Source organism: Streptomyces antioxidans (genome assembly GCF_000968685.2).
GTDB lineage: Bacteria > Actinomycetota > Actinomycetes > Streptomycetales > Streptomycetaceae > Streptomyces > Streptomyces antioxidans.
This window is the reverse complement of record NZ_LAKD02000001.1, coordinates 172,393-287,735: the sequence shown is the minus strand read 5'-3', so window position 1 is coordinate 287,735 and position 115,343 is coordinate 172,393. Positions and strand designations below refer to the sequence as shown.

General features: G+C 72.8%; 90 protein-coding genes and 1 riboswitch (2 of these 91 only partly in view). Of the genes, 37 read left to right on the top strand and 53 right to left on the bottom strand.

What is annotated here, in order from left to right; genetic code table 11:
- The 4 genes from thpR to VT50_RS01135 all read right to left on the bottom strand — a co-directional run.
- Window positions 1–565, bottom strand: partial view of an RNA 2',3'-cyclic phosphodiesterase gene (gene thpR, locus VT50_RS01150; RefSeq protein ID WP_046090050.1) — the 5' portion only. The gene continues 14 nt to the left of window position 1, outside the view; 565 of the gene's 579 nt are visible here — the first part of the coding sequence; the start codon lies at window positions 563–565; its stop codon lies off the left edge, out of view.
- Between the two features lie 100 nt (window positions 566–665).
- Complete coding sequence (locus VT50_RS01145; RefSeq protein WP_075200538.1) at window positions 666–2,156, bottom strand: MFS transporter; 1,491 nt, start codon at window positions 2,154–2,156, stop codon at window positions 666–668.
- 34 nt (window positions 2,157–2,190) lie between these two features.
- Complete coding sequence (locus tag VT50_RS01140; RefSeq protein WP_046090048.1) at window positions 2,191–2,652, bottom strand: MarR family winged helix-turn-helix transcriptional regulator; 462 nt, start codon at window positions 2,650–2,652, stop codon at window positions 2,191–2,193.
- A gap of 173 nt (window positions 2,653–2,825) precedes the next feature.
- Entirely contained in the window at window positions 2,826–4,292 is a 1,467-nt protein-coding gene (locus VT50_RS01135; protein ID WP_046090047.1) for an NCS2 family permease, read from the bottom strand.
- Window positions 4,293–4,548: 256 nt separating this feature from the next.
- Between VT50_RS01135 and VT50_RS01130 the strand changes: the two genes are divergently transcribed.
- Entirely contained in the window at window positions 4,549–4,815 is a 267-nt protein-coding gene (locus tag VT50_RS01130) for a DUF2530 domain-containing protein (protein ID WP_046090046.1), read from the top strand.
- A 177-nt stretch (window positions 4,816–4,992) separates the two neighbouring features.
- Window positions 4,993–5,811 carry an SAM-dependent methyltransferase gene (locus VT50_RS01125; protein WP_046090045.1) on the top strand — a complete coding sequence of 273 codons (819 nt, stop codon included), beginning with the start codon at window positions 4,993–4,995 and terminating at the stop codon, window positions 5,809–5,811.
- Between the two features lie 98 nt (window positions 5,812–5,909).
- Here VT50_RS01125 and VT50_RS01120 read toward each other — a convergent pair whose 3' ends face one another.
- Together VT50_RS01120 and VT50_RS01115 are read right to left on the bottom strand one after the other, a co-directional pair.
- The gene (locus VT50_RS01120) at window positions 5,910–9,440 is read right to left on the bottom strand and encodes a sacsin N-terminal ATP-binding-like domain-containing protein (protein WP_046090044.1); all 3,531 of its coding nucleotides are present in this window, start codon (window positions 9,438–9,440) and stop codon (window positions 5,910–5,912) included.
- A 598-nt stretch (window positions 9,441–10,038) separates the two neighbouring features.
- Window positions 10,039–10,944, bottom strand: a complete 906-nt coding sequence (locus VT50_RS01115; RefSeq protein ID WP_046090043.1) for a DUF3027 domain-containing protein — start codon at window positions 10,942–10,944, stop codon at window positions 10,039–10,041.
- A gap of 166 nt (window positions 10,945–11,110) precedes the next feature.
- Between VT50_RS01115 and VT50_RS01110 the strand changes: the two genes are divergently transcribed.
- The 4 genes from VT50_RS01110 (at window position 11,111) to VT50_RS01095 (ending at window position 15,310) form a co-directional block, all read left to right on the top strand.
- Window positions 11,111–12,844 carry an MFS transporter gene (locus VT50_RS01110; RefSeq protein WP_240528990.1) on the top strand — a complete coding sequence of 578 codons (1,734 nt, stop codon included), beginning with the start codon at window positions 11,111–11,113 and terminating at the stop codon, window positions 12,842–12,844.
- A gap of 157 nt (window positions 12,845–13,001) precedes the next feature.
- Window positions 13,002–13,508 (top strand): hypothetical protein, encoded by a 507-nt coding sequence (locus VT50_RS01105; RefSeq protein WP_046090042.1) that lies wholly within the window; start codon window positions 13,002–13,004, stop codon window positions 13,506–13,508.
- A gap of 88 nt (window positions 13,509–13,596) precedes the next feature.
- Window positions 13,597–14,415: a futalosine hydrolase gene (locus tag VT50_RS01100; protein ID WP_046090041.1), complete on the top strand. Its 819-nt coding sequence runs from the start codon at window positions 13,597–13,599 to the stop codon at window positions 14,413–14,415.
- Window positions 14,408–15,310 (top strand): 1,4-dihydroxy-6-naphtoate synthase, encoded by a 903-nt coding sequence (locus VT50_RS01095; RefSeq protein ID WP_046090040.1) that lies wholly within the window; start codon window positions 14,408–14,410, stop codon window positions 15,308–15,310. Before VT50_RS01100 ends, VT50_RS01095 begins: the two co-directional genes overlap by 8 nt.
- Before the next feature lie 18 nt (window positions 15,311–15,328).
- On the opposite strand, the gene VT50_RS40895 is transcribed toward VT50_RS01095, so the two are convergent.
- Window positions 15,329–15,712, bottom strand: coding sequence for a cold-shock protein (locus tag VT50_RS40895; RefSeq protein ID WP_046090039.1), 384 nt, complete (start codon window positions 15,710–15,712; stop codon window positions 15,329–15,331).
- Between the two features lie 168 nt (window positions 15,713–15,880).
- Between VT50_RS40895 and VT50_RS01085 the strand changes: the two genes are divergently transcribed.
- Window positions 15,881–16,189: a hypothetical protein gene (locus VT50_RS01085; protein WP_046090038.1), complete on the top strand. Its 309-nt coding sequence runs from the start codon at window positions 15,881–15,883 to the stop codon at window positions 16,187–16,189.
- Window positions 16,190–16,208: 19 nt separating this feature from the next.
- On the opposite strand, the gene VT50_RS01080 is transcribed toward VT50_RS01085, so the two are convergent.
- A complete protein-coding gene (locus VT50_RS01080; protein WP_046090037.1) occupies window positions 16,209–16,850 on the bottom strand; it encodes an HAD family hydrolase in 642 nt (213 codons plus the stop codon).
- 66 nt (window positions 16,851–16,916) lie between these two features.
- On the opposite strand from VT50_RS01080, the gene VT50_RS01075 reads away from it, so the two are divergent.
- The 3 genes from VT50_RS01075 to VT50_RS01065 are packed head-to-tail and all read left to right on the top strand — an operon-like array spanning window position 16,917 to window position 20,094.
- Entirely contained in the window at window positions 16,917–18,023 is a 1,107-nt protein-coding gene (locus VT50_RS01075; protein WP_240528989.1) for a FecCD family ABC transporter permease, read from the top strand.
- Complete coding sequence (locus VT50_RS01070; protein WP_107424691.1) at window positions 18,020–19,189, top strand: FecCD family ABC transporter permease; 1,170 nt, start codon at window positions 18,020–18,022, stop codon at window positions 19,187–19,189. The genes VT50_RS01075 and VT50_RS01070 overlap by 4 nt, the downstream gene beginning before the upstream one ends.
- Complete coding sequence (locus VT50_RS01065) at window positions 19,186–20,094, top strand: ABC transporter ATP-binding protein (protein WP_240528988.1); 909 nt, start codon at window positions 19,186–19,188, stop codon at window positions 20,092–20,094. Before VT50_RS01070 ends, VT50_RS01065 begins: the two co-directional genes overlap by 4 nt.
- A gap of 69 nt (window positions 20,095–20,163) precedes the next feature.
- Here VT50_RS01065 and VT50_RS39225 read toward each other — a convergent pair whose 3' ends face one another.
- Window positions 20,164–21,429, bottom strand: coding sequence for a hypothetical protein (locus VT50_RS39225; RefSeq protein ID WP_046090058.1), 1,266 nt, complete (start codon window positions 21,427–21,429; stop codon window positions 20,164–20,166).
- 321 nt (window positions 21,430–21,750) lie between these two features.
- Here VT50_RS39225 and VT50_RS01055 point away from each other — a divergent pair, with 321 nt between their 5' ends.
- Entirely contained in the window at window positions 21,751–24,504 is a 2,754-nt protein-coding gene (locus VT50_RS01055; protein WP_046090036.1) for a helicase C-terminal domain-containing protein, read from the top strand.
- 27 nt (window positions 24,505–24,531) lie between these two features.
- Here VT50_RS01055 and VT50_RS40115 read toward each other — a convergent pair whose 3' ends face one another.
- Entirely contained in the window at window positions 24,532–25,479 is a 948-nt protein-coding gene (locus tag VT50_RS40115) for a VanZ family protein (RefSeq protein WP_240528987.1), read from the bottom strand.
- Between the two features lie 201 nt (window positions 25,480–25,680).
- On the opposite strand from VT50_RS40115, the gene VT50_RS01045 reads away from it, so the two are divergent.
- From VT50_RS01045 to VT50_RS01035, 3 genes are all read left to right on the top strand, one after another.
- The gene (locus tag VT50_RS01045) at window positions 25,681–27,330 is read left to right on the top strand and encodes a DNA repair helicase XPB (RefSeq protein ID WP_046090035.1); all 1,650 of its coding nucleotides are present in this window, start codon (window positions 25,681–25,683) and stop codon (window positions 27,328–27,330) included.
- A 136-nt stretch (window positions 27,331–27,466) separates the two neighbouring features.
- Entirely contained in the window at window positions 27,467–27,964 is a 498-nt protein-coding gene (locus tag VT50_RS01040; protein ID WP_078840979.1) for a G protein-coupled receptor family protein, read from the top strand.
- 254 nt (window positions 27,965–28,218) lie between these two features.
- Window positions 28,219–30,351, top strand: a complete 2,133-nt coding sequence (locus tag VT50_RS01035; protein ID WP_046090055.1) for a HelD family protein — start codon at window positions 28,219–28,221, stop codon at window positions 30,349–30,351.
- Window positions 30,352–30,483: 132 nt separating this feature from the next.
- Here VT50_RS01035 and VT50_RS01030 read toward each other — a convergent pair whose 3' ends face one another.
- A complete protein-coding gene (locus tag VT50_RS01030) occupies window positions 30,484–31,206 on the bottom strand; it encodes a copper homeostasis protein CutC (protein ID WP_046090034.1) in 723 nt (240 codons plus the stop codon).
- Window positions 31,207–31,262: 56 nt separating this feature from the next.
- On the opposite strand from VT50_RS01030, the gene VT50_RS01025 reads away from it, so the two are divergent.
- Together VT50_RS01025 and VT50_RS01020 are read left to right on the top strand one after the other, a co-directional pair.
- Window positions 31,263–31,934, top strand: coding sequence for an HD domain-containing protein (locus VT50_RS01025; protein ID WP_046090033.1), 672 nt, complete (start codon window positions 31,263–31,265; stop codon window positions 31,932–31,934).
- An 88-nt stretch (window positions 31,935–32,022) separates the two neighbouring features.
- On the top strand, window positions 32,023–33,264 hold the full coding sequence (locus tag VT50_RS01020) for a Cmx/CmrA family chloramphenicol efflux MFS transporter (protein ID WP_046090032.1): 1,242 nt from the start codon (window positions 32,023–32,025) through the stop codon (window positions 33,262–33,264).
- Between the two features lie 56 nt (window positions 33,265–33,320).
- On the opposite strand, the gene VT50_RS01015 is transcribed toward VT50_RS01020, so the two are convergent.
- On the bottom strand, window positions 33,321–34,697 hold the full coding sequence (locus VT50_RS01015; RefSeq protein ID WP_046090031.1) for a cation:proton antiporter: 1,377 nt from the start codon (window positions 34,695–34,697) through the stop codon (window positions 33,321–33,323).
- A gap of 270 nt (window positions 34,698–34,967) precedes the next feature.
- Window positions 34,968–35,303, bottom strand: a complete 336-nt coding sequence (locus VT50_RS01010; RefSeq protein WP_079343742.1) for a DUF3040 domain-containing protein — start codon at window positions 35,301–35,303, stop codon at window positions 34,968–34,970.
- 284 nt (window positions 35,304–35,587) lie between these two features.
- Between VT50_RS01010 and VT50_RS01005 the strand changes: the two genes are divergently transcribed.
- Window positions 35,588–36,535, top strand: a complete 948-nt coding sequence (locus tag VT50_RS01005; protein ID WP_079343741.1) for a HAMP domain-containing sensor histidine kinase — start codon at window positions 35,588–35,590, stop codon at window positions 36,533–36,535.
- Between the two features lie 2 nt (window positions 36,536–36,537).
- Window positions 36,538–37,197, top strand: coding sequence for a response regulator (locus VT50_RS01000; RefSeq protein WP_046088670.1), 660 nt, complete (start codon window positions 36,538–36,540; stop codon window positions 37,195–37,197).
- 24 nt (window positions 37,198–37,221) lie between these two features.
- Here VT50_RS01000 and VT50_RS00995 read toward each other — a convergent pair whose 3' ends face one another.
- The gene (locus VT50_RS00995; RefSeq protein WP_046088671.1) at window positions 37,222–37,509 is read right to left on the bottom strand and encodes a DUF4031 domain-containing protein; all 288 of its coding nucleotides are present in this window, start codon (window positions 37,507–37,509) and stop codon (window positions 37,222–37,224) included.
- Complete coding sequence (locus VT50_RS00990) at window positions 37,509–37,865, bottom strand: hypothetical protein (protein ID WP_020870494.1); 357 nt, start codon at window positions 37,863–37,865, stop codon at window positions 37,509–37,511. The genes VT50_RS00995 and VT50_RS00990 overlap by 1 nt, the downstream gene beginning before the upstream one ends.
- A gap of 120 nt (window positions 37,866–37,985) precedes the next feature.
- Between VT50_RS00990 and VT50_RS00985 the strand changes: the two genes are divergently transcribed.
- Together VT50_RS00985 and murQ are read left to right on the top strand one after the other, a co-directional pair.
- Entirely contained in the window at window positions 37,986–38,900 is a 915-nt protein-coding gene (locus tag VT50_RS00985) for a MurR/RpiR family transcriptional regulator (RefSeq protein ID WP_206269313.1), read from the top strand.
- A 123-nt stretch (window positions 38,901–39,023) separates the two neighbouring features.
- Complete coding sequence (murQ, locus tag VT50_RS00980) at window positions 39,024–39,956, top strand: N-acetylmuramic acid 6-phosphate etherase (protein ID WP_046088674.1); 933 nt, start codon at window positions 39,024–39,026, stop codon at window positions 39,954–39,956.
- A gap of 123 nt (window positions 39,957–40,079) precedes the next feature.
- Here murQ and groL read toward each other — a convergent pair whose 3' ends face one another.
- The 4 genes from groL to thrC form a co-directional block, all read right to left on the bottom strand.
- A complete protein-coding gene (gene groL, locus VT50_RS00975) occupies window positions 40,080–41,705 on the bottom strand; it encodes a chaperonin GroEL (RefSeq protein ID WP_037960437.1) in 1,626 nt (541 codons plus the stop codon).
- Between the two features lie 302 nt (window positions 41,706–42,007).
- Complete coding sequence (locus VT50_RS00970) at window positions 42,008–42,214, bottom strand: cold-shock protein (protein ID WP_009716982.1); 207 nt, start codon at window positions 42,212–42,214, stop codon at window positions 42,008–42,010.
- 418 nt (window positions 42,215–42,632) lie between these two features.
- Window positions 42,633–42,911 (bottom strand): MoaD/ThiS family protein, encoded by a 279-nt coding sequence (locus VT50_RS00965; protein WP_046088675.1) that lies wholly within the window; start codon window positions 42,909–42,911, stop codon window positions 42,633–42,635.
- Window positions 42,908–44,206, bottom strand: coding sequence for a threonine synthase (thrC, locus tag VT50_RS00960; RefSeq protein ID WP_046088676.1), 1,299 nt, complete (start codon window positions 44,204–44,206; stop codon window positions 42,908–42,910). The genes VT50_RS00965 and thrC overlap by 4 nt, the downstream gene beginning before the upstream one ends.
- An 18-nt stretch (window positions 44,207–44,224) precedes the next feature.
- Window positions 44,225–44,366: riboswitch (SAM riboswitch) on the bottom strand.
- A gap of 200 nt (window positions 44,367–44,566) precedes the next feature.
- On the opposite strand from thrC, the gene VT50_RS00955 reads away from it, so the two are divergent.
- Together VT50_RS00955 and VT50_RS00950 are read left to right on the top strand one after the other, a co-directional pair.
- Window positions 44,567–45,514 (top strand): glucosyl-3-phosphoglycerate synthase, encoded by a 948-nt coding sequence (locus VT50_RS00955; RefSeq protein WP_046088677.1) that lies wholly within the window; start codon window positions 44,567–44,569, stop codon window positions 45,512–45,514.
- 129 nt (window positions 45,515–45,643) lie between these two features.
- Window positions 45,644–47,101, top strand: coding sequence for an alpha,alpha-trehalose-phosphate synthase (UDP-forming) (locus tag VT50_RS00950; RefSeq protein WP_046088678.1), 1,458 nt, complete (start codon window positions 45,644–45,646; stop codon window positions 47,099–47,101).
- 350 nt (window positions 47,102–47,451) lie between these two features.
- Here VT50_RS00950 and otsB read toward each other — a convergent pair whose 3' ends face one another.
- The 3 genes from otsB to VT50_RS00935 all read right to left on the bottom strand — a co-directional run bounded on the left by otsB (window position 47,452) and on the right by VT50_RS00935 (window position 50,082).
- Complete coding sequence (otsB, locus tag VT50_RS00945) at window positions 47,452–48,303, bottom strand: trehalose-phosphatase (protein ID WP_107424701.1); 852 nt, start codon at window positions 48,301–48,303, stop codon at window positions 47,452–47,454.
- Between the two features lie 184 nt (window positions 48,304–48,487).
- Window positions 48,488–48,802: a DUF3263 domain-containing protein gene (locus VT50_RS00940; RefSeq protein ID WP_046088680.1), complete on the bottom strand. Its 315-nt coding sequence runs from the start codon at window positions 48,800–48,802 to the stop codon at window positions 48,488–48,490.
- A complete protein-coding gene (locus VT50_RS00935) occupies window positions 48,799–50,082 on the bottom strand; it encodes an extracellular solute-binding protein (protein ID WP_046088681.1) in 1,284 nt (427 codons plus the stop codon). The genes VT50_RS00940 and VT50_RS00935 overlap by 4 nt, the downstream gene beginning before the upstream one ends.
- Window positions 50,083–50,370: 288 nt before the next feature.
- On the opposite strand from VT50_RS00935, the gene VT50_RS00930 reads away from it, so the two are divergent.
- The 3 genes from VT50_RS00930 to VT50_RS00920 all read left to right on the top strand — a co-directional run bounded on the left by VT50_RS00930 (window position 50,371) and on the right by VT50_RS00920 (window position 53,764).
- Complete coding sequence (locus VT50_RS00930; RefSeq protein ID WP_046088682.1) at window positions 50,371–51,303, top strand: ROK family protein; 933 nt, start codon at window positions 50,371–50,373, stop codon at window positions 51,301–51,303.
- The gene (nagA, locus tag VT50_RS00925; RefSeq protein ID WP_046088683.1) at window positions 51,303–52,559 is read left to right on the top strand and encodes an N-acetylglucosamine-6-phosphate deacetylase; all 1,257 of its coding nucleotides are present in this window, start codon (window positions 51,303–51,305) and stop codon (window positions 52,557–52,559) included. Before VT50_RS00930 ends, nagA begins: the two co-directional genes overlap by 1 nt.
- Before the next feature lie 218 nt (window positions 52,560–52,777).
- Window positions 52,778–53,764: a 1-phosphofructokinase family hexose kinase gene (locus VT50_RS00920; protein ID WP_046088684.1), complete on the top strand. Its 987-nt coding sequence runs from the start codon at window positions 52,778–52,780 to the stop codon at window positions 53,762–53,764.
- Window positions 53,765–53,837: 73 nt separating this feature from the next.
- On the opposite strand, the gene VT50_RS00915 is transcribed toward VT50_RS00920, so the two are convergent.
- The 3 genes from VT50_RS00915 to cdgB all read right to left on the bottom strand — a co-directional run bounded on the left by VT50_RS00915 (window position 53,838) and on the right by cdgB (window position 58,860).
- Entirely contained in the window at window positions 53,838–55,799 is a 1,962-nt protein-coding gene (locus VT50_RS00915) for an ABC1 kinase family protein (protein ID WP_240528985.1), read from the bottom strand.
- A 172-nt stretch (window positions 55,800–55,971) separates the two neighbouring features.
- A complete protein-coding gene (locus VT50_RS00910) occupies window positions 55,972–56,964 on the bottom strand; it encodes a carbohydrate-binding protein (RefSeq protein WP_046088686.1) in 993 nt (330 codons plus the stop codon).
- Between the two features lie 207 nt (window positions 56,965–57,171).
- A complete protein-coding gene (gene cdgB / locus VT50_RS00905) occupies window positions 57,172–58,860 on the bottom strand; it encodes a diguanylate cyclase CdgB (RefSeq protein WP_046088687.1) in 1,689 nt (562 codons plus the stop codon).
- 404 nt (window positions 58,861–59,264) lie between these two features.
- Between cdgB and VT50_RS00900 the strand changes: the two genes are divergently transcribed.
- Window positions 59,265–59,765 carry a flavin reductase gene (locus tag VT50_RS00900; RefSeq protein ID WP_046088688.1) on the top strand — a complete coding sequence of 167 codons (501 nt, stop codon included), beginning with the start codon at window positions 59,265–59,267 and terminating at the stop codon, window positions 59,763–59,765.
- A gap of 62 nt (window positions 59,766–59,827) precedes the next feature.
- Here the strand turns inward: VT50_RS00900 and arfB are convergent, their stop codons facing one another.
- Window positions 59,828–60,265: an alternative ribosome rescue aminoacyl-tRNA hydrolase ArfB gene (gene arfB / locus VT50_RS00895; RefSeq protein ID WP_046088689.1), complete on the bottom strand. Its 438-nt coding sequence runs from the start codon at window positions 60,263–60,265 to the stop codon at window positions 59,828–59,830.
- Between the two features lie 174 nt (window positions 60,266–60,439).
- On the opposite strand from arfB, the gene VT50_RS00890 reads away from it, so the two are divergent.
- A complete protein-coding gene (locus tag VT50_RS00890; protein ID WP_046088690.1) occupies window positions 60,440–61,015 on the top strand; it encodes a TerD family protein in 576 nt (191 codons plus the stop codon).
- Window positions 61,016–61,142: 127 nt separating this feature from the next.
- Here the strand turns inward: VT50_RS00890 and VT50_RS00885 are convergent, their stop codons facing one another.
- Window positions 61,143–61,724, bottom strand: coding sequence for a TetR/AcrR family transcriptional regulator (locus VT50_RS00885; RefSeq protein WP_046088691.1), 582 nt, complete (start codon window positions 61,722–61,724; stop codon window positions 61,143–61,145).
- A gap of 104 nt (window positions 61,725–61,828) precedes the next feature.
- Between VT50_RS00885 and VT50_RS00880 the strand changes: the two genes are divergently transcribed.
- The 6 genes from VT50_RS00880 to VT50_RS00855 all read left to right on the top strand — a co-directional run bounded on the left by VT50_RS00880 (window position 61,829) and on the right by VT50_RS00855 (window position 68,026).
- Window positions 61,829–62,839 (top strand): NAD(P)-dependent alcohol dehydrogenase, encoded by a 1,011-nt coding sequence (locus tag VT50_RS00880; protein WP_046088692.1) that lies wholly within the window; start codon window positions 61,829–61,831, stop codon window positions 62,837–62,839.
- Between the two features lie 517 nt (window positions 62,840–63,356).
- Window positions 63,357–64,976, top strand: a complete 1,620-nt coding sequence (locus VT50_RS00875) for a M4 family metallopeptidase (protein WP_046088693.1) — start codon at window positions 63,357–63,359, stop codon at window positions 64,974–64,976.
- A gap of 161 nt (window positions 64,977–65,137) precedes the next feature.
- On the top strand, window positions 65,138–66,223 hold the full coding sequence (locus tag VT50_RS00870) for an S-(hydroxymethyl)mycothiol dehydrogenase (RefSeq protein WP_046088694.1): 1,086 nt from the start codon (window positions 65,138–65,140) through the stop codon (window positions 66,221–66,223).
- Window positions 66,223–66,861: an MBL fold metallo-hydrolase gene (locus tag VT50_RS00865; RefSeq protein ID WP_046088695.1), complete on the top strand. Its 639-nt coding sequence runs from the start codon at window positions 66,223–66,225 to the stop codon at window positions 66,859–66,861. Before VT50_RS00870 ends, VT50_RS00865 begins: the two co-directional genes overlap by 1 nt.
- 61 nt (window positions 66,862–66,922) lie before the next feature.
- Window positions 66,923–67,420, top strand: a complete 498-nt coding sequence (locus VT50_RS00860; protein WP_046088696.1) for a hypothetical protein — start codon at window positions 66,923–66,925, stop codon at window positions 67,418–67,420.
- Between the two features lie 294 nt (window positions 67,421–67,714).
- On the top strand, window positions 67,715–68,026 hold the full coding sequence (locus VT50_RS00855) for a hypothetical protein (protein ID WP_046088697.1): 312 nt from the start codon (window positions 67,715–67,717) through the stop codon (window positions 68,024–68,026).
- A gap of 124 nt (window positions 68,027–68,150) precedes the next feature.
- On the opposite strand, the gene VT50_RS00850 is transcribed toward VT50_RS00855, so the two are convergent.
- The 20 genes from VT50_RS00850 to VT50_RS00750 all read right to left on the bottom strand — a co-directional run bounded on the left by VT50_RS00850 (window position 68,151) and on the right by VT50_RS00750 (window position 88,503).
- Complete coding sequence (locus tag VT50_RS00850) at window positions 68,151–68,885, bottom strand: IclR family transcriptional regulator (protein ID WP_046084520.1); 735 nt, start codon at window positions 68,883–68,885, stop codon at window positions 68,151–68,153.
- A 13-nt stretch (window positions 68,886–68,898) separates the two neighbouring features.
- Entirely contained in the window at window positions 68,899–69,660 is a 762-nt protein-coding gene (locus VT50_RS00845) for a thioesterase II family protein (RefSeq protein WP_046084519.1), read from the bottom strand.
- Between the two features lie 160 nt (window positions 69,661–69,820).
- A complete protein-coding gene (locus VT50_RS00840) occupies window positions 69,821–70,630 on the bottom strand; it encodes a helix-turn-helix domain-containing protein (RefSeq protein WP_046084518.1) in 810 nt (269 codons plus the stop codon).
- Window positions 70,631–70,719: 89 nt separating this feature from the next.
- Complete coding sequence (locus VT50_RS00835) at window positions 70,720–71,496, bottom strand: helix-turn-helix transcriptional regulator (protein WP_046084517.1); 777 nt, start codon at window positions 71,494–71,496, stop codon at window positions 70,720–70,722.
- A 540-nt stretch (window positions 71,497–72,036) separates the two neighbouring features.
- Window positions 72,037–73,665 carry an NAD(P)-dependent oxidoreductase gene (locus tag VT50_RS00830; RefSeq protein WP_206269312.1) on the bottom strand — a complete coding sequence of 543 codons (1,629 nt, stop codon included), beginning with the start codon at window positions 73,663–73,665 and terminating at the stop codon, window positions 72,037–72,039.
- Between the two features lie 8 nt (window positions 73,666–73,673).
- Window positions 73,674–74,681 carry a 2,3-diaminopropionate biosynthesis protein SbnA gene (gene sbnA, locus VT50_RS00825; protein ID WP_046084515.1) on the bottom strand — a complete coding sequence of 336 codons (1,008 nt, stop codon included), beginning with the start codon at window positions 74,679–74,681 and terminating at the stop codon, window positions 73,674–73,676.
- A 41-nt stretch (window positions 74,682–74,722) separates the two neighbouring features.
- Window positions 74,723–75,769: a 2,3-diaminopropionate biosynthesis protein SbnB gene (gene sbnB, locus VT50_RS00820; protein ID WP_046084514.1), complete on the bottom strand. Its 1,047-nt coding sequence runs from the start codon at window positions 75,767–75,769 to the stop codon at window positions 74,723–74,725.
- A gap of 74 nt (window positions 75,770–75,843) precedes the next feature.
- Window positions 75,844–76,848: a TauD/TfdA family dioxygenase gene (locus VT50_RS00815; protein WP_240528984.1), complete on the bottom strand. Its 1,005-nt coding sequence runs from the start codon at window positions 76,846–76,848 to the stop codon at window positions 75,844–75,846.
- A gap of 13 nt (window positions 76,849–76,861) precedes the next feature.
- On the bottom strand, window positions 76,862–79,246 hold the full coding sequence (locus tag VT50_RS00810) for a non-ribosomal peptide synthetase (RefSeq protein ID WP_046084512.1): 2,385 nt from the start codon (window positions 79,244–79,246) through the stop codon (window positions 76,862–76,864).
- Window positions 79,243–79,971 carry a 2-hydroxychromene-2-carboxylate isomerase gene (locus VT50_RS00805; protein ID WP_046084511.1) on the bottom strand — a complete coding sequence of 243 codons (729 nt, stop codon included), beginning with the start codon at window positions 79,969–79,971 and terminating at the stop codon, window positions 79,243–79,245. Before VT50_RS00805 ends, VT50_RS00810 begins: the two co-directional genes overlap by 4 nt.
- The gene (fabG, locus tag VT50_RS00800) at window positions 79,968–80,729 is read right to left on the bottom strand and encodes a 3-oxoacyl-ACP reductase FabG (protein ID WP_046084510.1); all 762 of its coding nucleotides are present in this window, start codon (window positions 80,727–80,729) and stop codon (window positions 79,968–79,970) included. The genes VT50_RS00805 and fabG overlap by 4 nt, the downstream gene beginning before the upstream one ends.
- Complete coding sequence (locus VT50_RS41135; protein WP_338058300.1) at window positions 80,726–81,628, bottom strand: 3-hydroxyacyl-ACP dehydratase FabZ family protein; 903 nt, start codon at window positions 81,626–81,628, stop codon at window positions 80,726–80,728. The genes fabG and VT50_RS41135 overlap by 4 nt, the downstream gene beginning before the upstream one ends.
- Window positions 81,625–82,746, bottom strand: a complete 1,122-nt coding sequence (locus VT50_RS00785; protein ID WP_046084509.1) for a beta-ketoacyl synthase N-terminal-like domain-containing protein — start codon at window positions 82,744–82,746, stop codon at window positions 81,625–81,627. The genes VT50_RS41135 and VT50_RS00785 overlap by 4 nt, the downstream gene beginning before the upstream one ends.
- Window positions 82,743–83,756, bottom strand: a complete 1,014-nt coding sequence (locus tag VT50_RS00780) for a hypothetical protein (protein ID WP_046084508.1) — start codon at window positions 83,754–83,756, stop codon at window positions 82,743–82,745. Before VT50_RS00780 ends, VT50_RS00785 begins: the two co-directional genes overlap by 4 nt.
- Before the next feature lie 40 nt (window positions 83,757–83,796).
- Window positions 83,797–84,549, bottom strand: a complete 753-nt coding sequence (locus tag VT50_RS00775; protein WP_107424699.1) for an alpha/beta fold hydrolase — start codon at window positions 84,547–84,549, stop codon at window positions 83,797–83,799.
- A complete protein-coding gene (locus VT50_RS00770; protein WP_046084507.1) occupies window positions 84,546–85,493 on the bottom strand; it encodes a beta-ketoacyl synthase N-terminal-like domain-containing protein in 948 nt (315 codons plus the stop codon). Before VT50_RS00770 ends, VT50_RS00775 begins: the two co-directional genes overlap by 4 nt.
- Window positions 85,490–86,617 (bottom strand): beta-ketoacyl synthase N-terminal-like domain-containing protein, encoded by a 1,128-nt coding sequence (locus VT50_RS00765; protein ID WP_046084506.1) that lies wholly within the window; start codon window positions 86,615–86,617, stop codon window positions 85,490–85,492. Before VT50_RS00765 ends, VT50_RS00770 begins: the two co-directional genes overlap by 4 nt.
- Window positions 86,614–87,915: a beta-ketoacyl-[acyl-carrier-protein] synthase family protein gene (locus VT50_RS00760; protein WP_046084505.1), complete on the bottom strand. Its 1,302-nt coding sequence runs from the start codon at window positions 87,913–87,915 to the stop codon at window positions 86,614–86,616. Before VT50_RS00760 ends, VT50_RS00765 begins: the two co-directional genes overlap by 4 nt.
- Window positions 87,916–87,951: 36 nt before the next feature.
- On the bottom strand, window positions 87,952–88,203 hold the full coding sequence (locus VT50_RS00755; RefSeq protein WP_046084504.1) for an acyl carrier protein: 252 nt from the start codon (window positions 88,201–88,203) through the stop codon (window positions 87,952–87,954).
- A gap of 81 nt (window positions 88,204–88,284) precedes the next feature.
- Complete coding sequence (locus VT50_RS00750; RefSeq protein WP_046084503.1) at window positions 88,285–88,503, bottom strand: MbtH family protein; 219 nt, start codon at window positions 88,501–88,503, stop codon at window positions 88,285–88,287.
- Between the two features lie 360 nt (window positions 88,504–88,863).
- Between VT50_RS00750 and VT50_RS00745 the strand changes: the two genes are divergently transcribed.
- Window positions 88,864–89,640 carry a thioesterase II family protein gene (locus VT50_RS00745; protein ID WP_046084502.1) on the top strand — a complete coding sequence of 259 codons (777 nt, stop codon included), beginning with the start codon at window positions 88,864–88,866 and terminating at the stop codon, window positions 89,638–89,640.
- A 36-nt stretch (window positions 89,641–89,676) separates the two neighbouring features.
- Here the strand turns inward: VT50_RS00745 and VT50_RS00740 are convergent, their stop codons facing one another.
- On the bottom strand, window positions 89,677–90,216 hold the full coding sequence (locus tag VT50_RS00740) for a hypothetical protein (protein WP_240528983.1): 540 nt from the start codon (window positions 90,214–90,216) through the stop codon (window positions 89,677–89,679).
- Between the two features lie 161 nt (window positions 90,217–90,377).
- On the opposite strand from VT50_RS00740, the gene VT50_RS00735 reads away from it, so the two are divergent.
- Window positions 90,378–91,637 carry a sensor histidine kinase gene (locus VT50_RS00735; protein ID WP_053048433.1) on the top strand — a complete coding sequence of 420 codons (1,260 nt, stop codon included), beginning with the start codon at window positions 90,378–90,380 and terminating at the stop codon, window positions 91,635–91,637.
- On the opposite strand, the gene VT50_RS00730 is transcribed toward VT50_RS00735, so the two are convergent.
- Window positions 91,555–92,169, bottom strand: a complete 615-nt coding sequence (locus VT50_RS00730; RefSeq protein ID WP_107424689.1) for a hypothetical protein — start codon at window positions 92,167–92,169, stop codon at window positions 91,555–91,557. The genes VT50_RS00735 and VT50_RS00730 overlap by 83 nt on opposite strands.
- Window positions 92,170–92,444: 275 nt before the next feature.
- Here VT50_RS00730 and VT50_RS00725 point away from each other — a divergent pair, with 275 nt between their 5' ends.
- Together VT50_RS00725 and VT50_RS00720 are read left to right on the top strand one after the other, a co-directional pair.
- Complete coding sequence (locus VT50_RS00725) at window positions 92,445–93,407, top strand: ATP-binding cassette domain-containing protein (RefSeq protein ID WP_107424688.1); 963 nt, start codon at window positions 92,445–92,447, stop codon at window positions 93,405–93,407.
- Entirely contained in the window at window positions 93,404–94,261 is an 858-nt protein-coding gene (locus VT50_RS00720) for an ABC transporter permease (RefSeq protein ID WP_046084500.1), read from the top strand. Before VT50_RS00725 ends, VT50_RS00720 begins: the two co-directional genes overlap by 4 nt.
- 78 nt (window positions 94,262–94,339) lie before the next feature.
- On the opposite strand, the gene VT50_RS00715 is transcribed toward VT50_RS00720, so the two are convergent.
- The 4 genes from VT50_RS00715 to VT50_RS00700 form a co-directional block, all read right to left on the bottom strand.
- Window positions 94,340–95,428, bottom strand: a complete 1,089-nt coding sequence (locus VT50_RS00715) for a hypothetical protein (RefSeq protein ID WP_078840559.1) — start codon at window positions 95,426–95,428, stop codon at window positions 94,340–94,342.
- Window positions 95,429–95,573: 145 nt separating this feature from the next.
- Window positions 95,574–95,885, bottom strand: coding sequence for a hypothetical protein (locus tag VT50_RS00710; RefSeq protein WP_046084499.1), 312 nt, complete (start codon window positions 95,883–95,885; stop codon window positions 95,574–95,576).
- Window positions 95,886–95,914: 29 nt separating this feature from the next.
- Window positions 95,915–110,875: a non-ribosomal peptide synthetase gene (locus tag VT50_RS00705; protein ID WP_046084498.1), complete on the bottom strand. Its 14,961-nt coding sequence runs from the start codon at window positions 110,873–110,875 to the stop codon at window positions 95,915–95,917.
- Window positions 110,875–115,343 carry the end of a non-ribosomal peptide synthetase gene (locus VT50_RS00700; RefSeq protein ID WP_046084497.1) on the bottom strand. It continues 11,011 nt past the right edge of the window, so 4,469 of the gene's 15,480 nt are visible here — the last part of the coding sequence; its start codon lies off the right edge, out of view — the gene reads right to left on this strand; the stop codon is at window positions 110,875–110,877. Before VT50_RS00700 ends, VT50_RS00705 begins: the two co-directional genes overlap by 1 nt.

Sequence of the window (115,343 nt, the reverse complement as noted above, 5' to 3'; positions counted from 1 at the left end):
GCCAGGCCGCCACCACCTCATAGCGCGGCTGCTGCCCGGGGACGCCCGGGGCCGGTGGATGGCTGCGCACCAGGCTGAGCTCGCCCACGGTCCACTCCCGACCCGCGAAGTCCGTGAGCCCGTCCACGTACGGCGCGAGGCCGGTGGCCGAGCCGTGCCGCGAGGAGCGGGCCCGGGCGATGGTCAGATGCGGGTGGTACGGGCGGTGCCGGTCCATCGGGACCCCGGCCCGCCGGGCCCCCGCCTCGGCGGAGTCGGCCAGCCGCCGCAGTGCCTCGCCGTCGCCGTCCGCGCCCACCCACACCACCCGGTCGTCGAACCGGCCGCCGCCCGCGAGCCGCAGCTCATGGGGGTGGTGCCGATGGGCGGCGCGGGCCAGCCGGGTGTGCAGCTCGGGCAGTACGTCCCCGGCCACCTCGCCGAAGAAGGCGAGCGTGAAGTGCCAGCCCTCCTGCTCGGTCCAGCGCAGCCCGTCCGCCCCCGGCAGCACCCGGAGCGCCTTGACCCGCGCGGCCAGTTCGGCGACGGCCGCCTCCGGCGGCAACACGGCGGCGAAGAGTCTCATCCGCCCAGTCTCCCGCACCGCTCAGCCCCTCCGGGAGCTGGCCCCCGGCGTTTGAGGAGCGGGGTCCGGGGCGGAGGTCCGGCAAGACCAAAGGGGCGGCTCAGGCCGTGGCGGCCAGCGGCTTCTCCTCCGTCTCCGGCGTACGGGGCACGAAGATCACGCGCGGATGGCCACGGCGCAGATCCAGCTTCAGCCGCAGACCACCGGCCCGGACCAGGATCAGCCCCACCGCGGCCGCCGCGGCGGCCGAGACCAAGCCGCCCGCGGCGAAGCCGATGCGCGCGCCGCAGGTGTCGGTCAACCAGCCCACCAGCGGGCCGCCGATCGGCGTACCGCCGACGAAGACCATCATGAACAGGCTCATCACCCGACCCCGCATCGCGGGATCCGTCGCGAGCTGGACGCTGGAGTTCGCGGTCACGTTGAACGTCAGGCTGAAGATGCCGATCGGCACCATGAGCGCCGCGAAGAGCCAGAAGTACGGGGTGGCCGCGGCGACCATCTCCAGCACGCCGAACATCAGCGCCGCCCCGACCAGCAGCCGCCGCCGGGCCACCACCCGCCGGGCGGCGAGCAGCGCGCCCGTCACGGAGCCGATCGCGATCAAGGTGTTGAGCAGGCCGTACGTACCCGGCCCGGCGTGGAAGACATCGTCGGCGAAGGCGCTCAGCCAAATCGGGAAGTTAAAGCCGAAGGTGCCGATGAAGCCGACGAGCACGATCGGCCAGATCAGCTCGGGGTTGCCCGCCACATAGCGCAGCCCCTCCCGCAGCTGCCCCTTGCCGCGCGGCGCCCGCTCGACCTTGTGCAGCTCGCTGGTGCGCATCAGCAGCAGCCCGATGATCGGGGCGCCGAAGGAGAGTCCGTTGATCAGGAAGGCCCAGCCGCTGCCCACGGCGGTGATCAGCACACCGGCGACCGCCGGGCCGATCAGCCGGGCGGACTGGAAGTTCGCGGAGTTGAGGCTGACCGCGTTCCGCAGGTCCTTGGGGCCGACCATCTCGTTGACGAAGACCTGGCGGGTCGGGTTGTCGACGACGGTGACCATGCCGAGCAGGAACGCGATGAGATAGACGTGCCAGACCTGCACATGGCCGCTGAGGGTGAGGGCGGCGAGCGCGAGCCCGCACAGCCCCAGCGCCGTCTGGGTGAAGAGCAGCAACAGCCGCCGGGGACATCGGTCCGCGAGGACCCCGCCGTAGAGGCCGAAGAGCAGCATGGGCAGGAACTGCAGCGCGGTGGTGATGCCGACCGCGGTGGAGGAGCCGGTGAGGCTGAGGACCAGCCAGTCCTGGGCGATCCGCGACATCCAGGTGCCGGTGTTGGAAATCACGGCACCGGTCGCGAACAGGCGGTAGTTGCGGATCCTCAGCGAACGGAAGGTCCCGCCCCGGGTGCGTCCCGCGGCGGAGGCGGAGGCGGGGTCGGGGGCGGGGTCGGACACGGAGATTCCCGGGGATCCGGGAGGTCCGGCGGTTCCGGAGGTTCCGCTGGTGCCGGGGGGTCCGGAGATTCCCGGGGATCCCGGGGTTCCGGGGGTTGCGGGGTTCTTCGGTGCGGGTGCGGAGTCTGCTCCGGGTCCCGTACTCAAGTGCGTTCGCCTCCTGGCTGCCTCGGGGTCGTTCTTACATGTGCGCGAGCTTCTCCAGCACGGGCGCGGCGGCGCGCAGCACGTCCCACTCGTCCTCGGTCAGCTCCCCGACCAGCTCGGCCAGCCAGGCGTTGCGCTTGCGTCGGCTCTCTTCGAGCATGGCTTCCGCCCGCTCGGTCGGCGAGACGACCTTCTGCCGCCGGTCCTCCGGATGCGGCTCGAGCCTGACCAGTCCCTTGGCCTCCAGCAGCGCCACGATGCGGGTCATCGACGGCGGCTGGACATGCTCCTTACGGGCGAGCTCACCCGGGGTGGCGGAGCCGCACTGGGCCAGTGTGCCCAGGACCGCCATCTCGGTCGGGCTGAGCGATTCGTCCACCCGCTGGTGCTTGAGCCGCCGCGACAGACGCATCACTCCGGACCGCAGGGCACTCACGGCGGCCGCGTCATCGGGGGGCGCCTCCGCCTGGTGCTGGAGGCGGGACAGATCCGGCATGGTCTTTAGCATAACTCATTACCTCGTCTAATGAAAACCCTGGTGACATCCTTATTTCTATTTCACCCGGAAGAGTGGGTTGACTCCGGGTAGTGAGGTATGGCGGCACGCATGAGCGCCCAGGACCACGGGGCCCGGGGCGCTCGGTGCGGAACGCTCATGCGCCAGGCGGCTCAGGAGACGCCGAGTGCCTGTTCGATCGGGTCGAGCAGGAAGTACACCAGGAAGCACAGCCCCACCGCGGCCATCAGCCACGGGATCTCGCGGGTGCGCCGGGTGGCGAGGCGCAGCAGCAGGAACGAGAGGACGCCCAGCCCGATCCCGTTGGTGATGCTGTAGGTGAACGGCATCGAGATCATGGTCAGGAAGGCCGGGATCGCGATCGTGACATCGCCCCAGTCGATCTCCTTGACGTTCGCCGCCATGATCAGGAAGCCGACGACCACCAGCGCGGGGGTCGCGGCCTGCGAGGGCACCACCTCGGCCAGCGGGGTGAAGACCAGCGCGAGCAGGAAGAGCCCGCCGGTCACCACGTTCGCGAGGCCGGTGCGGGCCCCTTCCCCGACGCCCGCCGTGGACTCCACGAAGCAGGTGTTGGCCGAGGCCGAGCCGAAGCCGCCGCCCGCCACCGCGACACCGTCCATCATCAGGATCCGGCCCATGCCCGGCAGCTGGCCGCGCTCATCGGTCAGCCCGGCCTCCTCGCCGACGCCGATGATCGTGCCCATCGCGTCGAAGAAGCCGGACAGCAGCACGGTGAAGACGAAGAGACAGTCGGTGAGCAGGCCGACCTCATGGAAGCCGCCGAAGAGGCTGACATCGCCGACGAGGCCGAAGTCCGGGCTGCCGACCACCTTGTCCGGCACCGAGGGGATGGTCAGCCCCCACTGGGCGTCCGGGATCTGGGCCAGGGAGTTGATCACGATCGCGACCACCGTCATGGTCACGATGCCGATCAGGATCGCGCCGCGCGTCTTGCGGACGATCAGGATGAAGGTGAGCGCGAGACCGGCCACGAAGACCAGCACCGGCCAGCCCTGGAGCCGCCCGGCCACACCCAGGCCCAGGGGGACGGTGGTGTGCGCGGCGTCGGGGTTACGGCTGACGAAGCCCGAGTCGACCAGGCCGATCAGGGCGATGAAGAGCCCGATGCCGATCGCGATCGCCCGCCGCAGCCCGGACGGGATCGCGTCCATCACCCGCTGCCGCAGCCCCGAGGCGACGAGGACCATCAGCACCAGGCCCGCGAGCACCACCATGCCCATCGCGTCCGGCCAGCTCATCTTGGGCGCGAGCTGGAGCGAGACCACGGCGTTGATGCCGAGGCCCGCGGCGAGCGCGATGGGGACGTTGCCGATGATCCCCATGAGCAGCGTGGTCAGGCCCGCGATCAGGGCGGTGGCGGTGACCAGCTGGCCGTTGTTGAGCTGATGCCCGAACTTGTCCGTACCGGCCCCGAGGATGATCGGGTTCAGTACGACGATGTAGGCCATCGCAAAGAACGTGGCCAGTCCGCCCCGGATCTCCCGGGAGATCGAGGAACCACGCTCGCTGATCTTGAAGAACGTGTCGATGCCGCTGGCGGGGGGAGTCGGAGCCTGCTCGCTGGCGTCGACCGGCGCGGTGGCCGAGGGGGACATGAAGGACCTCAGTGGTGCGTGAACATCAACAGTGGGGTCCGGGTCCTCTTGGATGATCGAAGTCCTCTTGGACGATCGAACAAGACATTCCACTCAGACCCAGAAGTGTTCAGTATGAAACTATCAACGCCCGATCGCCAAACCGGTCCCGGATCGGGCCCATGACCGGTCCCGGGCCGGGCCCATGAGCGGTCCCGGGCCGGGCCCATGAGCGGTCCCGGGCCGGGCCCATGAGCGGCCCCCTTAAGCTGTGGCCATGACGAAGTGGACCCCCAAGCACGAGGCGCCGGAGCCCCTTGAGGGCAATGTCGTGGCCACGATCACCGGCGGCACCATCGTGTGGTTCGTCCTCTTCCTCGCCCAGCTGCCCTTCTACGGCTGGTTCCACGAGCACGGGCATCTGTGGTGGCTGTGGACCTGCCTGGCCGGTGGCGGCCTCGGGCTGCTCGGCATCTGGTACGTACGGGCCCGGGCGGCGGCGATCCGCCGCGACTCGCGGAACGGCGACGCACGGAACGCCTGACACGGAAGCCCTGACACGCAACACCTGACGCGGAACGCCCGTGCACGCGGGCGGAGCCGGATGAGTCAACTGGGCGATCTTCACGCGTCGTTCACCATGTTGCGGAAACCTCACAACGGGTACTTTGTTCGGGAACTACCATCTTGTGGCCGTCAACTCACCAGTAATGTGAGGGTTATGACCGGTAACCGCTTTCGTGCCGATGAGATCGACACCAGCAAGCCGCACTCGGCCCGCATGTACGACTACTTCCTGGGCGGCAAGACCCACTACGCGGTCGACACCCAGGCCGCCGAACAGGTCGAGGCCGTCTGGCCCGACGTCAAGCCGTGGACCCGCGCCAACCGGTCATTCATGCACCGCGCGACCCGCTGGCTGGCGGGCGAGGCGGGCATACGGCAGTTCCTGGACATCGGCACCGGCATCCCCACCGAGCCCAACCTCCACCAGGTCGCCCAGGAGGCCGCCCCGGACTCCCGGGTCGTCTACGCGGACAACGATCCGATAGTGCTGGCCTACGCACAGGCCCTGTTGCTCTCCACGCCCGAGGGCCGCACCGCCTACATCCACGCGGACGTCAGCGATCCGGAGGGGATCCTGGCCGCCGAGGATCTGAACAACACCCTCGATCTGTCCCAGCCGATCGCCCTGTCACTGAATGCGATCATGCACTTTATCGCGGACGAGCAGAAACCGTATGAAATCGTGCGCCAACTGGTCGAGCCCTTGGCCTCGGGCAGCTATCTGGTGCTCTCGCACGGTGGACTCGACCCCCGCCCCGGGGTCTCGGACGCGGTCACCAACCTCTACCGCAGCAGCGGCATCCATGTGCAGGGACGCACCCAGGAAGAGATCCTTCCGTTCTTCGACGGGCTGGAGCTGGTCGATCCGGGCGTGGTGATGCCGCACCGCTGGAAGCCCGAGAGCGAGCAGGCCAGGGCCGAGGCGGAGGCCAAGGAGCTGTGGATCTTCGCAGGCGTGGGCCGCAAGCCCTGACCGGGGAACCGGTCTTGCCCGGTGACAAGACCCGCGCACACACCCCGTACGAGCGCACCCCGTATGCGCACGCCCTGTACGCGCCCTACGCGCGCCCGTCAGTCGAACCAGCGGGCCCGTGCCAGCTCCTCGGTACGGGTCAGGTCCTCCAGCAGGGCCGCCACCTCGAACCGGCGCGCCCAGTGGCCGGACGCCCAGGACAGACCGGCCGCGACGCCCTCGACCGTGGAGGCGTGCAGCGTGCCGTCCACATACCGCCAGTCCAGCTCGGTCGCGTCGGAGCCCGAGCCCCCGCCCGAGCCCTCGATCAGCAGCTCCTCGTGCTCGATGTACGACAGCGGGGCGCCCGGGAGGAGTTCGCGCACCGCCTCGGGCACCTCGTGCGGATCGCCCTGTGAGGTCACCCGCGCCGGGTACGCCTCGCTCAGCCGCCGCACCTGGAACAGCTCGGCCAGCTCAGCCGCCCGCGCGGGCCGTACGGGCAGCAGCGCCCGGCCGTCCGCCTCGGCCAGCGGCATCAGATCGGGGGCGTCCGCCACCAGCGCCTCGCCCGCCTCGACCACCGTCGGCTCACCGTCCAGGATGGCCCGCAGCTCGTCCGGCAGGGTCACCTGTTCGGGGTCCAGGTCGGCCAACTGCCCGTAGATGGCGTGCAATTGGGCGGAGGTAACCTCGCGGTCCGGGTCGGCGAGGCGGGCCAGCAGCTCGGCGGCGCCGCCCGGCTCGTCCAGCAGCGAGGCGACGGAGGTCCGTACGCCGAGCGCCCGCAACACCTGCTCGTCCTCGAACCCGGCCGCGTCCACCGACTCATACAGCCCGGCCAGCAGCGGATCGCCCCCGGCCGCGCGCAGCCCGGCGGGGCGGCGGCCGTCCAGCACCGGATGGCCGCGCAGCCACCACGCGGTGTACGAGCGCACGATCTCCGTCGTGCCGTCCGGCAGCAGCACCCGCACCGGCGCGGTCAGCGCGTCGCGCAGCGGCGGCCGGGCGAGCATGGCGAGCGCCCGCGGCCAGGCGTCGTCGTCCACCAGGTCCAGGTCCCGTACGGCCACGATCTCGGTGGCCACCGGCGGCACCGGGGTCTCCGGCAGCCGGTCGAGCACGTCCTCGCACCACACGTCGACGGAGTCCAGCACACCGACGTCGTCCGGTTCGGTGAAGTCGCCTTCGCGGGGTTCGAGTTCATCCGGGTCCAGCACCACATCGGTGGCCCTGGCCAGCGTGAAGCCCGCCAGCACACCGACCGCGGCGAGCGGCTGCTCGCCCCAGCGCTCGGCCAGCTCGGCGTCGCACGCGGCCAGTTCGCCCTCCCGCATCACCCGCTCGAAGGCGCTGCCGGGGAGGACCAGCTCACCGGCCGGGGCCAGCTCGCCGTCCTCGTCCGGGAGCGCGAGCGCGGCCAGCCACGGCTCGTCGCCGGGCGCCAGCCGGGCCTGCTGGACCAGGCCGAGGACGGTGTCGGCCAGCGTGTCGGCGTCCAGCGCCGCGCCCAGGCCGCCCTCGGCCTCCGCCGCGAACGGGTCGTACTCGTCCTCCGCCTCAAGCGAATGCGCGACCGCCGTCCGTACCTGCGGGGTCGTCAGCACGGCTCGGGGCGTGGCGGGGGTCGCGCCGAGCTTCTCCAGCAGCGGATGGGCGGCGTCCGGATGTGCGACTTTCAGGCCGAGGCGGGCGAGGGTGCGATGCGTATCGCTGACCGCGGCGCCGCGCTCGGACGTCCGCGCGGGCGCGGTGGACCCGCTGATTCCGGTGGGCTCGACCGGTCCGGTGGGCCCGGTGGTGGCGGGCTCGGCGGTTGCGATGCTGTCCGGGCCGTACCGGCTGGTGTCCCGGCCGTCCGGGCCGTCCGGGCCGTGCAGGTCGCCGTCGGCCTCGCCCGGCAGCGGCAGCAGCACCTGCCGGGGCCCGATCGTCGTCCGGCCGTCCGCCAGCGGCACCGGCAGCCCGCTGAGCCGGTCCGGGTCGATGCCGCCCAGCGAGTCATACAGCCGCCGCCACCAGGCCGGGGCGCGCTCCACGCCCGCGAGCCGGTCGATGAGCTCGCCCAGCGGCACCCGCGCCACGCCCAGCACCCGCAGCTCCGAGCGGCGCTCGAGGCCCGCGGGCAGCAGCGTCGGGAACAGCTCGGCCAGCACCTCCACCGTCTCCGCGCCCGCGCCCTCCACGATCTCGGCGTCCCGGGGCCGCAGCGCGTACCGCTCGCCCTCGGCACCGCCGCGCGCCAGCACATCGTCGTCCCACTCGTCCGGGGCGGGCGCGGGCGGGGCGGCGGCCGGTTCCCCCGCCCCGGGGCCGCCCTGGGCGGCGTCCGGGCCGAGCGCATCCGGCGAGCCGAGCCAGCCCGCCACGGCCTCGGCCACGGCCGCGTCCTCCGTGTCCGGGCCCGCCGCCGGTGCGGCGGCGCCGGGCAGGAACGGCACCCTCGGCAGCCGTTCCAGCACCCGCTGGCGCAGCTCCCCGTCCAACTCGCCCCGGCCCAGCTGGCCCGGGACCAGGTCGATCGAGCCGACCGAGACCGGATGCCAGTCGCGCAGCAGCGTCGCGTACGCCTCGGCGGCGCGGTCCAGCAGGAAGTCCGTGAGCGGCCCGGGGGCGGTGTGGCGGCGGGTGGGCTCCAGCGGGAAGGACGCGATCAGCAGCGCGGGCAGGCCCAGCGGCTCGTCGGTCGGCGTCGGGGCGTGGACCACCGGGGCGGTCCCGGGCCGGGCCGGGGCGCCCTCCGCGTCCACCGGAACCGCCCAGGTCACCGACCACACCGGGCGCAGCCGCTCCTCCACCGGACGGTCGGCGAGCAGTTCGGGCTCCAGCCGCCCGCCGGCGCTCTCGGTGCGCCAGCGCCTCGCACCGCGGGCGCCGGTGTCCTCCACAACGGTGTACGGGCCGTCCTGGCGGCGGCGCAGCGTCCTGGTGGACTCGACGGTCTCCACCACGACCTCGGCCAGGCCGGGGAGGGTCAGCAGCAGCGCGTCATCGATCCCGGCCAGCAGCCGCTCCGCGACGTCGAGCGCGGCGCCGTCGCGCAGGGGCAGCACGATGACGGTGTCGTAGCCCTCCGGGGCGCTTCCCTCGGCGGGCATCGGCAGCCGAAGCAGCGGTACGTGTCCGTCGCGGCGGCGCAGCTCCTCGGCGAGGCCGGGGCCGGTCGAGGCGGCGCGCTGGGTCAGCTCCCGCGCCTCGGCCAGCGACCAGCGCACCCCGCCGGTGCGGCCGACGACCGCGGGCTCGTCGCTCACCGCGAGCACCGCCGCGAAGCCGACGCCGAACCGCCCGACCGCGCTCTCCGGCTCGTCCCGCTTGGCCGAGGCCCGCAGGGTGGACAGCGACTCGACGCCCGCCGCGTCCAGCGGCGCCCCGGTGTTGGCGACGGCCAGCACGGCGGGCTCGCCGTCGGTGGCCGGTCGCAGGGTCAGCCGCAGCCGCCCGGACACTCCGGCGCGGGCGGCGGCGTCCGCCGCGTTCTGGGCCAGCTCGACCACCAGGCGGTCGCGGTGGCCGCCCAGCGCCAGGTCCTCCTCGGCGTTGGCGTCCTCCCGGAACCGGGCGGGTGACGCGGCCCAGGCGTCCAGCACGCCGCGCCGCAGCCGCGCGGTCCCGAACGGGTCCGCGTCCTCGGTCGCGCCTCGCACCATCGCCGTGCTGCTCACGTCTCGCCTCCGGAAGTTCCTGGTCGGGGTCCGTCCTGCGCCGCGGCGCCACACCGCCGAGTCCCCCGCGGTGCGGATCGCCCCACCGCGCTCGCCGTTCCCTCGCGTGACGCCCTTGCTAGCCGCGAACGTACCGCTATCCGCCGCCGGACGGCGCCTCGGGCCCCGCGCAACCGGATTCTGCCCCTCACCTTGGGGCCCTCGGGCCCCGTCTCGCCGGGTCCCCTGCCGCGGGCACGCCGCGGTGGCGTCCGCGGTGGCCGTGGTGACGCCTGCGCGGCGGGCTGTTCCCCGCCCCATCCCCACAGCACCGATAGGCGGCTCCGCCGCCCTGAACGGGGCCCCCGCCCCCCGGTGCCCCGTTCAGGGGCGAGCCCCCTGATGTGCCCCTGCCGCCGCTCGCCAGGGCCGAACCGGAACAGCCACCTTCGCCGTTGCGACCTGACGACAACGCAGCCGCCGTACCGAACCCGCACGGCACCACACCGGACGCGCCGGGGACCCGGCGTGCCGCGGCCTCCGGCCAGTGGGGCGGAACGGGGCCTCTTCCGGACGGGCCGGAGCGGGGTGGCCCGGTGGTGGGTTAGCTGTGGCCCAGGTCTTCTGGAGGGGTGTCCGGTTCTACGGAGCCGCCCGTGTGGTCCGGGTGGAGGGGGAGGGGTTCGACGACGGTTTCGTCGATGACGGGCGGGGCCGGGCGGGGAGGCTTGGGCATGACGGCGGCCTCGGAGTGGGCGCCGCAGCCGTAGGAGAGGGAGACGACACGGCCGTCCGCCGGGCTGAACTCGTTGGCGCAGACCCCGAACGCCTGCCCGAGCGAGCCGCCGAGGGCCACCAGGAAGCCACAGCTGGCGCAGGTGCCGGGGGCCGCCTGGGCCATGGGGGTTTGGGAGCCGTACGCCTCGTCCCAGCGGTCGGCCGCGACGTGGAGGCCGTAGCGGGACAGCACCCGGGCGCGCCGCATGCCCAGCTCCTCGGCGATGGCCGCGATCGAGCCGGTCCTGGGCGTGGGGGTCTGCGCGGCGGGGGCACCGGCCGTCACATCGGCCTCCTCCGCCGCCGCGAGCCGCTGCATCTCCTCCGAGACCGCGGAGTTGGGCGGCGGGGCGTCCTCGCCCGAGTAGCCGGGCTCCAGGCGCAGGTCCTCGGCCTCGGTGGGCAGCAGGTCGCCCGGCCCCATGTCGCCGGGGCGCAGCCGCTCGCTCCAGGGCACCCACTCCGGCGCGAGCAGCGCGTCGGGCCCGGGGAGCAGCACCGTCTCGTCCAGGGTGACGGCCTTCGCACGGGAGGCGCGGGTCACCGTGACCGCCCAGCGCCAGCCGCGATAGCCCGGCTCGGGGCACTCGAAGAGATGCGTGACCACGCGGTCGCCCTCGGCGACAGCGCCCAGATACTCGCCCACCTGCCCCGGACGGGCGGCTTCCACGGCCGCCTCGCGGGCGAGTTCAACCGCCTCGGCGCACAGGCGGTCGGGGGTACGGCTTCGCATCGCACTCACAGGATCGATTCTCTCTTCCACGCCGTCGCAGCCGTCTGACCTGGTGCGCCAGCCGTACGGCCGGTCGCGGGACCGCGGACGGAGCGGACCATGGGGCCGCGTCGACGTCCGCGCCCATCCGGCCTTCGGGCGCACCTCGTACGTCCCATTCTGCGGGATGGCTACTCGGCACACGGCCAGGAACGACCCTCGGTGGCGCGGTTACGCACGCTACCTTGTCCGGCCGCGCCGCCCCTACCCCCGTCTCATCCCCACCTCTCGCCACGGCGCCGTACACCCCCTCTCCGCCCGCCCGAGCGAAAGCGCATTTCCGCTGGACAGCGGGGTGTTGCCGATCCCCGCGTACGGCGCCGCCATCCGGAAAGCCGTCGAAGGTCTGACGCTTCGGCCGCGTTGGCTGCACCATGGTCAGGTGGCAGGTACGCGGTGGTACGGCGGCGGCTCGACCAGACGGTCGGGCCGCTGGATCGTTCACGCGCTCCGTATCCCCTTCGCGCTCCGCCTCCCCTTCACCGCGGCCGGGCGGGGCATCCGCCGGGCCACCCACGCCCATGGCGCGGGCGAGTCGGGGCTCGGCAAGCTGATCGAACTGCACGCGGTGAACTCCGCGGGCGACATGCTGATCACCGTCGCCCTCGCCTCCACGATCTTCTTCTCGGTCCCGACCGACGAGGCCCGCGGCCGGGTCGCGCTCTACCTGGTCATCACCATGGCGCCGTTCGCGCTGCTCGCCCCCGTCATCGGCCCGTTGCTCGACCGCGTGCCGCACGGCCGCCGCGCGGCGATGGCGGGCGCGATGCTGACCCGCGTGGTGCTCGCGCTGACGATGGCGGGCGCGGTGGCGGGCGGCGGGCTCGAGCTGTATCCGGCGGCGCTGGGCGTGTTGGTGGCGTCCAAGGCGTACGGAGTCGTCCGTTCCGCGGTTGTGCCACGGCTGCTCCCACCCCACTTCTCCCTGGTCAAGGCCAATTCCCGGGTCACCCTCGGCGGGCTGCTCGCCACCGGTGCGGCGGCCCCGCTGGGGGCCGGGCTGCATCAGATCGGCCCGAGCTGGCCGCTGTACGGGGCATCCGCGATCTTCCTGCTGGGCGGGTTCCTGTCGTTCACCCTGCCGCACAAGGTGGACTCGGCGAAGGGCGAGGCCAGGGCGCAGCTGACCTCGGGACAGCGCCAGCTGCGTCTGCCGGTGCCGGTGACGGTGCGCAGGCCGAAGGCCAGGGTGGGCGGCGGCGGGGCCGTCTTCTCCCGGATCGCCTTGTCGCGGATCGCCTTCTGGAGGGGCAGGTCCCGGCGGCCCGGCCTCCGTACGGTCGGCCCCTCCGTACTGCACGCCCTTCAGGCGTGTGCCGCGCTGAAGACCCTGTCCGGATTCCTCACCCTCTTCCTCGCCTTCCTCCTCCGTGACCAGCCGCTGGGCGGACTCGGCCCCGAGATCTCGCTCGGCCTGGCCGCGGTCTGCGCGGGCGGCGGCAACGCGCTGGGCACCGCGATCGGCGCCTGGCTGCGGGCGCGCGGCCCGGAGCTGATCATCGCGGTGGTGCTGAGCTCCGCCCTGGCCGTGATCATCGTGTCGGCCGCCTTCTACGGCGCGGTGACGGTCGCCGCCGTGGCCGCCACCGCCGGGATCTCCCAGGCGCTGGGCAAGCTGTCGCTGGACGCGCTGATCCAGCGTGATGTCCCGGAGGAGGTCCGCACCTCGGCGTTCTCCCGGTCCGAGACGACCCTCCAGATGGCCTGGGTCGTCGGCGGCGCCATCGGCATCGTGCTGCCGCTCCACGGGGTGCTGGGGATGGCGGTCGCCGCGGCGGTGATCGCGCTGGGGGCGGCGCTGAGCGTCCGTGGGCTGCTGAGCGCCGCCCGGCAGGGGCTGCCGTATCCGCGGGTGGCGTGAGCTCCGGGAGGTCTGGGAGTAGCGGGCGGCGTGCGTTCCGGGGTCAACGGGCGGCGTGGGGCCTGGGCGCTGCGGGCGGCATGAGCCCTGGCCGGACCGCCGTCGGCGAGCCGTACCCGCGCGCGAGGCGGTCGGTGGGGCCAGATAGCCTGCCCGCATGACCGCTGCGCTGTTTTCCAGGGGCAAGGGCCGCCGCGCCGTCACCGCCGCCTGTGCCGTGTCCCTCGGGCTCGTCGCCCTCTCCGCCTGCGACAAGCCGACCCCGCTGGCAACGGTGACGGTCGGTTCGAACACCGTGACGGCCGAGGCGGGCAACGGCTGCTACGGCGACGGCAAGGACCTGAGCTCGAAGAAGTTCAAGTCCTGCCTGTCCGCCAAGCCGGAGAAGACGATCAAGGTGACCCTGGGGGACAAGGTGCGGATCGGGGTGGACCCCGAGATCGCCGAGTCCAGCTGGGGCCTGATCGCCAACAACCCGGTCATGGCCGAGGCGAGCAAGGAGACGTACCGCAGCTTCGACAGCGAAACGCTCTTCGCCAAGCAGAACCCCCAGACCGGCCAGACCACGCTCGAGAAGAAGGTCACGATCACGGTCGCCGAGCTCGGCAAGAGCAGCCAGGGCGTCAAGGGCATCTGGCGCTTCACGCTGGAACGGGCCTCCTGACGGGCGGAGATGCGCAGGTCCTGGCCCGGTGGTACCGGGCCATCGGCCGCGCCGTGACAGGGTTGTATGTGACAAGGGGGACTCACCCATGCGCGTACTGATCGTCACGGCCGTATCCGCCGAGCGGGACGCCGTCGTACGGGGCGTCGGCGCCACGGCCCCCGAGCTGGCCGAGCTCCCCGTCCCCGGCGGAGTCCTCCACCGGCTGAGCCCGGCGCCGCCCACCGGGCCGCCGCTCACCGTGGACGTCCTGGCCGCCGGGGTCGGCCCGGCCGCCGCGGCGGCCGGAACCGCCGCCGCCCTGACCGCGGCCGCGGTCGCCCGCACCCCCTACGACCTCGCCGTATCGGCCGGTATCGGCGGCGGCTTCACCCTGCGGCCCGCCGCCGGGCCCGGCACCACAACCACCGCGCACCTCGGCTCCGTCGTCGTCTCCGACGGCATCGTCGCCGCCGACCTGGGCGCCGAGACCCCCGACGGCTTCGCCGCCGTCACCGACCTGGGCTTCGGCACCGTCGAACACCTCCCGCCCGCACCGCTCGTCGCCGCCGTCGCCGAGGCGACGGACGCCGTGCGCGGCACCGTGCTCACCGTGTCGACCGTGACCGGGAGCGCCGAACGGGCCGCCGAGCTGCTGCGCCGCCATCCGCGCGCCGTCGCCGAGGCAATGGAGGGCTTCGGTGTCGCGGAGGCCGCCGCGGCCCAGTCCGTGCCCGCGCTGGAAGTGCGGACGGTCTCCAACGCCGTCGGACCGCGGGACCGCGCCGCCTGGCGGATCGGGGAGGCGCTCGAGGCGCTTACGGGCGCCTTCGCGACCATCGCCCCCCTCCTCGGCACCTGGACCTTCGCCCCGGAAGGAACCCGGAACGAACCGGCAGGAACCCGGAAGGAACCCGGCAGTGACTGAGCCCCTGAGCGAGCCCCCGAGCAAGGCCCCGGCCGAGCCCTTGAAGATCGCCTACTCCCCGTGCCCCAATGACACGTTCGTCTTCCACGCCTGGGCCCACGGCCGCGTCCCCGGCGCGCCCGTGCCCGATGTCACCTTCGCGGACATCGACATCACCAACGGGATGGCCGAGCGCGGGGAGTTCGACGTACTGAAGGTGTCGTACGCCGTACTGCCATGGGTGCTGGACGACTACGCGCTGCTGCCCTGCGGCGGCGCGCTCGGCCGCGGCTGCGGTCCGCTGGTGCTCACGCGGCAGCCCGGCGAGGGGCGGCGGCTCACCGGCAAGGACCTCGCGGGCAAGACGGTCGCGGTGCCGAGCGAGCGCTCGACCGCCTATCTGCTCTTCCGGCTGTGGGCCGCCGCCGAGGTGCCGGGCGGGGTCGGCGAGATCAAGGTGCTGCCGTTCCACGCGATCATGCCCGCGGTGCGGGACGGCGAGGTCGACGCCGGGCTCGTCATCCACGAGGCCCGGTTCACCTATCAGAAGTACGGACTGCACCGCCTGGCTGACATGGGCGAGCACTGGGAGCAGACCACCGCGCTCCCGATCCCGCTCGGCGCGATCATCGCCAAGCGCGCGCTGGGCACCGAGCGGCTGCGGGAGCTCACCGACGCCATCCGGACCTCGGTGCGGATGGCCTGGGACGACCCGGAGGCGTCGCGGGCGTATGTCCTGGAGCACGCCCAGGAGATGGACCCCGCCGTGGCCGATCAGCACATCGGGCTGTACGTCAACGAGTTCACCGCCGACCTCGGCGAGAGCGGCTACGCCGCGGTGCGCGGGCTGCTGACCCGCGCGGCGGCCGAGGGACTGGTACCGCCCCTCGGCCCCGGGGCACTGGACGCGGTCTAACGCCCCGTCGAGTGACCGTCAGACATCGAGCTGGTCGGCCACCGCCCGCAGCATGCCCGCGATCTTGTGGCCGTGTGCCTTGTCCGGATAGCGGCCGCGCTCCAGTTGCTGCGTCACGCTTTCCAGCAGGGTGGTCAGGTCCTGGACGATGGACGCCAGCTCATCCGGCTTGCGGCGCTGGGCGGCCGCCACGGAGGGAGTCGGATCGAGAACGGTGACGGACAATGCCTGATCTCCGCGATTTCCGGCCACTACGCCGAATTCCACGCGCTGTCCCGGCTTCAGCGCGTCGACGCCTTCCGGAAGCACCGAAGAATGAACGAAGACGTCGCCACCGTCATCGCGGGAGAGAAAGCCGAAGCCCTTCTCACTGTTGAACCACTTGACCTTGCCGGTAGGCACGTCTGTCTCGTCCTCGTCGCTCGTCGGAAAACACGGAAAAACGGCTCTCGATAGCACTACAGCGGGTCGTAAGACCCGCCACCACCAAGGCTAATGGTCCCGAGCCTGGTGACAAGACGTACCCGGGTGGTTCCTATGCGCGCTCTGGCACGGATCTACCCTGGTCCAGTGAGTAATGAAACCCCGCACCGCGGCGGCTCCCCGAGCCGTCCTCGAGAGGCGCCCCTCCCCGGCGACCGGCTCATCCGGTCCGGTGTCATCGTCTTCGCCATCGGAGCGGTGGCCACGCTCGTCACCGTCGCGCCGCTCTTCCTGGGCGCGGATCCGCTGCCCTCGGTGGCGTACTTCGTGTGCATGCTGATGGGCGTCGGCTTCGCCCTCGCCGCCGTCGGGCTGCTGCGCTCCATCGCGGCACAGCGGCGGGAGGCCGCGGCCACCGACGGGGTGTCACGGCCGCCCGTACCGCCGACCGGGTGAACCGGATGACCCGGTCCGGTCAGTCCGCCGTGGGACCGCCCAGGTAGCCCGACAGCCAGGCCGGGAACGCCGTCAGATCGTCCAGCACGACATCCGCGCCGGCCGTGAGCAGTTCGTCCGCCGCGCAGGGCCCGGTGGCGACCGCCACGGACAGCGCACCGGCCGTACGGGCGCCCCGCACGTCGCCCGTGTGGTCCCCGATGTACACCGTCGCCCCGTGCTCCCGCAGCGCCTCCGCCTTGGCCTCCGCCCACAGCCAGCCGATGACCGCGTCCGCCTCGATGCCCAGGTGGCTCAGGTGCAGCTTGGCGTTGGGCTCGTGCTTCGCGGTGACGACGATGGCCCGGCCCCCCGCCCGCCGTACGGTCTCGATGGCCTCCCGCGCCCCCTTCATCGCCGGGGTCGGCGCGATCGCGTACTCCGGGTAGAGCTCGCGGTAGAGCTCGCCCATCTCCTCGACCCGCTCATCGGGGAACCAGTGCACCAGCTCCTGCTCCAGCGGCGGGCCGAGCCGGGTGATCGCGAGGTCGGAGTCGATGTAGGTGCCGGTCCGGGCGGATAGCGCCTCGTACGCCGCCTTGATGCCCGGCCGGGAGTCGATGAGCGTCATGTCGAGGTCGAAGCCGACGGTGAGAGCGGAGTGCGAAGCCATGCCCGCCATTGTGCCTCGGCCCGCCCCATACACTTAGCCTCGCCTTACTTCGTAGCCGACGAGCGAACGGACGCGATGACCGCCGACCGGACCAGTGACCGGACCAGCGACCGCCCGACCAGGGCCCTTCCGGTCCGCGCCGCCCCGGTCCGCGCCGCCCCGGTCCGCGCCTCGCCGGTCCGCGCCTCCCTGCTCCGCCGTCGCATCGGCTGGACGGCCGCGGCCGTCGTCGCCCTGCTGCTCGCCGTCCTGCTGAGCCTGGCCGTGGGCAGCCGCCAGATCGCGCCGAGCGCGGTCCTGGACGCGGTGCTGCACGGCGGTTCCAGCGACGCCGCCGACATCGTGCGGTCCCTGCGGCTGCCGCGCACCCTCGTCGGGCTGATGGTCGGCGCGGCGCTCGCCATGGCCGGCACCGTGATGCAGGGCGTCACCCGCAACCCGATCGCCGACCCCGGCATCCTCGGCATCAGCCAGGGGGCCTCGGTGGGTGTGGTGCTCGCGATCGCCCTCGCCGGGGTGCACACGCTCAGCGGCTACGTCTGGTTCGCCTTCGCGGGCGCGGGGCTGGCCTCGGTCGCCGTCTACGCCATCGCCATCACCGGGCGGGGCGGCGCGACCCCGGTCAAGCTCGCCCTCTCCGGCGCCGCGATCAACGCGCTGCTGGTGTCCGTGACGACGGGCGTGCTGACGACGAAGGCGGCGGCCCTGGATGAGTTCCGCTTCTGGCAGATCGGCTCGCTCGCCGGTCGGGACACCGGGATCGTCGCCAAGATCTGGCCGTTCCTGCTGGTCGGCACGGTGCTGGTGCTCGCGGTGGCACGCGGCCTCGACGCGCTGGCGCTCGGCGAGGACGTCGCGAAGGGGCTCGGCCAGAACGTGGCGGTCGTACGGATCGTCGCGGCCCTCGGCGCCACGGTCCTCACCGGCGCCGGGGTCGCCGCCGCCGGTCCGCTCGCCTTCATCGGACTCGCGGTCCCCCATATCGCCCGCGCCGTCGTGGGCACCGACCACCGCTGGGTGCTGCCGATGGCCGCCCTGATCGGCCCGGTGATGCTGCTGGTCTCGGATGTGGTGGGCCGGGTCGTCTTCCCGCCGAGCGAGGTCCCGGCGGGCGTGATGACCGCGCTGATCGGGGTGCCCTTCCTGGTCACGCTGGTGCGCCGGAAGGCGGTGGCCGCGTGAGCGCGACGGAGGGCCACAGCCGTACCGGCGTCCTTACGGTCCGCACGGGAGTCCGCCCGGCCGGGTACGGGCTGATCCGCATCAAGGACAGGGCCGAGGCCAAGGGCGAGAACGACGGGCGCGGCGGCGGTGGCGGATCGTTCCTGCTGCACCGCCGCTCGGCCCTCGTCGCGCTCGGGCTGGCCCTGGCCACCGCCGCCGTCTGTGTGACCTATCTGTGCGTCGGCGAGAGCTTCATCGCCCCCGGCGACGCCGTGAAGGCCCTCCTGCACACCCAGTGGGGCCTCGGTCCGGCCACTCCGAACGATCTCGTCGTCGGCACGCTCCGGCTGCCACGGATGACGCTCGGCCTGCTGGTCGGCGCCGCCTTCGGCATCGCGGGCGCGCTGATCCAGACGGTGGCCCGCAACCCCCTCGCCAGCCCCGACATCATCGGCGTCAGCCAGGGCGCGAGCGCGGTGACCGTGGGCGCGATGACCTACGGGGTCGGCTCCTTCGCCGTCCTGCCGTACCTCTCCGTCCTCGGCGGTCTCGCTGCCGCCGCGCTGGTGTACGTCTTCGCCTGGCGCGGCGGTCTCCAGGCGGCCCGCTTCGTGCTCATCGGCATCGGCTTCGCCGTCGCGCTGCGCTCGGTCACCCATCTCTTCCTGACCAAGGGCGACTATCTCGTGGCCCAGCAGGCGAAGGTGTGGATGACCGGTTCGCTCAACGGACGCGGCTGGGGCGAGGCCGCCCCGCTCGGCTGGGCGCTGCTGGTGCTCCTGCCCGGGGTGCTGTGGGCGGCGCGGGCGCAGCGCACGGTGTCCATGGACGACGACACGGCCACCGCGCTGGGGGTACGGCTCGGGCGGGTGAGGCTCGGCCTGGTGGCCCTCGGCGTCGTACTCGCGTCGATGGCGACGGGCGCGGCCGGTCCGGTGGACTTCGTGGCGCTGCTCGCCCCGCAGATCGCCCGCCGGATGACCAGGACCGCCCAGATCCCGCTGCTGTGCTCGGCCCTGACCGGAGCGTTCATCGTCGTCACCGCCGATCTGCTGGCCCGCAAGCTGTTCGCGCCGACCGAACTGCCGGTGGGCGTGCTGACGGCGGCGGTCGGCGCCCCGTATCTGATCCACCTGCTGCTGTCTTCCGGGGGACGCGGCCGTAAGGGAGGCACCGCCGCATGACCGCTTCGGCGTCCACAACGGGAACGGGCCCGGAGGCGGGTCCGACGGAGGCCGGTCCGACGGAGGCGGGTCCGACGGAGGCCGCTTCCGCGAACCGGCCGAACGGGCCGAACCGGCTCACCGCGCGCGAGCTGACCCTCGCCTACGAGGACCGCACCGTCGTGGACGGGCTGGACCTGGAGGTGCCCGACGGCGAGGTCACGGTCATCGTCGGCCCCAACGCCTGCGGCAAGTCCACCCTGCTGCGCGCCCTCGGGCGGCTGCTGCGCCCGCGCGGCGGCGCCGTGCTCCTCGACGGCACGGACCTCGCGCGCATCCCGACCAAGAGGATCGCCCAGTCCGTGGGGCTGCTTCCGCAGACCCCGGTCGCGCCCGAGGCGATCACGGTGGCCGATCTCGTCTCCCGTGGCCGCCAGCCGCACCAGCGGTGGTGGCAGCAGTGGTCGGAGGAGGACGAACGGGCCGTCACGGACGCCATGGAGCGCACGGATGTGACCGCGCTCGCCGACCGCCCGGTGGACGAGCTGTCGGGCGGGCAGCGGCAGCGCGTGTGGATCGCGATGGCGCTCGCGCAGGAGACCGATCTGCTGCTGCTGGACGAGCCGACGACGTATCTGGACATCTCCCACCAGGTGGAGGTGCTGGACCTGGTGCGCCAGCTCAACCACGAACGCGGCCGTACGGTCGTCGCCGTCCTCCACGACCTCAACCAGGCCGCCCGCTACGCCGACCATCTGATCGCGATGAAGGGCGGCGGCATCGTGGCGCGCGGCCGGCCGGGGGACATCGTCACGGCGGACCTGGTGCACGAGGTCTTCGGCCTCGGCTCGGTGGTCGTCCCGGACCCGGTGACCGGCAGCCCCCTGGTCGTCCCGGGCACACCGTGGCGGGCCCGGGAAGGCTGAGCGGAGGGCTGGCGCCGGTGTCGGCCCTTGCGGACTGGCCCCGGTGTCAGCCCGTGCGGACTCCCGGTGTCAGCCCTTGCGCCTCGCGCGCCAGAGGAGGAACAGCACCGAGGCGATGGCCGCGCCCCTGACGACGTAGGGCCAGGTCTCGGTCAGGGCGTCCTTCCAGCCGTGTTCGGGGATCGGCTCGCCCCACTTGCCGTCGGCCCGGCCGTACAGCCAGATCGCGGCCCCGGCCGCGACCAGGCCGGGCATGCCCAGCGCCGCCCACTTCGCCGCGGCCGGGGAGCGGCGGTAGGTGCTGTAGTACGCGATCACCCAGCCGAAGGCGATCAGGATGATGTTGCCCAGGGCGGCGCCCACCACGAGCAGGCCGACCGTCGCCAGCAGCACCGGCCCGAGCCCCGACAGCCAGCTGGGGGCCCCGCCCGCGGGCTGATCGGCCGCCTTGCCCGCCTTGCCGGGCCCGAGCAGTACGCGGCGCAGCCCGCTGCGCGGCTTGCCCCCGGCCTCCCCCTTCTTGGCCCCGGCCTTCGCCTTCTCCTCCGCCTCCGCGGCGGCCTCGGCCTCGGCGGCCGCCTCCGCCGCCGCCTTCTCCTCGGCCTCGCGCCGCTCCTGGCGCTCCTGCTCGGCCGACTTGCCCTTACCGAGCAGTTCGGGGATCTCGATCCCGCCGGTGAACCCCTCGACCGCGCCGTACTGCGCGTCGCGCTGCTCGGGCTGGGCGAACGGGCCCGGCTCGACGTGCCACCAGTCCATGTTGGACTCGCGCGGGCCCAGTTCGTCCTCGCCCGCGAGGTGCGGCGGCGAGGCGGCGTTGGACGGGGGCGCGGCGGGGGCGGCGGGTCGCGGCTTGATCAGGGAGGCGGCGCCGTCGCCCGGGGAGGGGCCGTCCCCGTTCCGGCCGGTGCCGGGCACCCCCGGGGCGTCCTCCTCGCGCGGGGCGGGCACCTTACCGGTGAGGCCGCTGCTCTTGGCGAGCCCGGCGAGCTTGTCGCGGGCCGCGCGCGCCGCCCCGGCGGTTCCCCGCTGCGCCGCACCGCCGCCCGCGCCGCCGCCCTCCGTAAGGGGCTCACCGCCCATTCCGCCCGATCCCGGGTCGGGGCCCCGGCCACCCGCGGCGGCCACCACATCGGCCGGTGAGCCCAGCTTGGAGAGGATCCGCTTCACCCCGGCCGGGCTGTCCGCCCCTCCGGTGGCCCGGCGGTGGTCGATATCGGCACGGAGCCCGGAGACCAGCCGCATGCGTTCACCGGACGACAGACCCTGTTGCTGAGCCAGGTCACCGACACGGCTCAGATAGTCGTAGACGAGCTTCTCGCTCTCGATCCCCACCAAGACCCCTGAGAATGCGCACCGTCGGCGTATCAGTCGGCTCCGACGGTACCGCGCGGAACCGGAATCCCGCCGCACCCCCTGCGTCCCGCACCCCGCGGGTACTGTGGATCGAATGAGCAGTTCGTGGAATCGGGAGGGCTGACATGCCCGAAGAGACCAGCGCGCGCAGCCGGGAGGCATGAGTTGCCCCCAGACACCGGCCACGGGGACAGCGGTCCGCGGGATCGCCTCCCCCGGGGCGGCGGCCCGCGAGACGGCGGCCACGGCGACCGCAGCCGTGGCGACCGTGGCCGCGGTGACGGTGACCGTCGCCGCGGGGTGCCGCGCACCCTCGCCGAGGAGCTGCGCACCCGGCCCGACGACGCCCTCGCCGCCCTGCTGCGCGCCCGCCCCGATCTGCTCTCCCCGGTCCCGAACGACCTCACCCAGCTCGCCACCCGGGCGGGCACCCGCGCCTCGGTGGTCCGGGCGGTGGAGCGTCTCGACCGATTCGCGCAACAGACCGCCGAAGCCCTGGCCGTCGCGCCCGACCCCTGCTCGTACGAGACGCTAAGGGACCTGCTCACGGGCGACGCGGGCCCGGAAGAACCCGGGGCTCCCGGGGCTCCCAAGGGCGCCGGGCCCACCTCAGCCCCCGGGCCCACCCCAGCCCCCGCACCCGCCTCGGGCATCGGCGCTCCCCTGGGCGCCGAGGAACGGGCCGCGGTCGTCGCCGAGTTGCCGCGGGCCGTGGCCACGCTGCGCGAGCAGGCGCTGGTCTGGGGCGGGGACGATCGGCTCCGGCTCGTCCGTACCGCCCGGGAACTGCTCGCGCCCTCGCCCACCTCGCCCTCCCCGACCGGGCTCGGCCCGACCGTTCAGGAAGCCACGTCCGGGATGTCGCCGGGGCGGCTTCAGGAGCTGCTGGCGGCGGCCGGGGAGTCGCCCACCCACGATCCCGTCACGGCGGCCACGGCCCTGGCCGAGCTGTTCCGGGACCGCGCCCGGATGGCGGCGCTGCTCGACGGGGCGCCGGAGGGCGCCGCGGCCGTGCTGGCCAAGCTGACCTGGGGGCCGCCGTACGGGGAGACGTCCGTCGCCTCGCCCACCCCGCCCGTCGGCTGGCTGCTGGACCACGGGCTGCTGCTGCCGTCCGGGCCGCGCAATGTCGTACTGCCCCGCGAGGTAGCCCTGCATCTGCGGCACGGCCGGGCGCACCGCGCCCCCGAGCCGTTGGCCCCGGAGCTCTCGCCCACCATCGCGCACGATCCACAGGTTGTGGACAACACCGCGGCGGGCCAGACCTTCACCGCCCTGGCGACCGTCGAGGAGCTGCTGGGGCAGTGGGAGACCGCCGGGCCGCCCGTTCTGCGCGCGGGCGGGCTGAGCGTCCGCGACCTCAAGCGGACCGCCGTGGTACTCGATGTGTCCGAACCGGTGGCCGCCTTCTGGATCGAGCTGGCGCACGCGGCCGGGCTGGTGGCCGCCGACGGCCAGACCGACGAGCGCTACGCCCCCACCCCCGCCTACGACGACTGGCTGCGGCTGCCCGCCGAGGAGCGCTGGGCGCGGCTCACCGCCGCCTGGCTGCCCGCGACCCGTACGCCGGGCCTGGTCGGCGGCCGGGACAGCAGGGGCCGCACCCTCGCCGCGCTCGGCCCGGAACTGGACCGCTCCCCGGCCCCCGAGGTCCGCCGCCGGGTCCTGGAGCTCCTGGCCACCCTCCCGCACGGTGCCGCGGCCGCCCCCGACGTCCTGCTGGCCCGGCTGCGGTGGGAGCGGCCCCACGGCCACCGCGGGGCCACGGCGTCCGCCGCGGCCACACCCGGTGCGGTCTCGTCTTCCGGGCCCGCATACGGGGCCACGGCGTCCGCCGCCGCCTACGCTCCCGGGGGAGCTGCGGAGGCGGCCCCCACCGGCGGGGACCTGCGCTCGCGGCTGGCCCGCTGGGCCGTCGCCGAGGCCGAGATGCTCGGGGTCACCGGCCGGGGCGCGCTCTCCGCGCACGGCCGTGCCCTGCTGGAACGCCATCCGGACGAGCCGACGGCCGCCGGGAGCGAGCTCGCGTCCGCACAGGCCGCGCGGCTGCTCGCGCCGCTGCTCCCCGAACCGCTCGACCACGTACTCCTCCAGGCCGACCTGACCGCCGTCGCCCCGGGCCCGCTGGAACGGCCGCTCGCCGCGACGCTGGGCATCCTCGCCGACGTCGAGTCCAAGGGCGGCGCGACCGTCTACCGCTTCACGCCCGAGTCCGTACGGCGGGCGCTGGACGCCGGGCGGACCGCCGACGATGTGCACACCTTCCTCACCGCGCACTCCCGCACCCCGGTGCCCCAGCCGCTCGCCTACCTCGTGGACGACGTGGCACGTAAGCACGGCCGACTGCGCATCGGCGCCGCCTCGGCCTATCTGCGCTGCGACGACGACGCGCTGCTCGCCGAGATCCTCGCCGACCGCCGTTCGGCGGGGCTGCGGCTGCGCCGCCTCGCCCCCACCGTGCTGGCCGCCCAGGCGCCGCCGGACACGCTGCTGGAGGGGCTGCGGGCGATGGGGTACGCACCGGCGGCCGAGTCCGCCGAGGGCGATGTGCTGGTCAGCCGCCCCGAAGCACAGCGCACCCCGCCCCGCAAACCACCCGCCCCGGTCCCCGAGGGCCCGCCGGTGCCCGACGCCACCCTGCTGGGCGCGGCGGTGCGCGCCATCCGCGCCGGGGACCTCGCCGCGACCGCGCCCCACAAACCGACGGCCGGGGCCGGGGCGGGGCCGGAGACCGCTCCCGGCTCACGGACCGGGACCGGGACCGGGACCAAGGCCGGTTCCGGGGCCGGGTCCGGCTCTGCCGCCAGTGGCGACCGGCTGCCCCGCACCACCTCCGCCGACACCCTCGCCACCATGCAGGCCGCCGCCCTGACCGGCTCCAACGTCTGGATCGGCTACGTCAACGCGAACGGCGCGGCCACCCAGCGGGTGATCGCCCCGGTCCGGGTCGAGGGCGGCTTCGTCACGGCCTACGACCACACGGCCGACGAGGTCCGTACGTACCCCCTGCACCGCATCACCGGAGCCGCCGAACTGGCCGAGGACGCCCCGTAGGCCGACGGGGCTGACCTCAAGCCCGTCTCACGCGGCGGGCGGTGCCTCGTCCCCCCGCCGGGTCCACCGGTGCCACCAGTGGCGGCGGCGCGGGTGGAGGGCGTGGCCGAGCCAACGGCCGACCACGACATAGCCGAGCAGCGCGCCCGAGGTGTTGAGGATGACATCGTCGATGTCGAAGGCCCGTCCCTCGACGATGAGCCCCTGAACGCTCTCGACGGCCACCATCGCCAAGGCCGTCACCACGACCACCCGCACCGCGCCCCGCGCCTTGGGCACCAGCATCGGCAGCAGCACCCCGAAGGGCGCGCCGAGCAGCACATTGCCGCCGATCTGCTTCACCGTGTCCTGGAAGGCGGGCTGGTCGACGTAGGCGCGCAGCGAGCGTCCCGGATGCAGATTGGTGTGGACGAGGTCGACGGAGCCGGGCTGGGGCACGAGCGTGGCCTTGGCGAGCGCCGCCGCGAAGCCGACCATGCAGACGAACGCCAGGAGCAGCACCATCGCCCGTGCGACGCGGGCGCCGAACGAGGTGCGCTGCAGAAGCGCCTTCCTCGGGGCGTCCTGGGGCTCGGAGGGCGGTTCGGCGGTCCGGTCCGCCGTGGGCTGGACCTGCGCGGGCTGGCCCTTCGCGGGCTGGGCCTGTGTGGACCGGCCCTTCGCGGGCTGGGCCTTCGTGGACCGGCCCTTCGTCGGCTGCGCCTTCGTGGACTGGGCCTTCTCGGTCCGGGCCTTGGCGGCGGGCGACTTCGCGTTCGGCGACGTGCCGCTCTGCTTCTTCGCGGTCGTGGACCCCTTCGCCGGGCCCCCGCCTGTCCGTGGCGTCTTCTTCTGACCACCGGCCGTCTTCTTCTGACCACCAGCGGCCTTCTTCTGGCCCTGCCCGCTCGCCTTCTTCTGGCCGCCCGCCGTCCGCTTGACCGTCGTCCTCTTCTCCGCCGTCCGCCGGATCTCCCATCCAGCGATGCTGATCACAGGGACTCGCCTCCCGCCATGGCTCCGTTGTCGCCGCTCCGTCGGTCTGCTCGGTCTGCTCCGTCAGTCCGTGTCCGTCGGTCCGTGTCCGTCTTCGCCGCTTGCCCGTAGCCGCCCGGAGTATCCCTGTGGCCCTCCGCCCCGCCTCCTCGATGGGGGACACTGGTTCTTTGGCCAGCCCGTACGAAAGGACCCAGGCGCGTGAATGGACCCCTCATCGTCCAAAGCGACAAGACGCTCCTGCTCGAGGTGGACCACGAGCAGGCGGACGCCTGCCGCCGCGCCATCGCGCCCTTCGCCGAGCTGGAACGAGCGCCCGAGCACATCCACACCTACCGGGTGACCCCGCTCGGGCTGTGGAACGCCCGCGCCGCCGGGCACGACGCCGAGCAGGTCGTGGACGCCCTCGTGGCGTACTCCCGCTACCCCGTCCCGCACGCCCTCCTCGTGGACGTCGCGGAGACCATGGCCCGCTACGGGCGGCTGCGGCTGCTCAAGCACCCCACCCACGGGCTGGTGCTGGAGACCAGCGACCGTCCGATCCTCGAGGAGATCCTGCGGTCGAAGAAGGTCCAGCCGCTGGTCGGCGCCCGGATCGACCCGGAGACGGTGGTCGTCCACCCCTCCGAGCGCGGCCAGATCAAGCAGACGCTACTGAAGCTGGGCTGGCCCGCCGAGGACCTGGCCGGTTATGTGGACGGCGAGGCGCACCCCATCGAGCTGCACGAGGACGGCTGGGCGCTGCGGCCGTATCAGACACAGGCCGTGGAGGGCTTCTGGCACGGCGGCTCGGGCGTCGTCGTACTGCCCTGCGGCGCCGGAAAGACGCTGGTCGGGGCGGGTGCGATGGCCACCGCCAAGTCGACCACACTGATCCTGGTCACCAACACGGTCTCCGCCCGCCAGTGGAAGCACGAGCTGGTGCGCCGCACCTCGCTCACCGAGGACGAGATCGGTGAGTACAGCGGTACGCGGAAGGAGATCCGCCCGGTCACCATCGCCACGTACCAGGTGCTCACCACCAAGCGGAAGGGCATCTACCCGCATCTCGAGCTGTTCGACTCCCGCGACTGGGGCCTGATCGTCTACGACGAGGTGCATCTGCTGCCCGCGCCCGTCTTCAAGTTCACCGCCGATCTGCAGGCGCGGCGGCGGCTCGGGCTCACCGCGACGCTCGTCCGGGAGGACGGCCGGGAGTCCGATGTCTTCTCGCTCATCGGGCCGAAGCGCTTTGACGCGCCCTGGAAGGAGATCGAGGCGCAGGGCTATATCGCGCCCGCCGACTGTGTCGAGGTCCGGGTCAATCTGACCGAGACCGAGCGGCTGGCGTACGCGACCGCCGAGACCGAGGAGAAGTACCGCTACTGCGCGACGACCGACTCCAAGCGGCGGATCACCGAGGCGCTGGTCGCCCGGCACAAGGGGCAGCAGACGCTGGTCATCGGGCAGTACATCGACCAGCTCGACGAGTTGGGCGAACACCTGGACGCGCCCGTCATCAAGGGCGAGACCACCAACGCCCAGCGGGAGAAGCTCTTCGAGGCCTTCCGGCAGGGCGAGCTGTCGGTGCTCGTCGTCTCGAAGGTCGCCAACTTCTCCGTCGACCTCCCCGAGGCCACGGTCGCCATCCAGGTCTCCGGCACGTTCGGCTCCCGCCAGGAGGAGGCCCAGCGGCTCGGCCGGGTGCTGCGCCCCAAGGCCGACGGCCACCCGGCGGTCTTCTACTCGGTGGTCGCGCGCGACACGATCGACCAGGACTTCGCGGCGCACCGCCAGCGGTTCCTGGCCGAGCAGGGGTACGCGTACCGGATCGTGGACGCGAGCGAACTGCTCGCGGACGAGGACGTCTGATGTTCGGACCCATGACCCGGTGACTTCTGTCATCAGGGTCCGGTGATTGGCGGCTCTGCCCGGGGCGTTCCCCACCCGGAAGGATCGTGGGTGTCAGCAGGACACGGCACCACATGACGCCGGAAGGGCGGGGGACATGGGCATCAGCATCCGCGACCGCGAGGCCGCGACCGACGCGACCGACGCGACGGCCAAGGGCGACGCCAAGGCCAAGGGCAGGACCAAGGGCAAGGCCAAGACCGCCGATATCGACCTCAGCGAGATCAAGCCGCTGCCGCTGTGGTTCTTCGGCTTCGAGGGCGTCATGGGGGCCGCGTACGACCTGGCCAAGGCGTGGGACGGCGCCTGGATGGTGCTCATCGGGCTCTTCGTGGTGAACATCGTCGTCGGGGCGACCCTGCTGCGCCGCCGGAAGAAGCTGATGCGCGCGATGCTCAAGAACCCCCGCACCCGGGCGATCGCCATCGGGATGGTGGCCCTCCGCGTCGGTCTCCACCTCGTCCTCGCCGCACTCGGCGCCCCGGTCACCTCACTCGCCGGGCATCTGGCCGTCGCCGTCCTGATGGGCACGACGACGGTGACGCTGATGTGGTTCAACCAGCGCGTGACCTTCCGCGCGCTGCGGCTCGCCTGACGGGGGCGGGCGAGCCAGCACAGGGCCGGGGGAACCGCCACGGGGGTCGGCTCCCCCGGCCCGCCATAATTCATTCGCCTCCCCGACATGCCGTGGCTACAATCGCCGGTCTTGCCGCCTCCCGCGTTCCGAACGGGAGAGCCGCTGCCCGGACGGAAACCGGTCGGCATCTCGTACCGCGCCCGTACGCGTCCGTACCCGCGCACCCGCTTTGTGCACTCGCCTGTGTGTACCAGCTCGCCGGAGGCTACGCCGTGCCCTCGCACGCCCCTGACCACCCGGATCCGCTCGCGGATCCGCTCTCAGCGCCCGTCTCGGATCCCCCCACGGATCCCCTCACGGACCCCCTCGCGAGGGAGCGCGCCCATCTGACCGCGTCCCGCGCCGCGCTGCGCGCCATGCGCGCCGACGTCGAAGCCCTCGACCTCCGGGACGTCGCCGCGAACTGGGTCAACGCCGAGGCGCTGCACCACCAGGTCAGCGAGCGGATCAAGGCCCTCGCCGACCTCGCCGACACCCCGCTCTTCTTCGGCCGCCTCGACTGTCTGCACGCGCCGGGCGCGGAGACCGCGGAGGGCGCCGAGGGGGAAACCTTCTACATCGGCCGCCGCCATGTGCACGACGCGGATGGCGACCCCATGGTCATCGACTGGCGCGCCCCCGTCTCCCAGCCCTTCTACCAGGCGTCCAAGAAGGCGCCGATGGACATCGGACTGCGCCGCCGCTTCGGCTATACCGGCGGCGCGTTGACGGCGTACGAGGACGAACGGCTCTCCGACCCCTCGGAGGCGGAGCGGACCAGCAGGCTGCTCCAGTCCGAGATCGAGCGCCCGCGCGTCGGCCCCATGCGGGACATCGTCGCGACGATCCAGCCGGAGCAGGACGAGATCGTCCGCCAGGGGATCGGCGGCACCATCTGCGTCCAGGGGGCGCCCGGCACCGGTAAGACGGCCGTGGGGCTGCACCGGGTGGCGTATCTGCTCTACGCGCACCGCGAGCGGCTGGCCCGCTCCGGCACCCTGGTCATCGGCCCGAACCGCTCCTTCCTCCACTACATCGAACAGGTCCTGCCCGCCCTGGGCGAACTGCAGGTGGCCCAGGCGACCGTCGAGGACCTGGTGGCCCGGCCCTCCCTGGGCGCGGTGGTGCGGGGCGCCGACTCCGCCGACGCGGCCCGCATCAAGGGCGACGCCCGGCTGGCCGAGGTGCTGCGCCGCGCCCTGCGCTCGCATGTCACGGCCCCCGCCGAACCGTGCGTCGTGGTGCGCGGCTCACGCCGCTGGCGGGTGCCCGCGTACGAACTGGAGGAGATCGTCGAGGAGTTGCTCACCCGCGACATCCGCTACGGCGCGGCCCGCGAGGCGCTTCCGCGGCGCATCGCGCACGCCGTGCTCGTCCGGATGGAGCAGGCGGGCGAGGCGCCCGACGACCGGGTCCAGGACGCGGTGGCCCGTAACCCCGCCGTGAAGGCGGCCGTCAAGGCGGTCTGGCCGCCGGTCGACCCGGCCAAGCTGGTGCTGCGGCTGCTCTCCGACACCGACTTCCTGGCCGAGCACGCGGACGGCGTCCTCGACGCCGACGAGCAGAAGACCATGCTGTGGGCGAAGCCGGTGCGCGGGGTGAAGGCCGCGAAGTGGTCCCCCGCGGACCTGGTGCTGATCGACGAGGCCGCCGATCTCATCGAGCGCACCCCGTCCCTCGGCCATGTGGTCCTGGACGAGGCGCAGGACCTCTCCCCCATGCAGTACCGCGCGGTCGGCCGCCGCTGCTCCACCGGCTCGGCGACCGTGCTCGGCGACATCGCCCAGGGCACCACCCCCTGGGCGACGGCCAGTTGGGAGGAGGCACTGATCCACCTGGGCAAGGAGGGGGCGGGGGTCGAGGAGCTGACCCAGGGCTTCCGGGTGCCGCGCGAGGTGATCGCGTACGCCTCCCGGCTGCTGCCCGCGATCGCCCCCGGCCTGTCGGAGGCCACCTCGATCCGCGAGGCGGCGGGCGACTTCTCGGTACGGGCCGTGGGCCCCGCGGAGCTGGACGCGGCCGTGGTCGCCGCCTGCCACGAGACCCTGCGGCATGAGGGCTCGATCGGGCTGATCGCGGCCGACGCCCGCATCCCGGCCCTGGCCCGCGCCCTCGAGGCGGCGGGGCTGACCCACCTCGCCCCCGGCGAGGAGACCAGCGCGGAGTCCCGTCTCACCCTCGTCCCCGCGACGCTGGCCAAGGGTCTGGAGTACGACTACGTGGTGCTGGACGAACCGGCCGCCGTGGTCGACGGCGAACCCGACGAACGCACGGGGCTGCGCCGTCTGTACGTGGCCCTGACCCGCGCGGTCTCGGGGCTGACGGTGATCCACGGCGCGCCGCTGCCGGAGCGGCTGGCGGACTGACGGGGCTCGGAGCGGGGGTGGGGCACGGCCCGGAGACCGTCCTCCCGCTCGGGCAGGCCACCTCCGCTCGGGCCAAACCCCGCTCAGACCACCCCGCTCAGACCACTTCCGCTCAGACCGCTTCCGCTCCGCTCAAGCCACCAGTACCGGCGCGTCCAGGGCGGCGCGCCACTGGCCGACCGCGGCGGCGTCCACCGGGCCCGACCAGCCGTCGGGGCGGGCCGCGCCGCCGATGTGAAAGGCGCTGACCCCGGCGGCGCGCAGGGCGGGCAGATGGTCGAGGCGCAGGCCGCCGCCCGCCATGATCCGCGCTTCGTACCCCGGCGTACCGGCCCGCTCGGCCTCGGCGAGCAGGGTGGACAGACCGTCGTCCACCCCGTGCGCCGACCCGGCGGTGAGATAGGTGTCGAGGCCGGGCAGGTCGGCGAGCCGCTTGCGCAGCCCATCACGATCCGCGGCCCGGTCGATGGCCCGGTGGAAGGTCCAGCGGCTCTCGTCCACGCCGCCGCCCGCGCCCACGACCTCGGTCAGCGCGGCCACGGCGGCCAGGTCGACCCCGCCGTCGTCGGTCAGGAAGCCCAGGACGAACTCGTCCGCCCCCTCCGAGTGCAGCGCGGCGGCGGCCCCGCACAGCGCGTCGAACGCGTTTCCGGCCGCGAAGCCGTCCGACGCGCGGAGCATCACCCGCACCGGCAGATCGACGGCCGAACGAACGGCGGCGAAGGTCTCACGCGATGGCGTGAGCCCGTCGGCGGCCATGTCGGTGACCAGTTCGAGGCGGTCCGCCCCTCCGGCCTGTGCGGCGATCGCGTCCGCGGGGGTCAGGGCGATCACCTCGAGCAGTGGTCTAGACATGCACGACAGCTTGCCACACCGCACAAGAGGGCAAACCGCTACCCCACAATTGGCCCATGCCCGTACCCGCACCCGCCCGCCATCCGGCCCATGACGCGCTGCTCACCCGCTGGACGGACCTCCTCACCAGCGCCCGCGCCGCCACGGCCCCGTGCCCCGTCCCCTACGGCGAAGACCTCCTGGCCCGCTGGGCCGAGCCCCAACGCCGCTACCACACCACCGATCACCTGCTCGCGGTCCTGGACCGGGTGGACGAGCTGCTTCCCCACGTCCAGGCCCCCGACCCCGCCGCGATCCGCCTGGCCGCCTGGTTCCACGACGCCGTCTACCTCCCCGACCGCTCCACCAACGAGGAACGCAGCGCCCGCCTCGCCGAGCGTGCCCTCACCGAGGCCGCCGTCCCGGCCCGCCGGGTGACCGAAACCGCCCGCCTCGTCCGCCTCACCACCGACCACGACCCCGCCGAGGGCGACACCAACGGCAAGGTCCTCTGCGACGCCGACCTCGCCGTCCTGGCGGGCTCCCCCGAGGACTACGGCGCCTACGCGGCGGCAGTCCGCGAGGAGTACGGATTCGTCCCCGACGACGCCTTCCGCGAGGGCCGCGCGACCGTCCTCCGCCAGTTGCTGGGGCTGTCCCGGCTGTTCCGCACACCCATCGGCCACGACCGCTGGGAGGCCGCCGCCCGCCACAACCTGGCCACGGAACTGGAGCTGCTCAGTGCGTAGCGACCGACCTGCAGGAATGCGGGGGCCGTCGCATGGTGTTGAGCCCAACGTGCCCTCGTCCTCCCCAGCGGATTCCGCTCGCTCCCGCATGCCCCTGGCCGTCTATGTCCTCGGGCTGTCCGTGTTCGCGCTCGGTACCTCCGAGTTCATGCTGTCGGGGCTGCTGCAACCCGTCGCGCGGGACATGGGGGTGTCGATCCCCACGGCCGGGCTGCTGATATCGGCCTTCGCGATCGGGATGGTGGTCGGGGCGCCGGTGCTGGCGGCGGCCACGCTGCGGCTGCCGCGGCGCACGACGCTGATGGCGCTGCTGGCGGTGTTCGGGCTCGGCCAGATCGCGGGGGCGTTGGCGCCTTCGTACGGGGTGCTGTTCGCGTCCCGGGTGGTGAGCGCGCTCGCGTGCGCCGGATTCTGGGCCGTGGGCGCCGCGGTGGCGGTGTCGCTGGTACCGGTGAACGCGCGGGCCACGGCGATGGCGGTGATGGTCGGCGGGCTGAGCATCGCGAACATCGCGGGGGTCCCTGCCGGGGCGTTCCTCGGGCAGCACGCCGGGTGGCGGGCCGCCTTCTGGGCGGTGGCCGGTCTCTCGGCGCTCGGGCTGATCGGGGTCGTCGCACTCGTACCGCGTACGGAGGTGCCGACCGGGGACGACCAGCCGCGGCTGCGGACCGAGTTGCGCATCTACCGCGACCGGCAGGTGTGGCTGGCGCTGGCCGCCACCGCGCTGAGCGGTGGCGCGGTCTTCTGCCTGTTCTCCTACCTCGGGCCGCTGCTGACGGATGTGGCGGGGCTGGACGAGGGCTGGGTGCCGACCGTGCTCGCGCTGTTCGGGGTCGGCGCGCTGCTGGGTACGGTGATCGGCGGGCGGATCGCGGACGCGCACCTGTTCGGCACGATGTTCTGGGGCATCGTCGCCTCGACGGTCGTGCTGAGCGCGCTGGCGCTGACCGCGCACAGCGCGGTCGCGGCCGTGAGCCTGGCGCTGATGCTCGGCTTCACCGCCTTCTTCACCGCGCCCGCGCTCAACGCCCGGATGTTCAACCTCGCCAACGCCGCGCCCACGCTCGCGGGCGCCACGAACACCTCCGCCTTCAACATCGGCAACACGGTGGGCCCATGGCTCGGCGGCCTCGTCATCGACGCGGGCTGGGGCTACCCGGCCGTCGCCTGGACGGGCGCGGCCCTCGCCGGTACGGGCGCGGTGACGACGGTGGGCGCGATGCGGCTGCACCGCGCGGCGGGCGCCTCGCGCGTCATCGCGTCCTCGCCACCTGCCGCCTCGTACGACCCGGAGTCCCAGACGTCACAACGCTCAACGGAGACGCGGTAGCGGGGTCCGGGCGCGGGGGTGCGCGGGGGCGGGCGCTCTCCCGCCTCGGCCCGGTGTCACCGTTCCGCCTCCTCCGTGGCGGACATCCGCACGGAGGACACCGGTGCCGGTGGTGCCGATGTCATGGGTACCGATGACACCGGCGCCGTTGACATGGGCCGGGATCCGGCACCGGCGGTCTCGGAGCCGCTGGCCTCGGGGGACTCCGGTGCCGGGGCGGTGCCAGCGGCGGCGGGGTCCGGTCCGCCGTCGGGCGGGGCCGTACGCATGCGCACCGACCGCAGCGCGCGGGCCAGCAGGTGCGCGCGTCCGGCGACGACGGGGCCGAGGACGGCGAGGACCAGGACGTAACCGGCGATGAACGGCGCCAGCCTGGCGTCGAGCCCGGCACTGGTGGCCAGGGCGGCCAGGACCAGGGCGAACTCCCCGCGCGCCAGAAGCGTGGTGGCGATGTCCGCGGCGTGCTCGGGGCCGTAACGGTAGAGGCGCGCCACAAGCAGTCCGGCGATCACGTTCATGACGATGGTCAGCGCCGCGGCGGCGGCCACCGGGGCGGCGACGGACGCGATGTCGCCGGGGTCGATCGCCAGCCCGAAGGCGAAGAAGAAGATGGCCGCGAAGGCGTCGCGCAGCGGGTGCACCAGTTCGCGGATCCGCGGACCGGAACGGGTTCCCGCCAGGATCAGCCCGGCCATGAAGGCGCCGATGGCGTCGGCGACCCCGAGGACTTCGGAGACTCCGGCCACCAGGACCGCGGTGCCGAGGAAGGTGATGACCAGCAGTTCGTTGTCGCGGACCGAGATCAGACGCCCGATCAGCCGGGTGCCGTAGCGGGCCGCGACCGCCAGCGCCAGCAGGAACCCGAACGCCTTGCCCGCCTGAAGTACCGTCTCCTGGATGCCCTCGGCACCGCTGATGACGGGCTGGAGCGCGGCGAGGTAGAGCGCGAGGAAGATGTCCTCCACCACGATGACGCCCAGGATCAGCCGCGTCTCCGGGCGGGCGATACGGCCCAGGTCGATCAGGATCTTGGTGACGATCGCGGAGGACGAGATGCCCAGGACGCCCGCGAGCACCAGCGCCTCCCGGGCGCCCCAGCCAAGGGCGAACCCGAACCCGAGGCCCGCGCCGACGTTCAGCAGCAGGTAGATCCCGCCCGCGGCCAGCAGGCGCCGACCGCCGCTCCGGAGGTCGTCGAGGTGGAACTCCAGCCCCAGGTAGAACAGCAGCAGCACCAGCCCGAGGGCCGAGAGCATCTCGAAGTCGCGCGCGTCATCGACCAGGACCAGGCCGGGGGTGTGCGGGCCCAACAGGATCCCGGCGAGCATGAACAGCGGAATGGTCGGCAGCCCGATCCGGCTGCCGAGGCGGGCGAGGACAGCTGCGGCCAGGAAGGCACCGCCCAGAGCGAGCAGAGTGTCGGCATGTCCCACGGGTCACCACCTTCGTCTGCTTGATCGGCGTCGTCGGTGTCTTCGGTGTCTTCGGCTTCGTCGGCTTCGTCGGCTTCGTCGGCTTCGTCGGCTTCGTGAGCGTCGTCGACGTCTTCGGCTTCGTCAGCGGGGACGGGCCGGGGTGCCGCGGTCCGAGGGCATGTCAGCTCGCGGCGAAGGGAACGTCACCCCTCGTCACAGGGCACACCGTCGTTCGGCGCGGGTTCGGTCACCCACCGGCCCGGTGTCGGGCGCGCTTACGGCCCGGACTCATCCGTGCCTCGGCCTGGGCCCACCCGTGCCGTGCCGGGAGTGCGGCAGCCGCCACCACGGCTCGCCGGACCGCCGGAGCCCGGGCGGGGATACGAACAGGTGTGCCGCGATGCCCGCCACGACCAGGCCCGCCGCGAGGAGCAGACCCTGCGGCAGCAGCATGCCGACCACCTGCATCGCCAGTGAGACGGCGAGCAGCGCCCACGCCGGTCCATGCCGGTACTCCCGGGGACGGCGGGGCCGTCCCTCTCCCAGGCCACGGGCGAAGCGCGGGTCACTCCGCGCCATCCGCTCCTCGAGTTCGTGCAGCTGGGTGTCTCCGGGCGCTGCCATCGCTGCTCCTCCCACGGATGGGTCTGAACGGCGTCACTATCACGGTCACACACCGGCCACGCGCCCCACCATCGGGGCCGACACCCATCTGCGCCGGTGGGCGACCCCCATACCGCCCCCCATACCGGCGCCCGTCCCCGCGCCCACCCCGGCGCCCATCCCGACACCGTCCCCGCCCCGCCCCTTCCTCCGGCCGGGACAACGGCCGCGAGTGATAGAGAAGAGACGGCTGGCGAGCCACCACTCCCCCACCCCACCCCGCCAAGAGGAGCAGACGGCACACGATGTCCTTGTTCTGGCGGATCTTCCTGCTCAACGCCGTGGTGCTGATCATCGCCACCGCGCTGCTGCTCGGGCCGGTCACGGTCTCCACCCCGGTGCTGCTCACCGAGGCCGCCGTCCTCACCGGAGGGCTGGGCGTGATGCTGACCGCCAATGGTCTGCTGCTGCGCATCGGCCTCGTCCCGCTCCAGCGGCTCACCCGCGCCATGACCACCATCGATCTGCTGCGCCCCGGACAGCGGCCCGCCGTGGGCGGGCGCGGTGAGGTCGCGGAGCTGATCACGACGTTCAACGCGATGCTCGACCGGCTCGAGGCCGAGCGCGCCACCAGCGCCGCCCGCGCCCTGTCCGCCCAGGAGTCGGAGCGTCATCGGATCGCCCAGGAACTCCACGACGAGGTCGGTCAGAGCCTTACGGCCGTCCTGCTCGAACTCAACCGGGCCGCGGGCCACGCGCCACCGGATCTCCGCGAGGATCTGCACCAGGTCCAGGAGACCACCCGGAGCAGCCTGGACGAGATCCGCCGCATCGCGCGGCGGCTGCGCCCCGGCGTTCTCGAGGAGCTGGGACTGACCAGCGCCCTCAAGGCCCTCACCAACGAGTTCACCGGTGCCACCCTGGTCGTGCACCACCGCATCGCCGCCGATCTCCCGCCGCTGGGGGCGGAGACCGAACTCGTCATCTACCGCGTCGCCCAGGAGAGCCTGACCAACGCCGCGCGCCACGCCGCCGCCCACCGCGCGGAACTCGCCCTCATCCGCGGCCCGGAGGGCGTCGAACTGCGCGTCCACGACGACGGCCGGGGCCTGGGCGACGCCGCCGAGGGCGCGGGCATCCGGGGCATGCGCGAGAGGGCCCTGCTGATCGGCGCCGCACTCGACCTCGGGTCCGCTCCGGGCGGCGGCACCGACGTACACCTGACCGTCCCCGTCCCCCACCGGAGCCAGTGACCATGCCCGAGGCGACCGAAACCCGTATCCTCCTCGCCGACGACCACGCCCTGGTCCGCCGCGGGGTCCGCCTCATCCTCGAGGGCGAACCCGACCTCACCGTCGTCGCCGAGGCCGGAGACGGCGCCGAGGCCATCGAGGCCGCCCGCGCCCACCGGCCGGACCTCGCGATCCTCGACATCGCCATGCCCCGTATGACCGGTCTCCAGGCCGCCAGGGAACTGGCCCGCAGCCAGCCGGAGACGCGGATCCTCATCCTGACCATGTACGACAACGAGCAGTACTTCTTCGAGGCGCTGGCGGCGGGCGCCTCCGGCTACGTCCTGAAGTCCGTCGCCGACCGCGATCTCGTCGAGGCCTGCCGGGCCACCATGCGCGGCGAACCATTCCTCTATCCCGGCGCCGTCAACGCGCTCATCCGCGACTATCTGGGCCGCCTCCAGGAGGGCGAGAGCATCCCCGGACGGCCCATCACCAGCCGTGAGGAGGAGATCCTCAAGCTCGTGGCCGAGGGGCACAGCTCACAGCAGATCGCCGACCTGCTCGTCATCAGCGTGAAGACCGTCGAGCGCCACCGCGCCAACCTGCTGCAGAAACTCGGCCTGAAGGACCGGCTGGAGCTGGCCCGTTACGCCATCCGCGTCGGCCTGATCGAACCGTAGATCGGCCCGATCGAACCGTAGGAGCTAGGAGCCGGACCGTGCCGTGCGGCCCGCGGCCCGCTTGGGGCGGCGGAGGCCCGCGGCCTTGAGACGGCGGAGGAGTTCCTTGCTGCCGACCTCCTCCGCGCCCTCCCGCACCGCCGTCGCGTACAGCTCGCTCGGCACGTCGTAGTGGTCTCGGTCGAAGCCCCGCCGCGGGGCGCCGATGCGGGCGGCGAAGGCGTGGAGCTCGGCGTAGGAGACATCGCTGACGAGGTGGGACCACAGGCGGCCGTGGCCCGGCCACGAGGGCGGGTCGATCAGGACGGCCATCAGAGGGTGGTGCCGAGCGATCCCACGGGCGCCACCGCGACCGCCGTCTTGCCGCAGACCCAGTGCGGGTCGGGGCCCAACTCGGGCTCCACATCGAGGGCGTGGAGATCGCCGCCCTGAGTGCAGACGGGGCACAGCGGCCATCGGCCGTACCGTTCCAGCAGGGCGTCCTGGACGTCCTGGGCAACCAGACCGGCCACGTACGCGACGCCCTCCGGCCACTGCTCGACCCACCAACGCCGGTGCGCGATCGCGTCTTCGACCAGCGAGACGATGTCGGCGCGGGCGACCTCCCCCGCCGCGAGGTCGGCCAGGACGAGGGCGCGGGCCGCGTGCAGTGCCTGTTCGAGCTTCATGGGTCCCATTGTCACCTTTGCTTCCTCCCAGCGCCTCTTCGCTTCCTCGTCCTGAGGGTTGACGGACACCGTGGCCGGAAATAGTTTTCATAAGTGAGTAGCCACCTGAAGGAAACTTTCATGCCTCCTCCACAGCCCGATGCCGCCCCACCACCCGCCCCGGCCGCCCTCGCCGCCAAGGTCCGCACCCTAGGGCCCTCCATGACCCGCTCCATGCAGCGCGTCGCCGACGCCGTGGCGGGCGATCCGGCCGGCTGCGCGGCGCTCACCGTCACCGGGCTCGCCGAGCGGACCGGCACCAGTGAGGCCACCGTCGTCCGCACCTCCCGACTGCTCGGCTACCCCGGATACCGGGATCTGCGCATCGCGCTCGCCGCGCTCGCCGCCCAGCAGGCCGCGGGCCGGGCCCCGGCCGTCACCGCGGACATCGCGGTGGACGATCCGATCGCCGACGTGGTCACCAAGCTGGCGCGGGAGGAGCAGCAGTGTCTCGCCGACACCGCCGCCGGGCTGGACACCAGCCAGGTCGAGGCGGCCGTCTCGGCGCTGGCCGCCGCCCGCCGGATCGATGTGTACGGAGCGGGGGCGTCCAGTCTCGTCGGCCAGGACCTCGCCCAGAAGCTGCTGCGCATCGGGCTGATAGCCCACGCCCACGCCGATCCGCACCTCGCGGTCACCAACGCGGTCCAGCTGCACTCCGGCGACGTCGCCATCGCGATCACCCACTCCGGGCGCACGACGGACGTCATCGAGCCGCTGCGGGTGGCCTTCGAGCACGGGGCGACCACCATCGCGATCACCGGACGGCCGAACGGCGAGGTCGCGCAGTACGCGGACCTGGTGCTCACCACCTCCACCGCCCGCGAGAGCGAGCTGCGCCCGGCGGCCATGTCCAGCCGGACCAGCCAGCTGCTGGTGGTGGACTGCCTGTTCATAGGGGTCGCCCAGCGGACGTACGAATCGGCGGCGCCCGCGCTCTCCGCGTCGTACGAGGCGCTTGCGCACCGCCACGATCCGCGTCCCGGGCAGCGCTGAGCCCGGCGGGTCCCGCCCCGCGCTCCACCCCCGATACCGGTCACTGTTTCGCCCGGTGACTGCACCTCCGCGTCACCGTCACCCCCACCCTCACACTGACATACCGGAAAGAGCCGCTTCGCCATGACTACCGCCGATTCCGCACGGCTCCGCGCCCAGCTCGACACCCTGACCACCGAGGCGTTCCGCCCCGAACTGGCCGAGATCGACCGGCTCGAAACCCTCGAGATCGCCCGGATCATGAACGCGGAGGACACCGCCGTCCCCACCGCCGTCGCCGGGCAGCTCCCTCGCATCGCCGCCGCCATCGACGCCATCGCCGAGCGGATGTCCCGTGGCGGCCGCCTCCTCTATACGGGCGCCGGCACCGCAGGACGGCTCGGCGTACTCGACGCGAGCGAGTGCCCGCCCACCTTCAACACCCGGCCCGAGCAGGTCATCGGGGTGATCGCGGGCGGCCCGGACGCCATGGTGACCTCGGTCGAGGGCGCGGAGGACAGCGAGGAGCTGGCCGCCGGGGACCTCGACCGGCTCGGCATCGGGCCCGACGACACCGTGGTCGGCGTCTCGGCCTCCGGCCGCACCCCGTACGCCGTGGGCGCGGTCGAGCACGCCCGGCGGCGCGGCGCGCTCACCGTCGGGCTGTCCTGCAACACCGGGTCGGCGCTCGCCGCCGCGGCCGACCACGGCATCGAGATCATCGTGGGGCCGGAGCTGCTCACCGGCTCGACCCGGCTGAAGGCGGGCACGGCCCAGAAGCTGGTGCTCAACATGATCTCGACCATCACCATGATCCGGCTGGGCAAGACCTTCGGGAATCTGATGGTCGATGTGCGCGCCTCCAACGACAAGCTGCGCGCCCGTTCGCGGAGGATCGTCTTCCTGGCGACCGGCGCCCCCGAGGAACGGATCGAGAGCGCGCTGGCGGCCACGGACGGCGAGGTGAAGAACGCGATCCTCACCATTCTGGGCGGGGTGGACGCCCCGACCGCCGAAAAGCTCCTCACCGAGGCACACGGCCAGCTGCGCGCCGCCCTGGACGCGGCCACCGGATAAGCCCCTCACCCGGGCGCTGGCCACCGGGCCCGGACACGCCGTCGGGGCGGCACCCCTGGGAGAGGGTGCCGCCCCGACGTCTCGGACGGTACGACCGACCGGCGAACGAAACCGCCGGATCGATCAGAAGTCCATGTCACCGCCCGGCATGCCGCCCGGAGCGCCCGCCGGGGCGGCCTTCTCCGGCTTGTCGGCGATGACGGCCTCGGTGGTGAGGAACAGCGCGGCGATCGACGCGGCGTTCTGCAGCGCGGAGCGCGTGACCTTGGCCGGGTCGATGATGCCCTCGGCGATCAGGTCGACGTACTCACCGGTCGCGGCGTTGAGGCCGTGACCCGGGGTCAGGTTGCGCACCTTCTCGACCACGACGCCGCCCTCGAGGCCGGCGTTGACCGCGATCTGCTTCAGCGGGGCCTCCAGGGCCAGGCGCACGGCCTGGGCACCGGTGGCCTCGTCGCCCTCGAGCTCCAGCTTCTCGAAGACCGAGACGGTCTGGAGCAGGGCCACGCCACCACCGGCGACGATGCCCTCCTCGACGGCGGCCTTGGCGTTGCGCACCGCGTCCTCGATGCGGTGCTTGCGCTCCTTGAGCTCGACCTCGGTGGCGGCACCGGCCTTGATGACGGCCACGCCGCCGGCCAGCTTCGCCAGGCGCTCCTGGAGCTTCTCACGGTCGTAGTCCGAGTCCGAGTTCTCGATCTCGGCGCGGATCTGGTTGACGCGGCCCTGCACCTGCTCGGTGTCGCCGGCGCCGTCCACGATCGTGGTCTCGTCCTTGGTGACGGTGACCTTACGGGCGCGGCCGAGCAGGTCGAGACCGGCGTTCTCCAGCTTGAGGCCGACCTCCTCGGAGATGACGGTGCCACCGGTGAGGATGGCGATGTCACCGAGCATGGCCTTACGGCGGTCACCGAAGCCCGGGGCCTTGACGGCGACGGACTTGAAGGTGCCACGGATCTTGTTGACGACCAGGGTCGCCAGGGCCTCGCCCTCGACGTCCTCGGCGATGATCAGCAGCGGCTTGCCCGACTGCATGACCTTCTCGAGCAGCGGGAGGAGGTCCTTCACGCTGCTGATCTTGGAGTTGACGATCAGGATGTACGGGTCGTCGAGCGACGCCTCCATACGCTCCATGTCCGTCGCGAAGTACGGGGAGATGTAGCCCTTGTCGAAGCGCATGCCCTCGGTGAGCTCGAGCTCGAGCCCGAAGGTCTGCGACTCCTCGACGGTGATGACACCTTCCTTGCCGACCTTGTCCATCGCCTCGGCGATGAGCTCGCCGATCTGGGTGTCGGCGGCGGAGATGGAGGCGGTGGAGGCGATCTGCTCCTTGGTCTCCACGTCCTTGGCCTGCTCGAGGAGCTGGGCGGAGACGGCCTCGACGGCCTTCTCGATACCGCGCTTGAGCGCCATCGGGTTGGCGCCCGCCGCGACGTTGCGAAGGCCTTCCTTGACCAGCGCCTGGGCGAGGACGGTCGCGGTCGTCGTGCCGTCACCGGCGACGTCGTCCGTCTTCTTCGCGACCTCCTTGACCAGCTCGGCGCCGATCTTCTCGTACGCGTCCTCGAGCTCGATCTCCTTGGCGATGGACACACCATCGTTGGTGATCGTGGGGGCGCCCCACTTCTTCTCGAGGACGACGTTACGGCCCTTGGGGCCGAGGGTGACCTTGACGGCGTCGGCGAGCTGGTTCATCCCGCGCTCGAGGCCGCGCCGCGCCTCCTCGTCGAACGCGATGATCTTGGCCATGTGAAGTGGTCCTCCCAGAGACGGGGTGGATTGCTCCGGACCGCGCTGGCGCCCGCGACGGACGACCTGCCTGCCGTGCGGTTCCTTGCCCCGCATGGCCTGGCGGGCCTCACCGACCCGGTCCTTCTGTCACTCTCAACGTCAGAGTGCTAACGCCAATGATTAGCACTCGGACCCAGTGAGTGCAAGCGCTCGTTGCGTGAACCCGCCCATGATCAGCGCGGACATGCCGAAGGGTCCGTACCCTGTCGGGACACGGACCCTACGGACTTGTTTCGTTTCAGCTGCGTCGCGTCGGCGCGTCAGCCTACGGCCACGCGGACCATGTCGGCCTGCGGGCCCTTCTGGCCCTGCGAGATCTCGAACTCGACCCGCTGGCCTTCCTCGAGGGTGCGGTACCCGTCCATCTGGATCGCGCTGTAGTGGACGAACACGTCCGCACCACCGTCGACCGCGATGAAGCCGTACCCCTTCTCCGCGTTGAACCACTTGACGGTGCCCTGAGCCATTCCTAACTCCCCTATTGCTGGCCCTTGCGCAGGACCGCACTCCGCGGACCCGGGTCAGACCTCACCCCCCGGATGTGGGGGGTGTGCGCCGGAACGCGTCGACCGCCGCTGAATGTATCCGTCCCAACGCCCTCTGCAACAGGTCAATCGGACGAGAATTCTGGGCACGATCGAACGGTTAAAAGTGAGAAATTATGTGAAGTTCGGGCAAGCCGGGCCGGACATAGGGAACCAACCCGGCAATTCGCGCTCACACTTTACGCACAACTTGACGAGTTCTCATATGCGGCTCCGACCCCGGAGCCATCGGGGAATCCGGGCAACTGTATCGCGATTCCACACACGGAATCGCCCCGTCCGGTTGTCCCCGGACGGGGCGATGTCAAAGGTGAGGAGGGGTGAGCGGGGGGACGCGGGGTCAGCAGCCGCCCGCGACCGCCGGGATGATCGAGATCCCGGCGCCGTCCGGGGTCGCCGTGGCCAGGCCCTCGGCGAAACGGACGTCATCGTCGTTGACGTAGACGTTGACGAAGCGGCGGAGCTTGCCGGTGTCGTCCAGGACCCGGGCCGAGATGCCCGCGTGGTTCTTCTCCAGGTCCGCCAGGACCTCGGCGAGGGTCGCGCCCTCGGCCGGGACCTCGGCCTGGCCGCCGGTGTAGGTGCGGAGGATGGTCGGGATTCGGACGTTGACGCTCATGCGAGGCCAGCCTCTCGGAACGAGTCAAGGGTGGGTCGGATGATGGCGGAGGGACCCGTGGTGGGGGCCACGGCGTCAAGGGTCTTGAGGCCGTCGCCGGTGTTGAGTACCACAGTCGTCAGGGACGGGTCGAGCAGACCGTCCTCGATCAGCTTCTTGGTCACGCCGACGGTCACCCCGCCCGCGGTCTCCGCGAAGATCCCCTCGGTGCGGGCCAGCAGCTTGATGGCGTCGACGATCTGCTCGTCGTTCACGTCCTCCACCGCGCCGCCGGTACGGCGGGCGATGTCCAGGACGTACGGGCCGTCCGCGGGGTTGCCGATGGCCAGCGACTTGGCGATGGTCCGCGGCTTCTGCGGCCGTACGACGTCATGGCCGGCCTTGAAGGCGGCGGAGACCGGGGAGCAGCCCTCGGCCTGGGCGCCGAAGATCTTGTAGGGCCGGTCCTCGACCAGACCGATCGCGATCAGCTCCTTCAGCCCCTTGTCGATCTTGGTGAGCTGGGAGCCGGAGGCGATCGGGACGACGATCTGGTCCGGCAGCCGCCAGCCCAGCTGCTCGCAGATCTCGTACGCCAGGGTCTTGGAGCCCTCGCCGTAGTACGGCCGCAGATTGACGTTGACGAAGCCCCAGCCCTCACCCGCCGGGTCGCCGATCAGCTCGCTGCAGAAGCGGTTGACGTCGTCGTAGTTGCCCTCGATGCCGACCAGGTCACCGCCGTAGACCGCGGCCATGACGACCTTGCCCGCCTCCAGGTCGTGCGGGATGAAGACGCAGGAGCGGAAGCCCGCGCGGGCGGCCGCGGCGCCCACCGCACCGGCGAGGTTGCCGGTGGAGGAGCAGGAGAGGGTGGTGAAGCCGAAGGTGCGGGCGGCCTGGACGGCGATGGCGACGACCCGGTCCTTGAAGGAGTGGGTCGGGTTCCCGGAGTCGTCCTTGATGTGCAGCTCACCGGTGACACCGAGCTCACCGGCGAGGCGGTCGGCCCTGACCAGCTGGGTGAGGCCGGGGTCCAGGCTCGGCAGCTCCGCCACGTCCGCCGGGACGGGCAGCAGCGGGGCGTACCGCCAGATGCTGTTCGGACCGGCCTCGATGCGTCGGCGCAGCCCCTCCGGATCGCCGGCCGGGAGCTCGTACGCGACCTCGAGGGGCCCGAAACAGGCCTCACACGCGAAGATCGGGCCCAGCTCGAAGCGCTCACCGCACTCCCGGCAGGACAATGCCACGGCGGGGCCGAAGGCACCTGGGACGGAGGCGGAGGAAGTGGTTGAGCTTTCTACTGACTGCACAGCCATGGATGGCGAGGCCCTTTCTCCTCATCTTCCTCGCGACGCATTTCGCCACGAGACGGAATTGGCACCTTCCCGAGCTGGGAGCCTCGCTGCGGACTGCGAGATCAGCTGGAGGGTTGCCGGGGCTTCAACGGGCCGTTCCCTCTGCCCCTCTGGATGAGCGGTATGGCACCGGGCGCACCCGGAGCGTTTGTCGCACGGGCCTCGTCGGTCCGTCGGTAAACATCGAGGTCGACCCCGACATATGACGGCCACATGCGTTGTTCAAGACTGTAACCGAAGGCCCGGATGGTTGAGGTAGCCGTCCGATGCGCGAGATGGATCACAGCGATCACAAGCGATCACAGCAGGGGAGACACACAGGTGCTGGATGAGGTGGAGCGCTGGCTGAAGCGTCGCTCCTGGTCGGCCGACGACCGTCCGCTGGATCGCCTGCTGGCCGCGAAGCGTGCCGCGGCGACGACGGTGAGCGTGGTCCTGCCCGCCCTGAACGAGGAGGCCACGGTCGGGAGGATCGCCGACACGATCCGGCGCGAGCTGATGGGCGAGGCGATGCCGCTGGTGGACGAGCTGGTGGTGGTGGACTCCGGTTCCACGGACCGCACCGCCGAGGTCGCCGCCGCGGCGGGCGCCACCGTCGTCCCCCGCGACTCGCTGCTGCCCCGGCTGCCCGCGGTGCCGGGCAAGGGCGAGGTGCTGTGGCGGTCCCTGCTCGCCACGAGCGGCGACATCGTCTGCTTCATCGACGCCGACCTGCGGGAATTCCATCCGCGCTTTGTCTCGGGAATCATCGGTCCGCTACTGACCGACCCCGTGCTGCAGCTGGTGAAGGGCATGTACGACCGCCCGCTCGGCGAGGTGGCGGGCCAGGGCGGCCGGGTCACCGAGCTGGTCGCCCGCCCGCTGCTGAATCTGCACTGGCCCCAGCTGGCCGGGTTCGTCCAGCCGCTGGGCGGGGAGTACGCGGCGCGGCGCTCGCTGCTGGAGCGGCTGCCCTTCCCGGTCGGCTACGGCGTCGAGCTGGGGCTGCTGGTGGACGCGCTGCACACGGTGGGGCTCGACGCGCTCGGCCAGGTGGACATCGGGGTGCGCAAACACCGCCACCAGGACGGGAAGGCGCTCGGCCGGATGGCGGCCGCGATCTACCGCACCGCACAGCTGCGGCTGGCCCGGGGCCATTTGGTGCGGCCGCGGCTGACCCAGTTCGACCGCGGCGAGAACGGCTTCGAGCCGCGCACCACGGCGGTGGACACGGAGGAGCGGCCGCCGATGGCCGAGATACCGGAGTACATGGCGCGGCGTGCGGCGTGAGATGGCGCGGCGCGCGGCGTAACGCCGGTCCGGGACCCGGCGCTTATGTGGCCGGAACCGGAATAGCACCTACGGGGCAAGAAACCGTACGTACGTTTGCGCGGGGGCGCGTCTGGCTAGGCTCGCGACATGGCAGTTCCGCGCACCGCCCCGATCCTGGTCGCGTCCAACCGCGGCCCGGTCTCGTACACCCTGGGTGAGGACGGCTCGCTCACCGCCCGGCGCGGCGGTGGCGGGCTGGTCTCCGGGCTCAGCGCGATCGGCCCCGAGTCGGGCGGGGTGTGGGTGTGTGCGGCGCTCGGCGAGGGCGACCGCGAGGCGGCCCGGCGGGCCGGGGACAACCATCTGAACCCCGGTGACACCGGTGGCCAGCAGGTGCGGATGCTCGACATCGCGCCGGACGTCTTCGCCGCCGCGTACAACGGCGTGGCCAATTCGGTGCTGTGGTTCATCCACCACCTGCTCTACCAGACCCCGGTCGAGCCGGTCTTCGACGCGGAGTTCGCGGAGCAGTGGGCCGCCTACGAGAGCTATAACGCGGCCTTCGCGGACGCGCTCGCCCAGGAGGCGGTGGACGAGGCGGTCGTCCTGGTGCAGGACTACCACTTGGCGCTGGTGCCCGCGATGCTCCGCGAGCGCCGCCCCGATCTGCGGATCGGTCACTTCTCCCACACCCCCTGGGCCCCGCCGGACTACTACCGGCTGCTGCCGGACGACGTCGCGGCGGCTGTGCTCCGCGGCATCCTCGGCGGCGACCGCGCCGCGTTCCTCACCGAGCGCTGGGCCACGGCCTTCGCCGACTGCTGTGCGGCGGTGCTGGGCGCGGAGATCGTCCGGGGCGGCGGTGGCGGCATGGCGACGGCCGTGCGCTTCGAGGGCCGGGAGACCCGGCTGGGCGTCCACGGCCTGGGCGCGGACGCGGACTTCCTGCGGGAGCGGTCGCGGCGGGCCGATGTGGACGAGCGGCTGAGCGCCCTGCGGGCGCAGATCGGGCCGGGCCGGAAGTCGATCGTCCGGGTGGACCGCACCGAGTTGTCCAAGAACATCGTGCGCGGTCTGCTGGCCTACCGGCGGCTGCTCGAGACCCACCCCGAGTGGCGCGAGCGCGTGGTGCACGTGGCCTTCGCCTACCCCTCCCGCCAGGACCTCACGGTCTACCGCGACTACACCGAGCGGGTGCGACGGATCGCGGAGGAGATCAACGACGAGTACGGCACGGAGGGCTGGACGCCTGTCGCCCTGCATGTGAAGGACGACTTCGCCCGGTCCCTCGCGGCCTACCGGCTGGCGGACGTGGCCCTGGTCAACCCGATCCGGGACGGGATGAACCTGGTGGCCAAGGAGGTCCCGGTGGTCTCCGAGCGGGGATGCGCGCTGGTGCTGTCCCGGGAGGCGGGCGCGTACGCCGAGCTGGGCGAGGACGCGCTGGTGGTGAACCCGTACGACGTGGAGGGCACGGCCCGCGCGCTCCACGAGGCCCTGCGCATGAACGACGGCGAGCGCGCGGACCGCACCAAGCGGCTGGCCGCCGCGGCGACCGCACTACCGCCCCAGGCCTGGTTCCTGGCCCAGCTACGGGCCCTGTAACGGCCGCTCCGGAATGACGGGTGACGGCTCGGTGCGGGTGACCGGCACGGCCTGGGCGCGGGGGTGATTCGGGTTCCGAGCGCGGCCTGGGTGACGCGATCCGAGTGCCGGGTGCCGGGCGTGACCCGAGTGCCGGCGCGCTCCGGGTGCCGGGCGCGATCGGGCTGACGCCGGAAACCGGGTTACGAGCGGCACCCGCGTCGCGGGCACGGCCTGGCTTACCAGCGCGGCTCGGATACCGCACGCGCCCCACGTACCGGGTACGACCCGGCTTACCGGCACGGGCCCGGTTGCCAGGTGCGACCCGGCTTGCCCGCGCACCCCGGAGGCCGGGCACGGGCCGCCGAGTCCTACGCGGCGTCGTCGCTGGCCGCGGCGGCCAGGGCCGACAGCAGGTCCACCACGCCCGCCGGGCCGTCGACCACCAGGTCGGCCCGGTTCGCGAGCTCGGTCACCTCCGTGCTGCCGCTGCACACCAGCACCCCCGGCACGCCCTCTTCGCGCAGCCGCTCCACCGCCGCGAACGCGGCCAGGTCGCCGAGGTCGTCGCCCGCGTAGAGCACGGCTTCCGCGCCCGTCCGCCGTACGTACTCGGTGAGCGCGACGCCCTTGTCCATGCCCGGCGGCCGCAGCTCCAGGACCAGTCGGCCGGGCTCGACGATCAGCCCATGGCGCTCGGCGAGCGCCTGCAGGGGTGCGCGCAGCCGCTCGAACGCGGCCTGGGGGTCCTCGGCGCGGCGGGTGTGGACGGCGACGGCGCGGCCCTTGTCCTCGATCCACGTGCCGCGCGAGGCGCCGTGCTCCTCGAGGACGGCGGGGAGTTCGGCCTGGACGGCGGCGACGCCGGGGTGCGGTTCGGGCGCCCGGACCTCGCCGCTGCCCGCGTCCCAGCGCTCGGCGCCGTAGAGGCCGAGGACGACCAGCCCGTCCAGCCCCTCGGCCCCGGCGAACCCGCCGTACCGCACGGCGACCTCGGCCGGGCGGCCGGTGATCACCGCGATGGAGCGGATCCGCGGGGCCAGCCGGGAGAGCGCGGGGAGGGCGCCGGGGTGGGCGCGGGCCTGGTCGGGGTCGGGGACGATCTCGGCGAGGGTGCCGTCGAAGTCGAGTGCGACGACGGCGCGGCCGGGCCGTTCGAGGAGGGCGGCAAGGCCCTCACGGCCAACGGCGGTGGTGGGTACGGGGACGGGGTGACTTCCCATGGCGCTGCCCATGGCGGTGACCCTACCGGGCCCGGCCGCACGGCGGGCTTCGCCCGAGCGTCCCCCCGGTGAACGGCCCCCGGGCGCCCACGCCGGAGAATCCGCCGGGGGCGGCCAGCCGGTGAACGGCTCGCGCGGCCGGGCCGTGAACGTGCCCCGGCAGGCCTCCCGCCGCCACCGCGCGTCAGCGCCGTCCGCGGCGCTCGTCCCTGATCCGGCGCAGCCGGTTGACCGTCACCGGGTCGTGCTCCAGGGCCCTGGGGTCGTCAAGCAGCGCGTTCAACTGCTGGTAGTAGCGGGTCGGGGAGAGGCCCAACCGCTCCCGTATCGCCCGCTCCTTGGCGCCGGGGCCCGGCCAGCCGCGCCGCTCCACGGCGAGCACGGCCAGGTCGCGCTCGGACAGCCCGGCCTCCGGATCCGGATCCGATTCCGGATCCGGAGCTCCCACCTGGCCGTCGGGGTCCTCGGAGGGGGCGGGGTCGGGCGTGTCCACTGTCATGCCCCCGCATTCTCCATGGCGTCGGCCTCGCGCTGGATCTGGCCGAGCACGCTCGCCGGGTCGCCGCCCTTGGCCACGGTCGAGCCGATCTTCTGCTTGATCAGCTTGCTGACCTCCGCCCAGGAGGTCTTGTCGGCCGGGTAGAACTCCGCGCTCTCCAGCTCGTCCAGGAACCGCCACAGCCGCTTGTACTCACGGTCGCCGAGCATCTTCTGCTCGACGGCGGTGGTCACCGGCAGCAGGTCGTACTCGGTGGCGAAGTCCAGCACGTTGTCCTCGGTGTAGACGAAGTCGAGGAACGTCCCGATCTCCTTGCGGTGGCCGTTCTGCTTGAAGGCCATCAGCCAGTCGGCGACGCCCATCGTCGCCAGGGACTTGCCCTTGCGGCCGGGCAGCGGCGCGGTGCCGTAACCGATGCCGTGGCCGGACGCCTGCCGCATCAGGGTCGGGTGGCCGTTGAGCATGCCGACCTCGCCGCGCGCGAAGGCGTCGAAGGTGTCCTGGCGGTTGGTACGGGCCGGGGAGCCGGGGCCGGTGAGGTCCGCGCCGACGAGTTCGTCCCGCAGCCATTCGAGGGTTTCGATGTTCTCGGTGGAGTCGATGGTGTAGCCGCCGTTGGCGTCGGTGTAGCCGCCACCGCCGCTGAGCATCCACATCATGGTCTCGGCCTGGCACTCCTCGGGGCCGAGCGGCAGCCCGTACGGGATCTTCACCCCGCTGGCCTTGAGCCGGACGGCCGCCTCCTTGAGCTCGTCCCAGCTGGTGGGTGGGGAGGATATCCCGGCCCGGTCGAAGAGCTTCTTGTTGTAGAAGAGCAGCCGGGCGCTGGCCACGAACGGCACCCCGTACGGCACCCGCCGCACCTCGCCCGCATGGGCGATCGAGGTGATGAAACCGGCCTGGGTGGGGATCGAGAGCATCTCGTCGGCGCGGTAGAGCTTGCCCTGCGCCGCGTAGTCGGCGTACGCGCCGATCTGTGCGATGTCCGGGGCCCGGCCCTTCTTGACCATCTCGGCCACCCGCCGGTCCACCTCGGTCCAGCCGTAGACCTTGACGTCGACCTTAAGGCGGCCGTTCTTGGCCTCGAAGGCCCGGACCACCTTGTCCCAGTACTTCTGGGAGCTGTTGGCGGTGGTGTCGCCGTAGTCGGCCGCGACCACCTTCAAGGTGACATCGCCATCGGACCCGGAGCTTTCGCTGCCACAGGCCGTGAGTCCCGGCGCCGCCGCCACCGCCGCGGCACCCGCCGTTGTCAGCTCCAAGAACCGTCGCCGCTGCACCGCTGTTTACCCACCCCATGGCTTGTTTCACCCCCAAGGGTCGTCCCCTGAGGTCGAGCGAGTCTGCCTTGCAAACCTCCACAAGGTCTACACCCTGGTCATATCGCTTCCGTCTCAGAGCCTCAATTGCCCAGGTGAGAGAGGCGCTACACACAAAGTGGGATGTGTCACCCAGTCACAAACGGAGGGATTGGTTCACGCCAATTCCCCTCCGGGCGACGACGCGATCCCCACGAGAAGCGGCGAGTGGACTAGACCTCTCATGGTGGATCGCGCGAGACTGTCCATGTGAAACACGTCATCGCCCTGGATGTGGGCGGCACCGGTATGAAGGCCGCCCTCATCGGGGCGGACACCACACTCCTCCACGAGGCCAGGAGGCCCACCGAGCGGGAGCGCGGACCCGAGGCGGTCGTGGCCGCGATCCTCGACTTCGCCGCCGAGCTGCGCACCATCGGCGAGCGGCGGTTCGGCGGTCCCGCGCGGGCCGCGGGCGTCGGCGTGCCCGGGGTCCTGGACGAGGACCGCGGGGTGGCCGTCTTCGCCGCCAACCTCGGCTGGAGCGACGTCCCGCTGCGGGCGCTGCTCATCGAGCGGCTGGGCGGGATCCCGGTCGCGCTCGGCCATGACGTCCGGATGGGCGGGCTGGCCGAGGGGCGCATAGGAGCGGGTGAGGGCGCACGGCGCTTCCTGTTCGTCTCCGTCGGCACCGGCATCGCGGGTGCCATCGGCGTCGACGGGCGGATCGACCCCGGGGCCCATGGCTCCTCCGGCGAGATCGGCCATATCGTCGTCCGGCCGGGCGGCGCCGCCTGCGGCTGCGGTCAGGCCGGCTGTCTGGAGACGGTCGCCTCGGCCGCCGCGGTGGGCCGCGCCTGGGCCGAGGCCAGCGGCGATCCGGCCGCGGACGCCGCCGACTGCGCCAAGGCCGTCCGGTCCGGCGATCCCAGTGCCGCGGCCGTGTGGGGGGAGATGGTCGGCGCGCTCGCCGACGGCCTGGTCACCGCCCACACCCTGCTGGACCCCGGTGTGCTGATCGTCGGCGGTGGGCTGGCCGAGGCCGGGGAGACGCTGTTCGCGCCGCTGCGCACCGCGGTCGAGGAGCGGCTCACCTTCCAGCAGCTCCCCCGCATCGTCCCGGCGGCCCTCGGGGACACCGCCGGCTGCCTGGGCGCGGGTCTGCTCGCCTGGGACCGACTCTCCACGGAGGTAACCGCCTGATGGTCCAGCGAACGCATCTCACCGGCGCCCGGGTGGTCCTGCCGGACGGCGTGGTCGACAGCGGGCGGGTGACGGTCGAGGGCACGCGCATCACGGCGGCGGGACCGGCGGCCGGACACGCGGCCGGTCCGGCGGCCGGACACGCGACGGGACCGACGCCAAGGCCCGCGGCCGGACCAGCGCCGGATTTGGCGCCCGGCCCCGCGGATTCCGGCGAGCGGGCGCTCGATCTGGGGGGCGGCTGGATCGTCCCCGGCTTCGTGGACCTGCATGTGCACGGCGGCGGCGGTGCCTCGTTCTCGGCGGGCGCCCCCGAGGAGGCGCTGACCGCCATCGGTACGCACCGGCGGCACGGCACCACCACGATGCTCGCCTCCACCGTCACCGGCGACCTGGACGACCTCGCCCGGCAGGCCGCCGCCCTCTCGGAGCTGGCGGAGCAGGGCGAGTTGGCGGGCATCCACTTCGAGGGGCCGTTCATCTCCGCCCACCGCTGCGGCGCCCACCAGCCCTCGCTGCTGCGCGAGCCCGATCCGGCGGATGTGCGCAAGCTGGTGGACGCGGCGCGCGGCACCGCGCGGATGATGACCCTCGCGCCCGAACTGCCGGGCGGGCTGGAGTCCGTACGGCTGCTGGCCGACAGCGGGGTCCTCGCGGCCGTCGGTCACACCGACTCGAGTTACGAGGCGGCGCTTGAGGCCGTCGAGGCGGGCGCGACCGTGGCGACCCACCTGTTCAACGCGATGCCGCCGCTGCTGCACCGCACCCCGGGGCCGGTGGCCGCGCTGCTGGAGGACGAGCGGATCACGGTGGAGCTGATCAACGACGGCACCCATCTGCACCCGGCCGTCCTGGGGCTGGCGTTCCACCGGGCGGGCGCGGACCGGGTCGCCTTCATCACCGACGCCATGGGCGCGGCGGGCATGAACGACGGCCGCTATCCGCTCGGCCCCATGGAGGTCGAGGTCAGGAACGGCGTCGCGCGGATCAGCGACGGGCCGACGGCCGGTTCCATCGCGGGCTCCACCCTCACCCTGGACCGGGCCTTCCGGCGGGCCGTCACGGTCGACGGGCTCGGCGTCGAGGCGGCCGTAAGGGCGCTGTCCGCGACCCCCGCCCGGGTGCTGGGCATCGCCGACCGGGTGGGTTCGCTCGAGCCAGGCAAGGACGCCGATCTCGTCGTGCTCGACGACGACTTCCGGCTGCGGGGCGTGATGCGCCGGGGCGCTTGGGTGGTTCATCCCGAACATGGCTGAAGCGCCCTGATCCCAGGCCGGGGTGACGGTGTGCCGTCCCTTCCGGGGCGGTCCGGAACGGGGCGGAGGTCTGGGCCCAAGCCACTCGTTTTGGCATGATCGCTCAGGCACGGGCACGGGCCGCGCGACTCGGGTACGCAGCGACTCGGGCACGGCACACAGTCGCAGTCAGCACAGGAGTCTCCGTCCGGCGGGGGGACGGGAGAGGGGATGCCAGGGTGATCCTCACGGTCACGCTCAACACCGCCCTCGACGTCACCTACCGGGTGCCGGAACTGCGCCCGCACACCACCCACCGCGTCACCGAGGTCACCGAACGGCCCGGCGGCAAGGGCCTCAACGTGGCCCGGGTGCTGGCCGCACTGGGCCATGACACCGTGGTCACCGGCTTCGTCGGCGGGGCCACCGGCGCGGTGCTACGGCAGCTGCTCGCCGGGGCCGCCACGCCCGGCGACGGCACCGGGGCCACGCCCGGCGACAGCCCCGAGGCCCCCCGCGGCACGATCACCGACGCGTTGGTCCCGATCACCGGCACCACCCGGCGCACCATCGGCGTCGTGGACGCCGCCAGCGGCGACACCACCCAGCTCAACGAGCCGGGTCCGATCGTCGCCACCCCCGAGTGGTCCACCTTCATGGAGAGTTACGGACGGCTGCTGCGCGAGGCGTCGGCGGTCGCGCTGTGCGGCAGCCTGCCGCCAGGGGTCCCCGTCGGGACGTACGCCCAGCTCATCCGGGAGGCGCATGCGGCGGGCGTGCCCACCCTGCTGGACACCAGCGGCGAACCGCTGCGCCGGGGCATCGCCGCCCGCCCCCACCTCGTCAAGCCCAACGCCGACGAGCTCGCCGGGCTCACCGGCTCCACCGACCCGCTGCGCGCCGCGCGCGACGCCCGGCGGCGCGGGGCGCGCGCGGTGGCCGCCTCGCTCGGCCCCGACGGCATGGTCGCGGTCACCGCCCACGGCGCCTGGCGCGCCACCCCGCCGCGCCGGCTGACGGGCAACCCGACGGGCGCGGGGGACGCCGCGGTCGCGGGGCTGCTGTCCGGGCTGGTCGAGGGTGCGCCCTGGCCGGACCGGCTGGCCCGCGCCGTCGCCCTGTCGGCGGCGGCCGTAAGGGCTCCGGTGGCGGGCGAGTTCGACCGTACGGTCTACGACGAGGTGCTGGCGCGGGTCGAGGTGACGGAAAACCCGGCGGCGGCCTGAGGCCGGAGCACGCCGTACCCGGCCCGAGCCGTGACTCGCCGTGCCCCGCCTGCACGGCGGATCTCCCGGATGGCTAGCGCTCCTCCCGGGAGATGACGAACAGCAGGCGCAGCACCAGCAGCGCGGTGATCACCAGCAGGTGGTAGCCGAACAGCTGGAAGAGCCCCGTGCCGGGGACCACCTCGGGGCCGCGCTGGATGGTCAGCAGGATCGCCGACATCATGCCGCTGGTCGCCGCGATGAAGGTGAGCAGGACCTGGTGGACCAGCGTGCGGACGTAGCGGCGGTCGCGGGCATCGGCGAACAGCCGCACCCCGACCCCCAGCCGCCCCTGCTCCAACGCGCTGGTGACGCGGTCCAGGCGGCGCGGCAGCCGGCGCAGCAGCTCCCATGTGGCCAGCAGCTCGCCCGGCAGGACCTGTTCGGGGGAGGCGGCCCTGTCCTGGCCGGAGGAGGTGCCGCGCCGCGCCGCCCCCACGGTGGCGGTGCGTGCCTCGTCCACCATGTTGAATCCAGGGGAGACCTTGGTGAGTGTGCCTTCCAGCGTGGCCAGCGCCCGGAAGACCGCGGCCGCCTCCGGAGGCACCGTCAGCCCGTACCGGGCGACGAGCTGGAGGAGGTCAGCGAACACCTGCACCGAGGGGGCGGAGCCGGGCATGAAGTGGCGGGACAGGAAGCGGCCCAGCGCCCGTTCGAGGCCGCGTTCGTCGATCTCGTCGGGGCGGCCGACGATCTGCAGCAGGGCGTCGTACAGGGCGGCCGGGTCACCGGTGTTGACGGCCAGCAGGAACATCTTGAGCCCGGACCGCATCTGGGCGTCGACCCGGCCCACGGAGCCGAAGTCGATGAGGCCGATCCGCCCGTCGTCCAGCAGCAGGATGTTTCCCGGGTGCGGGTCGGCGTGGAAGACGCCGTCGACCAGGATCTGGTCGAACATGCTGGCCAGCAGGGCACGCGCCCAGTCCAGCCGCTCCGCCTCGGTCGCGGTGGCGAGCCGCTTCGCCTCGCCGGCGCACTCCCCCGGCAGCCACTCCAGGGCGAGCACGCACTCACCGGACAGCTCTTCGCGGACGGAGGGCAGCCGTATGGGCCCGTCCTGCGGGCGGCGCGCCCACGCGGCCGTCACCGTGGCGATGTTGGCCGCCTCGACCCGGAAGTCCAGCTCCTCGTGGACGGAGGCGGCGAACCCCTCCGCCAGCGCCACCACGCCGATGGTGCGCGCCCAGCGGGTGCGCCGCTCCAGCATGGCTGCCAGCCGGCAGATGATGTCCAGGTCGCGCTCGACGACCGTACGGACGCCGGGACGCAACACCTTGATCACGGCCTTCTCGCCACCCCGTAACCACACGGCGTGTACCTGGGCGACGGAGGCGGAGGCCAGCGGGACCGGGTCGACGTCCTTGAAGATCTCCTCCCAGGGCACCCCGTACGCCTCGGCCAGGGATTCCTCCACCGCGGGCCAGGGCTCGGGGGGCACCTGGGACTGCAGTCTGCTGAGCTCGCTGATGAACTCCGGCGGCAGCATGTCGTGCCGGGTCGACAGCATCTGGCCGAGCTTGACGAAGGTGGGGCCGCCCTCCTCCAGGGCCAGCCGCAGCGGCCTGGCCAGCCGGACGGACCCGGTGCCGCCCTTGCCGGTGGAGCGACCGCGCAGATACGGGCGCAGCCCGTGCCGTACCGCGATCGAGACGATGTGGGAGTAGCGACGGCCCCGGGCGACGCGCGACCGCAGTGCCCTCGGCCAGCTGGCCGGCGAACCCATCGAACCGCTCGGCAGCACCACCTCCCAGGCGGCCAGGAAGCCCATCGTGACCAGGAGTGTGGAGCCGAACTGGACCCCGGTGAGGGCACCTTGCTGCTCGGGGCGCTGCATCACCAGATTGAAGACCCCGAGCCCCGCCAGGCTGACCAGCCCGGCGAAGAGCGCCCGGATGAAGCCGATGTGCAGCCCGAGCAGCCGTCGCGCGCTCATCACGAAGACGATCATGAACCCGCTCATCACCAGCATGACCAGCGAGAATTGAGCCACCTTCACCCGCTGCCCCCATGCCCGCCGTCGGACGACCCGTCCGCCCATTCTGCGTGGGGCGGGGGACGGAGGGGGCAGGGGGAATCATTCGTGGCCGGAACCTGCCAAAGAGCGGGTGCGGCTCAGAACGCGGCGCGGCCGGGTCGGTCGTCGGACGCGGGTCCGGACACCGTGGTGATCAGCCCTTGCCCTTGTCGAGCCACATCTGGTCGACGTTGGCATCGCACTTGTCGCCGGGGTCACACGACAGGGTGATCGTGTTGGTGCCCTTGGTGAGCTGGACGATCGACCAGGACTCCGTCCAGCTCTTCTCGTAGTCGCCCTTCGGCCCGTGCGAGAAGTTCTTCATGCTGAGCGGCCGGGTCTCCTTCTTGCCGTTGATCGTCAGCGACATGCTCTGGTCCTCGCCGGGCACGCTGTAGGTGACGTACAGCCGGTAGGACTTGGCCTTGGCCACCTCCGTGCTCCAGGTCACGGACGCGCCCGGGGTGTTGAGCCCGCCCACGTAGGTGCCGCCCGCGGCCTTGGCGCCCTTGATGTCGCTCGCCGCGGCGGCGCCGCCCGCCAGCTTCATCTTCGCGGCGTCCTCGGTGGGCAGCTTCCCATCACCCGGGTCCTTGGCAGGCCCGGAGGGGTCGCTGGGCCGGGCGCTGGAGCCCCCCGTGGGCTGGCCGGTCGGGTCGGCCTGGTCGCCCTTGTCGTCATCACCGTTGTTGATCATGGCGACGCCGATGCCCACGAGGACCACCGCGACCACGGCGATGGCGCCGATGAGCAGCCCCTTGTTGTTGGGGCCCCGGCCGCCTCCGCCACGGCCGCCGCGCGGGGCGGCCGCACCGGGCTGGCGGGGGGCGCCGCCGGGCAGGGTCTCGGGGGCGGCGTAGTGCGCGTTCTGCCGCCCGTAGCCGCCCTGCTGGCCGTACCCCTGCGGCGGCTGGTTCGGGGCCTGCTGGCCGTAGGTGCGCTCGCCCACCGCGCGGACGTGGTTGTACGAGGTGCGGGGAACCCCCGGCTGGGCCGGGCCTGGGTAGCCATAGCCACCGGTGCGGGGGGCGGCACCCGGCTGGCCCGACTGACCACCCTCGTTCCCTTGATCGCCCTCCGAGCGATACAGGTAGGCGAACGGGTCGTCGTTCTCCGGTGTGCCCGAGCCGTTGTTGCCGGCCGTCATCCCTCGTCACTCCCCTATGCATATGACCATCGGCGCAGGATCGATACGCGCCACGACAGCTCATATCAGGGTCGAGAGGGCCTCAACAGGGCGTGTGCTGTCCGGATGGCCAATATTCACGATCGGTTCACTGTCGGCGGCAGGGCCGCATCGCCGCAGCCTACCGCGACCGACCGCCCCCCTACCTCATCCGGCCCGGCGGCTACGTTATCCGGCCCGGCGGCGGTCCTTGGAGCGGGACCGCTTCTCGATGTACATCCGCTGGTCAGCGGAGTGCAACACCTCTTCGGCCGACATTCCGCAGCCCGCCCAGCCGATGCCGAAGCTGGCACCGACCCGGACGGCCCGGCCGTCCACCCGGATGGGCGGAATGATCGCGTTCCGCAGCCGCACCGCCAGGTCCGCCGCGTCGGCCCGGCCGAGGCCGTCGGCGAGGACGACGAACTCATCACCGCCGAGGCGGGCGACCGTGTCCCCTTCCCGCACGCCGTTGGTCAGCCGGCGGGCGACCTCGATCAGCACGGCGTCGCCCGCGTGGTGCCCGAACCGGTCGTTGATGGACTTGAAGCCGTCGAGGTCGCAGAAGAGCACCGCGAGCCCCTTATGGCCGTCATCGGCGGCGGAGTCCTCGTTGGGCGGGACGGTGTGCACATGGCCGTCGAACGCGGTGGTCTCGACCGGGGGCGGGGTGCCGAAGCACTCGAACTCGTCGAAGCCGTGCAGATGCCCCGCCGCGTCCACATAGACCCCGCCGCCGCCCGCGAGGGCGCCGTCCGGAGCGCCGCCGTCCTCGTCCCCGCCCGGCCGGGGCGGGGTGGCGCACAGCCGGGCGGCGAGCCGGGCGCGCAGCTCGGCGCTGTTGGGCAGGCCGGTCAGCGAGTCATGGCTGGCGCGGTGGGCGAGCTGCAGCTCATGGCGCTTGCGCTCCTCGATGTCCTCGACGTGGGTGAGCAGGAAGCGCGGGCCGTCGGCGGCGTCGGCCACCACCGAGTTGCGCAGCGAGACCCAGACGTACGAGCCGTCGCGGCGGGCCAGCCGCAGCTCGGCCCGGCCGCCCTCGGCCGAGGTGCGCAGCAGGGTGCCGATGTCCTCGGGGTGGACCAGGTCGGAGAAGGAGTAGCGGCGCATCGCGGAGGCCTGGCGGCCCAGCAGCCGGCACAGGGCGTCGTTGGTGCGCAGCAGCCGGCCGTGCTGATCGCCGCCCATCTCGGCGATGGCCATACCGCTGGGCGCGTACTCGAAGGCCTGGCGGAAGGACTCCTCGCTGGCGCGCAGCGCCTGCTGTTCGCGCTCCAGGCGCAGCAGGGCGCGCTGCATGTTGCCGCGCAGCCGGGCGTTGCCTATCGCGACGGCCGCGTGGAAGGCGTACATCTGGAGGGCCTCGCGGGCCCAGGCGCCGGGGTGGCGGCCGTTGCGCGGTTTGTCGACGGACAGGACGCCGATGAGCTCGCCGCCGGAGGCGCCCGCCGCGTAGAGCGGGGCGAACAGGCGGTCCATCGGATGCCATTCGTCGGGGAAGCGGGGCGCGGGCCCCGGGGTGTGCCACTGCGGGACGTCGTCGTCGTCGAGGACCCAGCCCTCGCTGTACGGGATGAAGCGCAGATCGCCCCAGCGCTCGCCCATGGACAGCCGGCGCTCCCAGGAGCGGCGGGAGCCGACCCGCCCGGCCATCAGCGCCTCGGCCCCGGCACTGCCGCCGACGGCGGCGACGACGAGGTCCCCGTCGGGGCGGACGAGGTTGACGGCCGACAGTTCGAAGCCGAGCCCGGCGGTGACGCCGTCGGCGACGGCCTGAAGGGTGTCCGCGAGGCTGCGGGCGGTGTTCAGACCGGCGACCACCTGGTGCAGCTGCCGCAGTGTCGCAAGGCGGATGTACGGCTCCGACTCGGTCTCCATCGATCGCACTCCCCCGAGACCTCGACAGCAAACTCCTGGCGTGTTGTCGTCCGATTGCCACGGCCACTGAATCACAGCGAGCTGCCCACTCGGTACACAGGGTCAACAATTACTGGCTGCTGTGATTCATGTCACAGACCGTGTTCACTTCTTCAACAGGGCGCATGGGAGCGCTCCTAACTTTTGTGATCGCAAATCCCGGGATGCGGGCGCCCGGCCATGCGAGGTGGCCGCCCGGGGAGCCCGGGCACCCCCGGCCCGGCGCCGGGCTTACGGCCCGCGACCTACGCCCCGCGTGGTTCCCCGGCCCGATGCGGGGACCGGCCGGGGGCGGTTAGCGTCGAAGGGTGTTCCCGACGACTCCTTCCAGCCCAGCCGAGCCCGCCGTCCCCCATGCTGGTGGGGTGAGCGAGGACGAGTTCCGCACCGCGCTGTCGCGGTTCACCGCGGGTGTGGTGCTGGTGACCGCGCACGACCCGGAAGAGGGGCCGCGGGGCGAGGACGTCGGCATGACGGCCACCGCGTTCATGTCAGTGTCACTTGACCCGCCGCTGGTGATGGTGAGCGTTCGCAACGGGTCCCGGATGGATGAGCTCCTGGAGCGACAGCCGCTTTGGGCGGTATCGGTCCTGTCGGAGGGTCAGCGGCATATCGCGGGGCGATTCGCCATGAAGGGGCGCATCAGCGACAGATTGCTGTTCGACGACATGACCGTGGTGCGGGGCGAGCACACGGAGGCCCCGCTCGCGGTGGGCGCGCTGGCCACGATGGAGTGCCGCACCGAGCAGCGGGTGACGGCCGGGGACCACACGCTGGTGGTGGCCCGGGTGCTCGCCGCGGCGACACCGGCCGCGGAGGGCGGGCCGCTGACGTACTTCAGGGGGCGCTACCGGACGCTGGGGTGAGGGGCGCGGAAGACTGGCGGGAGGACGGATGTGGCGCGGCGACGCGGCGGCGGGGCCCCGGGCTACGTCCAGCCCCGCCCCGTACGGCCCCGCTTGACCTCGCTCCGTTGCTTCTTCTCGCGCAGCCGCCGCTCGTTGATGCCCCGGGGGATCCGGGTGGGGCGGCGCGGCTTGGGCGGTGGCGCGGTCGCCTCCGCGAGCAGTGACGCGAGCCTTACGGCGGCCGTCTCGCGGTTGCGCCACTGCGAACGGTGCTCGGAGGCCCGTACGGTCACCACCCCGTCCACCAGCCGGGACGCCAGCCGCTCCAGGGCGCGCTCCTTCCATACGGACGGCAGCGCCTCGGTGCGGCCGAGGTCGAAGCGCAGCTCGACCTGGCTGTCGCTGGTGTTGACGTGCTGTCCGCCGGGCCCGGATGACCGCGAGAAACGCCACATCAACTCGGCCTCCGGCAAGGAGACAGAACCTCGGATGACATAGGGCGCGGGCATGTCCCCCATGGTCGCCCGCCGACCCCGGCCGCGTCATCTCGTTATCTCGTCGTACCCCGACATCAGGGTTTGGCAAAGAAAGTAAAGAGTGCTGGAACCTGTTGGGCCATTCATGGCGTTGTGGAGGGTGACGACGGCTTCGCCCGTCGCCTCGGACCATCGAGACCACGAAAGGGACACCCCATGGCTGTAAGCCTGTCCAAGGGCGGCAACGTCTCGCTCACCAAGGAGGCACCGGGCCTGACCGCCGTCACGGTCGGCCTCGGCTGGGACGTCCGCACCACCACGGGCACCGACTTCGACCTCGACGCGAGCGCCATCGCCGTGAACACCAACGGCAAGGTCTACTCCGACCAGCACTTCGTGTTCTTCAACAACAAGTCCACTCCGGACCAGACCATCGTCCACACCGGTGACAACGTCACCGGCCAGGGCGAGGGCGACGACGAGCAGATCAACATCAACCTGGCCGGTCTGCCGGCCGACGTGGAGAAGATCGTCTTCCCGGTCTCGATCTACGAAGCCGAGTCCCGCAGCCAGAACTTCGGCCAGGTGCGGAACGCCTTCATCCGCATCGTCAACCAGGCCGGTGGCACCGAGATCGCCCGCTACGACCTGAGCGAGGACGCCGCCACCGAGACCGCCATGGTCTTCGGCGAGCTGTACCGCAACGGCACGGAGTGGAAGTTCCGCGCCGTGGGCCAGGGCTACGCCTCCGGCCTGGTGGGCATCGCCAAGGACTTCGGCGTCAACGTCTGAGGTCCCACCAGCGCACCACGGCCGAGGGCCGCCCCGCATCCGGGGCGGCCCTCGGCGCATCCACGACCCGGTCTCCCTAAAGGGGAACGGGGTCAGAACTCGCTGGTGTCCAGGTCATGCCACGCGTTCAGGGGTTGGGCACGCCGAAGGCGCCCGAGACCGACTGGAACAGGGCCTGCTTGCGGCGGTTGTGGGTCGGGGGTGGGTCGTCGGGGGCCGCGGTGGTGGACAGGCCGACGGCGGACCAGGTCAGGGCCATGGCCAGGACCAGCGCGAGGACGTCCTCGGGGTCGATCTCGGCGGTGACCCGGCCGTCGCGCTGGGCCTCGGCGATGGCCCGGAGTTTGACGGTGACGGCGGATGACTCGGTCACCTGGTTGTCGGTGACCACTCCCTCTAGCCGCGCCCAGGCGGCCAGGCGGACCAGCTCCGGGCGCGCGATGGCGGCGTCGTAGAGCCGCACGGCGTACTGGGGGAGGTCGTCGGCCGTGAACGGCACGGCGTCGACGACGGCGTCGGCGTGGCGGCGGAAGACGGCGCCGAAGAGGCCGAGCTTGTCCCCGAAGTAGGCGTAGAGCTGTGCCTTGTTGACGCCCGCGGCGGCCGCGATGCGGTCGACCCGGGCGCCCGCGATGCCATGGGCGGCGAAGTCGGCGGTGGCCGCGTCGAGCAGGCGGCGGCGGGTGGCATCGCTCTTCCGGGGAGACACGGGGCTCAGATTACCAACTGGTTAGTTGCCAGCGCTGAGGGCGGGCGCGTAGCGTCGCACCCAGACAGAACCAACTAGTTAGTTAGAAAATGAGGTGGACGCGCATGACCGTGCGCGCATACGCGGTGGAGCGAGCCGGTGGCCCGGTACGGCCGCTCGAGTACGAGCCGGAGCCCCTGGGGCCGCTGGAGGTCGATGTCGCCGTGACCCACTGCGGCGTCTGCCAGACCGACATCGGCCTGGTGGACGACGTATACGGCCTCTCCCGGTACCCGGTGGTGGCGGGGCACGAGGCGGTCGGCGTGATCGCGGCCGTGGGCGGCGCCGTGGACGGCACCCGGCTGGCCGTCGGTCAGCGCGTCGGCGTCGGCGCGGTGGCCGGGGCGTGCTTCACCTGCGAGTGGTGCCTCACCGGTCGGCAGCATCTGTGCCCGCACAAGGACGACACGGTCCTGCGCGGCGACCGCGGCGCGTTCGCCACCCTGCTGCGGGCGAGCGACTGGCGGTACGTCCAGCCCCTGCCCGACTCGCTCGCCTCCGAGCACGCGGCGCCGCTGCTGTGCGCCGGGATCACGGTGTTCTCGGCGATCAGCCGGAACGGGGTGCGGCCCACGGACCGGGTCGCCGTGGTGGGCGTCGGCGGCCTGGGCCACCTCGCGGTCCAGTTCCTCGCCGCGTGGGGCTGCCATGTGACCGCCATCTCCTCGACGGCGGCGAAGGCGGACGACACCCGGCGGTTCGGCGCCCACGAGTTCATCGTCGCGGACGAGGGGCTGCAGCGGGCCTCGGGCTCGTTCGACTTCATCCTCTCGACCGTCTCGGCCGATCTGCCGTGGGACGCCTACCTCGCGGCGCTGCGCCCGCAGGGGACGCTGTCCGTGGTCGGCGTTCCCCACGGATCGTTCAACGTCCACCCGTTGAGTCTGCTGACTGGGGAGAAGCGGCTCGTGGGCGGCCTCGTGGGATCAGTCGAGGAAAACCGGCGGATGCTGGACTTCGCGGCGCGGCACGGCATCCGCCCGGCCGTCGAGACGTTCCCGGTCGCGCGCATCGACGACGCGCTCGACCACGTCCGCCGCGGACGGGCCCGCTACCGGGCCGTACTGGAGTTCTGACGCGGGGGCCGTGCGCTCGGGAGTTCTGGAACGGGGCCGTGCGCTCGGGAAACGCGGTGGTCCGCGGCCCGTCGCGCAGATCGTCTTCTCGTCGCGTACCCGGCGACGCACGGCGGCGCCGCCCCCCGCGCCCGCCAACCGCCGCGCCCCGCTCGTCACCTGGGCGATCGGCCGGGACCCGGCCCCGCCCCGGCCGGAGGAGCCGATGCGGCGGGGGCATGACGTAGTGCCATAAGTCGGCATCAACCAGCCGTTGTTGCCTCATGCCTCGCTGACCGAATTCGCCCCCACTTGAACAACGTCGAGTCAAATTCTTGTTACGCGCCTATCCCAATCGATCGTTCAATGACAATCTCTGGTCGGCCCGCCGCGTGTCTTCCTGACCCCGCGGCAGGGCCCGCACGCACCTCTCTGTGCACCACTCGCACCACTCCTGCTCGACCGGACGGCCCACCCATGGCCGTCCGTACCCCCTACACAGGGCCGCGACCCGGCGGCCCCAAGGCAAGGAGACCGAGTGAGACCCATCGCTTCCTCCCCCCGTAAGAAGACCGTCCGCGTGGCGGCGCTCGTCGCCTCCGCCGCCATGGTCGTCATCGGCGTGCAGACCGGCCAGGCCAGCGCCCAGCCGGAGAACTCCCGCGAGGCGGGCGCCACGGCGCTTCCGCTGACCGCGGGCGAGCGCGCCACCGCGATCAAGGCGGCCCAGGCCGACGCCTCCGCGCAGGCCGAGTCCCTCGGACTCGGGGCCAAGGAGAAGCTCCTCGTCCGCGACGTCATCAAGGACGCGGACGGAACCGTTCACACCCGCTACGAGCGCACCTACGCGGGGCTGCCCGTCCTCGGCGGCGACCTGGTCGTCCACGAGAGGACCAGCGGCGCGCGCTCCGTCAACAAGGCCACCAGCGCGCGGATAGCGGTCAAGAGCACCGACGCCGCCGTGGCCCCCTCGGCCGCCTCCGGCGCCGCGCTGAAGGCCGCGCCCGAGGCGACCACCGGCGAGAAGGCCAAGTCGCCGCGGAAGGTGGTCTGGGCGACCACCGGCACCCCCGTCCTGGCCTGGGAGACCGTCGTCACCGGCACGCAGGCCGACGGCACCCCGAGCGAGCTGCACGTCGTCACCGACGCCTCCACGGGCGAGAAGCTGTCCCAGTGGGAAGGCGTCGAGACCGGCACCGGCACCAGCAAGTACAGCGGCACGGTGCCCCTGGGCACCACCAAGAGCGGCTCCACGTACAGCCTCACCGACTCCACCCGGGGCAACCACAAGACCTACGACCTGAACCAGGGCAGCTCTGGAACCGGCACCCTGTTCACCGACGCGGATGACGTATGGGGCGGCGGGCGCCAGACCGCCGGCGTCGACGCGCACTACGGCGCGGCCGAGACCTGGGACTTCTACAAGGAGTTCCTGGGCCGCAACGGCATCAGGAACGACGGCGTGGGCTCGTACTCCCGCGTCCACTACGGCAACAACTACGTCAACGCCTTCTGGCAGGACTCCTGCTTCTGCATGACCTACGGCGACGGCTCGGGCAACGCCAACGCGCTGACCTCGCTGGACGTGGCCGGCCACGAGATGAGCCACGGGGTGACCGCGGCCACCGCCAACCTCAACTACAGCGGTGAGTCCGGCGGTCTCAACGAGGCCACCTCCGACATCTTCGCCACCGCGGTGGAGTTCCACTCGGGCAACTCCGCGGACGTCGGTGACTACCTCATCGGCGAGAAGATCAACATCAATGGCGACGGCACCCCGCTGCGCTACCAGGACAAGCCCAGCAAGGACGGGGCGTCCAAGGACTACTGGTCCTCCTCGCTCGGGGGCATCGACGTCCACTACTCCTCCGGGCCCGCCAACCACTTCTTCTACCTGCTGTCCGAGGGCAGCGGCGCGAAGGTGATCAACGGCGTGAGCTACAACAGCCCGACCTACGACGGCTCGACCGTCGCCGGGATCGGCAGGGACAAGGCCATCAAGATCTGGTACCGGGCCCTGACCACGTACTGGACCTCGACGACCAAGTACGCGGGCGCCCGCACCGGCACCCTCAGCGCCGCGTCCGACCTCTACGGGGCGAACTCCACCGAGTACAAGGCGGTCGCCGCCGCCTGGACCGCGATCAACGTGAAGTGACGTGCCCAACGTGAAGTAGAGCGTCGCTCAACGTGAAGTAGAGCGTGGAGCGAGCGGTCCGCCGAAGCGGTGACGGGCCGCACCGGGCGACCGGTGCGGCCCGTTGCGGACGGGCCCCGTCATCCCTGTCGTAGCCGCTGGTCGCCACTTACGCTGCTGTCATGACTCAACAGGTACGCGGCGTGGTAGCCCCCGGCAAGGGCGAGAAGGTCAGGATCGAGACGATCGTGGTGCCGGACGCGGGTCCCGGCGAGGCGGTGGTGCGGGTCCAGGCGTGCGGCGTCTGCCACACCGATCTGCACTACCGGGAGGGAGGGATCAACGATGAGTTCCCCTTCCTCCTCGGCCATGAGGCGGCGGGCACCGTGGAGTCCGTGGGCGAGGGCGTCACGGAGGTGGCCCCCGGCGACTTCGTGATCCTCAACTGGCGCGCGGTCTGCCATGAGTGCCGGGCCTGCCGCCGCGGCCGCCCCTGGTACTGCTTCAACACCCACAACGCCAAGCAGCCCATGACCCTGACCGACGGCACCGCGCTGACCCCGGCGCTCGGCATCGGCGCGTTCGCCGAGAAGACGCTGGTGGCCGCCGGGCAGTGCACCAAGGTCGACCCCTCGGCCTCGCCCGCCGCGGCCGGGCTGCTCGGCTGCGGGGTGATGGCCGGGATCGGCGCCGCGCTCAACACCGGCAATGTCCAGCGCGGTGACTCCGTCGCCGTGATCGGCTGCGGCGGGGTCGGCGCCGCCGCGGTCGCCGGGGCGCGGCTGGCCGGGGCCGCGAAGATCATCGCGGTGGACCTGGACGGGCGGAAGCTGGAGTGGGCCCGCTCGCTGGGCGCCACCCACACCCTCGACGCGGGCAGCGCCGACGTCATCGAGGCCGTCCGGGAGCTGACCGACGGCAACGGCGCCGATGTGGTCATCGAGGCGGTGGGCCGCCCCGAGACCTACCGGCAGGCGTTCTACGCCCGCGACCTGGCCGGGACCGTCGTCCTGGTCGGCGTCCCCACCCCCGAGATGAAGCTGGAACTGCCGCTGCTGGACGTCTTCGGGCGCGGCGGGGCGCTCAAGTCCTCCTGGTACGGGGACTGTCTGCCGGACCGCGACTTCCCCATGCTGGTCGACCTCTACCAGCAGGGCCGCCTCGACCTGGACGCGTTCGTCAGCGAGACGATCGGGCTCGAGGACATCGAGGAGGCGTTCGCCAAGATGCACCGCGGTGAGGTGCTGCGCTCGGTGGTGATGTTCTGATGACCCCTCCGCCCGTACGCGTCGACCACCTCGTCACCTCCGGCACCTTCTCGCTGGACGGCGGCACCTGGGAGGTGGACAACAATGTGTGGCTGGTCGGTGACGACCACGAGGTGTACGTGATCGACGCCGCGCATGACGCCGACGCCATCGCGGACGCCGTCGGGGGCCGACGGCTGCTCGGCATCATCTCCACCCACGGCCATGACGACCACATCGACGCGGCCCCGGCGCTGGCCGAGCGCACCGGCGCGCCGATCCTGCTCCACCCGGAGGACGAGGTGCTGTGGCGGATGCGCCACCCGGACCGCGCCCCGGACCGGCCGCTGGCCGACGGTGACGTCCTCGACGTGGCAGGGACGCAGCTGAGGGTGCTGCACACCCCCGGCCACTCCCCCGGCGCGGTCTGTCTGTACGCACCGGCGCTGTCCACGGTCTTCTCCGGGGACACCCTGTTCCAGGGCGGCCCGGGCGCCACCGGGCGCTCGTACTCGTCCTTCCCGACGATCATCGAGTCGATCCGGGAGCGGCTGCTGACGCTGCCGCCGGAGACGGTGGTCCGCACCGGCCACGGCGACTCCACGACCGTCGGGGACGAGGCCCCGCAGCTGGAGGAGTGGACCGCGCGCGGGCACTGAGCGGTGTGCGCGGGGCCGCCCTCCGGCGGGCGGCCCCGCGCCCCATGACACCATCGGCCGTGTGATCGACCTGGGCTACTCCCTTTCGCGCCGCTTCCCGGATCCCCCGCAGACGGACTACCGGACCGCGGATGTGCGCACCCTGCGGTACGACCTGTTCTGCGGGGACGTCTATGTCGCCGATACGGACAAGGACCGCGAACTGTCCACGGCCTGGGGATGGGTGCCGGTGCTCGACTTCGCCTGGGCGCTGTGCGACATCGTGGAACGGCTCGACCGGGACCCGCGCGGCAGCCGTTCCGCGACGGCGGTCCACGCGGAGCTGGACTTCACCGAGTCGACGGACCGGATGCTCTTCGAGCGCCGCTTCGGATGGGTGGACATCACCGCCGACTGGGTGCCGCTGGAGGAAGCCCCGCTGACCGTCAGCCACGCGGTGCTGCGCCGGGAGGCGCGCGACTTCCTGCACGATCTGATCGCCGACCTCGTCGATTTGAACGAGGGGCTTGGCGACAACCCCGTGGTGTGGGGCCTGCAGTCCCGCTTTCCCCGGGTATGACCCGGGCGCTTCATTCTCCTGCGCCCCAGCTGACACGGGAGCCAGGTGACGGCCAGAGGCTATCAGTGGGCGGAAAGCAGCCGCGAGCACACTGTAAAGAATTCGATTTCGATACCACGCCGCCCGCTCCCGACCGCACAATACGACCAGCATTACCGTGCGCAGCGCCCCACACCAACTGAACAGGGTTCTGACGGGCGGTATTCCATGCTGGTTCCGCGGCGCCAGGTGTGCGTCCGCACGAAAACCGGGGAGGAAGCATTGGAAATGAATACGACGGAGATTCTGGCCAGAATGGAACGTGACTACACGACCTGGCTGGAGCAGGGGGGGCTGAGCCAGATGGTCAGCCTGGAGGGCCGCGATCTGACCGATCCGGCCGTGTTCGCCGAGGTGATCGGCGAGCTGGCCCTGGAGCCGAACCGCGAGGAATACGCCGGGTCCCTGACGGGCCATTCGCTGATGACCGACGCCAGCGCCCGCTGGGCGAGTCTGGTGGCCACCTTCATCAACGCCGTGCACAACGACACCCTGGACGCGCTGCGCGCCGAGACCTCGGTGATGGCGGCGAGCCTCGACGGCGGCCACGCGGGTGGCTGCGGCTGAGCGCTCGCACACGGCGACATCCGTCCGGCGGCCACCATGCGGTGGCCGCCGGACGGTTCAGGGCATCACACCGCCCCGTACCCCCTGCCGGGCAGGGGGTACGGGGCGGTGTGCGCAATGGCCGTCACCCGCCGGAGAGTTCGGCGAGCCGGACGGCCGCGTCGATCGTCCTCGCCCCGTACTGCCGCCCGGCGTGCCGGGTCACGCTGCTGACCGGCCCGGACAGCGACACGGCGGCGACCACCCGCCCGCCGGGGCCGCGGACCGGGGCCGCCACGGTGGCCATGGCGGGCTCCCAGCCGCCGACGCTCTGGGCCCAGCCGCGGCGGCGGACCCCGGAGAGCACCGCCGCGCTGAACCGGGCCCCGCGCAGGCCCTCGCAGAGCAGTTCTGGCTCGTCCCAGGCGAGCAGCGCCTGGGCCACCGCCCCGGACTTCATGGGGAAGGCGCTGCCCACCGGCACGGTGTCGCCGTCGGCGGGCGTCTCGGCTGAGGCCACGCAGACCCGCAGCTGCCCGCGGCGCCGGTAGAGCCGGGCGCTGGCGCCGGTGCGGTCGCGCAGTTCAGGGAGCACGGTCTCGGCAGCGAGCAGCAGCCGGTCGTGGCGGGCCTCGACGGCCATGTCGCCGAGGCGCGGGCCGAGCGCGAAGCGTCCGTCGGAGTCCCGGGCCACCAGCCGCAGCCGCTCGAGGGCGAGCGCGAGGCGGTGCACGGTGGGCCGCTTGAGACCGGTGACGGAGACGAGGGTGGCCAAGTTGGCCGGGCCCACCTCCAACACCCCCAGCAGCATCGATGCCTTGTCGAGTACGCCGACTCCGCTTTCCGGCCGGAAGGGCGGGGATACCGTCGCGGTGGCCATGGCAGTCAGTTCCTCAACCGAGGTGTGCGGCCAGCGTGCGGACCAGGACGTCCCGCTGCTGGATCAGGTAGAAGTGGTCTCCGGGCAGCACCGTGAGGTCGAAGCCGGCCGGGGCCACGGCGGCCCAAGCCCGCATGTCGTCCTCGGTGATCCCGGGGTCGCGGTCCCCCACGTGGGCGCGGACGGGACAGCTCACCGGAGTGGCGGCGCGGGGGCCGTAGGTGCCCACGGCCTTGAAGTCGGCGCGGATCGCGGGCAGGAGGAGCTCCGTCAGGTCCGGGTCGTCCAGCAGCGTGGCGTCGGTGCCGCCCAGCCCGCGGACCTCGTCCAGCAGGGCCTGGTCACCGCGGAGATAGGTGTCCTTGGGGGTGAGCACGTGGGGTGCCTTGCGGCTCGACACGAAGAGCGCGTCGAGCCGTACGCCGTGCCGGCTCTCCAGGCGCAGCGCCACCTCGTAGCCGATCGACGCCCCCATGCTGTGGCCGAAGAGGGTGAGGGGCGTGTCGGCGAACGGCAGCAGGGCCGCGGTGATCTCATCGGCCAGGGCCTCGACACTGTCCAGGGCCGGCTCCTCCAGCCGCTCCTGGCGGCCGGGGTAGCGGGTGGCCAGCACCTCCACCCCGCCGGCGGCCCCCGGCTCGGTGAGGGCGGTCCCCCAGTTGTGGAAGAAGCTCGCGGAACCCCCCGCGTGGGGCAGGCAGATCAGCCGCCTGTGTGGTGTCCCCGCGGTTCCGTACCTGCGGAACCATCTGCTGTCGATGCCGACGACGGTCATGCTTGTTGTTCCTCCCCGTGAGGGGAATCCATGATTCACCATAGGGGCCGGATGGCCCCGCATTCCCCTGTTCTTGTCTAGCGGCGTTCCTCGGCATCCCGCAACGCCTCTTCATGAAGCTGCCACCGATCCGGAGTTCGCCGGTGGCGCGCGCAATTCATCATCGCCGGGGGGCGGGTGACCGGGAGAGCAGCAGCCCCATTTCAGCGGCGCGCACACCGGCCTGGAATCGCGAGGTGGCCCCCAGCAGGGACATGATATCGGCCACATATCTGCGATAGGTCCGCACGGACATGGCCAGTTCACGTGCGGCGACGTCGTCGGTGACCCCGGCGCGCAGCCGCTCCAGAATCTGCTGGGCGATTTCCGTGCGGGTCTGGTCCCCGAAATCGATACGGTCGGCCACCACCACCGCGTTCCGCCAGACGCCGTCGAAGAGGGCGAGCAGCGGACGGATCACGCCGGCCGAGCCGGTGGCCGAGGCGCGGCGGCCGACCGATGAGTCGGCGCAGACCAGGGCCTGTTCGTCGTCGGCGATGACGGCGGCGAGCGCCGGAATCCTGGCCACCCGGATCTCCACCCCGGGCTCGGCCGCGAACGCCTTGACGAAGCGCCAGTCGAGGGTGCTCGGAGTGCACAGCAGCCGCACCGCGAGGCGGTCGCCGCCGTCGGCCGATAACCGCTCGGTGAGGGCCTGGTAGACGGCCCGCGAGTAGCCGTGCTCGGCCGCGAGCACCATGTCGACGTGCGTGGTGGCGTCCGTCACCAGCCGTGCCGCCGCTTCCACGGCGATGTGCTGGGTGTCGATGACGGAGATCGGCACATCCCGGTGCAGCCGGTCCCGGCGGCGCACCACGGTGGACGCCAATAAGGCGCTCACTTCCAGGAGTTCCTGCTCGAACTCGTCACCGACGCTGACCGGAGCCAGACTGACGTCGCACCGACCGGTGCCGGACGTCCGGTCGGACATGACGGATGACACACCACTCACCCCCGTGTGAGTTCGTCCGGCGGAATGGACCGCCGCACGTTTTGACTGTCCTGCGGACCGGCGGCGGCTCAGTCGCCCGCTGGCACCAAGCCCAGCTCGACCGCCCGCACCCCGGCTTGGAACCGGGAACTGGCCCCCAGGCCGCGCATGATCTCGGCGACATGGCGCCGGTAGGTGCGCAGTGACACCTCGACCTCCCGGGCCGCCACATCGTCGGTGTATCCCTGACAGAGCCGCTCGAGAATGCGCCGGACGGACTCGGTCCGTAACCACTTGCTGATCCACTCGTGCTCGGCCAGCGGTACGGCGCTCCCCCAAGCGCCCGCGAACAGCAGGCCCAGCGTCCGGACCAGCGCGGGGTCCTCGATGACGGAGACGACCTCCTCGCCACGGCTCTCCACCCGGGAGCGGACCATGGCGGCCCTGCCGTCCACGATCAGGGTGTCCGCTAGCGCCTCGGCCACCCGCACCTGCACCTGTGCCTCACCACGCTCGACAGCGGAGCGCACGGCGGACTCGCGCAGCGACTCGGAGGTGCACAGCAGACGGGCCGGTACGCGCTTGCGGCCGCTCGTGAAAAGCCGCTCCATGGCCGCGCCGACGGTCTTCGCGCGCTCTCCCCCGTCCGGCAGCGCCACGCTGACACTGCGCTTCGCCTGACCGATCAGTACGTCCACGGCATTGGCGACGGCGGCCTCGTCGCGCTCCAGTGTGATGACGGAGTTCCGGGCGGTACGGCGGTGCAGACTCATCGTCGACTCGATCAGCTCGCGGGCCTTGAGCAGGGCCGCTTCCACACTGTCGGCCGATCTCCCGGAATCGGATGTCTTCGCTGGACCTGTCATGCCTACTCCCCGAACGAAACGCACAGCGTGACCCACGGGATGCCGAGCGACCAGGAGTGCCCCAGCGTTCGTTGACCCTTAAAGTTATTACCGACGAACAGGGCCGAACCGGAAGGGAATCGCCTGAACATCCGAGCAGATTCCGCGAGGCGGAAGAGCTGCGGAGCGCTATACACGTTAACAAGCACTTCGCGGCCGAGGTTAGTTTGGGCGGCACACTCACGTCAACGCATCCAAGAAGATAAGGAGTGGACAAAGGCGTCTCCTTATCCGGAATACCAGCCCCCACTACCCGACCCGGTGCCCCCTTTGTCAGGAACTTCCCCGTCCCACGTGATACTTCCCCCTCTCCTCCCATCCGTCTACCACCCTGCGCACCGGTCACGCTACTTTCAGCCATCACTCTGTCCTCTTGCTGCCACCCTCCGCGCGATATCGGAGCGCCGTCGGCGAAAGTCCCCCGGCGGCCCGAATTCCACAGCTTCCGCCGGATGCGGAATGCGAGATACGGAATCTGTACTACCGTTCATGTGCGGCCTTTTATCCACCGCCATTCAGCGTCCACCAGTGCGTCGCCCCGACCGCGTCCGCGGCCTCGGCCAGCAGGTCGGGGGAAACCGGCCGGTCCACGCCCAGCACGACGATCGCGCCGCCGCCCGGTGCGGTGCGGGCCAGCCGCATCGAGGTGATGCGCACCCCGCCCCGGCCGAGCGCCGCACCGAGCCTGCCGAGCGCGCCCGCGGCGTCCCGGCAGCGGAGGAAGAGCGTCTCCCCGACGAGCGGGAAGTCCAGCGGCCGGCCACAGATCTCCACCAGCCTGACGGTGCCCCCGGGCTCCATCAGGTCCCCGGTCACCGAGACGTCCTCGCCACCGGGGAGGGCGGTGCGGACCGCCACCGAGGATCCGCCCCCGGGCTCGGGGGCGGCGGTGGCCACGGCCGTCACACCGCGCTCTTCGGCCAGCGCGGGCGCGTTCACATAGGAGAGCCGGGTGGGGCCCGCACCGGTCAGCGTGCCCTTCAGGGCCGCGAGTTCGAGCGCCGCGAGTACCGGCGCCGCCGCCTCGTGCCGGGCGAGACCGCCGCCCGCCACGATCTCCAGCCGGGTCGGCAGCCCTCCGGCGGCGGCGGTGACCAGCGCCGCCAGCCGCTCCGTCAGCGGCAGCCAGGGCAACAGCGCGCGGGGGACCTCCCCGGCCCGCACATTGACCGCCTCCGGCACCACCTCACCGCCGAGCACGCGCCGCACGGACGTCGCCGCCGACACTCCGGCCCGCTCTTCGGCCTCCGGGGTGTGCCCCGCCAGCTCCGAAGTGACCACCACGGTCTCCAGTTCGGCCAACGGGGAGTCGGCGGGGGCCTCGATCCCCGCCGCCGCGACCCGGCCCTCCTTGAGCGCCGCGTACAGCTCGGTCTGGTCCACCGTGCCGCCACCGGTGACGTCCACCAGGCGCACCCCCGGCCTGACCCGGTGCAGCGCCTCGAACCCCAGCAGCCCGCGGTGGACCGCGGTCCCGGGGAGGTGGACCGAGACCAAGTCGGCGCGGACCAGGAGCTCGTCCAGCGTGACCAGCGTCACGCCCTCCGCCTCGGCGTGGCCGGCGGCCGCCGCCGGGTCGTAGGCGATGACCTCCATGGCGAACGCGCGCATCCGCCGGGCCACCGCCGACCCGACCGGCCCCAGGCCGACCAGACCCAGCACCTTGTCCGCCAGCTCCATCCCCGCGGGCCGGGCGCCCGGCGGGTGCCCGACCGGGGGTGACGCGTCGGCGCGCGGGATGCCACGCGCCACGGCCAGCAGCAGCCCGACGGCCAGCTCGGCCGCGCTCACGGCGTGCGCGGTGGGCGCGTTGACCACCATGACCCCGGCGGCGGTGGCGGCGGACACATCCACGGCGCCCACCCCCGCCCCGGCCGTGGCGATCACCTCGAGCCGGGGCGCGGCGGCCAGGGCCTCGGCGTCGATCCGCGTGGCGCCGCGGACGAGCACCGCGTCGGCGTCGGCCAACTCCCGCAGCAGGGCGTCCCGTCCGGCACCGGAGCGGTCGCGCACCTCCACATCCGGTCCGAGGGCGGCCACCGCGGTGGGCGACAGCTCCTCGGCGATCAGTACGACGGGCCGCCGGGCCGCGGCGGCGGCGCCCCGGGCCCCCGCTTCGCCGCCGGGCACGGGCCCGGTCATCCGGCACCGACCAGTTGGGAGGCGGAATCGGTACGGGGGTCCGGGAGCTGTTCACCGACGGGCTCCCCGTAGTGCTCGGCCACCCACTCCGGGTCGTACACCGAATCGAGATAGCGGTCACCCTGGTCGGGGGCGATGGCCACCGAGACCAGCGATCCGCCGCCCGGCCGCTCGGCCAGCCAGCGCCGCGCGCCGCTGACCACGGTGCCGGTCGAACCGCCGAAGAGGAAACCGCGCCGCGCCATGGCCCGGCAGGTCTCGATGGTCTCCGGCTCCTCCACCATCACCACGTCGTCGATCGCCTCGCGATCCAGCAGCACCGGCCGGACCCCGGCCCCGAGGCCCGGGATCAGCCGGCGCGACGGCGGTCCGCCGAAGGTGACCGATCCGACCGAGTCCACGGCCACCACGGTCACCGAGGGCCGGTGCTCCCGGAACCAGCGGGCGCAACCCATCAGGGTGCCCGTCGTGCCGGCGCCGATGAACACCACGTCCAGTTCGGGGAACTGCTCGGCGATGGCCGGGGCGGTGCTGCGGTAGTGGGCCAGCCAGTTGTGCCGGTTCTCATACTGGTTGAGCCAGACATACCGCGGGTCGTGGGCGCACAGCCGCCGCACATAGTCCAGGCGGGCGCCGAGCAGCCCCCGGGTCTTGTCCGGGCGGCTGATGGTGAGCACCTGGGCGCCGAGGGCCTGCATCTGGCGACGGCTGGCCGGGTTGCAGCGCGAGTCCGTGACACACAGGAAGCCGTAACCGCGGCTGGCGGCGATCACGCTGAGCGCGATTCCGAGGTTGCCGGAGGAGGACTCCACCAGGACCGACCCCGGGGCCAGCAGCCCCTCGCGTTCGGCGGCGAGCACCATCTCACGAGCCGCCTTCAGCTTCACGGATCCCGCGAAGTTGAAGCTCTCGCATTTGAGATACAGAGGAACGTCGACCACCGCGCGGAGATCCACATAGAGATCTTCCATGTTGATTTCGTGCGGGGCTGAGATTACGGGCACTTCATCACCGTTATTCGTCTGGGGCGCAGCCGCCCGGCCGGTTACGAGCCCGATCGCCCGTAGCGGCTGAGTTCGTGGAAGAAACCGTCCACCACCGACAGCGCTCCCTCGGCGCGCAGCTGATCGTGGATGTAGCGGCCGAGCGCGATGTCGAGTACGCCCAGGCCGAACGGGGAGAACACCAGCGGACGGTCGTCGGGCAGCTCGACCCGGCCCTCCAGCACGTCGTAGAGCGTCCCGGCGATGAAGTCGCGGTTGCCGGTGAGCTGTTCGGCCAGGTGCGGGGAGGTGTCCGCCTTCAGGCAGTGCTCCACGTCGTCCACCACGTTGGTGGCGGCCAGCAGGATCTCGGGCGCCAGATCGCGGAGCGAGACGTTGAGCACCAGCGGGTTGTGGGCGAACCAGGCGGGGTCGTGGATGTGCGGGGTGCCCGCGACGGTGGCGAGGATGACCAGGTCACTGGCCTCGATCAGCTCCTGCGCGCTGGAGTGCACCACGGCCGGATCGGCGTCCGCGTCGAGGCCGCCGAGATATCCGGCGAAGCCCCGGGCGTGCTCCTCGGACAGGTCGAAGATGCCGACCTCGTCGAAGTTCCAGCCGGTCCGCACCAAATAGGTGTGGATATAGCGGGCGATCAGCCCGGTGCCGATGAAGCCGACCCGGCGCGGCCGCTCGCCCCGGCTGAGCTTGTCGGCGGCGAGCGCCGCCGAGGCCGCGGTGCGTGAGGCGGAGATGATGGACGACTCCAGACAGGCGAACGGATAGCCGGTGTCGTGGTCGTTGAGGATCAGCACGGCCGAGGCGCGGGGAATGCCCGCGGCCACGTTCTCCGGGAAGCTGGAGATCCACTTCAGGCCGTCGGTGGCCCGTTCACCGCCGACCGACGCGGGCAGTGCGATGATCCGCGAGCTGGGCCGGTCGGGGAAGCGCAGGAAGTACGACGGCGGGTTGACGGTCTGCTCAGCGCCGTGCAGCCGGTAGACCTCCTCCACGAGTTTCAGGACCTGCTTCTCGTTGCCCGAGAGCACGTGGTCCACCTGCGCGCCGGGGATGACGGCGAAGGGTGGCACGCCAGGTTGCCGGGACATGTGGGACTCCATCCTTGACTGTGGCCGACGGGGTGCCGACCTCGCTCGTTGAAGGGCTGAAAGGGGCGGGCGGATCAGGCCGGGTCGGGCACCCGCACCGGGTCGCCGAGGACGACGACGACCTCACGCTCCCCCTCGTAGGGTTCGCGGCTGTGTGCCATCCGCAGGTTGTCCACGACCATCAGGTCCCCGGCCTGCCAGGGTTCCCGGAGCGTGTGCTTCTCGTACACCGCGTTGATGGCCAGCACCGTGGCCTCGTCGATGGTGCCGCCGTCTCCGTAACGGCTGTTGAACGGCAGTCCGTCCGGGCCGAATTCGAAGGTCAGGTACTCGCGGATCACCGGGTCGAGGGTCCACTCGTTGAGGAAGGCGATCTGGTTGAACCAGCCGAGGCGGCCGTTCACCGGATGGCGCAGCACCGCGGCGGAGCGCTGCCGGGTGCGCAGATCGCCGCCGGGCAGCCACTCGGTCTCGATGCCCCAGCGGTGGCAGTAGGCGTCGACGGCCCCGCGGTCACCGGCGCCGAAGGACTCCGCACGCCCGATCCCCACGGTGTCGGTGTAGTTGCGGTCCAGCCGCCAGCCGGTCTGCTGGAACCGGGCCACCAGCGCCGGGTCCAGCGCCTCAAGCACCGTCTGGGAGTCGGCCACCCCGGTCACCCCGCCGGAGGCCGGCGGGGTCAGGCACGCGAAGAGCAGGGTCCCCGGCACCTCACGGCGGTAGCTCAGCTCGTGGTGCATGCACATCGGCTGGTCGGGCGGCCACTCCGAGGAGGAGTAGACGCCGTCGGCGCGGAGGTGGCGGGTGGCGAAGCCCTCCCGCTCGACCATCACCTCCTCCAGGAGCTCCTGACCCACCCGTCCCACCGTCGGCGCGTCGGCGAGGCCGAGGCCGCGCACCAGCACCGCGCCGTGTTCGGCGACGGCGGCGCGCAGCTCGCCGCGGTGGGCGGCGGCCCAGGCGGCCGGGTCGGCGGGCGGGGGCCCGTCGACCCGGAGCACCGCGGGTCGGTCGGCGAGGACCTCCACCGACGGCGCGTCCGATGCCGCGTTCGATGTCATGTCCGGCGTCACAGCCATGGTCGGGATGTCCTCACGTGTCGTTGCGTGCGTCGATCAGTTCGGCCAACTCGGCGAGCACGGGGCGCTGGTGGATGTCGCGCAGCGTGAAGCCGCGCTCCATCCGGACCACCAGCCGCACCGCCGACAGCGAGGTGCCACCCCGGTCGAAGAAGTTCTCGTTCCGGCCGATCTCGCCGGCGGGCAGCCGCAGCACCTCGGCCCACGCCCGTGCCAGCCGGCGTTCGGTGGCGGTGCGCGGGGCCTCCTGGACGACATCGCCGGCGGGGGCGTCGAGTTCGGCGGCCACGGCGCGCAGCGCCTTCTTGTCGATCTTCCCGTTACCGGTCAGGGGCAGCGCCTGAAGGCCCTCGATCCGGCGGGGCACCATATAGCCGGGCAGCACCTCGTGGAGCCGTTCGCGCAGTCCCTCGGAGGACTCCGCGGAACCGGCCTGGAAACCGACCAGTTGTTTCCCGGCGTCCGGGGTCTCCACGACGACCACCGCCGCGTCCCTGACCCCGTCCAGTTTCAGCAGCTGGTTCTCGATCTCGCCGATCTCGATCCGGAACCCCCGGATCTTGACCTGTGCGTCCCGCCGGCCAAGGAACTCCAGCTTGCCCTCCGGGAGCCAGCGGCCGAAGTCGCCGGAGCGGTAGAGCCGGTCGCCGGGGCGGTGCGGATCGGTGGAGAACGCCTGGGCGGTGCGCTCGGGGTCGTTGATGTAGCCGCGCCCCACGCAGACCCCGGAGAAGACGATCTCGCCGGGGGCGCCCAGCGGCACCGGCTGGAGGTTCTCGTCCACCACGTAGATGCTGACGTTGCCGACCGGCGGACCCAGCGGCACCGAGTCCCGCTCGGGAACGCCCGTCATCACCTCGTGGTTGGTGTCGTCGCTGGTCTCGGTGAGCCCGTAGGCGTTCATCAGCGCGATGCCCGGGAAGCGGGCGAACCAGCGGACGGTCAGCTCCTTCTTCAGCGCCTCGCCGGTGACCGACACACAGCGCAGCGCGGGCAGTTCACGCGGCTGGGACTCCAGCCGGGAGAGCACCACCTCGAGATAGGAGGGCACGGCCTGGAGCACCGCCACCTCACCGCGCTCGATGGTGTCGAGGTAGCGGTCGACGTCGAGCACCGCCTCCTGCTCCACGATGAGCGTGCGGCCGCCCACCACCAGCGCCGCCACCAGCTGCCACAGCGAGATGTCGAAGGACTGCGGTGCGGTCTGCGCCACCACCTGCCCCGCGCCGATCGACTGGTCGTCGATCTTGGCGTAGAGGTGGTTGACGAACCCGGCGTGCTCGCACATCGCGCCCTTGGGCTCCCCCGTGGAGCCCGAGGTGAAGTACAGATACGCCAGCCGGTCGGGGCCGATGGTGAGCCCCGGGTCGGTGTCCGGGCGTCCCTCCGCCCAGGCGTCCTCGACCGTCAGCAGCTCCAGGCCCTCGGGCGCGGCCTGCTGGAGGTGTCCGGGGCCGCCGGGCTCGGTGAGGACCAGACGGCAGTCGGCCCGGACCAGGGTGCGGGCCATCCGGTCGGCGGGGGCCTGGGGTTCGACGGGCAGATACGCGGCCCCCGCCTTGAACACGCCGATGACCGCGGCCATCCAGTGCAGATTCCGCTCGGTGACGACGGCGACGACGGCCTCGGGGGCCAGCTCGCGGGCGAGCAGCGCGTGGGCGATCCGGTTGGCGCGGGCGTTGAGCTCCGCGTAGGTCCAGCTGGTACCGGCGTGGGTGGCGGCGATCTCACCGGGGCGGGTGGCCACCTGCTCCTCGAACAGTTCGTGGAACCGCCGGTCCGGCAGCGGGCGCCGGGGCCCCGACATTCCGGTGAGCTGCTGACGCAGCTCCTCGTCGGAGAGCAGGGTGCGGGCCCGGCAGGGCGCGTCGGGCTCGGCCACCAGCCGGGCCAGCGCCGTCAGGTGGTAGCCCGCGATCCGCTCGGCCGCCTCGGCGTTCAGCACATCGACGCGATGGCGCAGCCGGAGGGTGAGGGTGGCGGGGTCGAAGGACACTGTCAGCACGACGGGGGACCCCTCGGGCGGGGTGTGGTCGCCGCCGAGGTCCAGGACCGTCTCATAGGCCGTGTCGTACGCGGGGTCCTGGGCGGACGGGGGCGCGTCGACGGCGCGCAGCACCTCGCGCCACGACTTGGCGCCGAGCTCGACCCGGCGGCCGACCGGGCCGGCGGCGCCGTCCGCGGCGTAACCGGCGATGAGTTCGGGTTCTCCGCTGAGCGCCGAGAGCACCACGGCGTGCGCGGCGAGCGCGACGGCCTGCCAGCCGGTGCCGGTGCGGCGGGCCACCGTCCGGGCGGCGGCCACCAGCCGGGCGGGCAGCGGCCGGGAGAGCTCGGCGGTGCGCGGCTCGGTCTCGAAGGACCAGCGGGGCACGGTGCGCTGGGGTTCGGCGTTCATCGCGCGGCCCCTTCCGGCCGGGCCCCGACGGCCGACTCCGGGGAGCGGCCCTCCGGCGAGTGGCCTTCCGGGGAGCGGTCGAACGGGGCGTCCGACCGGCCGTCCCAGGCGGTGCCGCGCACCGACGCGACGAAGGCGGAGACCCGCTCGGCGCCCCAGAACCCCTCCCGGCCGTGGACGAAGTACGGCACCCCGAAGGCGTCGTCGTGGTACGCGGCCGCCAGGCACTCCACGCCCTTGGCGCGCAGCCGGTCGTCGTCCACCGAGTCGGCGATCCCCGGGTCGAGGCCCAGCTCGTCGGCGATCAGGGCGATGGTGCCGCGGTCGGCGAGGTCCAGGCCGCGGTGCCAGCGCGCCCGGTAGGCGGCGGCCACGAACTCCCGTCCCCGGCCCGCCTCATCGGCGGCGAGATACGCCAGGTGGGAGACCTCCCAGTGCGGCGCCCGGTCCACCGGCCAGGTCACCTGCCAGCCGCGGGCGTGCGCCCAGCGGCGGGCGTCGCGCAGGATGTAGAAGTTCTTGGCCCGCGACATCGGCACCACCGGCAGCGTCACGCCCCGGTCGGCCAGCAGCTTCTCCGACAGCGCGTCCGGCTCCCAGTACGGGATCCACTCGATCGCGTCGAGGACGTCGGGATAGCGCTCGCTCAGGTCACGGTAGGCGAACCACGCATACGGGCTGCGCAGCGAGAAATACCATCGGGGATTCTTCTTCTTACGGCTCACAGCACGATTCCCCCGTCGATCTGGAAAACGGATCCGGTGATGTAGCCGGCGCGGCTCCCGGCCAGGAAGCCCACCAGCTCGGCGACCTCCTCCGGGGTGCCCATGCGGCCCAGGGCCACGGTGGCGAGCGCCGCGTCGCGCGCCTTCTCGCTCACGGCCGCGACCATGTCGGTGTCGATGAACCCGGGCGCGACGACGTTGACGCGCACGCCGTAGCGGCCGATCTCCTTGGCCAGGGAACGGGAGAAGCCGATGATCCCGGCCTTGGACGCCGCGTAGTTGGTCTGGGTGGCGTTGCCGTACACCCCGGCCACCGAGGAGATGTTGACGATGCTGCCGGAGCGGCGCTTCATCATGGAGAAGCCGACCGAGCGGCAGACGTGGAAGACGCCGTCGAGATTGGTGGCGACCACCGAGCCCCAGTCCTGGTCGCTCATCATCACCATCGCCTTGTCGCGGGTGATGCCCGCGGAGGTGACGGCGACCTCCACGGGGCCAAGCTCCTTCTCGGTGCGGGCCACCCAGGCGCGTACGGGTTCGGCCGCCGAGACGTCCACGCGCTCGGCGAGCACCCGGGCGCCCAGTGCCTCGGCCTCCTTGGCGAGGAGTTCGGCGGCCTCGGGGCGGGAGTGGTAGCAGAAGCTCACGTCGTGGCCGTCCTCGGCGAGCCGCAGCACCGTGGCCCGGCCGATACCGCGTGAGCCGCCGCTGACCAGTGCGACGGGACGGCCTTCGGGCCGATGCGGATCCTGTGTCATGCGGTCGCCTCCTTGAGGGCACCGGCCGGGCGGAAGGCCATCACCATGCGCGCCACGGACATCACCGGACGGGAGCCGCAGCGGCTCTCGCCCTCGAAGATCACCGAGTCATCGAGCGAGCGCGCGATGCGGACCCGGTGCTCGATCAGCTCCCCAGGCCGGACCGGGCCGTGGAACTCGGCGTCGGCGACGGAGCCGAAGAGCATCACCTGTCCCCGGCTCTCCGGGGAGGCCGCCGAGGCCAGCAGCCCCGCCGCCTGCCCCCAGGACTCGATCACCAGGGACGGGGGGTAGGCGAGCGCGGTCCCCGGCGTGAGCCCGGCGTACCAGGGCTCGTTGAGCGTGACGGCCTTGACCGCGGTGACCCGCTCCCCGGGCACCAGCTCCACCACCCGGTCCACGAGCAGCATCGGATAGCGGTGCGGCAGCAGATCGGCGACGGCCGGGGCCGGGGCAGCCGCCTCGGTCTGCTGCCCGGCGGGCCGGTAGCGCAGCCGTACGGAGGCGGCCACCCCGCGTGCGGTCGCGGCCGAGGCCGAGCAGCGCCAGCCGTCGCCCCGGCGCCGCCAGGTGAGGCGGATGTCGATGACGTCGCCCGGGTAGACCGCGCCGCTGAACCGTGCCGAGTCCACGGCCGCGAGCCCGACCAGCTCCGGCGCGGCGGACAGCGCGGCGCGGTGTGCGCATTCCACGACACAGACCCCGGGGAAGATCGGGAAGTCGGGGTAGTGCCCCGCGAAGACCGGCTCCGCGGCGTCGACCGCGACCCGGGCCTCGGCGCTCCCGTCGAGGAGCGGGCTGGTGACGGTCACCCCCGCCGCCACCGGGCTCACCCCGCTCGCGGCGGCACCGCCGCCCTCCGGCACGGCCGCGTCCAGCCCGTCCACCGGCCCGCTCACGGCGCCACCAGCCGCAGCACCGCGCAGGCCAGCGAGCCGTCCCGGTCGGCCGATGTGACGACGGCCAGACGGCCCGCCGCCTCGTCCGACAGCGCGGCCGTGGCCAGCAGGAAGGCGATCTGGAAGGTGGACGAGGCCGCCGAGACATCGCCGAGCCTGCCCACCCCGGGCACCCGCTCCACCGTCTCCGTGCCGAACAGCGCGGTCAGCGCCTGCCGTTCCCGCTCGCCGAGACGGCCGGGCGCGTCGCTGGGGCTGGCCGCCCACACATCGCCGGGCCGGGCGCCCGCGGCCTCCAGGGCCGAGGCGACGCACGCCTCCAGCACCGGCCGCGTCCGGTCCCCGGTGGCGACGCGCGTCCGGACCGCAAGGACCTCGGCGAGCGCCGGACGGGCCGGGCTGAGCGTGTCCGGCCGCTGGAGCAGCAGCACCGCCGCGCCCTCGCCCAGCGCCATCTCCGCGTCGTCCCCGGCCTCGGCGGCCCGGCTGTGGCGCTCGAGCCAGTAGCGGGCCCGGGAGAACTCCTCGGCCGCGGTGCACAGCACCGAGCCCGCGCGTCCCGAGGACAGCAGCCGGGTGGAGTAGTGGAGCGCGGCGAGCCCGGCGGTGCGGCCCTGGGCCAGCGTGGTGTTGGGCCCCCGGATGCCGTACCAGATGGAGCACTGTCCGGCCGCGCAGTTCATCACCGCGTTGGGCATCACGGCCGGGTCGACGTCGAACGGCGCCTCGCCCCGCAGCGAGGTGCGGGTGAAGTCCATCATGGACTCGGCGCTGCCGGTCGTGGTGCCGAGCACCAGCGCGGCCCGCTCCCCGGTCTCCCGTTCCCGGTCGGCCTCCGGCTGGTCCAGCAGCCCGCCGACCACGCTGACCGCGAGACCGGTCACCCGGTCCATCGAGCGGGTGCCCTTCTTGCCGAGCACCTGGCGGGTCTCGAAGCCGGGCACCAGATGGGCCGGGACCTCGGGCACGCCCCAGCGGGCGCCGTCCACCGGGGCGACGGTGGACCGGCCCGAGCTGAGCCCGTCCACGAGCGCCTGGGCGCCCAGGCCGTACGGGGAGACCGCCGACCACGCCGAGATCACCGGCCGGGTGGCGGCGGGGGCAGCCGTGGCGCTCATGTCCGGGCCCCCTTCGGGCTGCTGAGGGCCTCGATGGTCGCCTCGTCGAGGGTGGCCATGGACCACTGGTTGGGGGCGTGCTCGGTGAGGTAGCCGTGGGTGATGGTGCCGGTGGCGGTGTGCACCAGCGCACCGCCGCGGATCACGTAGCAGTCCATCCGGGCCGTGTAGAGCAGGCTCTTGAAGATGTCCTCGATGGTGTAGACGGTGTAGAGCTCCTCCTCCATCACCGTCTCGTCGAGCAGCCGGATCCGGGACTGGGTGACGACGGGAATCCACCCGCGGCCGTCCAGCACCTCCTTGATGGCCAGGCCCCGGTCGGCGAGGAAGAGGTCTTCGGCCTCCTCCATCACCCGCAGGAATCCGGACATCTGCACCCGCTCGTTGAAGTGGCAGTAGAAGTACGGCATCCGCCAGCGCCAGCCGAACGCGTTGTCCTCGCCCACCAGTTGGGCCAGGACCGGGTCCGAGGTGCCGGTGACGCCGCGGCCCTCGGTGAAGCCGCCGTACGGGCGCGGGGTCACGGCCAGTTCGCGGCGGTCGCCGGTGCCCAGCCGCTCGACGGCGAACCGGGCGAGCCCGGCGGGGTACTCCTCGGACGCCGTGATGTGGCCGTCGATCCGCAGGAGCACCCGAACCGTGGAGCCGGCGCACTTGACCCGCTGGCCGTCGCGCAGCACGAAGAGCCCCACCTGGAAGGTGAGTTCACCGGCGTCGGCCTTGGTGGCGGGGGTCACCTCCGCCTCCACCTCGTCGTCCACCGCGAGCAGCGCGCCGAGCCGCGAGCGCAGCTCGACGATCTCCAGGCCGAGGCCGTACCGCCGGTAGAGCTCGCCCACGGGGAGCCCGGCCAGCCGGAAGTGGTTCAGCACGGCCGCCTCGGCGACGTAGTTGATGTGCTTGAAGCCGATCGCGTAGCTGATGTTGTTGCCTTCGAACACCGGGCGCAGCCGCACGGTGGTAGCAGCGTCCAGCAGGGCCGACACGGCCGGGTCTGGCACCGGTCCCATCGCAGTCTCCTTCGTTCAGGGGTCGTTTCCGTCGCCGGATTCAGGTGCTGGCCACCGGGGTGAGGTCACAGCGGTCGAGGAAGTCGTGCAGGACGCCGGTGAACCACTCGGGCCGCTCCAGCATCGGGAAGTGGCCTGCGCCGGACAGAACGCGCAGCCGGCCGCGGGGCAGTTCGGCGGCGAGCGTGCGGGCCTGGTCGACATCGGCGGTGGCGTCCTGGTCTCCGCCGATCACCAGGCACGGGGTGTCGATCGCGGCCACGCGGATCAGCGGAGTGCCGAGGTAGGCCTCCAGGAAGCGCAGCCAGCCGTACGGGCCGACCCATTCGCACAGCCGCCGGGCGATGTCGCCCCGCAGCTCCGGCGCGATCGGGCGGTCGCCGGACTGCAGCCGGATGCCCTCCGACATGGTCGTGGGAAAGCTCTCCAGCAGGGGCGCCATCATGCCCCACGCGAAGTCGTCCGCCGTGCGCCGGTAGAACGGGTTCACCAGCACCACACCGGGCACCTCCAGCGGGTTCCCGGCCAGCGCCCGGCGGCCGAGCAGTTCGAGCAGCAGTACCGAGGTGAAGGAGTGCGCCACCACCAGGTCCGCGCCGCCGCCAGGAACGGCCGCCAGGACGTCCTCGACCAGCCGGGCCGAGTCCCGCTCATGGCGCCATTCCGCGATCCCCGCTCCGGTCCAGGGCAGATCGGGGGCGTGGACCTCCACATCGGGACGCCAATGGGCGGCCAGCCCGGCCCAGATGCCGCTGCTGTTGCCCAGTCCGTGCAGCAGGACGATCCGTTTCACACCGCACGCTCCGGCGGTGTCCACACCGTGCCGCTCGCTTCCCCGTCGGCTCCGCCGAGCAGCGCGTAGACCGGTTCGGTACGGCCGGAGTCGGCCCAGGCGACGGCGGTCGCGCACTGCAGCAGCCCCAGCGCGCCCGAGCATTCGCCCCAGCCGGAGAGGTCGGCCGACTCGGCACCGGGCGGGACGGCGGACGGGCCCGCGCCGAGCCACAGCCCCGCGGCCGCGTCCCGGGCCGGTCCGGAAGCGGCGTCGGCCAGTCTGGCGGCGCAGTCGGGCAGCTTCTCGGTGCGCAGCGACGGGCCGAGCAGCAGCCGGGGCCCGGCGGCGCCCACCGCGTCGGTCCGGCCGACCACCACGGCCGCCCCGCCGTCGACCATCCGCGCGCCGGTGAGCCGCCGGGTGATGTCGTTGTCCGGCTCCACACCGGCCACCACCATGTGGTCGGCCCGGCCCGAACGCAGCGTCAGCCGCGCCCAGCGCAGCGCGTCCAGGCCCGAGGTGACGCCGTTGCACACGGTGAGGTTCGGCCCGCGCAGCCCGAAGCGGATCGCGATCTCGGAGGCGATGATGTTGCTGGACGCGTTGGGCGTGTCCATCGGGCTGAGGGCGCCGGTGTTCTCCTCGGCGATGGTCGCCACCGCCCGGCAGACCGTATCGGCGTTGCCCAGGTTGGAGCTGACGACCACCCCCACCCGGTCGCCGGGGACGAGCAGCCCCCGCGGGCCGAGGAGGCCCGCGTCGGTCAGCGCGGCCTTGGCCATGCACAGCCCCAGCTGAGTGGCGCGGTCCTTGAAACGCAGCCCCTTCTTGCCGATGAGGGCGGCCGGATCCACCGGGGCCGCACCCGCCACCGGGCCGTGCGGCAGCCCGCCGGGCTCGTTCAGCCCCGGCAGGACGACCCCGACGCCCGTGACCGCCACCTCGGTCACCGCCGCCGTCATGCCGCACCCGCCACGATCGCGACGGCGTTGACGCCGCCGAAGCCGAAGCCGTTGACCTGCGCCACCCGGACCGGTGTGGTGAGCGGACGGTCGCTGACCAGCCGCAGCCCCTCACCCTCGGGCAGCGGGTCGGTGAGGTTGGCGATCGGCGGTACCCGGCCGCTCTCGACCGAACGGAGCGCCACGATCAGGCTCATCAGCCCGGCGGAGCCGGAGGTGTGCCCGGTCAGCGCCTTGATCCCGGTGAAGGCGGGGCGGGCGCCGTCGAACACCTCGGCCACCACCTCCGCCTCGGTACGGTCGTTGAGCGGCGTTCCGGTGGCGTGCAGCACCACCAGATCGATGTCCTCGGGGCGGCTGCCCGCCGCCGCCTGGGCCTGCTCGATGGAGGCCCGCACCCCGTCCGCGTCGGGCGCGGTCTGGTGGTAGGCGTCGCAGTTCACCGCGACCGAGCGCAGCCAGCCGCGGACCGGGCGCCCGGCCGCCGGCTCGCGGCGCAGCACGATCGCCGCGGCGCCCTCACCGAGGATGGTCCCCTGCCGTTCGCGGTCGAAGGGGCGCACCAGCGCGGGCGGGTCGAACTGCACCCGGTCGGCGAGGCCGAACATGGACTCGGTCACCGTGTCGCATCCGGCCACGATCACCGTGTCGGTCTCGCCCTGCTCCAGCATGTCCCAGCCGAGCGCCAGCGCGTAGAGCGAGGCGGAGCAGGCGCCGGCGAAGGTGTGGGCGTCGTACGCGCCGAAGCGGCGGCGCAGCGCGGGCCCGAAGTCGAGGCCGTCCGCGGTGAAGGGGGCGCCGTCGCGCCACCACAGCTCCAGTGAGCGCAGCTCCCGCAGTCCGGTGCCGACCAGCACCGGTATCCCGCCGAGGTCGTCGGGGAGCCCGGCGTCCGCCACGGCCTGGCGCACCGCCTCCACCAGGAAGCGGGTGGCGCGGCCGGGTTCGTCGCCGTCACCGGTGCGGTCGTCGATCTCGAAGAGCTGCCGGGCGGTGAACCGCTCCGCGTCGAAGCCGCGCAGCGGCCCGAGGCCGCTGCGCCCCTCGCACAGGGAGGTGAAGATCTCGTCGGGGTCGTCCCCGATGCTGGTGACCGCGCCGATACCGGTGATCGGAAAGCTCATGACACGCTCCGCGATCCCGTCGGCGCCGCGCCCGACTCTTCCGTTCCGCTTCCCTCGTCCCCGTCGTACCTGCCGAGGATGACGATGGCGTTGTTGCCGCCGAAGGCGAGTCCGTTGTTCTGGACGACCCGCAGATCGGCGTCGACGGCGTGGTTGGGCACGCAGTCGATCTCGCATTCGGGGTCGGTCACCGTGTGGTTGATGGTCGGCGGGATGAAGCCGTGGGTGATGGCGAGTCCGCAGGCGATCGCCCCCAGGGCGCTGGCGGCCCCCATGGTGTGCCCCAGCATGGACTTCAGGGAGATGGTGCGCGGTGTCGCGTCCGCGAAGACCTGGCGGATCGACCGGGACTCGGTGATGTCATTGGCCTTGGTGCCGGTGCCGTGGGCCGAGATCAGGTCGACCTCCTCCGGTTTGACCCCGGCGTTCTCCAGGGCGAGCGCCATGCACGCGGCGACGCTGTCCCCGTTGGGCGCCACCTGGTGGTAGGCGTCGCAGTTGAGGCCGTAGCCCAGCACCTCGGCGTAGATGCGGGCGTCGCGCGCCAGCGCCGACTCCAGGCTCTCCAGCACCAGGATGCCCGCGCCCTCGCCGGTGAGGATGCCCTTGCGGTTCACGTCGAAGGGCTGGCAGTGCTCGGGGGCGATGGTGCCCAGGCGGTAGAAGCCGGTGAAGGTCTTGCGGCACATCGCGTCCGCGCCGCCGCACAGGGCGTACTCGACCTCTCCGGAGCTCACCGCGTCGAAGCCGTAACCGATCGAGTAGTTGCCCGCGGAGCAGGCGGTCGCGATCGTCAGCGCCTCGACGTCGGTGAGCTGGAGCTCCTGTGCGATGGCGGTGGACAGCCGGGCGGCCGGCACCCGGCGCACCGTCTGCCGGTCCATCCGCTCGGGGCCGTCGGCGAGTTCGGTCGCCACCAGCTGGTCGAGTTCGAAGGACTCACCGTCCGTGGTGCCCACGGAGACCAGTCCCCGCCGGTCGCCCAGCCACGCGGGGTCGAGTCCCGCGTCCTGTACGGCCATCCGGGCCGCCGCCACGGCGAACCGGCTGGCCCGGCCGAGCTCCTGGACGGGGGTACTGGTGATCCACTGCTCGGGGTCGAACCCCCTGACCTCACACCCGTTGCCGTGTGCGAAGCCCTCGACGTCGAACACCGAGATGGGGCTGACCCCGCTGCGCCCCTCCCGCAGACTCCGGGTGAACTCGGCGGCGCCGATCCCGATACTGGAAATGACGCCGAAACCGGTGAGCACCACACGGCGTTTCACCGCGTCGGCACCGGGACGTGATTCGGACATGGTGACTTCCCTTTTGACTCGGCGGCCACTGGCCGGTTACCGGCTCGGGGCCTCCGCCACCACCTGGTAGACCTTTTCCAGGTTCACCATTTCGCTCAGCTCGGACTGCTCAATGGTGATCTTGAACTCCTTCTCCAGGGAGGCGAGGATCTCGATGGCCCGGAGCGAGTCGGCGCCGTGGTCTTCGATGAAGAGGCTGCTGTCGGTCACCTCGTCCTCTTCCAGCTCGAGAATGTCGCAGACGATCTCTTTGATGGTCGCCTGGAGCTCCGCAGTGATCGTGGCCATGTTCGGTCTTCTCCTCATCCACGGTTTCGTTGACGCGTTGCGGTGTGGTGCGTGGTGGTGCGGGAGCGGTCGGTCCGTGCCTCAGGACCCGTTGGCCGCCATGGCCTCGGCGAGGCTGCGCGGCCGCATGTCGGTCCAGTGCTCGTTGATGTAGTCGAGGCATTGCTGCCGCGGCGCGAGACCGTGAACGGACTTCCAGCCGGCCGGTATCTCGGCGAAGGCGGGCCACAGGGAATGCTGCCCCTCGTCGTTCACCAGGACGTAGTAGTCGGCCCCGTCGTCCTCGAATGGATTAGCCATCAGCTTCCCTTCCAGGGGTGCTCGCCCATTTCGGACTGACCATAGGCAGCCGTGTTTCCGGGCCACAAGCTTCTTCGGCGAGGAGCGACGGAAGAGGCGTGAGAGATTGCAATGAGGAGAATTTGATAAAGCGTTGCCAACGCACGGCCCGCTCCTTCCGCCCTCAGCGGGAGCGCGAGAAAAGGGATGTTCGGCGCAGCAAGGACCCCGCGGCGGACGTCATGACGTCACCCAGCCCGACCGCGCTACCACGCACCGTGACCGCGGGCCATCAAGAAATTCTCGGCCGCGGGCGCCGACCGGGAACCGGGGCGGCTACCGTGACCGGGTCAACTGCCGTCCACCGCCGAGGAGTCGCCGGTGTCCCGGGCACTGATCCATCCGCTTCCCCGACCAGCCGCCAGCCGGACCCTGCTGTGCCTGAGCTTCTGCGGCGGCGGTACGGCCTCCTTCCGGCCCTGGGCCGAGGCCCTTCCGCCGGACGTGGAACTGGTCCTGTACTGCTACCCCGGCCGCGAGGGCCGATACATCGAGCCGTTCGCGGCCGACTGGAGCGCGCTGGTCGAGGACGCGCTGACCGCCGTCCGGTCGGTCGCCGCGAGGCGTCCGTACGTCCTGCTGGGGCACAGCATGGGCGCCTGGGTCGGCTTCGACCTCACGTGCCGGCTCGAAGCGGGCGCCGGCACCCCGCCGCGGGGCCTGGTGGTCTCCGGTGCCGACTCCCCCACCCGCTGGGTCGAGCGGGCGCGCCGGAGCCGGAGCGCGGCCGGCCCCGACGAGCGGCCCCTGAGCGAGATGACCGACGAGCAGCTTCTGACCTGGATGAGCACGGTGGGCCAGCTGGCCCCCGAGGTGCTGGCGGAGCCCGAACTGTGCGCCATGGCGCTGGAGGTGTTCCGCGCCGATCTGCGGCTCTCCGACGGCTACCGCTACCGCGAGGGCGTCACGGTGCGCACACCGCTGCAGGTGCTGTACGGCACGGACGACGACCTGGCCGCCCCGGCCGACAGCTGGCGCCCCCTGGCCGCCGGGAGGTTCCGGGCCAACGAGCTGCCGGGCGGGCACTTCTACACCCCCGGGGTGTGGGCCCGGCTGCCCGAGTCGGTGGCCGGGCTGGCCCCGTCCCCCGCGCGGTAGCGGCCCGGCCGGTCACCCGCCCCGTTCCGGCGCGGGTCAGTCCGCCGGTCGGAGGGCCCGGCCGCGGATCGCGCGCAGCATCGAGGTCCGGGTCAGTCCGCTCCCGGCGCGGATGGCCAGCCAGTACGGGCGGAAGCGGCGCCGGGTGCGGTCGTCGGTGGCGTACACCCGGGTCTCCGTGCTGAGCACCCCGTCGCGGAAGCGGACGTTCATCACCATCTTCAGCAGCCCCGGGTCCGCGCACTCCCGGACCAGCTCCAACGCGCTGCCCTCGGGCCGCGGCCGGTCCTCCAGCGTGTCCACCCCCACGAACACCACCTCGCCGCCACCGGCGTCCAGCGTCTCCCCCATCCCGCCGAGGAAGTCCCGCACGATCCGCCGGTCCTTGCCCACATCGGCCCGGGTCAGCGCCACCAGCGCCCGGGCGATCGGCGCCTCTCCCCAGGTGGTCTCCCACACCGCCCGCATCACCGCCTCGGGCGGCGCCTCGACACACACCTGGTGGGCCTCCCGGAAATGCCAGTGCGGCAGTATCCGGTGCAATTCGGCCGACTCCTCGTGGCTCCGCGCGCCCATCGGTCATCTCCCTGGCGTAGGGGTACGGATTTTCCGCCAGTCCACCCATGGACGGCTCCAGTTGTCCACGCCATATCGAATTCCGCCAACCGCGCCGCCGCCCGGCCGTGGAGGGGCGCCGGCGGCGGCGTCCGGCCGTGTCCGGCGGCTACTCTGCGCCCATGGGTGGCAAGAGCGGGCGCGGGTTATGGCGGGACGGGCTCAAGGGGGCGTGCCGGGTCGCCGCCGGGGGCGCGGTGCTGGCCGGGCTGGCGGCCGGGCCCCGGGCCGGATGGGCGGCGGCCGCGTCCATGGTGGTGGCCGTCGGGACCACGCTGGTGACGGTCGGCTGGTGGCCGAGGACGCGGCGGCGGCTCAGCGCGGCGGCCGGTGTGGTGGCCGTGGTCTCCGTGCTGGGCACGCTGCTGACCGGGGACGCGGGTGACGAGTCGCCGATCGGCCTGCTGATGCTCGTGGAGTTCGCCGCGGTGATGGCGCTGGTGTTCGTCGTGGCCCGGTTCGCGCCCGCGCCGCAAGGGGCCCCGCTGGTGGTGCTGCTGTCGGTCTCCGGCTCGACGGTGATCCTGCGGGTGGGGACGTACGACACGTTGCTCGAGGCGTGCGGCCAGTGCGCGTTCATGGGGTTCGGGGCCGTCGCCGCGGCCGTGGTCGGGGGGTACCTCCGCGCGCTGGACTTACGGCGGCTGCACTCGGTGCGGGACGCGCGCCGCAGTCAGCGGCTCGAACTGGCCCGGGATCTGCATGACTTCGTGGCCCATGACATCTCGGGCATCGTGGTGCTCGCCCAGGCCGCACAGCTGGTGGCGACCGACCAGCCGGAACGGTTCATGCCACTGCTGCAGCAGATCGAGGCGGCCGGTCAGCAGGCGCTCGGCTCCATGGACCGTACGGTGCGGATGCTGAGCAACAGCGCCGCCGCCGACGGCGATGAGCCGGAGGACCGGCCGCGCGCGTTCGGGCTGGAGGACATCACCCATGTGGTGGAGCGGTTCCGCTCCTCGGGGCGGGCCGATGTGGGGCTCGAACTGGAGCTGACCGCCGAGGCGATCGCCCGCGTCCCGCGCGAAGTGGCCAGCACCGCCCACCGGATGGTGGTGGAGGCGCTCACCAACGTCCGCCGCCACGCCCGTACGGCCGCCACCGTACGCGTCAGGGTGGCGCTGGAGCCGTCCGGCGACCGGGGGGACGGGGCGGGGAGCCCCGCGCTGGCCGTCAGCGTCGTCAACGGCGTGGAGGCGATCAGCTCGGGGTCCGGCGGCCTCCTCGGCGAGGACGGCCGCCGGGGCGGTCAGGGACTGCTGGGCCTGACCGAGCGGATCGAGGCGCTCGGCGGCACGTTCAGCGCGGGTCCGGACGCCCGGGGAGGCTGGCGGACGGCCGCCGTTCTGCCGCTCGGCGACGCCGGTAGTACGCGACGGTGACCACGGCGAGCAGCGGCCCCCAGGCCAGCAGCGGTGCGTAGCAGGCGGTCTGGAGCCAGTAGAACGGGCCGTACGGATCGCTGATCTCGGCCAGGTTCTCCGGGGCGTTCCAGGTGAAGGCGCCGACGATGGTGATGAAGGTGACGGCGAGCGAGCCGAGACCCGCAGGAATCACCGCGCACAGCACCGGAATCCGCTTGCCGCCCAGAAACGGGATCCAGCGCGGCACGACCTCGCCCCAGGGCCGCACCAGGCCGAGCGTGAGCAGCCCCAGCCCCTCGGCGAACAGGCTGAGCGCGATGACGTACACCGTCATCCAGCTCGGGAACTGGCTCTCGTGCAGATCCGAGGTCGTGGCGAAGCCGAGCGGCACGCCGAACCCCATCGCGCATCTCCACAGCCCGGTGGGCAGCAGGGTGAACGGCACGGCGTGCGCCGCCCAGCGGACCAGCCGCGACGGGCGTGGACCCGGCTCGGCCGCGCCGGTGGCGGGCTGCGGGGAAGCCAGGTCCTGGTCGGTGGTCATCGTCATGATGGTCTCCTCCGTCGGTCCGCTCCCAGCGTGACGGAACGGGACGGGCCGGCACATCCACCGAACGGCAGGTCCCCGGGGAGTCCGGTCGGGGCGGAATGTGCCGTTCGGCAGACCACGGCGGCGGTGCGCCGATGACGCCGTCCGGCGGAAATGGGACCCGACCGGAATGGCCCGTCGACGGAAATAGCACGCCCCTCCGCACCCGGCAATTCCAATTCGACGTTATCGATAGCCGGGCCCTTTGACCCACCATTCCACCTACCGTATATCCGGTGGACACGATGATGATCGACGTCTCGCATATTTCGAAGCGATTCGGGTCGATGACCGCGCTGGACGATATCAGCCTCACCGTGCCGCGCGGCTCCGTCCTGGGGCTGCTCGGACATAACGGTGCCGGCAAGACCACCCTGGTCTCCATCCTGAGCACCCTGAGCCGCCCCACCTCGGGACGGGCCAGGGTCGCCGGGCTCGATGTGGTCACCCGGGGCGAGCAGGTGCGCCGGCTCATCGGTCTCACCGGCCAGTACGCGGCGGTGGACGAGACGCTTCCGGGGCGCCACAACCTGATCCTCATCGCCCGGCTGCTGGGGGCCACCCGGGCGGAGGCGGCGGCGCGCGCCGATGAACTGCTCGCGCTGTTCGACCTGACCGACGCCGGGCACCGGAACGCCAAGAACTACTCCGGGGGCATGCGACGCCGCCTGGACCTGGCGGCCAGTCTGGTCGGACGGCCCGAGGTGATCTTCCTGGACGAGCCCACCACCGGGCTGGACCCGGCGGCCAGGCGCCAGCTGTGGGAGATCGTGGAACGCCTGGTGAAGGACGGCACCACGGTCCTGCTGACCACGCAGTACCTGGAGGAGGCCGACTACCTGGCCGACTCGATCACCGTCCTGGCGGCCGGCCGGATCATCGCCTCGGGCACCGCGGCCGAGCTCAAGGAGCGGGTCGGGCGGCGCAGCGTCTCCGTCACCCTGCGCCGGGCCGAGGACCGGGCCCGCACCGTCGAGGCGCTGCGCCGGGCGGCCCTGGCACCGTCCCACGAGGAGGACGGGCTGCTCCTCACCATCCCGGTGGCCGACTCCACGGATGTCGCGGTGGTGGTCCGGGCCGTCGACGAGGCCGGTACCGACATAGCGGGGCTCGCGTTCTCCGAACCGACCCTCGACGACGTCTACATGGCCCTGAACCACCCCACGACCACCGACTCCGAGGCAGGGACGTCCTCATGAGCATCGCCACCGAGCGCCCGAACCCACCGGAAGCCGACCCCGCCGCGGCGGCGGGCCCGCCGCGCGAGCGGCAGCGCTTCAGCGGCTCCGGTCCGCTCCGGCAGATCCAGGTGCTCTCCGGGCGGTCGCTGCGGGCGCTGCGCGAACCGGCCCTGGTGCTGCCGGGCGTCCTGGAACCGATCCTGATGCTGACCGTCTTCAGCCAGGTGTTCCGCAGCGTGTCACAGGCGCAGTCGTTCCCGGCGGGGGTCAGCTACATCGACTATCTGCTGCCCGCCTTCCTCATCACCAGCGCGGTCAGCGCGGGGCTGAAGTCCGGTGTGGCGCTCACCACCGAGCTGAACAACGGGATCATCTCCCGTTTCAAGTCCATGCCGATCCACACCGGCACCATCCTCATCGGCCGGAGCGTCGCCGACACCGTGCTGAACGCGGTGAACATGGTGGTGATGCTGGTCGCGGGCGCCCTGGTCTTCGGGTTCGACCCCGAGGGCGGGATCCTGGGCTCCCTCGGCGCGCTGCTGGTGGCCGTGGTGCTTGGCTGGTCGCTGGGCTGGGTGTTCATGGCGCTCTCTGCGTGGCTGCGCAAGCCGGAGGCGATGCAGCCGGTGGGCGGCATGGTCAACATGGTGCTGCTGTTCGCCTCGAACGCGTTCGTACCGACCGACGGTCTGCCGTCCTGGCTGCGGGCCTTCGCCGAGGTGAACCCGATGTCCCACGCCATCACCGCCGCCCGGAGCCTGGCGCTGGGCGAGCCGCGTCCCGGCACGGTACTGATGACCCTGGGGATCTGTACGGTGATGGTCGCCGTCATCGCCCCGCTGGCCATCCGCAACTTCCGCAAGGCGAGCTGAGCCCGCCCCCTGGGAATCCCCCGCCGCCGGAGCCCTGACGCCGGGCCCCCGCCGCCGGAGCCCCGAGCGCCGCCGCCGTCAGAGCCGGCCGCAGCGCTTGCAGCGGCCCCGGCGGCGCAGGTGGTAGGCGAAGGTGGCGGCGGCCAGCGCGGCCCCCCACAGCGGCCAGAACATCTCCGGGACCGTCGTGCCCCAGTCCTCGCTCTGGTTGTCGAACCTGCCCTGGATCTCCAGCCGGATGTACATCGTCCCGGCGATCGTGATCAGCAGCGCCACCAGCGAGGCCGGGATGATGGCCAACAGCGGCGGTACCCGCTTCCCGCGCAGCCCGAGCATCCAGCGCGGGAAGACCTCGCCCCAGCGCTGGGCCAGTCCGAGGGTGAGCAGGGCGCCGAGGGCGCCGAGCGTGGCGAGGCCCGCGCCCCAGTACCACAGGTGGTCCTCCTTGCCCTCCTCCCAGAGCTTGTCGGAGATGCCCAGCGGAATGCCCAGCGCCCAGGCCCAGCGGGTGCTGGCGTACAGAAACGGAATGATCACGGCGATCCGTACCGCCTTGCGGCCCCATCGGGCCGCCGCGGCCGGGCTGGTCCAGTCCGGACCGCCGTCCGTACGGCCACAGTTGCCGCAGGCGTTCCGCAGCCGGCGCTGGTAGGCGAGGGCGGTGGCGGCCATCAGCCCGGCGCTCATGGCGAGGAAGAACTGGTTGATGACCGTCCAGTTGATGGCGCTGAACTGCAGCATCACCGCGTAGGCGAGGTTTCCCAGCAGCCGGAAGTCGGCGAACGCCGCGAGCGTGACGGCGACGAAGCCCCAGGTGCAGCCCAGCAGCACGTTCCGCGGCACCCGGCGGCGGCCGGGGAGCGCCATCAGCAGCGCGACGGCCGAAGCGGGCAGCAGCAGGGCGGCGAGCACGGGCGCGAGGGTGGTCGCCGAGGTGTTCTCGAACGCCGAGTACTCGGGGTTGGCGTCCTCCGCGCCGAACGGGAAGCCGTCGCCACCGAGGGCCCAGTAGACGTTGGCCAGGCCGTAGAGGAACAGCGCGGTGGCCGCCGCATAGCCGACCCGGTCCGGCCAGCGGGAGCGGAAGCGGGAGCGGGAGCGGAAGCGGAAGCGGGCGGCGCGAGTGGCCCGCGGCCGCTCCCGCTCGCCGTTCGTCACCTGCGTCATGACTCATCCTTTCCACACCCGGACACCCGGCAAGGATCACCTTTCACGGAATCGCCCCACATCTGCCGATCGGGAGATTTCGGGAGCGGAAACGGCGGTGCTCCCGAGCAGGGGCTCGGGAGCACCGGGCGAGATGAGGCCGGTCTCAGCAGGTGACCAGGCCCTCGTAGCGGCTGGCGTAGACGACGCTCGCGCTGTGGCTGGCGGTCCCACCCGGTTCCAGGGTGAAACACGGGCTGAAGTAGTCGCGGTCGTAGTCGACCTTCACCTTCTGCGTGGTCGAGCAGTCGTTGGTGAGGTCGACGAAGATGCTGACCAGGTAGGTGACGTCGGCCTTGACGCAGCTCGGTGCGGCGGCCTCGGCGGCGGCCGGGGCGGCCTGGGCGGCGGCCTGGGTGGCGGCCACGAGGGCGAGCCCGCCCAGGGCGGCACCCGCGGCGGCGGCTAATCTCTTCATTTTTCCTCCGTCAATTACTGGTTGGGTGATCAATCACTGGTCCGGTCATGTCGGTCCAGGGTTTCGCGCACCACCCGGCCGATGTCGGCCAGTGGTACGGGCTGGAGCATCTGCCGGTGCTCGCACGCCACTTCATGGAGGGTCATCCGACCGCCGACGTAGGGCGCGATCCGGTCGGACCAGCTCGCCACCTTGCCCGCGGGGTCGTCCGGGAAGTCCTCGGACTCGGTGGCCACGAACAGCAGCACATCGCCGTCGTAGACCTGGGGCTGATAGCCCAGCGTCAGCTCCCAGTTGTGGTTGTTGACCTGGCCGATCCGGAGGATGTCCCGCTCCTCGAAGGTGGCCAGCGCGCTGCCCTCGGCCCGAAGCACCTCCATCACCTTCGGGTACTCCAGCGGACCGTCCCCGAAGGCGCCCGGATCGTGCCCGACGAAGTCCAGCAGCACCGCCAGCACCTTCTGCTCATCGGCCGCGACGAACCCCTCGCCGAACTCCTCCGCGGACATCGGCGGCTGGTCGAGGTTGGCCAGTACGCCGACCTCCTCGCCCGCCCGGCGCAGCTGGACCGCCATCTCATGCGCGACCAGGGCGCCCATGGACCAGCCCAGCAGGTGGTACGGGCCGTGCGGACGGACCGCGCGGATCTGCTCGACGTAGTCGGCGGCCATCTCGGGGATCGACGCGGGCAGCGCCTCCTCACGGGCGATGCCGCGGGCCTGGACGCCGTAGACGGGCCGGTCGGCGGGGAGGTGGCGGAGCAGCCCCGCGTACATCCAGCTGACGCCGCCGACGGGATGCACACAGAACAGCGGCGGCTTGTCCCCGCCGGTGCGCAGCGGCAGCACCACTTCGAAACCGCCGTCGCCCGCGTCGCCGGCGTCGTCATCGGCGGCCCGCCCCATCAGCTCGATCAGCTCGGCGACGGTGGGCGCCTGGAAGACCGCCCGGTTGGACACCGCCGCGCCGAAGACCGACCGGATCCGGCTGACCAGCTGGATCGAGACGATGCTGTCCCCGCCCAGTTCGAAGAAGTTGTCGTCGATGCCGACCCTCGGCAGCCGCAGCAGCTCGGCGAAGAGCCCGCACAGCAGCTCCTCGCGCGGATTGCGCGGTCCGCGGCCACCCCCGGAGGACGGCCCGAAGTCGGGGGCGGGCAGCGCCTTGCGGTCCACCTTCCCGTTGGGGGTCAGCGGCAGCGCCGCCAGGGGGACGAACGCGGCGGGCACCATGTAGTCCGGCAGCACGGCGGCCACCCGGTCGCGCAGCGCCCCGGTGTCCGGTCCGCCCGCACCGCTCCCGGCCGCCGGAACGACGTACGCCACCAGCTTCTTGCTGCCCGGCCGGTCCTCGTGGACCACCACCGTCACCTGGGCGACCTCTTCGGCGGCGGCCACCGCGGCCTCGATCTCGCCGAGTTCGATCCGCAGGCCGCGGATCTTCACCTGGTGGTCGGCGCGGCCGACGAACTCCACCCGTCCCTCGGCGTCCCACCGCACCAGGTCCCCGGTCCGGTACATCCGCGCCCCGGACGGGCCGTACGGGTCGGCGGTGAACCGCTCCGCCGTGGCTCCCGGCAGGTTCAGATAGCCGCGGGCCACCCCGGCGCCCGCCAGGTACAGCTCGCCGACCACGCCCGGCAGGGACGGCGCCAGCCGCTCGTCCAGGACATAGGCCCGCATCCGGTCCATGGCCCGGCCGATGGGCACGGTCGTCCCCACCTGGTGCGGGGCGCGCATCGGATGGCAGGTGGCGAAGGTGGTGGTCTCGGTGGGCCCGTAGACATGCACCACATCGGTGTCCGGGCAGGCGTCAAGCACCCGCTGGAAGGCGCCCGGGGACACCTGCTCACCGCCGGTCCACACCTGCGCCAGACCGGCGAAGCAGCCCGGGTCCTCCTCGGCCATGAGGTTGAACAGCGCCGTGGTGAGGAAGACCGCGGTCAGCCCGTCGCGTTCGGCGTGCCCGCGCAGCCGGCCCGCGTCCAGCTGACCGGGCGCGGCCAGGACACAGGTGCCGCCGCCGAGCAGCGGTGCCCACATCTCGTACGTCGAGGCGTCGAAGGCGTGCGGGGAGTGCACCAGCACCCGGTCGTGGGCGCCGCCGAGCCAGCTGCCGTCCGCGGCCAGCGCGACCACGTCCTCGTGGGTGATGGCGATGCCCTTGGGCTTACCGGTCGAGCCGGAGGTGTACATGATGTACGCCAGCTGGCCGGCCGACAGCGGTACCGCGGGGTTGTGCGCCTCCCCTTCCGGCCGCTCCTCGTCGACCACCAGCACATCCGCCGTGTGCGAGAACTCCACCTCGGCCATGGCCCGGTCGGTGAGCAGCGTGCCCGCCCCCGTCTCGAGGACGATCGCCTCCAGGCGGGCGACCGGCGCCCGGGAATCCAGCGGCACATACGCCGCCCCGGCCTTGAGCACCGCCAGCGTCGAGACCACCAGCTCCACCGAGCGCTCCTGGAGGATCGCCACCCGGTCGTCGGGGCGGACACCCAGCCCGATGAGGCGGTGCGCCAGGCGGTTGGCGCGGGCGTTGAGCTCGGCGTAGGTCAGGGTGACGCCGTCCGCGGCCACGGCCGTGGCCGCGGGGGCGGCCTCCGCCCGCGTTTCGAACCGCGAGACCACCGTGCCCGCGGGCACCTCCTCCGCCGTCTCGCCCGCGCCCGGCAGCAGTCGCGCCCGCTCGTCCGGGGCCATCAGCTCCAGCCGCCCCAGCGGCAGTTCGGGGTCGGCGACCGCGGCGGCCAGCAGCCGCACCAGCCGCCCGGACAGGGTCTCCACCGTCGAGCGGTCGAACAGCGCGCTGTTGAACTCGATGCCCGCGCCGAGCACCGGCCCCGACCCGTCCTCGGCGGGCTCCTCGGCGAAGGCGAAGGTCAGGTCGAACTTCGCGAGGTCGGCGCCCACCGGCTGCGGCTCCAGGGTGAGTCCGGGCAGCTCCAGTTCGGCAGGTTCGTTGTTCTGGTAGCTGATCGCGACCTGGAACAGCGGGTTACGGGCCAGGGACCTGACCGGGCTCAGCTCCTCGACCAGTCGTTCGAAGGGCGCGTCCTGGTGGGCGTAGGCCGCAAGGTCCGCGGCCCGCACCCGTTCCACCAGCGCCCGGAAGGCCGGGTCGCCGGAGGTGTCGGTGCGCAGCACCAGGGTGTTGACGAAGAAGCCGACCAGCTCCTCCAGCGCCTGGTCGGTGCGGCCCGCGACGACCGTGCCCAGCGGGATGTCCGTACCGGCGCCGAGCCGGGTGAGCAGCGCGGCGACGGCGGCCTGCAGCACCATGAAGGGGCTGGCCCCGGTGGTGCGGGCGAGCTCGAACACCCCCCGCACCAGGTCGGCGCCGATCGGCACCTGCACCGTCTGCCCGGCGTGTCCGGCCTCGGCCGGCCGGGGGCGGTCGGTGGGCAGGCTCAGCTCCTCAGGAAGCCCGGCGAGCGCACCGCGCCAGTGGTCCAGCTGCCGGGATATGGCGCTGCCCGGGTCGTCCTCGGCGCCCAGCGTCCGCCGCTGCCAGAGGGCGTAGTCGGCGTACTGCACGGGCAGCGGGGCGTAACCGGGCGACCGCCCCTCGATCCGGGCGCGGTACGCGGTGCCCAGATCGCGGGCGAACGGGGCCAGCGAGGCGCCGTCGCCCGCGATGTGGTGCACCACCACGAGCAGCACATGCTCCCGCGGAGCGAGCCGCAGCAGCCGGGCGCGCAGCGGGATGTCGACCGTGAGGTCGAAGTCCTCGGCGCCCGCCGCCGCCAGGGCCGGCTCCAGCTCCTGGGGGGTGACCTCGGCGATCTCCAGTGCCACGGGGGCGTCCCCGGGCGGCAGCACGCGCTGGGAGGGCACCCCGTCCCGCACCGGGAAGACCGTCCGCAGGCTCTCGTGCCTGGCCACCACATCGGACAGCGCGGCGCCCAGCGCACCGGTGTCCAGCTCGCCCCGCAACCGCACGGCCAGCGGGATGTTGTACGTGCCGGTGCCGCCCTCGACCTGGTTGATGAACCACAGCCGACGCTGGGCGTACGACAGCGGGACCGCCTCCGGCCGCTCGACCGGGCGCAGCTCCTCCCGCGCCCCGGCCGCCCCGGCCAGCCGGGCGGCCAGCGCGGCGACCGTCGGCGCCTCGAAGACGGCCCGCACCGGGAGTTCGGCCCCCAGCGCGGTGCGGATGCGGTTGACCAGTCGGGTCGCCAGCAGGGAGTGGCCGCCCAGGTCGAAGAAGCCGTCGTCGATGCCGACGTCCTCGACCCCCAGCACCTCGGCGAACAGCCCGCACAGGGCCTCCTCGCGCGGGTCGCGGGGGGCGCGCCGCTCACCTGCGGACCCGTACTCCGGCACCGGCAGCGCCTTGCGGTCCACCTTGCCGTTCGGGGTCAGCGGCAGCGCGTCCAGCGTCATGACGGCCGCGGGCACCATGTAGTCGGGCAGCTCGGCGGCGAGGAAGTCGCGCAGCGCACCCGCCTCCACGGGCTCCTCGACGACGGCGTAACCGGCCAGCCGGCGGTCACCGGGGCGGTCCTCCCGCACCACGACGGTGGCCTGGGCGACCGCGGGGTGACGGGAGAGCCGGTCCTCGATCTCGCCGAGTTCGATCCGGAAACCGCGCAGTTTGACCTGGTCGTCGGCGCGTCCCACGAACTCCACCAGCCCGCCGGCGGTCCACCGCACCAGGTCCCCCGTGCGGTACATCCGGCTCCCGGCGGGGCCGAACGGATCGGCGGTGAACCGCTGCGCCGTCAGCCCCGGCCGGTTCAGATAGCCGCGGGCCAGGCCCGCGCCCGCGACGTACAGCTCACCGGCCACCCCGACGGGCACCGGACGCAGGGAGCCGTCCAGGACGTAGACCCGCATGTTGTCCAGCGGGCGGCCGATCGGCACGGACGCGGGCACCGGCTCGCCGGCGGAGAGCAGATGGCTGAGCGCGAACGTGGTCGTCTCGGTCGGGCCGTAGCCGTTGGCCACCGCCGTGTCCGGACAGACCTCGCGCACCCGCCGCACCGCCGCCGGGGGCACCACATCGCCGCCGGTCCACACCTCGCGCACCCCCGCCAGAGCGCCCGGGGACTCCTCGGCGACCAGCCGGAAGAGCCCGGCCGTCAGCCATACGGCGGTGACCCCGTGCCTGGTCAGCATCCGCTCCAGGCTCGCCACGTCCAGCTCCTGCGGGGGCGCGACCACCACCCGGCCCCCGGACAGCAGCGGCACCCACAGCTCGTAGGTGGAGGCGTCGAACGCCTGCGGTGAGTGCAACAGCACCCGCTCGTGCGCACCGCCGCGCCACCGCCGGTCGAACGCCAGCGCCACCACGTCCCCGTGGGTGGCCGCCACGCCCTTGGGGACCCCGGTGGAGCCGGAGGTGTACATCACATACGCCAGTCGGCCGGGCAGTCCCCCGGGCCCGCGCTCCGGCACGGAACCGGCCGCCTCCTCCTCCGGCACCCCGTCCGTCACCCGCACCACCTCGACGCCCAGCTCCGCCGCGCGGTCGGCCAGCGCCGCGTCGGTCAGGACCAGCGGCGCGCCGGTGTCCTCGACCGCCAGCCGCAGCCGGGGCGCGGGGTCGGTGTCGCGCAGCGGTACGTACGCCCCGCCCGCCTTGACCACCGCGAGGAGGGCCACCGGCAGTTCGGCGGAGCGCTTCAGCAGCACGCCCACCGGGGTCTCCATGCCCACCCCGGCCGCCGTCAGCCGGCGGGCCAGCCGGTCCGAGGCCTCGTCGAGTTCGGCGTAGGTCAGGGTCCGCTCGCCGAAGACCACGGCGGTACGCCCCGGAGTGCGCCGGGCCTGGGCCCGGAACAGCTCGGCGAGGTCGGCGTGCGGCACCTCGTGCGCGGTGTCGTTCCACTCCGTCAGCAGCCGCCGCCGCTCCTCGGCCGACAACAGGTCCACCTCCGTCACCGGCCGCGCCGGATCGTCGGCGAACGCCTCCAGCAGCCGCACCAGCCGCTCCCCGAGCGCGCGGGCGGCGGCCTCCTCGAAGAGGTCGGGGCGGTAGTCCAGCCGGAGGCTGAAGGAGCGGGCGTTGTCGGTGACGGCGAGCTGCAGCGGATAGTGGGTGCCGTCCCTCATCTCGGCGTCCACGACGCCGAGCCCCTGGGCCGCCTCCTCGAGACCGCCGGAGTCCACCGGGAAGTTCTCGAAGACGGTGGAGGTGTCGAACAGCGCACCGCCCGCGCCGGCGAGCCGCTGGATGTCGGTGAGCCCCAGGTACTTGTGCGACAGCAGGTCCAGCTGCCGCTCCTGGAGCCGGGCCGCCACGTCCAGCAGGGTGTCCCCGCGCTCGACGGTCACCCGCACCGGAAGGGTGTTGATGAACAGGCCCACCATCGTCTCGACGCCCGGGAGTTCGGCCGGGCGCCCGTTCACGGTCTCGCCGAACAGCACGTCGTCGCGTCCGGTGACGGCACCGAGCAGCAGCCCCCACGCGGTCTGCACCACGGTGTTCTTGGTCAGCCCGTACCGGCGGGCCCGCGCGGTGAGCGCCGACGCGGCCTCCGGCGACAGCTCGGCCTCCCAGACGTCCGGCCGCACCGGCCGGCGGGCCGGATCGGCCGGGGCGACCAGTGTCGGCTCGTCCACCCCGGCCAGCGCGGTGCGCCAGGCGTCCTCGGCCGCCGGCCGGTCCTGCTCCGCCAGCCAGGCCAGGTAGTCGCGGTACGGGGTCACCGCGGGCAGCCCCGAGGCGTCCCCGCGCCGCCCGTACAGCTCGAAGAGCTCGGCCATGACCAGCGGCCCCGACCAGCCGTCGAGCAGGATGTGGTGGTTGGTGAAGAGCAGCCGGTGCTCGTCCTCGCCGAGCCGGATCAGGGTGAACCGGAGCAGCGGCGGCCGGCGCAGGTCGAAGCGCCGGGCGAGGTCATCGGCCAGCAGCCGCTCCAGAGCGGCCGTGCGGCCCGCCCCGTCGAGCCCGCTCAGGTCCTCCTCGGACCACGGCACCTCCGCGTCGGAGGGGATGACCTGGAGGGACTGGCCCCGCCCGCCCGGCTGGAAGGCGGCGCGCAGGTTCTCATGGCGCGCGAGCACCGTACGGGCCGCGTCGCGCAGCGCCGCCGCGTCCAGCTCGCCCCGCAGGTCGAGCGCCATCTGGACGTTGTAGACGTCCGAGCCGCGCTCGTCGTACAGGGCGTGGAAGAGCAGCCCCTCCTGGAGCGGGGAGAGCGGGAGGACGCCGGCCAGCCCCTGGTACGCGGCCGCCAGCCGGTCGATCTCCCGCTGGTCGAGGTCCACCAGCGGCAGATCGGACGGGCTGAGCCCGCCGGCCTCGGGGCGTTCGGCGTACCCGACCAGGGCGCGCAGCGCCCGGAACCAGGCGCGGCCCAGCTCCCGCACGTCCGCCTCGTCCAGCAGCCGGGTCGGAAAGATCCAGTTGGCCACCAGACGCGGACCGTCGGGGTGGGTGACGGCACTGGCCGTGAGGTCGACGGTGTGGGGCAGCGGCATGGCGGCGTCGGCGACCGACGACAGATCACCGGTCGCGGTCGGCTCCTCGGGGACGTCGTGGTGCGGTGACTCGCCCAGCCGGCCCAGGTAGTTGAAGCCGATCTGCGGTTCGGGGAAGCGGCCGAGCACCCGGGCGGTCTGTGGGTTGAGGTGGCGCAGCAGGCCGTAGCCGACGCCGTTGTCGGGGATGGTCCGCAGCCGCTCCTTGACCTGCTTGAGCGCCGTGCCGACGGCCGGGCCGACGGCCGCGACGTCCTCGGGGCCGAGCTCGCCCGCGTCCAGCCGTACCGGGTACAGGCTGGTGAACCAGCCCACCGTCCGGGACAGATCGGCACCGGGCACGATCTCCTCCCGGCCGTGGCCCTCGAGGTCGATCAGGACCTCGGAGCCCTCGCCCCGGCCGGTGGCGCGGCGCCACTCGGCCACGGCGATGGCGAGCGCGGTCAGCAGGACGTCGTTGACCCCGGCGCGGAACGCGGCGGGCACCCGGCCCAGCAGCGGTCCGGTCACCTCGGCCGGCAGGATGAAGCTCAGCTGGGCGGCGGTGCCCATGGTGTCCTGGGCCGGGTCAAGCGGCTCCTCGGTCAGCAGCGGATCGGAGCCCATCTGCATGGCGCGCCACAGCGACAGCTCCCGCATCCGCTCCGGCTCCCCGGCCACCTCGGTGAGCGCTTGCGCCCAGCGGCGGAACGAGGTACCGACGGGTTCGAGCACCGCCGGGCGGCCCGCGCCCAGCGCGTCGATCGCCGCCTGGAGGTCGGGCAGCAGAATCCGCCAGGACACCCCGTCGACCACCAGGTGGTGGGCGATCAGGGCCAGCTGGCCGGGGGTGTCGGGGCCGGCGTCGAACCATACGGCCCGCACCATCCGGCCCTCGTCGGGGGCGAGTTCGGACTGGGCGGCGGCGATCTCCTCGGCGGCCCGCCGGTCCAGCCGCTCCTCGTCGTATCCGGCGCGCACCAGCTCGGCGACGTCGACCCGGCGCAGCACCTCCTCGGCACGCACGGCGCCGGGCGCGGCGATCTCCAACGACCAGCCGACGTCCTCGGCGATCCGGGTCAGGGTCATCCGCAGCGCGTCGTGGTGGTCCAGGACCGCCCGCAGCGCGCCGTGCAGCGTCTCCGGGCCGACACCGGGCGGGACGGGCATCGACATGGTCTGGTTGAACTGGTCGATGGTGCCGCCGCGTTCGCGCAGCCAGTGGATGATCGGGGTCAGGGGCACGTCCCCGGCGCCGTCCGCGACGGCCGGTTCGGGTGCGGTCTCCGCGGGCTCCCCGGACGTGCCGGTGGCCGCGGCCAGGGCGGCGACGGTCTTGTGCGCGAAGACGTCGCGCGGGGTGAACCGCAGCCCCTCCTTACGGGCGCGGCCGACCAGCTGGATGGAGATGATGCTGTCGCCACCCAGTTCGAAGAAGCTGTCGTCCACGCCGACCCGCTCGACCCCGAGCACCTCCGCGAAGAGGGCGCACAGCGTCTCCTCGGCGGCCGTGCGCGGCGCCCGGGCGTCCTGCCCGCCGCCGAACGACGGGGCGGGCAGCGCCCGGTGGTCGAGCTTGCCGTTGACGGTGAGCGGCAGGGCGTCGAGCGTGACGAAGGCGGCCGGGACCATATGGTCCGGCAGCGCGGCGGCGGCGTACTCGCGCAGCTCCCGGCCGTCGGCCTCCCGTCCCGCGGGCACCACATAGGCGGCCAGCAGCTTGCGGCCCGGCTGGTCCTCACGGACCCGCACCGCCACCTGGCCGACCGCAGGGTGCCCGGCGAGCACGGCCTCGATCTCGCCGAGTTCGATCCGGAAGCCGCGGATCTTCACCTGGTCGTCGGCGCGCCCCAGGTACTCCAGCCGCCCGTCCGCGTTCCGGCGGGCGAGGTCGCCCGAGCGGTACATCCGGCTGCCCGGGGTGCCGAACGGGTCCGCGACGAACCGCTCGGAGGTGAGCCCGGGGCGGCCCAGATAGCCGCGGGCCAGGCCCGCGCCACTGATGTACATCTCACCGGGCGCGCCCGGCAGGACCGGCCGCAGCGCGGAGTCCAGCACCCGCACCCGCAGGTCGGGGATGGCCTCGCCGATCACGCTGCCGGACGCCGCGGCGGCACCCGCCCGGTCCAGTGCCACATGGCTGACGTGCACGGTGGTCTCGGTGATCCCGTACATGTTGACCAGCACCGGCGCCCGGTCGTCATGCCGCTCGTACCACTCCTCGAGACGCCACAGGTCCAGGGCCTCACCGCCGAAGACCACGGTGCGCAGGGCGAGCTTCCGGCCGAGCGCGGGGTTGTCCCGGTCGGCGCCCATGAGCTGGTAGAAGGCGGAGGGGGTCTGGTTCAGCACGGTGACCCGCTCGCGCACCAGCAGCTCAAGGAACCGCTCCGGGGAGCGGCTGACGGCGTGGTCCACCACCACGAGCCGGCCGCCGTGCAGCAGCGGGCCCCAGATCTCCCACACCGAGAAGTCGAAGGCGTAGGAGTGGAACATCGTCCACACGTCGTCGGGTCCGAAGCCGAACCAGTGGTCGGTGGCGGTGAACAGCCGCACCACGTTGCGGTGCGGGATCTGCACGCCCTTGGGGCGTCCGGTCGAGCCCGAGGTGTAGATGACGTACGCCGGGGAGTCCGGGGTGAGGGGGGCGGCCCGGTCGGCGTCGGTGGGGTGGGTGTCCGGGCGCGCGGCGAGCGCGGCCCGCACCGCCGGGTCGTCCAGTGCCACCACGGGCAGCCCGTCCGGGAGCGCCCCGGCAACGGCGGGGCCGGCTCCGGCGCCGGTCAGCACCAGCGCGGGCGCCGCGTCACCGGCCATATAGGCGATCCGCTCGGCCGGGTGGTCCGGGTCCAGCGGCACATACGCGGCTCCCGCCTTGACCACGGCCAGCAGCGCCACGACCGTCTCGGCCGAGCGCGGCAGGGCCAGCGCGACCCGCCGCTCGGGACCGGCTCCCCGGGCGATCAGCTCATGGGCCAGCCGGTTGGCGCGCGCGTTCAGCTCGCGGTAGGTCAGCGCGGTGTCGCCGAAGACGACGGCGGTGGCGTCCGGGTGGGCGGCCGCCGTCGCCTCGAAGACCTCGGTGAGGGTGCGGGGCGCGCTCCCGGGCAGGCTCTGTGCGGCCTCCGCGGAGAGCTCACCGCGTTCGGTACCGGTCCGCAGATCCACCCGGCCCACCGGGAGCGAGGGATCGGCGACGAACGCCTCCAGCAGCCCCACATAGCGCTCCGCCAGCGTCCGCACGGCGTCGGGGCCGAGCAGATCCGGGCGGTAGGACCAGGTCAGCGACAGCTCGTCACCGCGCTGCCCGGCCAGCAGGCCGAGCGGGTAGTGCACCGCGTCCTTGACGTCGGCGTCGACCACGCCGAGGTCGCGGGCGGTGGACTCCAGGGTCTCCGCGTCGACCGGGTAGTTCTCGAACACCACCAGGGTGTCGAACAGCTCTCCGGTCCCGGTGATCCGCTGGATGTCGGCCAGCCCCAGGTACTGGTGGGCCATCAGCCCCGACTGCCGGTTCTGCAGCCGGTGCGCCAGCTCCAGCAGGGTCTCCCCCGGTCGGGCGTCCACCCGCACCGGCAGGGTGTTGATGAACAGCCCGACCATGGACTCCACACCGGGCAGCTCCGGAGGGCGCCCGGAGACGGTGGTGCCGAAGGTGACGTCGTCCCGCCCGGTCAGCTGTCCGAGCACCACGCCCCAGGCGCCCTGCACCAGGGTGTTGACCGTCAGCCCGTGCTCGCGGGCGGCGGCCACCAGCCCGGCGCTCAGGCTTCCGGGCAGCTCCTGCGTCCACCGCTCGGGGGTGACGGGGGCCCGCTCGGCGGCGGGGCCGCCGAACAGCAGGGTCGGCTCGGTGACCGTGTCGAGGGCGGCCCGCCAGGCGTCCTCGGACGCCTGGCGGTCCTGCTGGGAGAGCCAGGCCAGATAGTCACGGTACGGGGCCACCGGGGGCAGACCGGTGTCATCGCCGCCCCGCCCGTACAGCTCGAACAGCTCCCCGATCAGCAGCGGCATCGACCAGCCGTCCACCGCGATGTGGTGCACGGTCACCACGAAGCGGTGCCGGTCCTCCGCCAGCCGGACCAGGGTGCACCGCAGCAGCGGCGGGATGGCCAGGTCGAACCGCGCGGCACGGTCCGCGGCCAGCAGCCGCGCCAGCTCCGCCTCCCGCTCGGCCTCGGGACGCCCGCTCAGATCCGCCTCGGCCCAGGGGAGTTCCGCCTCGCGCGGGACGACCTGCAGGGAGCGGCCGGCGGCTGAGGTGAGGAACGAGGCGCGCAGATTGTCGTGGCGGCGCAGCAGGACACCGGCCGCCCGGCGCAGGGCCACCGGGTCCAGCGGGCCGTGGAGCTCCAGGGCCGACTGGATCGTGTACACGTCCGGCGCCGACTCGTCGTACACCGAGTGGAACAGCAGGCCCTGCTGGAGCGGCGAGAGCGGCAGGACGTCCGCCAGCCCACCGCGGGCGGCCTCCAGGCGGTCGATCTCGTCCTGGCCGATCTCCACCAACGGCAGGTCGGACGGGGTGAGCCCGCCCGCGCCCGGCGTCGTGACGTGCGCCGCGAGGGCGCGCAGCGCCTCGAACCACAGCCGGGCCGCCCCGGTGACCTCCTCGTCGGTGAGCATGTCACCGGAGTAGGTCCAGGAGGCCACCAGCCGCTGCCCGTCGGGATAGGCGAGGGTCGCGGCGTTGACCTCGAGGGTGTACGCCAGTGGCATGGCGGCGTCGCCCGCGCCGGTGAGGTCGCGGACCCGCACGGTGTCGGCGGCCTCGGCGTCGGCGGCGTCCGCCTCGCCCATCCGCCCCAGGTAGTTGAAGCCGACCTGCGGTTCGGTGAAACCGGCCAGCTCGGGGCCGGTCTCGGGGTTGAGGTGGCGCAGCAGGCCGTAGCCGATGCCCTTGTCCGGGATGGCCCGCAGCTGCTCCTTGACCGCCTTCAGCGCGCCGCCCAGCGCCTCGCCGCCGCGCCACAGCTCCTCGGCGGGCTGCGCGCCCGGGTCCAACGCCACGGGGAAGAGGCTGGTGAACCAGCCGACCGTACGGGAGAGGTCGATCCCCTCGGCGATCTCCTCCCGGCCGTGGCCCTCGAGCCCGACCAGCAGCGCCCCGCCCTCGCCCCGGCCGCGCTCCCGGCGCCACCGGGCCACTGCCAGGGCGAGCCCGGTCAGCAGCACGTCGTTGATCTGGGCGTGGTAGGCGGCGGGGACCTGGTTCAGCAGTGGTTCGGTCACCTCGGCGGGCAGGGTCAGCGTCACCTGGCGGGCGACGCCCACCACGTCCCGCGCCGGGTCGGTCCGCCGCCCGGCGAGCAGCGGGTCCTCGGTGGCGGCGATGGTGCGCCACAGGTCCAGCTCGGCCACGCGCTCGGGGGCGGTGGCGTTCTCCGCGAGCAGCTGGGTCCAGCGGCGGAACGAGGTGCCCACGGACTCCAGTTCGGGGGTCTTGCCGTTGCCCAGCGCCTCCAGCGCCGCCTGGAGGTCGGGCAGCAGCACCCGCCACGACACCCCGTCGACCACCAGGTGGTGCGCGACGACGGTGAGCCGCCCCGGGGCGGTGGGGCCGGCGTCCACCCACACGGCCTGGAGCATCCGGCCGTCCTCGGGCGCCAGCCGCCCCATCGCGGCCCGCACCTCGGCCTCGTCGCCCGGCGCCGGGACGCGTCGTACGCAGTCCTCGGCCCGCACGGCGCCCACCGGGGCCACCGCGAGCGCCCAGTCGGCGCCGGGCTCGCGGGTCAGCCGGAGCCGCAGCGCGTCGTGCCGGTCCAGCAGCGCCTGGACGGCGGCGTGCAGCCGGGCGAGGTCGAGTCCGGCCGGGACCGGCATGGTCATGGTCTGGTTGAACGCGTCGACGGGGCCGCCCTGCGCCTGCTGCCAGCGCATGATCGGCGTCGGCACGATCGGGCCGACCCCGTCCTCCTCGGCCACGGCCGGCCGCCGCTGGCCGTGGCCGAGCGCGGCGAGCCGGGCCACCGTGCGGTGCTCGAAGACCTGCCGCAGGGTCAGGTCCACGCCCTCCTTACGGGCCCGGTGGGCGAGCTGGATGGAGGAGATGCTGTCCCCGCCCAGCTCGAAGAAGCTGTCGTGGACGCCGACCGTCTGCACGCCCAGCACCTCGGCGAACAGCGCGCACAGCGCCGCCTCGCGCTCGGTGCGCGGCTCCCCGTCCGACGCCTCCGGCGCGGCCGGGACCCCGGGCGGCGCCGCCTCCGCGGCGGCGGCCTCGGCGGTCACCAGCCGGGCACGGTCCTCGGGCGTGAAGGCGGGCACCGAGCCCGCGGGCCGCTGCGGGTCGGCGGCGAACGCGGCCAGGACGGCGAGGAACCGGTCCAGGATCTCCCGTCCGGCCCCCGCCACGAAGAGGTCGGGGCGGTAGTCAAGACGCACCGTCATCCGCTCACCGCGGACCGTGCCCTCCAGGTTGAGGGTGTAGTGGGTGGCGTCCACGGTGGTGGCCGCCACCGCGCCGATGCCCTCGGCGGCATCCTTCAGGGTGTCGGTGTCGATCGGGTAGTTGGCGAAGATGGTGATCGCGTCGAACAGCTTCTCCACGCCCGCGAGCTGCTGGATCTCGGCGAGCCCCAGATGCTTGTGGGCGAGCAGTTCGCTCTGCTGGTCCTGCAGCCCGCGCACCAGCTCCGCCAGCGGACGCTCCGGGTCGATGCGCAGCCGCACCGGCAGGGTGTTGATGAACAGCCCGACCATCGACTCCACACCGGGCAGCTCCGGCGGACGCCCGGAGACGGTCTCGCCGAACACCACGTCATCCCGCCCGGTCAGCCCGCCGAGCACCAGCCCCCACACGGTCTGCACCACGCTGTTGAGGGTCAGGCCCAGGGAGCGGGCCCGGGCGCCGAGCGCGGCCGCCAGCTCGGTGTCCACCTGCTCGATCAGCGTCTCGGGCAGGGCGGGGCCGCGCCGCGGGTCGGGCGGGGCCACCAGCGTCGGGCCGTCCACCCCGGCCAGCGCCCGTCGCCACGCCTCCTCCGCCTCGGCCTGGTCCTGGCCCGCAAGCCAGGCCAGGTATTCGCGGTACGAGACGACGGGCGGCAGCTGCGAGGCGTCCCCACCGGCCGCGTACAGGGCCATCAGCTCGCCCAGCACCAGCGGCATGGACCAGCCGTCCAGCAGGATGTGGTGGGCGGTGAACACGAAGCGGTACTCCCGGTCGGCGAGCCGCACCAGCGAGAACCGCAGCGGCGGCCGCGCCAGGTCGAACCGCCGGTTCCGGTCCGCCTCGAGCAACCGCGCCAGCTCCGCCTCCCGGTCCCCCTCGGCGACCTGGCGCAGATCGTGCTCCGCCCAGTCCGGTTCGGCCTCGCGCAGGATGACCTGCACCGGCTCCCCGGACTTCCGGTTGCGGAAGGAGGCCCGCAGGTTGTCATGGCGGCTCAGCACCGTCCCCACCGCGCCGCGCAACCGCGCGGCGTCGATGTCCCGGCGCAGGTCCAGGGCCATCTGGATGACGTAGACATCCGCGCTGCCCTCCTCGTACAGGGCGTGGAAGAGCATGCCCTTCTGCAGCGGCGACAGCGGCCACACGTCCACGAAGCCCGGCTTCGTCACTTCGCTGGGTCCTTTCATCAGAGGCCACTCTCGAATTCGTCGATCTCGTCCTGCGACAGCGACAGCAGGGAGATGTCGGACGGGGTGAAGCCGCCCGCCTCGGGGCGTTCGGCATGGGTGACCAGCGCGGTCAGCGCCTCGAACCAGTAGTCGGCCAGCCGGCGTACCTCGCCCTCGTCCAGCAGCGCGCCCGGCCAGGACCAGATCGCCACCAGGGACACCCCGTCGGGGCGGTCCTGGGCGACGGCGCTGACACCGAGGGCGTGGGCGAGCGGCCGGGCGGGGTCGCCGCCGCTGCCGAGCGTCTCGGTCGCCTCCGGCGGGGCCGCCCAGTCCTCGGCGCGGACCGCGTCGGGGTCCACGGCGGCGAACCGGCCCAGGTAGTTGAAGCCGATCTGCGGTTCGGCGAAGCCCGCGAGCTCCGGCCCGGCCTCCGGATTCAGATGGCGCAGCAGGCCGTAGCCGATGCCCTTGTCCGGGATGGCCCGCAGCTGCTCCTTGACCGCCTTCAACGCGGTGCCCAGCGCCGGGCCACTGGTGCGCAGCTCCTCTTCCGGCAGCTCTCCGGGGTCCACGGCCACCGGGTAGACGGTGGTGAACCAGCCGGCCGTACGGGACAGATCGACACCCTCGGCGATCTCCTCCCGGCCGTGTCCCTCGAGGCCGAACAGCACCGCCGACCCCTCGCCCCGGCCGCGCTCCCGCCGCCAGCGGGCCACCGCCAGGGCGAGCCCGGTCAGCAGGGCGTCGTCGACCCCGGCGTTGAACACGGCGGGCACCCGGCCCAGCAGCGGCTGGGCCACCTCGGGCGGCAGCGTCACGGTCAGCTGGCGGGCGGTGCCCACCACATCGCGCGCCGGGTCAAGGCCGCGGTCCGCCAGCAGCGGATCGGGGGTGGCCAGCACCGACCGCCACAGCGGGAGTTCACCGGTCCGCCCGGCGGCCACGGCCTCCTGGGCCAGCAGCCGCGCCCAGCGGCGGAAGGAGGTGCCCACGGGCGCGAGCCGCGCGTCCTCCCCCGCCGTCACCGCCTGCCAGGCGGCCTTCAGGTCCTCCTGGAGTACCCGCCAGGACACCCCGTCCACGGCGAGGTGGTGGACGACCAGCATCAGCCGGCCGGGACGGTCGCGTCCGGCGTCGAACCACACGGCCCGCACCATCTCCCCCGCCCCGGGCGACAGTTCGCCCTGGACCCGGGTCTGTGCCGCGCCGACCTCGTGGATCAGCCGGTCCCGCGGCACGGAGGAGATGTCCACCCGGCGGATCAGGCGGGCGGCCTCCACCGCGCCCTTGGGCGCGACCTCCAGCCGCGCCCCGGACTCGCCGGTGGCGGGCAGCAGCCTGGTGCGCAGCATGTCGTGGTGGTCGAGCAGCACCTGGAGCGCGGCGGCGAGCAGGCTCTCCGTGCAGTCCGCGGGCACCTGTACCAGGTTGGCCAGGTGCACGCTGTCCGTGGGGCCGCCGCGCCCGTACAGGTCGAGCATGACCGGTGTGAGCGGCAGTTCGCCGATCGCGTCCTCGGGTGACTCACCGACGGCCGCGGCCTCCTCCACGCGGGCGACCCGGGCGAGCGCCCGCACCGTCTTGTGCTTGAAGATCTCCCGCAGGCTGATCGCCAGCCCGGCCTTGCGGGCCCGGCTGGCGAGCTGGATGGAGACGATGCTGTCGCCGCCCAGTTCGAAGAAGTCGTCGTCCAGACCGACCTCGGGGATGCCCAGCGCCTCCCGGAAGATCCCGGCCAGCAGTTCCTCGCGCGCCCCGCCCTCGCTCCGCTCCGCCGCCACGGGTGCGGTGCGGGTGGTACGGGCCTCGAAGGCCGGCCGCACCGAGGCCCACCAGCGGGCCGGGGCGTCGTCGCCGAGCCGCCCCACGGGGGTGCCGGGTCCTTCCGCCATGGCGCGCAGCACCCCGTGCAGCGCGGCCATCAGCTCGGCGATCTCGGTGGCGGTGAACAGGTCGGGGCGGTAGCCGAGGCGGCAGTGCAGCGCGGTGCCGTCCATACCGGCGTCCAGGGTCAGCGGGTAGTGCGTGGCGTCGTTCATCTCCACGTCCACCGCGCGGACCCGGCCGTCGTCCTCACCGCCGAACCCGGCCCCGTCGGTGGGCACGTTCTGGAACACCAGCAGGGTGTCGAACAGCTCCCCGTGGCCGGTCAGCGGCCGCAGGTCCACCAGCCGGACGTCCTGGTGGTCCAGCAGCTCGGTCTGGTTTCGCCACAGCCGGCGCAGCAGTTCCTCCAGCGGTTCGTCCGGGTCGATGGTGACCCGCACCGGCACGGTGTTGATGAACAGGCCCACCATCCGCTCGATGCCCGGCACCTGCGGCGGCCGCCCGGCCACGGTGGTGCCGAAGACCACGTCGTGGCGTCCGGTGATCCGGCTGAGCAGCAGCCCCCAGGCGGCCTGTACGACGGTGTTCATCGTCAGTCCGTGGCGGTGGGCGGTCGCGGTGAGCGCCGCGGCCAGGTCGCGGTCCAGGTGCGCGGAGACCTTCTCCGTCATCACCGGCAGCCGGTCCGGGTCGGCCGGCGCCAGCAGCGTCGGCCCGGCAAGCCCCTCGAGCTCCCGCCGCCAGGCCGCCAGCGAGACCTCGGGATCCCGGTCGGCGAGCCAGCGCAGGTAGTTCCGGTACGGGAGGGCCGGGGGGAGCGCGGACTCGTCGCCCGCGGCCCCGTACAGCCGCATCAGCTCGTCCAGCAGGATCGGCGTGGACCAGCCGTCCAGCAGCAGATGGTGCCAGGTGAGCACCAGCCGGTGGCGTCCCGGGCCGAGCCGCACCAGGGTGCAGCGCAGCAGCGGCGGCCGGGCCGGGTCGAACCGGTGGGCGCGGTCCTCGGCCATCACACGGGCCAGTTCGGCGCCGGCCTCCGCCTCGTCGTGGCCGCTCAGGTCGATCTCCGCCCAGGGCAGTTCCTCCTCGGCGAGGATGATCTGCACCGGCCGGCTGAGACCGTCGTGGGCGAAACCGGCCCGGAGGTTCTCATGGCGGCGCAGCAGCGCCGCCACGGCGGCGCGCAGCTCCGCGGAGTGCGGCTCGCCCTCCAGATGGAGGCCGAACTGCACGGTGTAGACGTCGAGTTCGCTCTCGCTGTAGAGCGAGTGGAAGAGCAGGCCCTCCTGGAGCGGCGCCAGCGGCAGCACGTCCAGCAGGCCGGGGTGGCGCTCCTCCAGCAGCTCGACCTCGCGCTGGTCCAGGGAGACCAGCGGGAAGTCCGACGGTGAGCGGCCGCCGGCCCCGGAGCCGCCCGCGTGCGCGGCCAGCCCCTCCAGGGCCCGCAGCCAGGTGTCGGCCAGGTCCCGCACCTCCGCCTCGTCGAACAGCCCACCGGCCCAGGTCCACCGGGCGGCCAGCCGCCCTCCGGCGGTCGTCCACTCGATGTCCAGCGCATACGGAAGGGGCGTGTCGGGGGAGGCGGGGGGCGTGGTGACGGGCGCGCCGCCGAGGGGGGTGACCCGGATCTGCGGGGCGGGGAACCCCGCGAACAGGGCCACGGTCTGCGGGTTGAGATGGCGCAGCAGTCCGTAGCCGACGCCCTGGTCGGGCAGGGCGGCAAGCTGCTCCTTGACCCGCTTGAGCGCCGCTCCGGCCTCCGGGCCGCCGGCCAGGGCGGCCGCCGGGTCCTGGCCGGCCCCGTCCGGGCCGGTCGGATCGAGCCGCACCGGCCGGGAGACGGTGAACGGTCCCACGGTGCGGGCCAGTTCCTCCGGGGTGCGGGCGCGGCCGTCGGCCGCGACCTCCACCAGCGCACCGGCCGCGGCGGGACGGCCACGGCGGGCCCGCCAGTCGCCGAGGGCCAGGGCGAGCGCGGTCAGCAGCACCTCGTCGGGGCCGGTGGCGAACGCCTCGGGCACCCCGGTGAGCACCGCCGCAGCTCGCTCGGCGGGCAGGGCCACCTCCAGGGTGCGGGCGGTGGCGGTCAGATCGCGGGAGGGGTCCAGCGGGCGTACGGCCAGCGGGGTGTCGCCCGCGCCGAGCAGACCGGACCACACCGGCACCTCGTCCAGCCGGGCCGGGTCGACCGCCTGCTGGGCCAGTCCCTCGGCCCAGGTGCGGAAGCTGGTGGCCACCGGTGCGAGCCGGGGCCGCCCTCCGCCGGCCGCCGCCCGCAGCGCCTCCCCGAGGTCGTCCAGCAGGACGGTCCAGGAGGCCGGATCGGCGGCGAGCTGGTGCACCACCAGCAGCAGCCGGTCGGTCCCGGCGGGCGCGGCGTCGAACCACACGGCCTGGAGCACCACTCCGCTCTCCGGCGCGAGCCGTTCCCTGGCGGCGGCCGACTGTTCCCGTACGGCGGTCTCCAGCCGGTCACCGGTCAGCTCACGGGCATCCACCCGCAGCAGCGCGCCCTGGGCCCGTACCGCATCGCGCGGCAGCGCCTCCAGGCTCCAGACGTGGTCGCCGGCCCGGCGGGTGAGCCGCACCCGCAACATGTCGTGGTGGTCGAGCAGCGCCTGGAGCGCCGCGGTCAGCCCGGCCTCGTCACCGCGAC

Coding starts and splice junctions, on each gene's coding strand:
- VT50_RS00710 (WP_046084499.1), bottom strand. CDS start 95,885: ATGAAGAGATTAGCCGCCGCCGCGGGTGCCGCCCTGGGCGGGCTCGCC.
- VT50_RS00760 (WP_046084505.1), bottom strand. CDS start 87,915: ATGTCCGAATCACGTCCCGGTGCCGACGCGGTGAAACGCCGTGTGGTG.
- groL (WP_037960437.1), bottom strand. CDS start 41,705: ATGGCCAAGATCATCGCGTTCGACGAGGAGGCGCGGCGCGGCCTCGAG.
- VT50_RS00770 (WP_046084507.1), bottom strand. CDS start 85,493: ATGACGGCGGCGGTGACCGAGGTGGCGGTCACGGGCGTCGGGGTCGTC.
- VT50_RS00730 (WP_107424689.1), bottom strand. CDS start 92,169: ATGACGATGACCACCGACCAGGACCTGGCTTCCCCGCAGCCCGCCACC.
- VT50_RS00870 (WP_046088694.1), top strand. CDS start 65,138: ATGACTCAACAGGTACGCGGCGTGGTAGCCCCCGGCAAGGGCGAGAAG.
- VT50_RS00715 (WP_078840559.1), bottom strand. CDS start 95,428: ATGACGCAGGTGACGAACGGCGAGCGGGAGCGGCCGCGGGCCACTCGC.
- arfB (WP_046088689.1), bottom strand. CDS start 60,265: ATGGGGGACATGCCCGCGCCCTATGTCATCCGAGGTTCTGTCTCCTTG.
- VT50_RS00950 (WP_046088678.1), top strand. CDS start 45,644: ATGGCAGTTCCGCGCACCGCCCCGATCCTGGTCGCGTCCAACCGCGGC.
- VT50_RS00855 (WP_046088697.1), top strand. CDS start 67,715: ATGGAACGTGACTACACGACCTGGCTGGAGCAGGGGGGGCTGAGCCAG.
- VT50_RS00835 (WP_046084517.1), bottom strand. CDS start 71,496: ATGACAGGTCCAGCGAAGACATCCGATTCCGGGAGATCGGCCGACAGT.
- VT50_RS00890 (WP_046088690.1), top strand. CDS start 60,440: ATGGCTGTAAGCCTGTCCAAGGGCGGCAACGTCTCGCTCACCAAGGAG.
- VT50_RS01135 (WP_046090047.1), bottom strand. CDS start 4,292: ATGTCCCCCTCGGCCACCGCGCCGGTCGACGCCAGCGAGCAGGCTCCG.
- VT50_RS01040 (WP_078840979.1), top strand. CDS start 27,467: ATGGGCATCAGCATCCGCGACCGCGAGGCCGCGACCGACGCGACCGAC.
- VT50_RS01130 (WP_046090046.1), top strand. CDS start 4,549: ATGACGAAGTGGACCCCCAAGCACGAGGCGCCGGAGCCCCTTGAGGGC.
- VT50_RS00970 (WP_009716982.1), bottom strand. CDS start 42,214: ATGGCTCAGGGCACCGTCAAGTGGTTCAACGCGGAGAAGGGGTACGGC.
- VT50_RS01020 (WP_046090032.1), top strand. CDS start 32,023: ATGCCCCTGGCCGTCTATGTCCTCGGGCTGTCCGTGTTCGCGCTCGGT.
- VT50_RS00765 (WP_046084506.1), bottom strand. CDS start 86,617: ATGAGCTTTCCGATCACCGGTATCGGCGCGGTCACCAGCATCGGGGAC.
- VT50_RS01005 (WP_079343741.1), top strand. CDS start 35,588: ATGTCCTTGTTCTGGCGGATCTTCCTGCTCAACGCCGTGGTGCTGATC.
- VT50_RS01025 (WP_046090033.1), top strand. CDS start 31,263: ATGCCCGTACCCGCACCCGCCCGCCATCCGGCCCATGACGCGCTGCTC.
- thrC (WP_046088676.1), bottom strand. CDS start 44,206: ATGGCTGTGCAGTCAGTAGAAAGCTCAACCACTTCCTCCGCCTCCGTC.
- VT50_RS00880 (WP_046088692.1), top strand. CDS start 61,829: ATGACCGTGCGCGCATACGCGGTGGAGCGAGCCGGTGGCCCGGTACGG.
- VT50_RS01010 (WP_079343742.1), bottom strand. CDS start 35,303: ATGGCAGCGCCCGGAGACACCCAGCTGCACGAACTCGAGGAGCGGATG.
- VT50_RS01065 (WP_240528988.1), top strand. CDS start 19,186: ATGACCGCTTCGGCGTCCACAACGGGAACGGGCCCGGAGGCGGGTCCG.
- VT50_RS00845 (WP_046084519.1), bottom strand. CDS start 69,660: ATGACCGTCGTCGGCATCGACAGCAGATGGTTCCGCAGGTACGGAACC.
- cdgB (WP_046088687.1), bottom strand. CDS start 58,860: ATGGAGACCGAGTCGGAGCCGTACATCCGCCTTGCGACACTGCGGCAG.
- VT50_RS00810 (WP_046084512.1), bottom strand. CDS start 79,246: ATGAACGCCGAACCCCAGCGCACCGTGCCCCGCTGGTCCTTCGAGACC.
- VT50_RS01115 (WP_046090043.1), bottom strand. CDS start 10,944: ATGCGAAGCCGTACCCCCGACCGCCTGTGCGCCGAGGCGGTTGAACTC.
- sbnB (WP_046084514.1), bottom strand. CDS start 75,769: ATGTCCCGGCAACCTGGCGTGCCACCCTTCGCCGTCATCCCCGGCGCG.
- VT50_RS00940 (WP_046088680.1), bottom strand. CDS start 48,802: ATGACAGTGGACACGCCCGACCCCGCCCCCTCCGAGGACCCCGACGGC.
- VT50_RS00840 (WP_046084518.1), bottom strand. CDS start 70,630: ATGTCCGACCGGACGTCCGGCACCGGTCGGTGCGACGTCAGTCTGGCT.
- VT50_RS00990 (WP_020870494.1), bottom strand. CDS start 37,865: ATGAAGCTCGAACAGGCACTGCACGCGGCCCGCGCCCTCGTCCTGGCC.
- VT50_RS00910 (WP_046088686.1), bottom strand. CDS start 56,964: ATGACGGCCGGCAACAACGGCTCGGGCACACCGGAGAACGACGACCCG.
- VT50_RS00785 (WP_046084509.1), bottom strand. CDS start 82,746: ATGAGCGCCACGGCTGCCCCCGCCGCCACCCGGCCGGTGATCTCGGCG.
- VT50_RS01030 (WP_046090034.1), bottom strand. CDS start 31,206: ATGTCTAGACCACTGCTCGAGGTGATCGCCCTGACCCCCGCGGACGCG.
- VT50_RS00720 (WP_046084500.1), top strand. CDS start 93,404: ATGAGCATCGCCACCGAGCGCCCGAACCCACCGGAAGCCGACCCCGCC.
- VT50_RS00780 (WP_046084508.1), bottom strand. CDS start 83,756: ATGGGACCGGTGCCAGACCCGGCCGTGTCGGCCCTGCTGGACGCTGCT.
- VT50_RS00755 (WP_046084504.1), bottom strand. CDS start 88,203: ATGGCCACGATCACTGCGGAGCTCCAGGCGACCATCAAAGAGATCGTC.
- VT50_RS00735 (WP_053048433.1), top strand. CDS start 90,378: ATGGGTGGCAAGAGCGGGCGCGGGTTATGGCGGGACGGGCTCAAGGGG.
- VT50_RS00750 (WP_046084503.1), bottom strand. CDS start 88,503: ATGGCTAATCCATTCGAGGACGACGGGGCCGACTACTACGTCCTGGTG.
- otsB (WP_107424701.1), bottom strand. CDS start 48,303: ATGGGAAGTCACCCCGTCCCCGTACCCACCACCGCCGTTGGCCGTGAG.
- VT50_RS00985 (WP_206269313.1), top strand. CDS start 37,986: ATGCCTCCTCCACAGCCCGATGCCGCCCCACCACCCGCCCCGGCCGCC.
- VT50_RS01120 (WP_046090044.1), bottom strand. CDS start 9,440: ATGGTGCGAGGCGCGACCGAGGACGCGGACCCGTTCGGGACCGCGCGG.
- fabG (WP_046084510.1), bottom strand. CDS start 80,729: ATGACACAGGATCCGCATCGGCCCGAAGGCCGTCCCGTCGCACTGGTC.
- VT50_RS01000 (WP_046088670.1), top strand. CDS start 36,538: ATGCCCGAGGCGACCGAAACCCGTATCCTCCTCGCCGACGACCACGCC.
- VT50_RS00815 (WP_240528984.1), bottom strand. CDS start 76,848: ATGGCTGTGACGCCGGACATGACATCGAACGCGGCATCGGACGCGCCG.
- VT50_RS01110 (WP_240528990.1), top strand. CDS start 11,111: ATGGCTACTCGGCACACGGCCAGGAACGACCCTCGGTGGCGCGGTTAC.
- VT50_RS01140 (WP_046090048.1), bottom strand. CDS start 2,652: ATGCCGGATCTGTCCCGCCTCCAGCACCAGGCGGAGGCGCCCCCCGAT.
- VT50_RS00740 (WP_240528983.1), bottom strand. CDS start 90,216: ATGGGCGCGCGGAGCCACGAGGAGTCGGCCGAATTGCACCGGATACTG.
- VT50_RS00865 (WP_046088695.1), top strand. CDS start 66,223: ATGACCCCTCCGCCCGTACGCGTCGACCACCTCGTCACCTCCGGCACC.
- nagA (WP_046088683.1), top strand. CDS start 51,303: ATGGTCCAGCGAACGCATCTCACCGGCGCCCGGGTGGTCCTGCCGGAC.
- VT50_RS00705 (WP_046084498.1), bottom strand. CDS start 110,875: ATGAAAGGACCCAGCGAAGTGACGAAGCCGGGCTTCGTGGACGTGTGG.
- VT50_RS01075 (WP_240528989.1), top strand. CDS start 16,917: ATGACCGCCGACCGGACCAGTGACCGGACCAGCGACCGCCCGACCAGG.
- VT50_RS01105 (WP_046090042.1), top strand. CDS start 13,002: ATGACCGCTGCGCTGTTTTCCAGGGGCAAGGGCCGCCGCGCCGTCACC.
- VT50_RS01125 (WP_046090045.1), top strand. CDS start 4,993: ATGACCGGTAACCGCTTTCGTGCCGATGAGATCGACACCAGCAAGCCG.
- VT50_RS00995 (WP_046088671.1), bottom strand. CDS start 37,509: ATGGCCGTCCTGATCGACCCGCCCTCGTGGCCGGGCCACGGCCGCCTG.
- murQ (WP_046088674.1), top strand. CDS start 39,024: ATGACTACCGCCGATTCCGCACGGCTCCGCGCCCAGCTCGACACCCTG.
- VT50_RS01080 (WP_046090037.1), bottom strand. CDS start 16,850: ATGGCGGGCATGGCTTCGCACTCCGCTCTCACCGTCGGCTTCGACCTC.
- VT50_RS01100 (WP_046090041.1), top strand. CDS start 13,597: ATGCGCGTACTGATCGTCACGGCCGTATCCGCCGAGCGGGACGCCGTC.
- VT50_RS00850 (WP_046084520.1), bottom strand. CDS start 68,885: ATGGCCACCGCGACGGTATCCCCGCCCTTCCGGCCGGAAAGCGGAGTC.
- VT50_RS00965 (WP_046088675.1), bottom strand. CDS start 42,911: ATGAGCGTCAACGTCCGAATCCCGACCATCCTCCGCACCTACACCGGC.